The following is a 115343-nucleotide window of genomic DNA, read 5'->3' on the forward strand; positions in this document are numbered from 1 at the left end:
TTGCCGGCCTGGTCAACGGCCTGGAATTCGAGGCGATAGTCGCCATCGGTATCCAGTACGATCTCGGTGCCCGTGATCCAGGCGCCGCTGTTGACTCGATAGCGTATGCCAGCCAAACCGCTCAGATCATCGGCGGCGGTCAGTTCAACCGTGACCGGCTGTAAATACCAACCGCCGGCGCCGGGCGCGCCGCTGATGGCGGCCTGGCTGGTCGGCGCCAGGTTGTCAATGCGAATGCTGAGGGTGCGAGTCACTTCCTGGTTGCCCGCGCGATCCACGGCGGCATAGCGCAGTGCGTAGATGCCGGACATCGGAATGCTGAAGCTGGTGCTGGTTTGCACAGGCTGACTGTTGATCTGATGGTAGATGGCCTGTACGCCGGAGCCAGGATCCGGGTCGAGTGCGCTCAGGCTGACGTCAACCCCGCTGCGATACCAGCCGTTCGTCCCGCTGGCGCCGCTCAGTTCCACACTGCTGATCGGCGCGCTGCCGTCATACCAGAAAGCGTTGAGGAGCGCATTGCGCTGCGCCGCGTTGATGTTGCCGGCGCGATCCTTGAGCCAAAGGTAGATGCTGTGCTTGCCGTCGCCGGGCGCCGCCAGGTTGCGGATAATCGGCAGGGCCGTTTGCACGAAAATGCCATCGGTTGGCCCCTGGGGTTCTGTATCCAGCTTGTAATAGGCGCCCACGATGCCGGATAAATCCGGTGGATTGGTCCACGTGAGGGTGAACGCATTTGTGCGCGTCCAGGTTTGATAGGGCGAGGCGCCTAATCCACCAGGCACTTGAATCTGACTGTCCACAATGAAGCCGTGATCGCTGTCATCGCTGGCCGTCGCACCATCCTCCTCAGTCACGATGGCGCGGATGCGCGCATCGGCCACATTCTGCGCCGGCGCCGGCCACTGGTAAACCCCGGTGTTGGCCAAGTCCGTTGCCACGGGGGTCCAACTGCCGCCGCCGTTCCAGGAAACGAGCAGGGTGATTGGATTGGTGGCTGTGATGACGCCCGTGGCTGTCCAGGTAATCGGGTGCGTCTGGCCGCCGGCCCAGGCCTCGCCACCGTTGGGGCTGAGGACGGTGATCGTCAGCGCGCTGCCCACGGCGCCTGGCGTCGCGCGCGCGATGCTCCACCCGCCCGCACCGAGCAGGATAACCAACCAGAAAATGCTCCACCCGCTGCGACCGCGCAGGCGCGGGGCGATGATCGTACTGACAATCCGTTTCATGCCAAAACTCGCCATGATTGGGACGAGCTGTGGGCGCCAGCGCAAGACAAATCATCTCCGTCCCGACTCTGTGACAGGAATCCTGTCGCGGGCCATTATACCATTGCAAAGGCTGCTGGCAAAGCGACTGCGTGGAGAGCGTCACCGCCTGGGAGGTCGGGCGTCTCGCCCGTAGCTTCGCCAGCCGATCCATCACCAGTGCGTGACGCGGGCGTATGTCAGTTTTGCCGCGGCGCAGCGCGGGCGCCGCGGCTTGGCCCCGCTCTGCACGCCCCATTTGCCACATCGGCGCAGGTTTTTTGGCAGCGGATTATATGATGTATACCCTTGCCGGTTGCGCGTACACGGGCTAGGATGATATGGCACCTTGCAAAAACGTCAGCCGAAATTTTTGTTCGAGGAGGAAACGACGATGTTCACCACCTTTGCCGAGGCGCAAGCCTTTGTGCGCAAACAGCAGTTTGCCATGATTGATCTCAAGTTTACCGACCTGGCCGGGCGTTGGCACCATGTCACGGTCCCGGAAAGCCAGTTCACCGAGCACCTGATGCGTGACGGCGTCGGCTTCGATGGCTCATCGGTTGGCCTGCGCTCTGTCAAGTCCGGCGACATGGTCTTGATCCCCGACCTGACCACGGCCTTCGTGGACCCGTTCTGGGATGTTCCCACCCTCAGCTTCATCTGCACGGCGTTCGAGGCCGACACCAAACTGCCCTTCAGTCGCGATCCGCGCAACATCGCCATTCGCGCCGAAGCGACGATGCGCGCCTGGGGCATCGCCGATGAGAGCCGCTGGGGACCGGAGTATGAGTTCTACGTTTTCGACAGCGTAGCGTTTGAAAATGATGTCAACGCCGCCTCCTACCGCGTGGAGAGCAAAGAGGCTGCCTGGCAGAGCGGTCGCGGCGGGCATGGGCACCTGATCCCGCTCCACGGCGGCTATCATGTCATCCCGCCCAAAGATCAGCTCTTCAACCTGCGCAGCGAGATGGTCATGGAACTGGAGGAGATGGGCATCGAGGTCAAGTATCACCACCACGAGGTGGGCGGGCCAGGCCAGTGCGAGATCGAAACGCCGATGATGGGCCTGGTGCGCAGCGGCGATGCCACCCAAATCGTCAAGTATGTCACCAAGATGGTGGCGCACCGGCACGAGCAGACGGCGACCTTCATGCCCAAGCCGCTGTACGGCGAGGCCGGCAACGGCATGCACTTTCATCAGCACCTGTTCAAGCAGGGGCAGAATGTCTTTTTCGATGCGGCCGGCTATGGCAAGCTGAGCCAAACCGCATTGTGGTACATCGGCGGCCTGCTGCATCATGGCCCCGCCGTTCTCGCCTTCACGAATCCCTCCACCAACTCCTATCGGCGCCTGGTGCCGGGTTTCGAAGCGCCGGTCAACGCCTTCTTCAGCCTGGGCAATCGCAGCGCCGCCATCCGCGTGCCCAAATACGCGGATCAACCGGACACCGCGCGCTTCGAGTTTCGGCCGCCGGATGCCACCGGCAACATCTACCTGGCCCTGGCTGTGCAGTTGATGGCGGGGCTGGATGGCATCCGCCAGCAGATGGACCCGCACGCGCTTGGCTTCGGTCCGATTGACCAGAATATCTTCACCTGGAGCGAGGAGCAGCGCAAGGTAATCAAGCCGCTGCCGGCGTCGCTGCGCGAGGCGCTCGACGCGCTGGAGCGCGATCACGAATTCTTGCTGCAAAATGACGTATTCGACGCCGGCCTGATCGCCGACTGGGCCAAGGCGAAGTACGACGAATACTACGGCGTGCGCAACCGCCCGCACCCGGCCGAAATTGCGCTCTACTACGACGTGTAACGCCCCCTCGCAGGGCTGCGGCGAGGTGACGCACTCAGAGTCACGCCACTGCGCCGCACGCCAACGCTGTGATGTCCACATTCCCCTGCGAGGGTTGGCCGCACCGGGGGATCAACCTTGCGCAGGCCCGCCGGGTAAGGAGCTGATGTCGTCGAGATCGTTGTTGGCTTGCCCGGCGCTGTCTCGTCGAAGCAGCCTGCGCAAGGGGATGCCCCCTCGCAGGGCTGCGGCGAGGTGACGCACTCAGAGTCACGCCACTGCGCCGCACGCCAACGCTGTGATGTCCACATTCCCCTGCGAGGGTTGGCCGCACCGGGGGATCAACCTTGCGCAGGCCCGCAGGGTAAGGAGCTGATGTCGTCGAGATCGTTGTTGGCTTGTCCGGCGCTGTCTCGCCGAAGCAGCCTGCGCAAGGGGATGCCCCCTCGCAGGGCTGCGGCGAGGTGACGCACTCAGAGTCACGCCACTGCGCCGCACGCCAACGCTGTGATGTCCACATTCCCCTGCGAGGGTTGGCCGCACCGGGGGATCAACCTTGCGCAGGCCTGCCGGGTAAGGAGCTGATGTCGTCGAGATTGTTGTTGGCTTGCCCGGCGCTGTCTCGCCGAAGCAGCCTGCGCAAGGGGATGCCCCCTCGCAGGGCTGTGGCGAGGTAACGCACTCAGAGTCACGCACCGTCGTCACAAGTCAACATTGTGATGTCCACATTCCCCTGCGAGGGTTGGCCGCACCGGGGGATCAACCTTGCGCAGGCCCGCCGGGTAAGGAGCTGATGTCGTCGAGATTGTTGTTGGCTTGTCCGGCGCTGTCTCGCCGAAGCAGCCTGCGCAAGGGGATGCCCCCTCGCAGGGCTGCGGCGAGGTGACGCACTCAGAGTCACGCCACTGCGCCGCACGCCAACGCTGTGATGTCCACATTCCCCTGCGAGGGTTGGCCGCACCGGGGGATCAACCTTGCGCAGGCCTGCCGTGTCAGAAGCTGATGTCGTCGAGATCGTTGTTGGCTTGCCCGGCGCTGTCTCGTCGAAGCAGCCTGCGCAAGGGGATGCCCCCTCGCAGGGCTGCGGCGAGGTGACGCACTCAGAGTCACGCCACTGCGCCGCACGCCAACGCTGTGATGTCCACATTCCCCTGCGAGGGTTGGCCGCACCGGGGGATCAACCTTGCGCAGGCCCACCGGGTAAGGAGCTGATGTCGTCGAGATTGTCGTTGGCTTGTCCGGCGCTGTCTCGCCGAAGCAGCCTGCGCAAGGGGATGCCCCCTCGCAGGGCTGCGGCGAGGTGACGCACTCAGAGTCACGCCACTGCGCCGCACGCCAACGCTGTGATGTCCACATTCCCCTGCGAGGGTTGGCCGCACCGGGGGATCAACCTTGCGCAGGCCCGCCGGGTAAGGAGCTGATGTCGTCGAGATCGTTGTTGGCTTGCCCGGCGCTGTCTCGTCGAAGCAGCCTGCGCAAGGGGATGCCCCCTCGCAGGGCTGCGGCGAGGTGACGCACTCAGAGTCACGCCACTGCGCCGCACGCCAACGCTGTGATGTCCACATTCCCCTGCGAGGGTTGGCCGCACCGGGGGATCAACCTTGCGCAGGCCTGCCGTGTCAGAAGCTGATGTCGTCGAGATCGTTGTTGGCTTGCCCGGCGCTGTCTCGTCGAAGCAGCCTGCGCAAGGGGATGCCCCCTCGCAGGGCTGCGGCGAGGTGACGCACTCAGAGTCACGCCACTGCGCCGCACGCCAACGCTGTGATGTCCACATTCCCCTGCGAGGGTTGGCCGCACCGGGGGATCAACCTTGCGCAGGCCCGCCGGGTAAGGAGCTGATGTCGTCGAGATCGTTGTTGGCTTGCCCGGCGCTGTCTCGTCGAAGCAGCCTGCGCAAGGGGATGCCCCCTCGCAGGGCTGCGGCGAGGTGACGCACTCAGAGTCACGCCACTGCGCCGCACGCCAACGCTGTGATGTCCACATTCCCCTGCGAGGGTTGGCCGCACCGGGGGATCAACCTTGCGCAGGCCCGCAGGGTAAGGAGCTGATGTCGTCGAGATCGTTGTTGGCTTGTCCGGCGCTGTCTCGCCGAAGCAGCCTGCGCAAGGGGATGCCCCCTCGCAGGGCTGCGGCGAGGTGACGCACTCAGAGTCACGCCACTGCGCCGCACGCCAACGCTGTGATGTCCACATTCCCCTGCGAGGGTTGGCCGCACCGGGGGATCAACCTTGCGCAGGCCTGCCGGGTAAGGAGCTGATGTCGTCGAGATTGTTGTTGGCTTGTCCGGCGCTGTCTCGTCGAAGCAGCCTGCGCAAGGGGATGCCCCCTCGCAGGGCTGCGGCGAGGTGACGCACTCAGAGTCACGCCACTGCGCCGCACGCCAACGCTGTGATGTCCACATTCCCCTGCGAGGGTTGGCCGCACCGGGGGATCAACCTTGCGCAGGCCTGCCGGGTAAGGAGCTGATGTCGTCGAGATTGTTGTTGGCTTGTCCGGCGCTGTCTCGTCGAAGCAGCCTGCGCAAGGGGATGCCCCCTCGCAGGGCTGCGGCGAGGTGACGCACTCAGAGTCACGCCACTGCGCCGCACGCCAACGCTGTGATGTCCACATTCCCCTGCGAGGGTTGGCCGCACCGGGGGATCAACCTTGCGCAGGCCCGCAGGGTAAGGAGCTGATGTCGTCGAGATCGTTGTTGGCTTGTCCGGCGCTGTCTCGCCGAAGCAGCCTGCGCAAGGGGATGCCCCCTCGCAGGGCTGCGGCGAGGTGACGCACTCAGAGTCACGCCACTGCGCCGCACGCCAACGCTGTGATGTCCACATTCCCCTGCGAGGGTTGGCCGCACCGGGGGATCAACCTTGCGCAGGCCTGCCGTGTCAGAAGCTGATGTCGTCGAGATCGTTGTTGGCTTGCCCGGCGCTGTCTCGTCGAAGCAGCCTGCGCAAGGGGATGCCCCCTCGCAGGGCTGCGGCGAGGTGACGCACTCAGAGTCACGCCACTGCGCCGCACGCCAACGCTGTGATGTCCACATTCCCCTGCGAGGGTTGGCCGCACCGGGGGATCAACCTTGCGCAGGCCTGCCGTGTCAGAAGCTGATGTCGTCGAGATCGTTGTTGGCTTGCCCGGCGCTGTCTCGTCGAAGCAGCCTGCGCAAGGGGATGCCCCCTCGCAGGGCTGCGGCGAGGTGACGCACTCAGAGTCACGCCACTGCGCCGCACGCCAACGCTGTGATGTCCACATTCCCCTGCGAGGGTTGGCCGCACCGGGGGATCAACCTTGCGCAGGCCCGCCGGGTAAGGAGCTGATGTCGTCGAGATCGTTGTTGGCTTGCCCGGCGCTGTCTCGTCGAAGCAGCCTGCGCAAGGGGATGCCCCCTCGCAGGGCTGCGGCGAGGTGACGCACTCAGAGTCACGCCACTGCGCCGCACGCCAACGCTGTGATGTCCACATTCCCCTGCGAGGGTTGGCCGCACCGGGGGATCAACCTTGCGCAGGCCCGCCGGGTAAGGAGCTGATGTCGTCGAGATCGTTGTTGGCTTGCCCGGCGCTGTCTCGTCGAAGCAGCCTGCGCAAGGGGATGCCCCCTCGCAGGGCTGCGGCGAGGTGACGCACTCAGAGTCACGCCACTGCGCCGCACGCCAACGCTGTGATGTCCACATTCCCCTGCGAGGGTTGGCCGCACCGGGGGATCAACCTTGCGCAGGCCCACCGGGTAAGGAGCTGATGTCGTCGAGATTGTCGTTGGCTTGTCCGGCGCTGTCTCGCCGAAGCAGCCTGCGCAAGGGGATGCCCCCTCGCAGGGCTGCGGCGAGGTGACGCACTCAGAGTCACGCCACTGCGCCGCACGCCAACGCTGTGATGTCCACATTCCCCTGCGAGGGTTGGCCGCACCGGGGGATCAACCTTGCGCAGGCCCACCGGGTAAGGAGCTGATGTCGTCGAGATTGTCGTTGGCTTGTCCGGCGCTGTCTCGCCGAAGCAGCCTGCGCAAGGGGATGCCCCCTCGCAGGGCTGCGGCGAGGTGACGCACTCAGAGTCACGCCACTGCGCCGCACGCCAACGCTGTGATGTCCACATTCCCCTGCGAGGGTTGGCCGCACCGGGGGATCAACCTTGCGCAGGCCCGCAGGGTAAGGAGCTGATGTCGTCGAGATCGTTGTTGGCTTGTCCGGCGCTGTCTCGCCGAAGCAGCCTGCGCAAGGGGATGCCCCCTCGCAGGGCTGCGGCGAGGTAACGCACTCAGAGTCACGCACCGTCGTCACAAGTCAACATTGTGATGTCCACATTCCCCTGCGAGGGTTGGCCGCACCGGGGGATCAACCTTGCGCAGGCCCGCCGGGTAAGGAGCTGATGTCGTCGAGATCGTTGTTGGCTTGCCCGGCGCTGTCTCGTCGAAGCAGCCTGCGCAAGGGGGTTGTGTAACCTTTTGCCGGTTGTTCCATCCAAGACGGGAGTGTGCGGCAATCCAGTAAGTAGATGAGGGACAACACGATGGATTTTTTCAGGCGATTCTTGGGCGGCGCTTCGATCGCGGCGATGAGCGCCAGCGAGGCGGGTCAGCGTTTGCGCACGCAGCCAGCCCCCTTCATTCTCGATGTGCGCCAGCCCGATGAGTACAGGCTCGGCCACATCGCCGGCGCCATGCTGATCCCGCTGGGCGAATTGAGCCAGCGCCTCCAGGAGCTGCCGCGCGAACGCGAAATCTTGTGCGTCTGCCGCTCTGGCAACCGCAGCCGCAGCGCCGTGCAGCAGCTCGCGGCCCAGGGTTTCAAGGCGGTCAACCTGAGCGGCGGCATGATCGCCTGGGAACAGGCTGGCCTGCCGCTGAAGAAGGGCGCAGCCAAGTGAGCGGCCTGCCATTGGACCTGGCGCTCGGCTTCGTGATTGGCCTTTCGCTCGGCCTGTTGGGCGGCGGCGGCTCTATCTTGACCGTGCCGGCGTTGGTTTACCTGGTTGGACAAACGCCGCAGGTCGCCATCACCACCTCGTTGGCCATCGTGGGCGCGACCAGCGCGCTGGCCGCGCTGTTTCACCGCGCGCAGGGCACGCTCAACTGGCGCGTGGCCCTACTCTTCGGCGGCGCGGGCATGGCGGCGTCCTTCCTGGCCGCGGGCGTCTCGAAACGATTCAGCCCTGCGCTCCTGCTCGTGGCATTTGCCCTGCTGATGCTGATCATCGGCGGGTTGATGTTCGCGCAGCGGGCACAACGGACAGACGCTGCGGCGCCGCGCGGCTGGCTGACGGTCATCGCCGGCGGCGCGGGCGTGGGCGTACTGACCGGCATCCTGGGCGTCGGCGGCGGCTTCTTGATCGTACCCGCGCTGGTGATCCTGGTTGGGCTGCCAATGGCGCAGGCGGTCGGCACCTCGCTGCTCGTCATCGCCATGAACAGCCTGGCCGGCTTCCTGGGACACCTCAGCGCCGGCGTTTCTGATCCGGCCGCGCTGCTGTCGCTGACGACGATTTTCGCCGCCGCGGGATTGGTGGGCGCATTCACCGGCGCGCGCCTGGCCGGCCGCCTGCCCGCCGTACATCTGCGCCGCCTCTTTGGCGGCTTTGTGATCGTGTTGGCGATTTTTCTCTTGTTTGATAATGTGCCGAAAGTATAAGAGTCAAAAGGAGCAGACGGTGATGTTTATACAGCAATTTTTTGTGGATGGGCTTGGTTGCGCGTCGTATCTCATTGGATGTGAAGGCCACGGCGTGGCGGCTGTTGTTGATCCAGACCGTGACGTGGAAAAATACCTGGAAGCGGCGCAGGCGCGGGGGCTGACGATTACGCATATTATTGAGACGCACCTGCACGCCGATCACGTGTCGGGTCACGCGGACCTGGCCGAGCAGACCGGCGCTGCGATTTATCTGCACGCGGCCAGCGGCGCGCGTTTCGCCCATCAACCCCTGCACGATGGCGACGTCATCGCCCTGGGCAACGTGCGCCTGACCGTGCGTCATACGCCGGGCCACACGCCGGAAAGCATCAGTCTGGCCGTGGCTGACACCACGCGCGCGCCCGATCCCTGGATGGTGCTAACCGGCGACACCCTTTTCGTGGGCGATGTCGGCCGCCCTGACCTGGTGGGCGCGGCGGCCGCGCGGGGATTGGCCGGCGAGCTGTTCACCAGCCTGTTTGACAATCTGCTCACCCTGGACGATGGGGTCATGGTCTATCCGGGGCACGGGGCTGGATCTTTGTGCGGCCGCGCCATCGGCTCGGTGCGCAGCTCGACGATCGGCTATGAACGGCGCTTCAACCCCGCGCTGGCTGCGCGCACGCCGGCCGACTTTGTGGACTATGCTACGCATGATCTGCCGGAGCAGCCGGGCAATCACGCCCGCATCAAATCCATCAATCGCGAGGGGCCGACGCCCCTGGGCGAGATCAGTCCACGGCCGCTCTTGATTCAGCAGGCCCTGCCCTATTTCCGCCGCGGCGCGGCCCTGCTCGACACTCGTTCACGCGCGGCCTTTGTACAGGCGCACGTGCCTGGCGCGGTGCACCTGGAAGCGGACGATCAGTTGAGCAATCGGGTTGGTTTCGTCCTGCCGCCCGATGCACCAATCGTGCTGCTGCTGGCGGACGCGGCCGATTACCGGCGCGTCGTTCTCAGCCTGGCGCGCGTGGGCTACGATAACGTCGTTGGCTACCTGGCGGAGAGCCTGGAAACCTGGCGCGGCATGGGGCTGCCGCTGCGCAGCGGCGATGTGCGTGACCTCCAGCCGGTGGAACTCAAGAAACTGCTGGACAGCGGCAACGGTGAGCGCCCGCAGGTGGTGGACGTGCGTGAGCCGTGGGAATTTGCGCAGGGGCATGTGCCCGGAGCGCTCCTGATTCCACTCGGTCAACTGGCCGGCCGCGTCAACGAACTGGACCCGGCGCGTCCGGTGGCGGTGATTTGCGCCAGCGGCAGCCGCAGCCAGTCCGCGGCCGCGCTTCTGCTGCAAAAGGAGTTCAAAACCGTCTATAACATCCTGGGCGGCGTCAGCCTGTGGACGATGCGCGGACTGCCGCTGGCGCAGTAACCCGCGCAGTGGGGCTTGCTGTGGAGCGCATTCAGCAGCTGTTATGTCGCCGCGCTGCCCAAAAAGCTGCGCGAGGCGCTCGACGCGCTGGGTCGCGATCACGATTGCCTGCTGCAAATCGGCGTGTTTGACGAAGGTCAGATGGCCGGCTGGATCAGGGTGAAGTATGCCGTATACTATGGCGTGCGCACCCGGCCGAGATCGCGCTCGCGTGACGTGTAACCTTACGGCGCCAGTTTTTGCAGCATCGCCTGTGGACTGTCGCACCAGTACGCGCGGTAGCCCTGCGGCGGCTCATCGGCCTTATCGGCATACATCAGCAGCGCCACGCGCACCTCGTAGCCGCCATGCCAGAAGACGCGACAGCCCGTGGCATCGTGGAAAAGCTCCCGGTAGCCGTCAATCTTGTACTGATAATCGCCGACGGTCATCCCCTTCGGATCCACGAACAGGATCGTGTACGCCTTCCCCTTGACCAGCCAGAAGACGAAGTCGGGGTGGAAGTCGCGGATACGGCCCTGCCTGCCGTCGTAGTAGGGCAGGATCACGCGGTCGAGGGCCTCGTCGCTGCGGCTAAAGAGCCACCAGTCGTACTGCTTGAAGCCGTTGTGCGTCTCTTTGAGGTACTGTTCAAGCTGATTGAGGAAACGCCGCTCGCTGGCGACGTGAATCACGTGGTTGATATAGCCGATTTTGTCTTGATCCGAGATCAGGAGGGGCAGGTAGTAGTGGCTGGCGAGGTGTTTGATGTGTAACCGCTGGCCGTCGTGGTCGAACGTGGCTTCTGGTTGAATGCGGTCGAGCGCGAGCCGGGCCGCATCGTAGGCGTCGTCGTCCATTAGGCCGAGGTTGCGCTGCGCGCGCAGCTCGGCGATGCGGGCGGTCGGCGGGACGTAGCGTTTGACCGCCTCGATCTGGCCGCGCAGCTCGGAGATGTCCGCCAGCGTAACGCGGATGCGCTGGAAGTGGTTGATCTCGTCCTCCAACGGTTTGAAGCGGTCCACCGTTTGCGGCGCGATGGCGAAGTACTGCAGCAGCCGCGGCAGCAGGACGTCCACGCGGCCGAAGCGGCGATCGGCGATGGCGTGGAAGTAGGCGTCGGGCGCGGCGAGGGTCGTGCGCAGCAGGCCGATCTGCTGGGGGGTCAGGTTGTGATGCGCCAGCAGCAGCCGGTCATCCCCCAGGTAGGCCACGTAATCGCCGAGCAGCTTGCGCTCCTGTTCCTGCAGCTCGAACTTGCGCGGCTGGCGCTGCTCCACCAGCAGTTGGCCGTCCAACTGGCGGAAGACGGGGATCAGAATCGGATGCGCGGCGGTCAGCGCGGCGGGGTTGACGTCCAGCGCCAACGGGTGGCCGCCTTCCTGGACGCGTTCGGCCTCTAGCCCGGCCAGAATCGTCTCCAGCGCGGCGCGCTTGGTGCCGAAGATGAAGAGGGACTCCACTGCGTGGAGGAACGGCCGCGCGGCCGCAAACGTGGCGTCATCCACCTCGCCCGTGTTGTGCAGGCTTGCCAGCCGCTTGCGCTTGCCGCCAAGCGGCTCGATGCGCACGCCGCGGCCCACCGACTGGAGTACGAACTTCTGCGCCTCGTCGCCTGTGCCAATGTTGATATAAGTGATGACGTTGGGCCGGTTGGAGTCCCACCCCTCGTAGAAGCTGCGCGATCCCATCAGCAGGTTGACGGTGCTGTCGGCCTCGTTCAGGCGAGCAAAGAAGCTGTCATCTTCGAAGCCCTTAACCAACTCGTAGCCGGCCAGTTCCCCCTTGCGCCACGGCGTGCTGTCGCCGATCTTGATCAGCGCGAAGGGTTCGGCCGTGGATTTGAGCTTGAAGGCCAGTTCCTTGTCGTTGGAGGGGCGTACCAGCACTTCCATCGCCCCGCGGCGCTCGGCGTTGAAGACATAACGGTAGACATCCGTGCGCGTCAGGCTCTCGAACAGGGTCGCGTTGAAGGCGAACTCTTCCCCTTCGTAAAGGAACGAAGGCCCGGCCGCCAGTTCAGCGCGCAACGCGGCCTTGGCTGCGGTGAAAGCCTGCGTGGAAACATCGCCGGCGCCGATGCGCGCCAGCTCACGGAAGAACAGCTTGAGGTCCGCCTCCTCGGTGTTGACCGAGTTGACCAGCGCCAGCAGCAGCGGCCGGTGATAGAGGGTTGCGCCGGCGGCCGCGCATAATTGCGCCCGCGCCTTGGCGACATACGCCAGCATCAGCAGCGACTGCAGAACGATGCGCTGCTTTTCTTCGCTGCTGAAGTCTTCCGCGTGTTTGAAGGCGCGGTTCTCCTGCCGCAGCAGGCTGACATGCTTGCCGTAGCCGCCCGCGATGAAGGAAGCCAGGTTGAACTCGTACGCGGTCGTCAGCCGGTCGCGCGGGTCGGTGAAGGTGGCCGAAAAGTTGAACAAAAAGCCGTTGCGGCTGAGAATGTTGTAGATGTGCTGCCGCTTAGAGTCCTCTTTATCGCCCTTGTGCGCCTCGTCCAGCAGCACGTACCACTGGCCGTCGTTGTCGTAGTTGTGAAAGTCCACGATGCGCTCTTTTTGGACGTCACTCAGGTTATCGGAGCGGTAGGTGAAGACGGTCAGCTCCTGGCGGCCCAGCAGCGAGGGATGTTCGCGCTTGGCCTCGGGCAGCTCACGCAGGTCGCGCAGGCGCAGCAGCGGCATGGCCCCACCGCCGTTGAAGTCGCGCACGTGGGCGCGCAGTTGATCGAGCAGGTCTTCGCGGTGGGTCAACACCAGCACATCGCGACGCGGGATCAAGTCGAGCTGCATCAAGGTCCAAAGCAGTTGTAGCAGCTTGACGATGACCAACGTCTTACCGCTGCCGGTCGCCATCCAGAAGCCCATGCGGTTGACCAACTCACGGTAGGGCAGCTCCCGCTCGCCGTTGGGCGCGGCCGTCAGCGTGTAGTACGGCGCCAGCAGCTTGATCTGGTCGCGCTTCTTGCCCACGTTGAGCAGCGCGGGCAGGGTGACGCTGGAGTCGGTGTAGCGCTGGAAGCAGCGGGCCTTGCGCCGCGCCTCATCCGTCTCGCCGTCGTAATACAGCCACAGGGCGATGACGGCCTTGCGCAGCGCATCCTGCTGGTAGCTCCACAGCGTCTTGCCGCGCGAAAACGACGCCAGGTCGCCGGTCGTCCACGCCGGCGGCAGGCTCTCGTACATGAAATCGGCTAACAGAGTTTGCAGATACGCCATGCCGCCCCTTAGCTGCTCTTTGCGTAGGGCTGGACGGTCTGGATGCCAGGGATAAAACGATAGTGCTTCTGGTTGAAAGTATGCAGCGGCTCGCCCAACGCGATCGCTGTCTGTCCGATTAACACATCCAGCAACCCTGCATTGTGGCTCAAGCGAAACGCGGCAAACACACCCAGCGCTGCGTCACAATCCGCTTCTGAAAGCCACACCACCCCGTAGGACGCCAGCGCGCGCTGCACCCGGTCTTGTTCTACTTTATTGCGGCAGCCTTGAATTAGCTCCATCACGACGTAGCCGGAAACCGCCACCTCTTCGTCCTCTGGCAACGTACCAAACCAGGCTGCGGCTGGGGGATGTTTGCGCAGCAGGTCTATCAGCACATCGCTGTCGAGCAGAATCATAGCCGGATCTCTCCGCGCGCCTGAGCTTCTTCGCGCAGTTCGCGCGCATAGACGGAGCTGTCGCCGATGTCGTCACGGTCTTGCCATAGGCCGATCAGACCCGATTTGCGCAGACGCCCGACCGTCAAGCGCGCGCGCGGCCGGGACGCCGCCGGCGGGAGCAACACAATGACCTCGACGGCCTGCCCTTTTTTGTAGGGAAGTCCGGTGATCCGTATTTCTCCATCCTTGGCTATCACTTGATGCACCTGTACTGCTTCCATCGTATCACCTCCAAACGGTATCCAGCGCCTGTCCACGAGCATTTTAGGCGCACAGCGCGCTGGTGCCGAACGTCTTTCGCAGCAAGCGTTCTCTGCTTCGCGTTTCCGTCGCAAGCGCTGCAGATTCTTTGCGCGTTTGTGCTCCAAACGCCATCACCACCATAGCAGCGACTTGACATCCTCCCAGCGCGGCGCAGCCAGGTCGGCCGTGGAGCCATCCGCGAATACCACCGTCTCGGCCGTCAGGCGCTTGATCCACTTGCCCGTCAGACACGACAGCGTCTCGGCCAGATCAATGCCGTCGTAGAGCTTGTCGAGCGCCACCCGCACCTGATTCCCCGCCGTGTCCACCGTCACCGCATCCAGCAGCTTGAGATCGCGCAGGAAGACGTAGCGGGCCAGCTCCTCCACGGTGCCGGCCAGCAGCGAGGGCGGCGCGGCGTGGTCCTCGTAGCGGGCGCGGCGCAGCGTGTCCTCGTACTGCTCCAGGTCGAAGTACTTGACGAAGTGGCTCATCCCCTGGCTGCTATTATCCAGCACCGCCTTGCCTCCCTTCCACTTGTCGGAGAAGGCGACCTTCTTGACGCGCGGCAGGATGACGGTGTGGAAGTGCTCGCCCATCTCCACCAGGATGTACTTGCGGCTGCCGCCGTCGGCGCGGTTGAGGTTCATGACGGCGTGGGCCGTGGTGCCGCTGCCCGCGAAGAAGTCGAGACACAGGCTACTTTCTCTCCGGAGGCCGGAGATGTCAATACAGTCTTCTACCGTGTAAACTGACTTGGGATAAGAAAAGAGAGCGTCTCCAAAGAGGTTCTTCAACAGGCCGGTGCCGTGTTCCGTTGCGGAATATCGGGCGTCTACCCAGATTGTCGGTGGAACTGCACCTTCAGGGTGGGGGTAATTCTTGTAGTAAACGTTGGACTTCGCGTTCTTTCCGGCCTTAATTGAAAAGAGTGTCGTGTCACTCATTAGCCTTGTGTGGCTCCACCGCCATGTCTTTTCCCGACCAAAATCATCCACAGGATAGATTAGGATCGTGCCGGGTGGTGCTTTCGCGGTGACAGTCCATTCTTCTTTCACTTGGTCCCAACTCATCTCAGGAATCCAAAGCTGTTTGCCATCTGTGGCTATGGGATAGTATAGCCTTCTTCTTCGGTCTCGATCAGAGTTTGAACCTTCACGCCTGAGATTCCTCCACTCGAATTCTCCGGTCTCATCTCTGCCAGAGAATCGCCTCTGCTGCTCATCAGATCGTTTCATTCTAAGGATAACGGACTCATCGTCTTTCCTCACAAAGATCGCATACTCGTGCTGGAGGGAGAATCCCGTTTGTGTCGGACGCCCCGATGGGTTGGCACGAACCGAGATTGTGCCAGCGATGCTATCCTTGCCGAAATTTCGCTCAATCAGGAGCTGCAATTCTTTCTGTTGGTTATCATCAATCGCAATGCACATGACACCTGTCTCACAAAGGATATCCCTGGCAAGGAACAGGCGATTATCAATCATCGAAAGCCATGACGATGCCCTGTAGTTGTTCACATAGATGATGGGACTAGCATCGCTGTTGTAGGGCGGATCAAGGTATAGCACATCCACCCGCTCCCGAAACTTCGGTAGAAGGGTATTCAGCGCCTGGTAGTTCTCGCTATGCACCAACCAGCCGTCCAGATTTGTATCCAAGTCATCGAACAGGGCCAGGATGGCCAGCTCCAGGTCGGGCACGTGCTTGGTGTCCAGCGGCAGGTAGCGCAGGCGCGGGTGCAGGGGCGCGCCGGTCAGGTCGGCGGCCAGGATCAGGCCCAGCAGACCCTGCGGGTTTCCGAAAACCCGCAGGGTCTCGGCGTCGTCCAGCATGCCCAGCTCGCGCCACTCGGCCATCTGGCCGGCCATGCCCGCGTGGCTGAAGAGGCGCTCGATCAGCGCCGCGCCGCCCTCGGCGTCCAGGATTTTATCCAGGGTGACCACATAGTGGCTGTTTAAGGCGAACTTCGGCTTGTTCCACACCCGCACCAGCTCATCCTCGAAGCGGGCGATGAAGCCGATGATCTCATACGCGATCTTTTTGATCGCCTGCAACTGCCGCAGCCGCGTCTCGCTGAACGCGCTCTCGCCCCGGAAGAGGTACTGGAACATCCACAGGTCGAACTGCTCCACCAGGAAGGCCCGCGCGTCCTTGTTGATGAAGTAGTCTACCTCCGACTGTTTCTCGAAGACGCGGAACGCCTTTTCCAGCGTCTCCTCGTCCACCGGCGCGCCGGTTTTGCGGATCGCGGCCAGGAGATCGTCGGTCTTGGTCTTACGCCCTTTCTCCGAATATGCCACGGTGAAGGCCAGCCGGCCGTCAGCCTCGCGCTTCTTGAACTCGTAGATCAGATCGCGCTTCTCGTTGGCCCGCTTCAGCGCCATGCCCGCCACGTCGAAGTAGAATCGCTCCCCGCCCACCGCCGCCTCCATGCTGTTGAACAGGCGGTCGGTCTTGACGTAGTAGAGCATGTGCGTCTTCCAGAAGAGCATCACGTCGCGGTCGTCGGTGTAGACCCGCTCGTAGATGCCCTCGCTGGCCGCGGTGTGGCGGAAGTAGATGCTGCCGCTCTCACTGAAGTAGCGGCGGAAGAAGTCGTAGAGTTTATCGAACAGTTCTTCGCGAAAGCTCGGCTCGAACGGCTTACACGCGGCCTCGATGTCACGCAGCAACTGCGGGAAGACGCCCTGCTCAAAGTAGGTCGCCTTGATCCGCATCAGGTTGATGTAGCCGGAGTCCCCCTCGACCTTTGCGCCGATGAAGATAGCTTTGAGCGCGTCGAAGAATTGCTGTTCGTACTGCCTGGATTGGGGCATGGCTAATTCTCCCGTCGTGGAGCTGCGTTCGAGTGTGTGCGCCGATTATAGACGCGGTCAGGTTGATCGTCAATTCATTTCTTGGCGTTGGCCTTTGGACCGGTCTGTAGTCGAGGAATTGGCGCGGCCAAGTCGGTATTGGACGAAAACACCTACGCCCGCAGGTCACGCCTGGCGAGTGACGATTCTTGGCGCCGGTCAGGCGCGCACAAAGAAGCGATCCATGGCGGTCTTGACCAGGTCAACGCCGAGCTTGCTGCCCGCGCCCCAGGTCAGCGCCTTCAGCCAATCGTCCAGCGACCCGAAGTTCTTGCCGAAGTAGAGCTGGCTCAGGCCGGTTGCCAGGGCCACGAGCACGGCAATGCCCAGGAAAGCGCGGTCGCCCAGGCGCAGGGCGTTCTCGGCCCGCTGTGCGCGCGCCGCTGGCTCTGCGGGCAGGTCGGCCACGGGCAAAAATGGCAGGACGGCGCGCGGCGCGTCGCCAGGAGGCACGTCCCTCGTCGTCGGCGTGCTGTCGCCTGGCGCCTTTGCCGTGGGTAAGCGGTGCAGCAGTTGGGCAACGCCATCTACGGCTGCCGCGATCTCGGCCTCGGTGCGGCGCGTGCGCAGATCGTCCAGGTTGGCAGCCACCCACAGATCAACCCAGGCGGAATTGGCCTGTTGGCGCGCCCGCGCGGCCACTTTCGCTTCATCGGGCGTTAAGCCCTGCAGGCTATCGAGCTGCCCTCGCGCCCAGGCCAGCGCCTGCTCCCAAGCGCCCCACCTGGTCGCCAACGTGATGGCCTTGTCCGCTGCGGCGACTTGCTTCGTGAAGTTTGCCAGCGTCAAAGGCTGACCGCTGCCCAACGCCTCAGCCGCCGTGTAAAACCGCGGTTTTTCCAACGGCAGGGGCAACGCAGGCGGCGGCGCAGCGACCGCCAACGCAGGCCCCATGTTGTCCTTCAGGGCCGCTTGCAGCGCATTCAGTTTCGTTTCCCATGCCGCCGGCCAAAACGCAAGCTGATCCTCCACGCTCGTCAGCTTAGCCTCGAGCTGGGCGTGGCGCTGCTTAGCGTCCTCGACGGCGCCCGGCGCAAAGAGCAAATTCATCCACACCCGATCCAGCCTCTGGGCCTCTTGTTTGACCTCTGCCAGCAGCCTCAGCGCGTCCGTACGGATGTCATACCCGGAGACTGGCTGCCAACCTGCAACCACCTTACTGGCCGTCGCCTCGCGGTCCACCAACTGCCACAGAGGCCGCCGCACCCCCAGCCAGTTCTGCGTCCACGCCGTGATAAAGACGCCGATAATCAACAGCAGAATGGGATACCAGATGGCATCAGTCACGTTGACGGTCAACGTAACGTCGCCCTGCGCCTCATCGTTCGGCGCCAGGTCAACCTTACCGGTGTAAGCGCCCGCCAGTCCCCAACCACTGCTGAAATCATAAGCCAACTGCGCGCCTTTGGCGGGCGCGTAATGAGCGAGCGTCACGGACAAGGCGCCGCCCTGCGTGCTGGTCAGATAACCGAGCGCACCGGTCGGCAGAGAAGCCAGCGCAGGCAGGTCTTTGAGCGGCAGCACGCAGTTGTTTACACACCACGGTGGCGCAAAGGGGCAGAGGCGATAGGCTTGAATGGTGTACGCGGCGACGGCGGGTTTGAGCAGCCCAGTCGCGGCTTTCGGGTCTCTGACCTTGAGAGCCAGAGGCTTGCGAATAACCAGCCCGTGCGTGGGCGAGGAGACCGCGACGACACTGGCATACGCGCCAGGCTCCGGGCTGAAGGCCGGCTTTGCCGCCAGCGGCAGAGTAACCCACGCACTGCCCGCGGCCGGCAGCGTGATCGTCAGCGCCGTCGTTTGCAGCAGCGCGCTGGCTTCGATGATCTGCGCGCCGTGGGCGAATTCCGCCACACGAACATCCAACAGCAGGTCTGCGGTGGTGTTGTTCTGCACGGCGAAGACAATTTTCTCATCAGGCCAGACTGCACTCAGGGGCGTGTCATCCGCGAATTGAATCACCGGCGGGCCTTCGGCCGCCATGGTCACATGGGTGCACAGGAGACAAAGGCACAGGGCAAGCGCTTGCCACGGAAGCGACCGCCGCCATGAGAACTTCCTGAAGGGCTTCATTTTCTCCTCCCTGCGAGTTCCTGGTAAAATGAACTCGATCCTGCCTGCTAGCGATCCCTGGTTGAATCGTAGCACAGGCGCGGATGAATTGACAAATCAGGTCACGGAATAGCGCGCGGAATCCCGTCAGGCGCCGTGGCCTGGCTATCTCCCAAGTAAAGGTGATGAAATGAGCATGCGTTACAAATTGTTTGGCCGCAGTGGTCTGCGTGTGTCAGAGGTTGCCCTGGGCACCATGACCTTTGGGCCGGACTGGGGCTGGGGTGCGGACAAAGAGACCAGTCAAGCGATCTTCGATCTCTACGCCAATGCGGGCGGCAACTTCATTGACACGGCCAACCGCTACACCGACGGCGCCAGCGAGAAATACGTGGGCGAGTTCATCGCCAGCGATCGCGAGCACTTCGTCGTCGCGACCAAGTACACCTTGAAAATGCGCCAGGGCGATCCAAATTTCAGCGGCAACCACCGCAAGAATATGATGCAGTCGGTGCATGCCAGCCTCAAGCGGCTCAATACCGACTACCTAGACCTGCTGTGGGTTCACGCCTGGGACTTTACCACGCCCGTGGAGGAAGTTTTGCGCGGCTTGGACGACCTTGTTCGTCAGGGCAAAGTGCTCTACGTTGGCATCAGCGATACCCCGGCCTGGGTTGTGGCGCAAGCGAACGCCATCGCCGACCTGCGCGGTTGGTCGCGCTTCGTCGGCTTGCAGATTCGCTACAGCCTGGCCGATCGCAGTGCAGAACGCGATCTGCTGCCGATGGCGCGCGCGATGGATGTTGCAGTCACGCCCTGGAGCGTCCTGGGCGCCGGCGTGCTAACCGGCAAGTACCTCGCCGATCCGCAAGCCAGCGGCCGTGCGGCGCGCTGGGGGCGGGACGAACGCGACCTGGCGATTGCGGCTGAGATCAGGGCTGTGGCCGCCGACCTCGGCTGCACACCCCCGCAAGTGGCTATTGCCTGGGTTTTGGCGCAGCAGTCGCCGCATTCTGCGCCGATCATTCCCATCCTCGGGGCGACCAGGCCGTCACAGCTCGAAGATAATCTGGGCGCGCTCGCGATTCACCTGACGGCTGAGCACCTGGCGCGGCTGGACAAAGTCAGCGCCATCGGACTAGGCTTCCCACACGAGTTTCTGACCAGCGAGAGCATTCTGGACATCGTTTTTGGCGGCGCCTTCGGTCAGATTGATAACCACCGCCGCGCCCCGTAGGCGCGACCGCAGCCCTTGCGGGCCAACGAACTCCAGGTGAGATGCAGCGCCCCTGATTCCGCTCGGTCCACTGGCTGGCCGCGTCAACGAACTGGAGCCGGCGCGGCCGCTGGCGGAGATTTGCGCCGCCGGCCGCCGTAGTCAGCCCGCGGCCGCGCTTCTGCTGCGGAGAGAGTTTAAGATCGTCTATAACATCCTGGGCGGCGCCAGCCTGTGGACCATACGCGGACTGCTGCTGGCGCCGTAACCCACGCCGCCGTCGGGCTTGGCGTGAGAAGGAAATCCCGCGTACCCTTCTGCCAGATGAGTTCTGCGCCGCAGGCCTGAAGCGCGCGGGTGACAACGATCTCTGCCATTCTGACAACATCAGGACACATCGCGTTGATTCAACTGTGCGTTGCTCAGCCTTAATCGGCTGTTAGCCCGCCCCTTGCATTTTCGAGTTTTTTTCTGCTCCCAAGCAGAGTCCACGCCCGCCCACACGCGGGTAACGCCAACCGTTAGTGCGACTCCGCGCCAAGTCTTTCGAGCCTTGACAGCCACGCCTCGAAGTGGGGACACTTACTACGAATCGCGTCCAGACCTATCAGTGCGGCCACCTGCGGTCCCACGACAGGTTTTGCGCCTGCATAGTCGGGAAACTCAGCAATAATACGTTTGCTTGGCGCCGTGTGCGTTCCGTCGTCAATCAATTCAGGTGTATTGTAACTTTCGGCGATGACCTTGAGCGCCGAAATAGCCTTTTCATGGTGGCCGTAGAAGAAGGCAAATTGCGTGGGATCGGAGAAGAGATATGCTTCGTACTCGTGCAATTGGATATAGGGAATAAACCGCCAATCGTTAATATCCCTGGCAAACGCTTGCTCCAGAGCCTCAACGCGCTTGCCAGGCGAATGACGCAGTTTTTCGGCTTCCTCCCATTTAGGAAAGTCATCAGGGAGAGCATACAGGTCAATCATCGTTGTGAAAAAGACATCTCTCATGCCCTTCTCTTGAGCTAAGAACCGTAGGATGTCGTCTCTTATTGGCACGTATTTCAGAGCGCCACCCCGGTAGACTTTGCCTTTCTTCTTTGCGTGCGCAGTAAGAATCGAAGCCTGTAGATATACTCCCATGTTTGCGAGATGCGGCTTGAGTAGCGTGTCGGCGAATGTCTGTTCTGTTTGCCCTTCGGCGAATAGATATAGGCGTGCCATTAGTGCGGACCTCCGCCTATGACGTTCTTCTCCCAGATTTCGCCCAGGCTATATTCTTCGAGCCATGCTTCCAGTTTATCAGGATCAGGGCGCGTGAATTGTGACTCCCTACCCTCTCGGTTCACCACAATCACATCTTTAGGATCGAAGTTGTTGAGGAAAGTGCTGGATTGCGTGCTGATGAGCACCTGAGTGTGGTGCGACGCTTTGCTGAACAACGCAGCTATCACGTTGAGCGCATACGGATGAAGTCCGAGTTCCGGTTCATCAACAATGATCAGGCCAGGCAGCTCACTTTCTGGCTGCAAAAGCAGCGTGACAAGACAGATGGCGCGCAGAGTGCCATCCGAAAACTGGTGCGGGCCGAACACCTGATCCGATCCCTTTTCCCGCCAGTTCAGGATGATGTCCCGCTTGTTAGGGCCAGTTGGCTCCAGGTCAAAATCATCGAAGAACGGGGCGATCAAACGAATCGTCGTGACAATTGGATGATAAGCCGATCTGCTGTTTTCATTCCGCAGCCGATAGAGCAGCGCGGCCAAGTTGCCCGCATCAGGCATAAGCCAGCGATTGTCGCCAATGTAGCAGTATTGGCGAACCCGGGCCGTGGGCGACGTATCGTGGAAGTGATACACTCGACAGGAGTTAAGCAGATTCCGAAACACCGTGGCGGTTTTCTCTCCCGCGCCCGCCGATTCGCCGATTCGTGTTTCTTGATGCCCCGAACCTAATGAGACAGTCTTGGAAGACAGGTAGCCCGCTCCTGCGAAGCTCAATGTCTCCTCGGCAAAAACAAGCGTATCGCCTGCCGCATGGAACAGGCGCATGGTATAGATATCCCTTGCATTTTCTACTTCGAACTCTAGCGAAGCCTTTAACTGCAGCGTCACCTTGGGGCCGAAGTGCAACAGGGAGTGAGCACGCCCTGAAGCACCGATGTACTCCTGAAGCCGGCCAGCCATCATCTCGTTGAGCATTTTGAAGAACGAAATGAGGTTGCTTTTGCCCGCGCCGTTCGCTCCAATCAGAACATTCAGGTTATTCAACTCAATATCCATCGTCTTGATGGACTTAAACCCGTTAAGAATCACTCGTCGCAACATTATCACTCTCCTGAATTGGCGGATTTCTCGCAATGTAGCTTATCGGCCTGATCGTGGCAGTGCCTCGGATTGGCTCGCGTTCCGCACAGATCGCCTTCAATTGCAGGGCCTCAACTTTGTTCACTTTCCCAGACATCGAATTCACCGGCGACCACCGGCATCCGCTGGTACGCGGTGATTTCTTGTTGCTCCAATTCCGCAACCGTTACTTCGCCGAACCATCGTTTCAACAGTTGCAAAACAAACTCAGAGACCGAAAGTCCAGCAGGACGTGCGGCTCGTTCCAATCGTTGAAACAAGGCCTCATTCAGAGTCAATTCCATGGTGCGCATTGTCATCAGACTTCACCTCTCAATTTGGCATCAGCTGGTCTATGAAATTCGATGCGGCTATTATACACCATCAAAAATGGATTGTCATCTGATCCGAAATTTTGTCTATCTCGATCACAATCCGATCGCCTGGTTGACCTGGAGCGAAACATGACTTGAGCGCGGCGGTGAGTGGTCAATCGGCGCGGTCGTTTGCCCGCAGATTTGACCACGTGCTATAATACGGCCACACAGGAGCGAGTGCAGAAAGGGGGAACTCTCCATGACGACCATAGACCTGCAAGTGGAAATGGCGGACATCAAGACACGACTGGGAAGCCTCGAAACCGCTGTGCGCGAAATTGTCAGCGGGCGACGACCTTCATTCCAGGCGCCTGGCATACCATCGAGCAACAAGGAACTGCTGGCCTGGATGCGCATGTGGGGATTGGTCCGTGATCCAACACCCGAGGAGCTTGATTTGGCTGCGCAGTGGGACGAACTGCCCCAGGAGGAGCAGCAAGCTGTCCTCTGGGAGTTAGATCATCTGCCGCCTGGGCCACTGGCGAGCGACATCATCATCGAAAATCGGCGCTAATGATGAGTATCTGCTATCTAGATGCCAGCGCGCTGGTCAAATACTACATTCTTGAGCCAGGTAGTACTTGGGTCAGAAGCTTGATTGATGTACGTGACCCTCGAGATGACTTTCCGCGCAATATCGTGTTCATTTCTGATGCCAGTATTGCCGAGTGTGCAGCCGCCTTTGCCGTGCTGCACCGCGTCAACAGGATCACCCGACGGTCCCGCGACGGAGCATACCAGGCTTTTATCAAGAATGTAGCCAACGGCTTGTATAACATGGCGCCTGTGACCACGGCCGACTTTCACAGAGCAGCGCATCTCTGCCAGACCAGACCTCTCAAAGCATACGATGCGGTCCAATTGGCCGTGGCCTTACGTCAAGGTCGGTCGTTGGCTGTTATCAGGCAGTCGCTGATGTTCATAAGCGGCGACAAGACGTTGTTAACCGCTGCACAGGCTGAGGGCTTGGCCGTTGAAAATCCCTTCGACCACATTTCCCCTCAAGACACGCCAACAACCGCGTCGCTGCTATAGATGAATGTCCCTGGTTGCGCAAGGTGCTCCATGAGTTGACCTTCCCGCCGCCGGCCGTGCTGCAGCCATGACGCAAGGATCGTATCTAATCCAATGAGCAACCCTGAACAAGACCGCCTCTTATTCCAACGCATTCGCCGCGGCGACAAGGCCGCGTGCGGCGAGTGCGTTGACATCCACTCGCCGGCGATCTACCGCCTGGCCCTGCGCTTGACGCAGGATGAGGCGGAGGCCGAAGATGTGGTGCAAGAGACGTTCATGAATGCCTTCAAGGCCATTGATCGTTTCGAAGGCCGCTCAGAGTTAGGCACCTGGCTCTATCGCATCGCGTACAACGCGGCGCTGGGCCGCCTGCGCCGCCGCAAAGTGGACACGGTGCCGGTGGATGAGGCCGCGGCCGACAGCGAAGGTACGCTGGTGCCGCAGCAGTTGTTCGATTGGTGCTGCCTGCCCGATCAGGATTTCAAGACCGGCGAGGCGCGTGCCGAGATGCAGGCGGCGATTGCCGAACTGCCGGAAAAGCTGCGCGCGGTCTTTGTGCTGCGCGAGATGGAGGGTCTCTCCACGCAGGAGACGGCTGACGCCCTGGGGTTGTCGGTCGAAAATGTCAAGACCCGCCTGCACCGTGCGCGTCTGTGGCTGCGCGAACGTCTGTCTGGTTATTTCACGGAGCTTGTGTACGTACCCATCAAAGGTTGAAGCTAAAATGACGCCTATGACCTGCCAGGATGTGCTCGCCAGCCTATCCGATTATCTCGACGGCGAGACTCTGCCCAAACAACGTGTCGCGATCGAGCAGCACTTATCCGCGTGCGCGGCGTGCTTCGCCGTGGCCGACACCCTGCGCAAGACCGTGTCCCTCTATCACGAACTTCCCGCACCCGATTTGAGTCACGCGGCCCGTGCGCGCCTCTACCGCGCGCTTAATCTGGCGGACGTATGACCAGCCTTTCACAACCGACCTGGATTTTGCCCCTGGCTTCGGATCAAGCCGCGCTGGCGCTCGTCGGGGGCAAGGGCGCCAACCTGGCGCGGCTGGCGCGCGCGGGCTTGCCGGTGCCGGACGGCTTCCTCATCGCCACGCCAGCCTACATGGCATTTCTCACGGCCAATGAGCTGACGGCGCGCATCGTGGACGCCCTGCCGGCGGGAGCGCCCGATTCCCCAGACCAGGCCGAGAGGGCTTCGACGCTGATCCGGGGTCTCTTCGATCAGGGGCGCATCCCGCTCGACCTGGCCGCACAGATCCTGGCCGCGTATGCCAACCTGGGCCGGCCGGCGGTCGCCGTGCGCTCCTCGGCCACGGCCGAAGACCTGCCGGAGATGTCCTTCGCCGGTCAGCAGGATACCTACCTGAACGTGGTCGGCGACGAAGCCCTGCTGGCCGCGGTGGTTGACTGCTGGAGCAGCCTGTGGACGGCGCGGGCCATCAACTACCGCGCGCGCAATCGGGTGCCGCACAGCGGGGCCGCGCTGGCGGTCGTCGTGCAGAAGATGGTCGAGAGCCAGGCCTCAGGCGTGCTCTTCACGGCCAATCCGCTCACCGGCCTGCGCACGGAAACGGTGATTGATGCGACCGTGGGATTGGGTGAAGCGTTGGTGGCGGGCCAGGTGGAGCCTGACCATTACGTCGTGGACACGCGCAGCGGCCAGATCACTGGGCGGACGCTTGGCGCCAAAGCAATGAGCATCCGCGGCCGGCCTGGCGGCGGCACCGTCGCGGTGCAGGAAGACCAGGCCGCGGCTCAGGCTTTGCCCGATGCGCAAATCCAGGCGTTGGCCGCGCTGGGCCGCCGCGTCGCTGAACTGTACCACACGCCGCAAGACATCGAGTGGGCCTGGGCCAACGACACGCTCTACCTGCTGCAGGCCCGGCCGATCACCTCGCTCTTCCCCGTGCCAGACGACCTGGCGCCGGCGCCCTTGATGGTCATGTTCTCCTTTGGCGCCGTGCAAGGCATGCTGGATCCGGTGACGCCGCTGGGCCGAGACATCCTGCGCGAGGTCATGGTCGCCGTCGGGCAGCTCTTCGGCATACCCGCCAGCCGTGGTCCGCAGCGGGTGCTTTTCACGGCCGGTGAACGACTGTGGGCCAATTTCACACCCGTCCTGCGTAATCCGATCGGCCGCCGGATTGCGCGAGGCGCCATGGGATTCCTGGATCCGGCCGCGGGCGAGGCCATCACCGCAATCTGGCAGGAGCCGGCTCTGCAGCCGGGGCGGCGACGGATCAGCCCGCATGCAGCCGCGCAGGTGGCCCGCTTTCTCATCCCGGTCGTGGGTAACGTTCTGCTCAATTTGCTTTCCCCAGGCCGGCGGCGCCGCGCGATCATCGCCCATGGCGAGCGCGTTCTGGTCGCCGTACAGGCGCGCAGCGCTGCCATCCAGGGCGATCCACGCGCCAGGCTGGCTCAACTGGCGCGGCTCGTCCCGCAGAGCCTGGAAGAGTATGTGCCCCGCACCTTCCGCGTGTTTATTTCCGGGGTTGCCAGCGGCATGGCCTCGTACAACATGCTGCGGGTCTTGTCGAAGCGCGTGGCTGCGGCCTCCGCCAACGGGTCGGGCGATTGGGGCGAGCGCATCCTTCAAGTCACCCGGGGCCTGCCGTACAATCCCACGACGGAGATGGACCTGGCGCTGTGGCAGGTTGCGCAGACGATCCAGGCCGATGCGTCCGCGCGCCGGGCCTTTCAAGCTCAGCCCCCGGCCGAGCTGGCCGCGCGCTATCGCGCCGGCGCACTGCCGGACGCGGCGCAGCGAGCCTTTGAACCATTCATGGCGCGCTACGGCGCGCGCGGCCTGGCCGAGATTGACCTGGGCCGGCCGCGCTGGTCCGAAGAGCCGGCGCACCTGATGGAGGTCGTGGCCGGCTATTTGCAAATCACGGACCGGCATCAAGCCCCGGACGCGGTCTTTGCACGAGGCGCGGCCGCCGCCCAGGCCATCATAAACCAAATGGCGGCCGCGGCGCAGCAAGGCCCGCACGGCTGGCTCAAGGCGCGGCTGATACGCCTGGCCGCGGGCCGCACGCGCATGCTGATGGCGCTGCGCGAAAGCCCCAAGTTTTTCGTGGTTCGCCTGTTGGGCATCTTCCGCCAGGATCTGCTCACGATCGGCCAGGAATTGGCCGCGGCCGGCGAACTGGCCCAGCCAGATGACCTGGTCTACCTCTCGCTTTCTGAGCTGGCCGCCTTTGCCGACGGCAAGCCCGCGGATTGGGCGGCCTTGATCAGCCAACGGCGCGCCGCCTTCCAGCGCGAGCAGATGCGCCGGCAGATTCCACGCCTGCTGCTGAGCGATGGCCGCGCGTTCTACGCCGGGGTGACCAGCCGGGGAGAAGGCGCCGGCGCGCTGACCGGCAGCCCGGTGTCGCCGGGCAGCGTCGAAGGCCGGGTGCGGGTGGTGCTCGACCCGCGCTCCGCCGGCCTGCTGCCGGGCGAGATCCTGGTTTGCCGTGGCACCGACCCCTCCTGGACGCCGCTCTTCCTGACCGCAGCCGGCCTGATCATGGAAGTGGGCGGTATGATGACCCATGGCGCGGTCGTTGCCCGTGAATACGGCATTCCGGCCGTCGTGGGCGTAGATCGGGCGACCGAACGCCTGGCGACCGGCCAGCGCATCGCGCTGAACGGCTCCAACGGCGAGATCAGGCTGCTGGATGAGGCCGCACAGCCTGCCTGATCGAGTCGCGTGATTGTCACCTGCTTGACAACTGCGGATTGATCGGCTATTATGCATTGTAAATGCAGATTAGACGAAAAAGCTCGGGAGGTGTTGCATGTATGCGCCGCGGACACTCGAACCGACCGTGACCGGGGCCGCGCAACAGTTCCCGGTTGTGCTGCTCACGGGCGCCAGACAGGTCGGCAAGACCACCCTTCTCAGGCGCCTCAGTCAAGGGGAGCGCACCTACGTGACCCTGGACGATCCGCTGGTCCTAAACCTGGCCAAGACGGACCCGGCGCTGTTTCTGCAGCGCTTCCCACCGCCTGTACTCATTGACGAAATCCAGTACGCGCCGGAGCTGCTGCCCTACATTAAAATGGCCGCCGATCGCACCAGCCAGCCCGGGCTGTTCTGGCTCACCGGATCGCAGCAGTTCCACTTAATGCAAGGGGTATCTGAGTCGCTGGCGGGTCGCGTGGCCGTGCTGCACCTGTTGGGACTTTCTCGACCGGAGCTGCTGGGACAGGGCCTGGATGCACCGCCATTCTGGCCGACGCCCGTAGAAATCGCTCGCCGGAGCACACAGCGCAGCAAACTCACCCTGAAAGAACTGTACTGGCTGATCTGGCGCGGGGCGCTGCCAGCGATTGCCCTCAACACGGCGGTGGAGCGCAATCTGTTCTACAGTTCCTACGTGCAGACCTACTTGCAGCGCGATGTGCGCGACCTGGCGCGGGTGGGTGATGAGCTGGCGTTTCTGCGCTTTCTGCGCGCCACGGCCGCGCGCACCGGGGGCCTCTTGAACCTCGCGGACCTGGCGCGCGATGCGGACGTAGCCCCGAACACGGCCAAGCACTGGCTATCCATCTTGCAGGCGGCCGAGATTGTCTATCTCCTGGAGCCGTACCATACCAACCTGACCCAGCGCCTGGTCAAGACGCCCAAGCTCTACTTCCTCGATACAGGCCTGGCCGCCTATCTGACCGAATGGGCCAGCCCGGAGACGTTGGAGGCCGGCGCCATGTCCGGCCCGATCCTGGAGACCTGGATCGTGGCTGAGCTGCTCAAGAGCTATTGGCACAACGGTCGCCGGCCGCCGTTCTACTACTACCGCGACAAGGACCAACGCGAGATTGATCTGCTGTTGGTGCAGGACGGGATCATCTATCCGCTGGAGATCAAGAAGACCGCGTCGCCGAGCCGGGAGGATGTCCGGGGCTTTGGGACATTGGAGCGGCTGGGGTTGCCCATTGGGCCGGGCGGTGTGATCTGCTTGGCAGAGCAGTCGTTGCCGCTCACGGCGTCAACCCAATCTATTCCTGCCTGGGTCATCTGAACGCGGCGCGTAAGCAAGCCTGCGCCGATGGCCAGGCGGCATGATGGCGGAGCCGCCCGAAATCGCCAGCTCCAGGGTTCAATCGCGGGAACAGCCGTTTCTACGACATCATCGCGCACCGACTGGTTGTGGTGGAAGTGATCGAGCAAGCGTTGTGGTGAAAAAAAACCAAGCGGTCTCACCCTGGGCCTCGATTTCAGTCTCACCCGGCGCATCTCAGCGCCAGCCAGGTCCACTCTCCGAGTGGCCAGAGTCACCAGGCTTTACGAAACTGCTCTGGTTCCTATGTTATCCCATGTCAACCCGTCCGCCAATATGAAAACATCAACAAATCCGGCATGACGTGCATGACAAAAACGCTCTTCCCTACCAACTCGAAGCGGTTTATGACATCATGCTGCCGCAGCCAACCATTCGGCACCTCTTGGCCCCGATGCTGGCACTGGCAAGACCATCATGTGCGGGCTGCTCGACAAAGAGATCCGGTCGCGTGAGCCAAATCTGCGCACGCTCATTGTCACCCCGGCGCTCAGCGATTGACTGCCGGTACAGGCAAAAGTGATTGATGTTACCGCCGGTTGGCTTGAAGCGACACGCCGGCGACTGGCAGGGATCGACCTGTGGCAGGCTGTTAACGCCGCAGATCATGCGCCCGATGATCCAGGGCTTGACCAAGACTCTTCCGCGCCTGTGCGATCTTTGCCTGGGGGGGCAGCAGGTGGAACCAGGCGGCAGCGTGATATCACATGCTTGCTGTTTTCGCAATTAGGCCGTAAAATTAGGCAAGTGCAAAGTCGTGTGGAAGATATGCAAAGCATGTTGACGCTGGGCCATTGCACATCGTTTCTGTTCGCGATGGTACACGCATCATGCAACGCTAACCAGCAATCGGCGTGAAACCGATGAATACACAGCAGTCACCTATACGAATACGGGCAATCGACCTTTTCTGCGGCGCGGGCGGCAGCAGTTATGGCGCGCGCCAAGCTGGCGTCGAGATTGTGGCGGCCTTCGATATCTGGCGGCCGGCGGTTGACACCTTCAACCGCAACTTCGGTGCAGGCGTAGCGCGCCAGGCAGACATCTTCGATCTGGACGTTGAGGCGCTGCACGCCGAATTGGGCAAGATCGACCTGATACTGGCCTCGCCCGAATGCACCAATCACTCCAAAGCAAAGGGCAAGGGCATTCGCTGTGAACGAAGTAGAGAAACAGCTTTGGAAGTTGTGCGTTTTGCTGAGACTTTCAAGCCAAGATGGGTTGTGATTGAAAATGTTGTAGAGATGCAAGACTGGCATCGCCACGACGAGTTGAAGCAGAGACTTGAAGAGCTTGACTACAATATCACGGAACCAGAGCTTGATGCTGAGGCCTTTGGTGTTGCCCAGTCCCGTAAACGGCTGTTCATGCTTTGCGTACATGCTGACACTCCTCCAGTTCTAGCAGATGTCAAGTCAGACGCAAAAACAGCAAGGGATATTGTTTCGAAAAATACGTACAAGCTGAATCAGCTAAGAATACCGAGGAGAGCAGGGGCTACACTGGCAAAAGCCGACTACGCTATTGCGCAGATGCAAAGTGAGGGTAAACCTCCGGAGCCATTCCTGATTGTCTACTACGGGTCTGCAAAGAATGGTGGCAATGGTGGCTGGCAGTCCCTTGACAGGCCCTTGCGAACAATTACAACCCTGGATCGATTTGGATATGTTGTACCAGGACCATCTCGTGAACAAGACAGGATGCGAATGCTGCAACCGGAAGAACTCAAGCTGGCTATGGGATATGGTGACGACTTCGTATTTGCTGAGGGCCTGCCTCGACGAGACAAGATCAAGTTGATGGGCAACGGTGTTTGCCCACCTGTCATGAAAGCCATTGTTGAAAGTCTCACTCGTTCGTGGCAAGGAGACAGTAAGGAAAGCTTACAAATTGATCGTTGATGCCAACGGACATACACTAGATAGTGTGAGATTGGGAGAGTTGCTACTCCTATGGGGCCAAGATAACTTCCGTGCATTTCCCTGGCGGACAACTGTTGACCCGTACAGGATTCTTATGTCTGAAGTAATGCTCCACCGAACTCAGGCAATCCAGGTTGTTCGAGTGTATCAATCTTTTTTGATGACGTATCCGAATATTGCGGTACTGGCTAAGGCATCTCTGCAAGAACTGCAAGATGCTCTGTTTTCACTTGGACTCCGGTGGCGGGTTGACCTGATACATCGGATGGCAGGCGAGATCATGAGCAAATGGGATGGTCAGATTCCGGTTGAACGCGCTGACCTTTTGTCCCTACCTGGAGTCAGTGGGTATATTGCTGGTGCAGTGCGCTGCTTTTCATGGAACCTGCCTGAACCTTTGGCCGACACAAACACGATCAGGATCACAGGAAGGCTATTTGGATTGGAGTCAAAAGATTCCTCGCGTCGGAGCAGCCGCTTCCGAACCCTGTTGAATTCACTTATTTATGTTGGCGAGCCGCGCAGATATAACTATGCGCTGCTTGATTTGGCTGACGGTGTTTGCATGAAGAAGCGTCCACCCACATGTCATCTTTGCCCACTGCAAAGTCTTTGCTCGACAGGAACCTCCCGAGTTTCTGAGGAACCATCATGAACCAAAATCCAACGACGTTTCATGATCTGTTGAACCAGAAACAATGGGACAGCTATTCCTCGTTTATCAGCGAAGCCCCGTTATATTATCAACAAGAGCTGGGATGTGATATTGCCCGGGAGAGGCTGATTCGTGAAGCACTGCGCAAAGAGATCTTGGAGGACAAATATACCGTACGTCGCTATGACGACCTGCTCCCGGAGGCGGAGAAGTTACTTCTCAATGGACAGGTCACAGCCGTAGATGGTACGGTTTCAACGCATCAAATGTTGTCTGGTGTTCGCTGCCAGATCGGTGTTGTGGCCGTAAATTACTTCAATCAGAAGCTGCGTCAGTCCTACTACATTTCAGAAGCCAGTTTCCAACACAGTCCAGATGATGTGTTGAGTGTCCTCAAGGCACGAGAATTTGGAAATCGCCCCCTATCCGGTCTGGTTATTCGGGCTTTGATGTTGTATCGCGAGCGTGAAGTTGCACTACGACCGGAATACAAGAATGTATACCGAATGCTTCACGGCCCCCTACTACCATTTGAGTTGATGACTGGATTAGGGCGATTGAGGGCGTTGTATACCACATTGGGCCTCTTGAAGCAGATAGCAGCCGATCCAAAGGTGTTTAGCGTCATCTCTACCTCCCGGCAGAGCGACTACATCACTCTCGGTACTGCACTTAACCCCGGAGAATACCTGGTTGATGAGCGATACTCGTTTGGTGACGAGATTGCAGACAACACAGACTTCATGTCTCCGGATCGTTGGCGAGAACGGGAATTTGACCACATGAAAGATTTCCTGCATCACAATGCATCCAAGATTATTGTTGGGATAATCCGCGTTGGCCAGCGCCCATATATGTTCCATGCTCACCGAGACAATTTCGAGTTGGCTGCAGCGATCATTGCACGTGACTCGTTGATGCAACGCGAGAAAGGGTTCCCCCTGTTGATCGACTATGCCGACACTTTATGTTCGGAATATTTCCCGGCTGGTGACTTCACGCAGATGATGCGTTACCAACTTGCCAAAGAGGGGGAATTCCTGGTTGAAAGCGATGAACGAGACCTGCGCCTGAAATGACTGGAGATGACAGATGGTAGAGTCGCTGAGACCCATTGGTTTTGTAAACTTCGATGACATCCGTGGGCAGAACAACGAAATAGAACTGCGCGTCCCGTATGATGATATAAATCGGCTACAACGCGGACAGTACGTTCTTGTGGGCAATGGCAATACCCCGTATCTCGGACGCATAGTCTCGGGACCTTTCTATACACCCGACGCTGTTGGCAAGGAATCTGCATTTGCTCGAACTTCCATTCTGATGGCTAATGAAGTGCCTTTTCTTCCAGACTTCCATGCCGTCTGCCGGGTCGAATTGCTGGGCAGAGTAAACCTCGACAGCGCATCACTTACTGGTTTTGCGAGTCGGCCATTTCCCAAGACGCCCGTATATGAAATGCCATCCGACAAGATCGCCGAGCTACTGGGACTTGAAGGCAATATGTACATTGGGCATTTGACTGGATATGAGCAGGTGCGCGTCAAACTGAATGCACATGAGAAGAAAGTTCTTCCGCGCAATCTGGGTATTTTCGGTACTGTGGGTTCTGGCAAGACAAATACAGCACAGGTCTTGATCGAAGAAGCTATTGCTGCTGGCTGGGCTGTCATCATCCTGGATGTTGAAGGTGAATACATCTCAATGGATAAGCCCAATGAAGAGGCACAAAAGAGAAAATCCTTGGGTGCCGCAATGCGACGATTTGGTGTCTCCCCGAAGGGCGTTGAAGCAATTCAGGTGTTTCATTGTCCTGGGACTGAGTCAAAGCGACCCGACGCACGTGAGTTTTGCCTGGATTTCAGCCGGCAGTCCCCCTACGCGTTAATAGAAATTATGGGCTTGAATGAGGCTCAGGAAACACGATTCCTGGAGCTTTATGAAGACTGTGTTGACAAGGTCAAGCATCAATCGGGACAGCCAAGGCAAAGTAAGTGGGAAAGACTGAGTAGCGAGACGCCCTCAGGATTGAAGAGTCTTCCTGGTCTTAGCCTTAACTTTCTGATGAAAGAACTGAATGTGGTTGTTGAGAGGGCCGATGCAGCATATGGCAACAAAGCATCCTGGTCGAAAGTAAGACAGTTGCTGGAGAAGATTCAGCGATACCAGATATTCAACTCAGTAGACTACGTGTTGAATGTAAATGATCTGGTCAAGCCTGGACACCTATCCGTATTTGACTTGAGCGATGCTACCAATGTACGTGTGAATAACATCGTAATTGCCCAGATTCTTCAGGAGATTTTCTCAAAGAAGATTGGCGAGCCGGACGCGCCACCCACACTTGTTGTCATCGAAGAGGCGCACACTTTCGTAAGTCGTGACAATGTCAAGATGATGGAAAGCATCGTAGATATGCTGCGTGAGATTAGCCGCCGTGGTCGCAAGCGCTGGTTGGGTCTCTGCTTCATATCTCAACAACCCGCACATCTCCCCAACGAGATATACGAGCTATGCAACACCAAATTTGTGCATCAGACCACAGGTAAGCGTAACCTGGACGCCCTTCATGTCTCTGCGGGCAATGTCAATGAAGCTGTGTGGGGCGAGGTGCCATTGTTGAGTCAGGGGCAGGCCCTGATCATTAGTCCCCAGTTCTCCCATCCAGTACTGTGTGACATGCGCCCGTGCAGCAGCCACCGGGAACATACGGACTAACCAACATGGCAGAACACACAGAACTCAGAAAAGGTACAGAAACATTCCGACCACGCGCTCGACTTGTCAGTGTCTTGGGAGAGCAGCTTATTCGCGACGCTACGGTGGGTCTGTTGGAACTGGTTAAGAACGGCTATGATGCTGATGCCAATCAGGTCTCGGTCAGTCTTCTTAATCTTGCCGATTCAGAGCAAACGATTATCCTTGTCGAAGATGATGGGGTCGGCATGGACCTGGAGACTGTGCTGAGCCGGTGGCTGGAACCGGCAACTGGTCATAAAGAAGAGGCTAAGAAACGCGCCGAGCGTACACCTCGCGGTCGCCTTCCACTGGGCGAGAAGGGGGTGGGCCGTTTTGCCGCTCACAAGCTAGGTCACGAATTGACGCTAATCAGCCGTGCCAGGGACGCAAACGGTCAGCCAACAGATGTTGAAATTGTAGTGAACGTTGCCTGGGACGATTTTGAAAAGCCCGACGCATACCTCAGCGAGATTGGTGTCAACTATGAAGAACGTTTGCCCCTGCATTTCACTCATAGCAGTGGCACATTGTTAGAGATCAAGAGGGCACGCTCCTCATGGAAGAGGAAGGACATAGAGAAAGTATCCCGGGCTTTAAGACGCTTGATGAGTCCTTTCCGCCCGCCCGGATCCTTTTCCGTTACCTTACATTGCCCAGAGTACCCACAGTACGAGAACCTAGATGCAAGTGAACTCTTAAAGACAGCACATGCGCAGATGCTTGTCTTGGTCGATCAACACGGCATTGCTCAATATGAGTATCAGTTCAATTTGCCTCCATACCCGTCGCGCATTGTTGAACCGCAAGAAAAAGATCTTCGATTAGGCATTGAAGGATGGAATCCAAGCGAAAGAATCTCGCACTGCGGTAGTTTCTTTGTCACCTTGTATGTCTGGGATCGAAGCACAGATAGTCTGAATCTGTCCGGCACTTCGAGGGGAGACCTGGATCAAATGAATGGGATTGCCGTCTTCCGAGACGGTATCAGAGTCATGCCATATGGCGAACCTGACGACGATTGGCTTGAAATTGACAAATCGCGCTATATGACCTCAACAGGTGCATTCAGTCGGAAGAATGTTGTAGGTGCTGTCGAGATCAATCAATCCGAGAATGGGAAACTGCGTGACAAAAGCAACCGCGAAGGATTCATAGAAGATGAAGCTTTTGCGGACTTTTACGATCTTCTCAAAGGCGTATTGCGAGAAGCGTTCAATCTATTTGGAGATGATAGAAAAAAGATTCGCGAGGGTGAAAAGGCAAAGAAACGAGAACTGATACCAGCGATTGATCAGTTGAATAATAGTATTGCACAAGCAACTGATGCTATTCAGAAGACAAAACAAATGGCGCATACTCTCGCAACGAAAGGCAAAATATCTCAGGAAGTTGCAGAGCAACTAACCGTCAACCTGCAACAAGAACAGATTGCGATGGCAGTTGCCCTCACAGAGACAAAACAAGCAGCCACAGATATTGTGCAGCGATTTGATGAGGAACGCGAGATGCTACTGGCACTGGCCGGTCTTGGGCTGGCAGCCGAACGCTTCACCCACGAATTTGCGCGGATGACACGCGAAGCCTCCGATCTGCTCCGCGAGATCGAGAGGCATTCCGTGATTCAACAGGTATCGTACCTGAAGGATCGCGTTGAAGCGTTGGGCGTAACGTTGGAAGCACTGCGCGATCTGGTGCTGGCTTTGGGGCCAATGTTCTACATTCGGCGCAAAACGGTTGAGAAACCGCTAGATGTTAAAACCATTGTTGAGCACGCCTTGCTTCTCAATCAAGGGCAGATCAAGGAAAACCGGATTCTTGTTGAGGTCCGTGAAAGCGAAGGTCAGCTCACCGTCACGATGCGGCGCGGAGCGCTGACGCAGGTGTTCAATAACCTGATTGACAACGCCTGCTATTGGCTCAGCCGGAAGTCTGAAGAGGGTGATAGGCGGCTGCGTATCGTGATTTCCGCTGCTCAAAGATATGTCCTATTGGCGGATAACGGGCCAGGCATCCACCCACGCGACCAACATCGTATCTTCCAGGTTTTCTTCTCAACCAAAATCGACGGGCGTGGCCTGGGACTTTTCATTGCTCGCGAAATATTGGCTGAGGCGCGGTCTACAGTCGTGCTGCTCGATCCCAGCGAGCATCCTGATGCATTCCGGGTTGGGGCAGCTTTCAAGGTTCAGTTCCCAGAACAGGATATAGAGGAGAACGGCAGACCGTGAACCTAAATCGTGTTTTGCTCATTGAAGACAGCAGCAAGGTGAGGGAAGATGTAATCGGTGAGTTCCAAGCCGCTGGGGTGGACATCATTGCTGTCAATGACTATCCAGATTTTCTGACCCATCTGCACGAACTGTCATCAGTCCAAATGGTCATTCTGGATTGGTTGCTTGACGGAGAAAACGAGTCCGATGCACTGCTCTGTCTGGAGGCTATACGCAGAACTCGTTTCGTGCCAGTAATTATCTGGACCGAAGAGAAAGCACGATTCGAAGCAGACGAAACTAAGGTGATAAAAATATTCCCGAAGGCGTGCTATCAAGGCCGTAGTAAGGCAGAGGTCAATCACCATATGCTGCTAAAGGTGTTGGCTGAATGGCACAACCAGGCAGCATCGCAATTGTCGGAACTGTTTCGCCATAGTGTCGCTGCGGCGGCCGAACAGACGCTGTTTTCACTTGCCGAGCAGTCGATTGATGACTTGACTAAAGGACTTAAAACACTGATTGCGTTTGGCGAAAAGACGGACGTTGATATGGAGCATACAACTGATGTAATGCTAAGAATACTTGGACGTCAGTTGTACGCTGACAAGAGTTTTCTCGACCGATTGAAGGAGATTGTTGCTGATCTGAAAACCACCAACCCCCAGGCAACCAGGCAAGAACGCCGGCGCGCTTCACAGATGGAAGCGCTCTATATGTTCTATCAGCCGGCCGACGACGTGGTGCGCAATGGCGATATCGTAAAAATATCCTTGAACAAGAATGACACCTTCGCAGTAGTTCTGACGCCGGCCTGTGATCTTGCCAATCCTGGAAAGACATCATACGTCCGCCTTGCGATGCTCAATGTCCAACTAAAGGCAACCGATGATCGCTGGCCGTTGACATATCATGGTGAACCGCATGAAGTGTGTTTCCATGAGATCTTGGTGTTGCATGACATGACAACGGCGAATCCACCCAAGAACGGGACGGCGGTCATGCGCTACAGCCATACATTCAGCACGCTCAATGGCACTGATGTTTCAATTCGACGAGAGTGCCGCCTGGACGAACCCTACCGGGCTGATCTGCTTCACAATTTTGTCTCTCATGCTGGTCGTGTTGGGCGGCCTGACTTCACGGGTTGAGTTGTGCCGACATCGGTTTTGCGTGACCTGCACACCAAAGAGGAGATTCCCCCACAACATCTACCTGCAGGGCCAGCGGTGGCTCATCATGCGCGAAGAGGTCTACCGCCAGTTGCTTGATTGGCCCGTGCCTGTCACGCCGGCCGAAATCCAGGGCATTCTTGAGCAGTACTGCGAGCGCGGCAAGCCGATAGATGCCAGGCTTCTCGTCGCGGCATGGTCGAAGCGCTGCATGGAGGAAAGGTAGATTAGACCTCGATCCGGCCGGCCTTGGTCGAAGCAGCCAAGAACCAGCGCATGGTTTACAGCCTGACCCAGGCGGGCGATAGTCCGGTGTAATTTCCGCTGCAGGTCGCCGAGGACGTGGCCGGCTATCTCGTCTTGCCCGCGTCTGATGCGGGCACGGCCAAAGCGAGCGGAAGAACGATCAAGGTTTCGGGTGCGATCACCATCGGTCAGTTGCCGGGTCTTTTCAACAGCTTGCTCAAGCCGCTCAACGGTCAGAACCCAGATCAGTTCTCGATCGCGATTGAAGCGACCGTGCACTACAAAGGATCCCGGCAGCGCGTTCGACGCCACGCTGAAGGACAGCTTCAAACAGGAGCAGTTCCCCAACATCAAGTTGAGCGACAGCAAGGGGAGTTGATTGCAGTGAGCAATTCTTGGCGCATTCATTTCACTACCCCAATCCCGGCCACTGCTTGAACTTGTTCGCATCGAAAACCTGTTTCAGCGACCAGAAATTCCAAATGGAGCACACCTTCAACCACGAAGAACGCATGCGGGGGTGGGTGATCACAAAGAAACGGCAGATCAGGCGCAAATGGCGCCTTCTTTGCCTTCTTTGCGTTCTTTGTGATCTCTGTGGTCAAAAACTTGGCTGCTTCTGGAGCTGCTGTTCAGCTACACCCCGAGCTTCTGCCTCAACTCATCGAACTCCTGGGCCGTAATGGCCCCTTCGGCCAGGCGCCGACGCAGCACCTCCAGCACCGGGTCGGCCGGCGGAACCGACGGCGACGCGGCGCCCGACGCAGGCTGGCTCGCGGTCGAGCGCACAAGCCTCACGACCAACCACACGACCAGGGCGATGATCGCAATCGCGAACAGACACACCAGGAAGCCGCCCAGCAACCCTGGGCCTCGCATCATCCCATGCCATCCCCAAGGACCAATCATGGCTCACCTCCATTTGAATTGTCAGTCACTATCCCACCGGCGGCCGATGCAGGACGCGATCAGGCTCCGGCGGCGCAGTCAGTATAGCAGAGAGGTGTTAAGATGTGATAAAGGATGGATTGAGTTTTTAGCTGAGCGCGCCGCCGCCCACCGCTGGGAAGATGTTGAGCGTGTCCCGCAGCGAAAGCGGTGTGTCCATCGCCAACGGCAGGTACTGCACGTCGCGACCGTTGACAAAGACATGGACATGCTCGTGAAGCTGCCCGCCCGCGTCCAACAGTTCGTCGCGCAGCGGCGGAAAGCGCGTGACGATGGCATCTACCAGGGCGCGGACAGCGGCGCCTTCTGGCAAGTCGAATTCCACCGTCTTGCCGCCCACAATGGGGCGCAAGGTGGCAAAGAAATTCACTTTCATGGCGGTTACCTCTTTCTCATGACTGAATTGCGCGCGCCCAAGCGTTGCCTGTTGGCTCAAATCACGCCGGCCTGCCGCAGCCAGACCTCCGTGCGCCGCATGCCCTCAGCCACGTCAATGGCCGGCGTATAGCCCAGCTCCCGCTGCGCTTTGTCAATCGCGAAGCGGCTGCTGTTCAGCAAATAGTGCAGGGACCAGGGGCCGGCCGCCTGTCTTCCCAACACGCGTCGCGCCCAACGGCCCGGCGGCGAAATCACGAGCTTCCCCGCCCATGCCGGCACACTGGGCAGGCGCGCCACACCGACCATCGCCGCATAGTAGCCGTAAAACGTGTGAAATGGCATCGTCTGCCCGTCGCACAGGTTGTACGTCTGGCCGGCCGCGGCCGCCGAAGTCAGAGCCAGGTGCGTGCCCGCGACCACGTTGTCAACGTACCCCAGGTTGACCAGCCCGCGGCCGCCAGCCAGCAGGCGCAATCGTCCAGCCTTGATCTGCTCCACAGGCGCGATGGTCCACGCACCGCCGCGCGGGCCGTAGGTGCTGGCTGGCCGCACGATGACCGCGTCCAGGCCGCGAGACATCCAACGCCGCACGGCCGCTTCGGCGCGAATCTTGCTGTCTGGATAGGCCTGCCCCACGAGGGGCGTGGCCGCCGTTTCGTCAATCACTGGGCTGGCGTTGACGCCGTAAACCGCCACGCTGCTGAAATAGATCACGCGGGCGACCTGGGCCGCGGCCGCCGCGTGCAGCACGGCTTCGGTCCCCGTGACGTTGACCGCCTCACCCAGTGTGGGATCGTCGGGCGCGCCGGTCCACGCCGCCGTGTGAATCACCGCCGCGCAGCCGGCCGCGGCGCGCGCCAGCGCAGCCGCGTCTGTCAAATCCCCTTCAACCAGGCTGATGCCTTGCTCGGCCAGCCACGCCGCGCGCGGCGCGGAACGCACCAGGCCGCGCACCTGCGCGCCTGCCGCCCGCAGATGTTCGCACAAATGCCCGCCAATGAAACCGTTAGCCCCAGTGACCAAGATATGGGCGCCAGTCAGCGACTTCGGCGAGCTCAGTCGAGCCGTCACCGCGCTCATACCGGCTGGCCTCGCGGCTGACCCAGCCCCTGGCTCACTGCGCGCGCCAGGTGGCCTCCCAACTGACATTCGCAGGGAATGGCAACCAGGCGCTGGCGCAGCTTCGATGGCGAGGGCTGGGGCGACTCCTGCAAGAGGTCCATCGTTGCCAGCACATGCGCGCCAAGACAGCGCCCACACGGGCCTTCGGCCGCACGCAGATGTTGGACAAGCGGGTGCCCGCCAAAATGATGCACCGTTTGCACCCGCTGATCAGCCGCCTCCACGGCCAAAACCTGGCATGCGCAAACCGCCAGATCGTTGAGCAGCACTGTGCAGCGGCAGCAATCGCCTTCTGGACACGCAGCGCCAGAGAGATCGCCTTGCCCCAGGTTATGCAGCAGGTCGCGCAACGTCTGATGCACAAACACTGCGCAGGTCAGCAGGTCGTCATTCAACATGATGGATAACTCGATCTGGCTCACGGTGTCCTCATGAACTTCTGAACTGGAAAAATTCCTCGCTGACGGCTGTCAGTCGGGCGATTATATCATCCAGGTTTCTCGACGTCCAACACGGTTCACTTTGTAATCGGAGTTGCTTGTCGTGCAGACGCTTTGATGCTAGAATTCCCCTATGACGACAACATCACCCTCTTCTCAACGCGTCGGCAGGCCGCAAACGTCTGTAAACAATCTACAGCGGGTATCGCGCCGCCGGCGGCCAAACCTGGCGATTTTCTTTGGTCTCTTCCTCGGCTTGAGTGTCTTACTCTTGCTGACCGGCATCACAGCCGTGCAGCTGCGCTTTGCAAACCGGGTTTTCGCCGGGGTGCGCGTGGCCGGGGTAGACCTGAGCGAGCTGACGCGTGACCAAGCCGCCGCGCGCTTGCAGGAACAGTTGACGCCCTATCAGGGGCCGACGATTCTGCTGCGTTTTGGCGAACAGGCCTGGCCTCTTGCCGGCTCAGACCTGGGTGTGCAGATAGATGCCCGCGCCAGCGCTGAGCGCGCCTACCAACTGGGGCGCAAGGCCAGCCCGCTGGCCGCGCTGCTTGAACAGTGGCAGCTCGTCCGCGCAGGCGCCAACCTCGCGCCCACGCTGACCATCGGCGAGGCGCAGGTGACCGACCTGCTTCATCGCATTGCCCAGGCCATTGACCGCCCCGCGCACGACGCAACCGTCACGATTCAGGGACTGCAGGTGGTCACAACGGCCAGCCAGGTGGGGCGCCACACCAATCTGCAGGCCACGTGGGCCGCGGTGCAGGCGCAGCTGGCGCGGGGGGAATCGGGCACGGTGGACGTGACAGTGCAAGAAGTCTTGCCGACCGTGGATGATGTCGAGGCGGTAGCCGCGCAGGCGCGCCGCTGGCTGCACACGCCGCTGCGGTTGTCCTACGCTGGCGACACGGCCAATGACGAAGCGCCGCAGCAGTTTGCCATTGACCCGGTTCAGTTGGCATCCTGGCTGCGCATTGCCCCGCAGCCAGCCGCCGCAGGCGGCATCACCCTGACGCTGCAGGTGGATGAAGCCGCGCTGCAGCGCTATGCCGAGGATTTGGCGGCCAGGCTGGCGCGACCGACCACCGATGCGCGTCTTCATTTCGATCCAGAGACTGGACGCCTGCGCGTGGCGTCTCCCAGCCAAATTGGCCGTGCGCTGGATGTGGCTGAGACCGTCACCCGCACCCTGGTTGCGCTGCGGAGTGGAGGCGCCGAGGTGGATTTGCCGCTGCAGGTGGTCAAACCGGCCGTGGACATGCGCGACCTCGACCAGATGGGCATTCGGGAATTGGTGGCAAGCGGCACGACAACCTTCAAAGGTTCCAGCGCTGCCCGCATTGCCAACATCCGTCATGGCGCCGAGCAGTTCGAGGGCGTTGTGGTGCCGCCCAATGGCATCTTTTCCTTCAATCGCATCGTCGGCGATGTATCCGCGGCCAATGGTTATGAAGATTCACTGGTCATCTGGGGAGACCGCACCGCGGTCGGCATCGGCGGCGGCATCTGTCAGGTTTCCACCACGGTCTTCCGCGCGGCGTTCTGGGGCGGCATGCCCATCGTTGAGCGTTGGGCGCACGGTTATGTGGTCAACTGGTATGGCGAGCCGGGCATGGATGCCACCATCTTCACGCCGAGCGTAGATTTTCGTTTTCGCAATGACACCGGCGCCTATTTGTTGATCCAACCAGACCTTGATTTGCAGCAAGGCCGGCTGACCTTCAATTTCTATGGCGCCAAGCCTAATCGCACCGTGGAACGGATTGGCCCCGAGATCACCAATGTACGCAAGCCTGAGCCGCCGCTCTACCAACTCGATCCGACGTTGGCGCCTGGCGCCAGGAAACAGGTAGATTGGGCCGTGGATGGCCGCGATGTCGTGGTGACGCGGGTCATCAAGCAGGGCGACCAGGTGCTGCGCCAGGATAAGTTCGTGAGCAAGTATCAGCCCTGGCGCGCCGTCTACCTGGTGGGGCCGACGCCAGCGCCCGGCGGTTGATGGCTTGAACCTGTTCACGTGACCGATGTTTGTGGGAGAACGTCTTGACGAGGCAGCTAGTTCGTGTACGCGTGCGGATTCACGGCGTCGTGCAGGGCGTCTATTTTCGCCAGTCCACGCGACGCCAGGCCCAGGCTGCAGGCGTCACGGGCTGGGTGCGCAACTGCAGCGATGGCTCCGTGGAAGCCGTTTTCGAAGGCGAAGCCAGCGCCGTAGCCGATGTCGTCGCGTGGTGCCATCAAGGTCCGGCCGCGGCTTATGTGAGCCAAGTTGATGCCGTCAACGAACCATACACGGGCGAATTCAGTCTGTTCAAGGTGAGCGGCTGGTAGCTGCACGGCCGCCCCCGGCGCGCAGCTTGATCGGACAGAGCGGGGTCAGAAGGCCCCCGTCTATGTAAGCATCGCCGTATCTGTAGTCAAACGCAACGACGAAGGACAAGGAAGGGATGTCAATCCGACTTGGAGCCTTCGTCTTTTAACTTTTGTTAGATTTGACGGTTGACGTTGAACAAGCCGTATGTTATACTGCTTGTACAATCGTAGTTACGTTTATGGGGAGGTGCCTATTGACGGCATTGGCTGTTCACGGGGACACAGCCACCACCAATGGAGCCATGGCGAATGGCGTCACAGCGACCGACGCGATGATAGGTATTGCGGCGCAAACCATGACACCAGAAGTTGAGCAGGCGCTGAAACAGCTTCAAGGGTTGGCACAATCCCGTGGTTACTTGCTGTTCGATGATATCCTGGCTGTTTGGCCGCAAGCCGAAGAACAGATCGAGGCGCTCGAAGATCTGTTTGCGCGCTTGCAAGAACTGGGTATCGAGATTTATCCCGATGCAGGTACCGCCCAAGCAGAAATCGGTCCGCCGCGCGACGGCGCAGGCATTGAGGAAATTGAAACCGCACAGTTACTCGAAGTGGGGATTGATCTAGACCTCAGCGAGATGCCGACCGATGATCCCTTGACGCTCTATTTGCGTGAGATGGGGCGCGTGCCCTTGCTTACCCCAGAACATGAGATGTCCCTGGCCAAACAACTGGCTGAGGGACGCGTGGCCCGGCGACGCCTGCGTAATGGCGGCCAGTGGGAGACAGATCGCTTACTCGAGCTCTCGCGTCAGGGCGAAGCCGCGCGCGAGCATCTGATTCGCGCCAACACCCGCCTGGTGGTCAGCGTTGCCAAGCGCTACATGGGCCAGGGCGTGCCTTTTGCCGATTTGATCCAGGAAGGCAACCTGGGCCTGATGCGCGCCGTGGATAAGTTCGAGCCAGAGCGCGGTCACAAGCTCAGCACCTATGCCACGTGGTGGATCCGTCAGGCCATCACGCGCGCGCTGGCTGACCAGGGCCGCACCATTCGCCTACCGGTGCACATGGGCGACCGCATTCGCCAATTGTACCGCACCGCGCGCCAGCTTGAACAGAAACTAGGGCGCCCGGCCCAGCCTGAAGAGATCGCCGAGTCCATGGGGCTGGACTCGCTGCAGGTGCGCTGGATGCTGCGCATCTCACGCCACCCGGTGTCGCTGGAGCAGCCGGTGGGCGAAGAGGAAGAGAGCACGCTGGGCAATTTCATCGAGGATGAAGACTCACCCTCGCCGCCCGATGTGGCGGGCAACAGCCTGCTGCGTGAAAAACTGGAAGAACTGCTGGAAACCTTGACCCCGCGCGAGGCGCGCATCCTGCGCTTGCGCTACGGCCTGGATAACGGCCGCACCTACACGTTGGAAGAAGTGGGCAACAAATTTGGCCTGACGCGTGAACGTATTCGCCAGATCGAGGCCGAGGCCCTCAACCGCCTGCGCCATCCCAGCCGCGCGCGCCAGCTGCGTGATTACCTGTAGAGTTGGAGATCGGTTTTGTTTTTCACTCGCCCGCCGGATTGCCGGCGGGCGAGTTTGTTTGGGAACTGATCAGGGCGTCAGCCAGCGCAGGATGGCTTCCTGGCCCTGCGGGGAGCCGTAGTAGCCGAAGTGATTACACGTCATCTCCACGACCTTCAACGGCGGGTAGTCGCCGTCGCGCACACTGCCGGCGCTCTTGACTCCGACCGCCAGGTCGTTTTGCCCCTTGAACAGCACATCGAGGCCCAGATCCACCACATCGCCCAACGTTTTCAAGGCAATGTCCTTCCAGGTCGCGTTGGGCGACTGCGGCCGCTCTTCATTGCGCCCCGCCAGCACCAGGTAGGGCACGTTGTCAGGCTGCGTCAGGGCGTTGATTTCACTCAGCAGCGGCGAATCTGGTTCCATGTCCACCGTCGAGACGGCCTGCTGCACCGCCTGCCTGAGGAACCAGCTGCCAATCAACGCGGGCAGCGTGGCCGCCGCACTGTTGAGGAGCACACTGCCCAGCCAGGTGATGGCCTGCTTGCCGTACTTCGCCAGCGGCGTGCCGGCATTCGGCGGCCCGGCCATGACCAGGCGATCCACGAACGCCGCGCCGCCCCACTTTTCGATCATCGCGCGTGACACGAGCGAGCCGAGGCTGTGCACGTACACGTCCAACTGGCGCCCATCGTCCGGCCGGAAGCCGGCTTTGACCAGCGCCTGCTGCAGGATTTTGCCGTTGTCAGCCACCGGGGTGTTGAACGTTTCGTAATCGAAGGTGATGAAATGATAGCCCAGGCCCTCCGAATTCAACCACTGCGCGGGGCCTTGCACCATCCAGCGCGTGTCGGAGGTGAAGCCATGCACAAAGAGCGCCACTTTGGAGACGCCTTCCAGGTCGCCCTCCTTGATCGGCGTGTACTCCACCTGGCCGGCGGCGTTCACCTGCGCGTGGCGCAGGCCGGTATCCGGAATCTGCTGGCCGCTGATCTTGTACAGGTAGAGACGAATCGTGCGCCCAATCCCGCGCGTCGAAGGGCCGGAGGGCATCCAGTTGATGCGCATGGGCCACATGGGCGCGCCGCCCGCGCCCCGGCTGGGCTGATCGTCGGCCTTCTCGCCGACCGGATAGTAGGCCATACCGTCGGTCGCCACCGCGATCATGGCCTGCGTGTCTTCATCCACCGGCATCATGAATTTCAGCGGCGCTTGCGGGCTGATCTCGCCGGCTTGGGGTAGCACGTCAATGTACGCCGCGCCAGGCTCCACGCTGATGCCGCGCCGCGGCGCCCCGGGCGGTTCCGTGAACGTATACGGCTCGATGCCCGGCATATCGAAGAACCGATCAGGCGGGGGCTGCGTAATGTCCACGGCGCCCGTACCGCGACGGCTCATCATCCACGAGCCGGGGTTGAGCGTTGCACTGAAGCCTTGCGGTTTTACGATCTCCGTCGAGGTGCCCCTGAGGGAGGCGCTGGTGTCGCCGACCGCCAGGGTGGTGGCCGGCAGACCGGCCGCGGCGTCCCGCTGCACCGTCAGGCCGACCGTCAGTGTGGCCCAGTCATCGGCCGGCTGGCGGAGACTGGGCATGGACACCTTGCGTGATGGGAGGGCGCCGGCCTGCCACAGCAGCCGCTGCAGCGGCGACTGCTGGTCGAGATCGGCCGGCGGCGTGTCGCGCTCCCCCGCTTGAGTGAGCACCGAAAAATCGGTCGGCTGGCTGGTGACAAAGAATTTGTAGAAGTCGGTGGCTTCGTTGGCGGCATAGGGCAGTTCAGTCATGAGATTGCCCTCGTCGAAGGACAGCACGTGACTCTGGCCGGGGGCCAACGGCGGGAAGTCATTATTGAGTTGTGGATAGAGCTTGGCGATCTCCCAATCCGCGCTAAATCCCAGTAAGGTGACATAAATGGAAGCGGCGCCCCGGTTGGTGAAGCGTATCAGGAACGGTTCATGCTCCTTGACGACCAACTGCCCGCCCTGCCGCGGCGTCAGCGGCGCGCCGCTGTTGGCGCCGCGCACGATCTGCCGCTCGAAGCTCACCTCCAGGGCATTGGTCAGGCCGGAGGTGGGGTTTTCGATATGCAGGGTGTTCTGGAAACGCGCCACCGCCTCCAGGCGGGATTGGATTGCGGTTTCGACGTTGGGCGTTTGCGGCGCCAGCGGCTGCATCATCAAGCGGCCGTCGGGAAAGAGCAGGCTGATGGCCTGCGCCTGCACCAAGACCTGCGCATCGGGGCCTGCCTGCTCGTCCACGATCTGCAGGCGGCTGGAGGTTGCCAGCGTGTCCTGGATCAGGGCCAGCAGCACATCGTCGCCTGCGTCCGCGCGCAGGGCCACGCGCAGGCGCTGATCGCCCGAATTGCGCACCGCCTCCACGCTGCGCGCGCGCAGCGGCACGCTGGCCGGATCCACGTCATCCGGCAGCCGCGCCTGGCTGCTGACGCCGCCTACCTGGACGATGGTGGCCCTGGCCAGGCGATTCTTCTCCTGGTCAAAACGCCGCGTGCGCGGTGGAAAGAGCGCCATCTGCGATCCAACCCGCATGCCGTGGGCCGCGCCCGCGCCAATTTCAACCAGGCGGTTGGCCGCGTCCACCTGGTTGACGTAAAAGAAGGGCTGCTGGTCGGATGCTTCGCGGGCGAAGAGCGGCCGGTCGAGCGCGCCTTCAAGTTGCGGGTGCTGCCGGTAGCGCGAGGAGACTTCGGCCACCACAGACTCATAGATATCGCGGAACGTGGCATCCGGGGCCGCGGACTGCATAGATTGCATCAGGAAGTAGGTGAGGGCGCCGTAGCGCGCGCCTTCGGGCGCACGGTGTTCGCTGGACTCCTCATCATCGCGGCAGCCGGCCATGAACACCAGGCGCTCGTTCAAGGGCAGCCAGCCGCTGGGGCCGCGCTGGGCCGCGCCCACGCTGCGGGTCCCAGACGCCGCGGGCGGCGGCTCGCGCGGATCCGCAGGCACGCGACGTGTTTGCACGGTTGGATCGCCCACCGCGCGCGTGGCGCTGGCCGAGTGGCAGCAGTCGAACAAAATCACCACGTTGTCGGTCTTGGCTGCCAGCGCGTCTACCCATTCCTTGATCTCATCGTCGGTGATGTCGAACACCTGGCGGCCTGGGTCGCGCGTGTCATGCGGCAAGATGGTCTCATCCATCCCATCTTCTTCATCGCCGTGCACGTCGCGTATTTGCGAGCCATGGCCGCTGTACTGGATGAACACGGTGTCGCCGGCCTGCGTCTGTTCGGCCAAGGCGCGCCAGGCGTCGGTGATGGCCTGGCGGGTGGCTTGTTCGTTGATGAGCAAGACGGCGTTAGATTCTTCGAACCCGAAGCGGCTGATGAGCAGTTGACGCATGGCGCGAATATCGTTTTCGCAGCCTGACAGGTTGGGCAGAAACGGCCCAGAATGACGATACTTGTCAACAGCAATGTGCAAGGAACGGCGCACGCCGCCTGCGGCAGCGATGCTCGATGGAGCCATAGTTACCTCCTGCAGAAAAAGGGGCTGACGTGGTGGATACAGCGGTGGGAGCGCCGAATGGCTTCACGCTCCGGCTGCCGTAGGATACTGGCAAGCAGCAAGTTTGTCAACTGGCAGCTTGACAAAAACGGGGCTGACAGGTATACTCTGCCCTGGCTAGGGGCTGTAGCTCAGTTGGGAGAGCGCATCAATCGCACTGATGAGGTCAGGGGTTCGAATCCCCTCAGCTCCACTGCTCGGAATCGTTCGGTTCGTATTTTTCGGGGCTGTAGCTCAGCTGGGAGAGCACTACGCTGGCAGTGTAGGTGTCAGGGGTTCGAATCCCCTCAGCTCCACTCAAGACCTCTCGCATTGGCGAGAGGTTTTTGTTTGCCCAACGGCGCTGGCAAACACGGCCAATTTTGGGGAATTCCCACCTATCACTATAATGCACCGGTGTTGACTGCCGATGCCCTGCACCTATCTCTTGTGGAGGTATTACCATGCTGGCGTGGGATGTACATTTCTCTGCGCGCCGGTTTTGCTCCCAACTTGGCGTCAGTCTGCTGGTTGCACTGGGGCTTTTGCTCGCATGCAAGGGCGCGCTGGTCTTCGCCGGCAGCGAGCAGCCAATCCTGCTGTTCAGCCTGCATGTGGAGGCAGGACAGTTCAGTCTGACCGCCATCGAAGGCCGCCGCGGCTATCTGCCGGACAGCGGCAGCCCGTTGGACACCCAGGACCTCTACACCCTCCTGCTGCTCGACGCCAGGGGCGCTGCGCTCACCACACAGCAGTTCTCCCTCGGCAAGACGGTCTGGGGCGCGCCCAGGTCGGACGAGCTGGATGCTCCGCATGCGGCCGTCAATCCGCCCGTGCTCGATACCGTCGTGACGACGCCTGACCTGCCTGGCGCAGATGGCATCGAGGTGTATGATTTGAATGGCGCGTTGCTGTTGCGCGCCATGGGGTTGAATGCGCGTGTGCAGCGCGCACCCGAAGCGCCTACGACAGTGTGGGAAGACGTTTCCACGCCGTGCTGCGGCGACAACTGCCTGGACTTGCTCTTTCTGGGCGATGATTACACGACGACCGCCAGCCTGGACACATTTCGCTCGGATGTGGCCACCATGGCGAATTATTTCCGCCAGGTGGAGCCGTACAGCGCCCGCCCCAATGTGATCAACGTGCGGGCCATTGCCAGCACGACCGATTTGGAGTGCAACTACAACTGTTTTGGCACGCCGCGCCTGATCTGCTGCAACAGCAACATCGTCTTGCCCCTCGCCAGCCAGGCGCCCCATGACAAGATCATCGTGCTCGTCAACAACAACGAGTACGGCGGTTCCGGCAGCGTCAACTTCGCCGTGGCGTACCATCGCTTCCCACAGTACGGGCCGCAGGTGGCCATTCACGAATTCAGCCACAGTTTTGCTCTGCTCGGCGACGAGTACAGCTTCGGTCCCAACAACGGCGGCAACCCCTTGCGCGCCAATTGCGACAACGTCGCCGGATGTCCGCGCTGGAACGGAATGCCAGGCACCAGTTGTATTCCTGGCTGCACCTACGACGAGTGGTATCGGGCCACCAACGATTGCTTGATGCTGCGCATCCGCAGCGACCCGGCGAGCGGCGTTTTTTGCCCGGTTTGTCGTACGCTCATCGGCGGCTACCTGGCCCCCTTCACCGACGCCTGGTCGGACACCAACTGCGACGGCGCGACCAGTGTGTTGGATATTACCGGCGTGGCCCAGGCCTGGAACGCATTTGTGACCTACGGCAGCTATGATCGCAATTTCGACGTTGATAACGCGGGGACTGGCGACGGCGACATTGACATCGTAGACGTGCTGCTGGTTGCTTCGCACCTCTCGTCGTGACGCCCCGCGGTTCGACTCCCGTTTGACGCATCAACTTTAGTCGAGGAAAGGACATTTCTTATGGTATCTGCATTTGCTCGCCGGGCTACCCTGGCCTGGCGCCTGACGCGTCTTGATGAGTTTGTCGGATTTGTCTTGGTGACCACTTTTTTTGGATTCAATGTCGCCGGCGCTTATCAGTTTTCTGTGCCGCTCGTCGCCACGCTGCTGGGTAACCTGCTGGCCGTGGCCTTTGCTTTCATGATCAACGATGTCGAAGATGCTGATGACGATGCGCGTGACGCCAAAAAGGTGCTGCGCAATCCGATCTCCGCGGGCGATGTGTCTGCGCGTTTCGCCTATATCGCGTGTTTCATCGTGGCGATGGGATCGGCGGCGTTCTATGCCCTGGCTGGCTGGCGACCGTTCGTGCTCGGTGTGCTGTGCCTGCTGCTCGGCCTTCTCTATTCCTGGCGCGTTGTCCGCCTGAAGGCCATTCCTGGGGCGGATCTGGTCTCGCACGTGCTCTTGCTGGCCGCGCTGCAGTTTCTGTGCGCCTACTTCACCTTTCAAACCAGCGGCTGGCGCTGGCTGCTGCCCTGCGCGTTTGTCGTCGCCATTTCGCTCTATGGTCAGCTCTTCAACCAGCTGCGCGATCGCGAGTGCGACAGCAAGGCCGGTTATGTAAACACAGTGGGCCTGGCCGGCGAACGGTTTGCCAACATCCTGGTGTACGGCGTCATTGTCATTGCTCTTGCCCTGTTGGTCGCCTGTGTGGCGCTCAACATCGTGCCCCTACGCGTGATGGCTGTGGCGTTCGTGCTGGCGCCTTTCGTGTTGATCCGCCAGTTACGTCAGTCCGACAGGAGCAGTTTCAGCGGCGATGTCACCGGTCCCTTTCGCGAACCGGCCGTCATCATTGGTGTGGTCACTGTGCTGGCCTGGTGGTTTGGGGGTATGCTTGGCGCACCCCTGACCTGAACAGAGGCCGCGGATGAGCACGGATCGCCACGGATGATGACTGTTGTCATCCACGGTTGCGCCACCGGGGCATGGGCAACTGACCTGAAGATAGCCCTGTAACGCAATCTGCCGGATTGCAACGGCTTGCGCCACATTTTCATTCCTGGTTGCGCGCCGAACGCAAGAGTGGACACCGCGAATGCGTGGGCGACGCGCGAGCGGCGAATCGCCGGAATCGTCGCCAAACCAGGCGATTCTTGACAGCGCATCGCCGCGGATGCATTTCAGATGTTCTGATCTCGCCGCCCGCAGGAGGTTCGATATCACTCGCAGAACCGTAAAGCACTACTTCATTTCGGCCAGCCATGACCGACGCCGCGGCGACGACTCGATCCACCCACCGCAGCAGGTTGGCGATGCGCAGCGGCTCGCCGGCAAAGCTGCATCGGCCGCCGTGGCGCTCGCAAGACCAATCTGGCAGGGTGCAGTCCGCTCCCCCAAAACCCCGCAGAAGCATCTGGAGATGAGACGTATGGTAGAACTGGAAGCGCCCCTCAGCTCCGCCCCACTGGAGAACAACGCAAGCTGCGCGCATAGGACGCTGGATGTCAGCACCATCAGGGAATTGTGGGGCAGAACCTACAACACCGACGGCAAACCGGACTGGTCTCATCTCTATCCGTACTATCACCCGGACGTAGTTTTCGAGGATTCCATCCAGCGCATCGAAGGAATAGAAGGATTCATCGGCCTCTGCGAGCGCCTGACGCAGCGCTGCCAAAGCCTGCACATGGAGATCCTCTCCATCGCGCAAGACTCCAACATCATCTTGATGGACTGGATCATGACGATGGCTTTCACGAAGTATCCGCCCACACCCGTCTACGGCAGCACCAAGCTCACCCTGCACGAAGACGGCCGGATCATCGCGCAACGCGACTATTTCGACCTGTGGGGCGCGATCCTCGATGGAATTCCGCTGCTCAAGAAACGCTATCGCATGTTCATGCGCCGGGTTTTCGGCTGAAGGGAGAAGCTATGGCTGCATTCAAGTGGCCGGATGAACTCGTCTTCATCAAGAACCGCCGCGCCCGCCAGAAGACGACGACCGTTGACATGACGGGGAAGCTCTGCGTTGTTTCCGGGTCCACTTCGGGCGTGGGACTGGCGGCCGTCAGACGGCTTGCCCGCGCCGGCGCCCATATCGTCATGCTCGTCCGCAACCACGGCAAGGCCGCGGCTGTGCAGAGAGATCTGCGGGCGCATACCCCCGCGCCGGTCGAGGTCATTCTCGCAGACTTCAGCGATCTGGGGAGTGTGCGCGCCGCGGCTGAGCGTCTCCTGAGAGACTATCCCCGGATTGACGTGCTGATCAATTCAGTCGGCCTATTTTCGACGAGCCGGGCTCTCACTAGCGATGGTTTCGAGACGGTGTTTTGTGTGAACCACCTGGCGCCGTTTTTCCTGACACATCTGCTGCTCGAACGGCTGCGGCAGAGCGCGCCCGCCCGCATTATCCAGGTCAACTCCGAAGGCCACCGGTTCGGTGGGCTGGATCTGGCCGATCTGCACTGGGAGCGCAGGCGCTATAACGGCTATCGGAGCTATGGCGCATCCAAGATCGCGCAGTTGCTGACGACGTGGGAATTCGCCGATCGGCTGCACGACACGGGCGTGACCATCAATGCCATGCATCCGGGGGATGTGAGGACCAATATCGGCAACAACAACGGGCCACTCTACCGGTGGTTCCAGCGCATCGCCATCGGGCCGATGCTCAAGGACCCGGCCATCTCCGGCGAGGCGTTGTACACCCTGGCAGCCGCTCCCGAACTGGCAAACGTGAGCGGCCGCTTCTTTCACCTGACCATTGACGAGAAACCGGCCGCGCCGGCCCTGGACCGCAAGCTGGGCCGGCAAGTCTGGGAAGCAAGCCTGCGCCTGACCGGCCTCACGCCAGCGCCTTGATGACCTTATCGGCAGCCAGCTTGCCGGTCAGGATGGAGATTGGCAAGCCGGACGGGCTGTAGGTCCACTGCCCGGCCTGGTAGACGTTCGGAATTGGCGTCAACACGGAACTGGCTACTTTCGTCAGGCTGCTCACGGCGGGGATGGCGTCATTGGTAAAGGCCCAGCCGGTGATCGCGCCTTCGGAGTTGCCGGAGATCTTCTCAATGGTCAGCGGCGTGGACGTAAAGCTGTCCATGATGGCGGCCCGCAGCCCCGGATAGATGCTGGCGTCCAGCACGCGGATCATGGAATCCGTCGCGAGCTGCTTGAACTCGTCATACCAGCCCAGGTCTGCGATGTGCTTCGTCAGGGCGTAATCGAAAAGCGAGCTGATGATCAGCCCGGTCTGGCCCACGGGAGCCAGCGCCGGATCCCGCAGGACGGGGCAGGAAATCTCATACGTGGTGTATTCCAGGTAGCGCCTGAGCCACTCCTCGATACGCGGCCGGTCGGCGATCAGCCCGGCGGCGCGCCCCAGATCAGCCGTGCGCAGTTCGTCCAGGCTGACCTGGGAAAGACCGGAGGTGGACGGCGTGTAGAAGAAGTGCTGGCTGGCGATGCGCGCAAAATAGCTGCTCTCCAGGTCTACCGTGACATACACAGTCAGCACCGAATCGCCGCCGACTTTCCCCATCAGGGTTTCCTGCCTGGCGCGGATGCGTTCGCTGGTCTTCCGCTCCGACAGAGCTGCCGGGTTGACGATCCGGTAGAGCGTCTTCTGATCCGCGGCCCAGACCAGCTTCTTATACTGATAGACATTCCCCTGGTCATCGGTCGCCTGGCTTCGTCCGGGGTCAAGACTGGTGATGCGGGTCGCGCGCCGGATTTCGCCGCCGTGGTCGAGCACGAATCGCTCCAGGGCCTGGGGCAGCGCGCCGGTTCCTCCCCTGGGATAGCGGTAATCCAGGTAGAGACTGAAATAGCTGAGGGCAAAGTGCGCCGGGGTCTTCTGGAAAAAGTGCTGCGCAATGATGTCTAGTAGAGCCTGATTGGCGGTGAAACTGGCGAGGTGCTCATCCACCGGCTTGCCGAGTTGCGCGATTTTTGGCGCGGTCAGCAGGTACTTGAACGCCCACGGCAGAATCGTCCTGAACACATATTTAGGATCGTTCTTCAAGTCCAGAAACAGCGGGTTATCAATCGCATAAAGCACATCCATGTGGCCCATGACCTTGGCGATCTCCTGGATGATCCCTGCAATATCCTGCTGATGGTCGGGAAAGTATTTGTTCAGGAGTTCCCCGTACGCGCCCAGGCTTTCCTTCGAGGAGATCCTGACCACATCGTCGCCAATGCCGACAGACACAGGGTTGGGGAGGAAGTCAACTTCGATGCCCAATTGCCGCAGCATGGGGGCTACGATCCCCGAGTCTTCGATGGCCCGGATCCCCCCGTCGAAAACAAACCCTTTGTATGCGAATGAATTGACCAGTCCACCGGTGTGCTGCTCTTTCTCACACAGCAGCACCTTCAACCCCGCCTTAGCCAGGTAAGCTGCGGTCGTTAGACCGGCCATTCCTCCTCCCACAATCAAAACATCGGAGGCCACTAATGGTTGCATCGTTTCTTTCCTCATTCGTCTATCATCGCTCATAGATGACAGTTTACCAAACACACGTGAAGCGGTCAATTGAAGGCCCGACACAGTTCGAGGGTTTGTTCCCTACCACCATCGTATCCGCGCCTGCACCATCGTGCGGCCTTTCCAGGTGGAGCGGCCGCGCACCGCAAAGGCCACTGACCGCGCGGCAATGAAGAGCGTGAGCACGGTGGTGACAGGATACAAGAGCGCAAGATACAGGGGAAAACCGAAGCGTGCGTTCGATATGCCCCACAATAACACAGCCAAGAAAACCCCCACGGCGGCCATGACCACCGAGTAGGTCGAGTGCAGCAGGCCAGCGGCGATCAGCGCAAGCACAATCGGGGGCTGCAAGAAGACGATGCAGATCCAGAGCCAAATCAGCAGAAACGGCAGCACCCGATAGCCGAAGCCGGCGAACAGGTTCTTAGTGAACCCCTCGAAGACCTGGGCGGAGTTCCGGTACATACGGCAGCGGACGTCTTGTGTAGCCAGCGCCATGCGCCAGCTCAGGCCATGGGCCTTGATCTGCCGGGCGAGTGCGATGTCGTCTACGGCATCTGCACGCACGGCTGCATAGCCGCCGATCTGATCATAGGCCGCGCGCCGGAAGAGCATATATTGGCCGTTCGCGGCGCAGAGGGCGGAAGCGCGGACACGATAGGCCAGCGCCAACGGCAAGAAGGATAGGACGCCCCACGGGAAGAAGGGGATCACCAGTTTTTCAGCCCAGGTCACGACTTCCAGGCGCGGACAGGCTGTCAGCAAATCGGCCTGTTCGGTCATCAGGGCAACGACCCCGTGCCGCAAGGACTGTGGTTCATGGCGCGTGTCGGCATCCGTGAAGAAGAGGAGGTCGCCGGTCGCCGACTCAGCAAGCTGCTGGCAGGCCCAATGCTTGCCCAGCCAGCCATCAGGCAGCGCCTGACCCGCAAGGACCCGCAGCCGGCGATCTTGGGAGGCCAGCTCGGCCAGGATCTCGCCGGTGCGGTCGCACGACTGGTCATCCAGCACAATCACCTCGAGGTCGGGGCAATTCTGAGTCAGCAGCGAACGCACACAGTCGCCTATGTTGATCTCTTCATTGCGCGCCGGCACCAACACGGAAACGCGGGGCCACTGAGCCGGCGGCGCGCCGCCCTCGACGCGACGCAGCAGCCGCCAGTTGCTGAGCGCAATCAGCACAAGGCAGGCAGCAAAAACAGCAATACTGAACTGATGATAGGTCCAAAAGGAGCCCACATCTTCCTCCTGATACAGAGTCCGCGGTCACGCCCTGGGCAGAGGTTCACGCCGTGTTCAGGGTCTGCGCCGCTGGGGACGTTGGCGCAGATCGGCGCGGTGCGTCCAGGAGAGGATCGCCGCCGTGCCGATCCACGTCACAACCCATGGGAGCGTCACACCGGTCAGCAACAGAAAGGCCAGGAGTGTCAGGAGCGCAGCCATCACAGCCCAGCCAGGGGTATTCAACAGCTTGTTGAAGACGAAGACGGAGCCGCCCATGACGAACGGGCCGAACGGAACCGTCAGCGCCGTCCAGACGCCAAACGTGCTCGCCAGCGCCTTGCCGCCGCGCCAACCAAGCAGCGGCGAGAACGCGTGTCCGAGGATCGGCGCCAACACCACCGGCGCCAACGGCCAGCTGTCCACCTGGAAGACGTAATGGGCCAGCGCCACGGGAACGGCCCCCTTGAGCATGTCGAGGATGATCGCCAGCAGGCCCAGGCCGCGGCCGCCGGCGCGCGCCACGTTGGTTCCCCCAGGATTCCCATCGCCGTAAGCGCGAATGTCGGTGCGCAGCGCCAGCCTGCCCAGCCAGACCGATAGGGGCAGCGAGCCGAGCAGAAAGCCGATGAGCGTCCAGGTGAGAGAGAGCATGTGGGTGTTAGAAGAGATCGAGCGCGGGCACGCCAGCCTCGCGCCGGGGCACTGCCAGGGCATGCAGTAGGTCAAAAATGAACAGGAAGCCGCCTTGCACGATAACACCCCAACCATTGCCGGCCAGGAACGGGTTTTGTGCGCCAAGCGTATACACGAGAACCAACCCGCCGGCCACGTACAGTACGTCCAGCCCCGTGTTGATCCACAGGATCCGGCGCAGGTTGCGCGCCTCGCGCTCGAACCTCTCCGGCCCGCCCGCGCCCGCGGCGCGCCGTTTACGAGCGGAAAGCTGCCCAAACAGGGCGATGGCCGCGTCAATGGCGCCCCATGCCAGCGCCTGCACGCCGAAGCCGCGCCACCAGGCCGACGCGCCGAACGCAACCAGCAGCGCGCCGGCGATGACGCTCAGCGCCGACCACAACAGCAGCCGGCGAGATAGAACGTCTTGAAAATCCCAGATCATGTCACCTGCACCACTTCTGAATCTCACGGATAGGGCCGACGATCTCCAACCCGTTGTCTACAAGTCTAACACGCCCTGCTGTCCGGCATTGACCGCCTCGACCACCTTCTCGGCCACCGCCGCGGGCGCCAGGGCGCTGCCCGGCATCTTGAACGGCGCCTTCCGCCAGAAGCTCGTGTTCACCGCGCCCGGCCGCACCACGATGACCCGCCGCTTCCGCTCCTCCTTGCGCAGCGCCTCGGCGAACGCCTCCAGCCCGGCTTTGGCGGCCGCGTAGGCGCTCAGCCCCGGCAGCCGCATTCGCTCGCTCACGGCGCCCAGAAAGACCACGGGCGCATCCTCGGTCAGGAGGGGCAGACTGTGGTGCAGGGCGTTGTACGCGCCGAGCAGATTGGCATCCAGGATGCGGCGAAATGCGGCGGGCGTCATCCTGGCGGCTGGTTCGGAGGCAATGTCGCCGGCCGCATACACGAACAAGTGCGCCTCGCCTGCCTCCTGCCCCGCGGCCAACATCGCGCGCTGCACGGCGAACGGGTCGGCCACATCGGCTGCGTACGCGTAATCGTAATCGGCCACGCCGGCCAGGTCGTCTCCCTGGCGGCTGACGCCGATGACCTGCCAGCCATCGTCTTTGAGTTTGTGAGCGAGCGCACGGCCGATGCCGCCCGCTGCGCCCCAGATCAAGGCTATTTTCGTCATGTGACAGTTCCTCTATGAGGATTCGACTTTTCTTGTGAACAGCGCCCGCCAGGCGCCGGTGGCCCACAGCGCCCAGGCTATCAGCACCGGCTGGAAGAACAGCCGGTTGAAGCGGGCCTGATCGGTGTTCATCCCAAAGGCGTCAATCCGGTTGACGTACTGCGAGATGTTGCCCGGGAAGATCAGCACAAAGAACGCCGCAACGGCCAGGCCGACGAGCACTCGCTGTTTGACCAGGAAGATCAGGGCTAACCCCAGTGCGATTTCTGCAATCCCGGACAGGATGACGACCAGCTCGCCATTCACCGGCAGCCAGGTTGGCACCTGGGCCAGGAACTCGGCCCGCGCGGACGTGAGGTGGGTGATTCCGGTAAAGACCAGAAATACGCCCAACAGGACGCGCAAAACTGTCTGCGCCGTCCGCCAGGCTCTCTGTCCCGCACTCGACTGTTCAGACCGAAGGCTCTTGTTCTCTGTGTTCACCCTATTCTCCATTTGTGCGGTTGGCTCTCTGTGGAAGGAACGACTTGGCCGCGGCCAGCACAACGGCCAGCAGCGTCGCACCCACCAGCGTAAACTTGACGCTGGCAAAGATGCCGGCTATGAGGGTAAAAGGCGCCAGCGCGCCCTCTACGGTCGGTGACAGCGGGCCGGTCGCCGGCATGCGCCTGACCACGGTGAGCAGGCAGATGTTCTCGCTGACGTCGAGCAGCGCTGCGGCCAGGGGCAGAGCCGCCAGGCGCTGTAAGGTGCGCGCCCAGGCTGCCAGGGCCGGGTGGGCCGCCATCTGCACCAGCAGCGCACGTAAGCCGCCGGCATAGCCGACAATGAAGAGGAAATCGAGCCACAACGCCAGGCGGGCCAGATCAGCGCCGCCAGCCGGCCAGGCCTGAATGATGGCCGCGGCCTGCGCGGGCGTGAAGGCGAGTTCCAGATCAACAATCCCGCCGGGGCTGCCGGCCGCCTTCAACTGCGCCTCGATGCCCTGAAACACCATAAACAACACGACGACGATCAGCAGAGCCGCCAGGGTGAATCCACGCAGCCAATGGCGGGTGTTCATGCTGCCTCCTATCGCTCGGTGATCGTTCATGCGGGCCCTACGGTTGCGTCTGGCGCGCCAGCTCGGCCTCGGCCGACGCGTCGTCGCGTGTCAACCATGTGTCGAGCAGCAGCAGGCCAACGCCAACCACCACAAGGCTGTCGGCCAGGTTGAAGACCGGCCAATCAAACGCGGCGCCGATGTGCCAGTGGATGAAATCAACCACAAAGCCGTAGAGGAACCGATCCAGCAGGTTGTTGCCGATGGCCCCGGCCGCGATCGCGGTGAAGGCGGCCAGCATGAGGGGGCGCCGCGGCGCGGCGAGGACATACCACGCGATCACGCACAGTGTCGTCAGACTGACGCCCACGATGAGCGGGGTGCGAATCGTTTCAGGAATCCAGCGCGTCAAGTTGAACGCGGTTTCGCGATTTTCTACGTATTGAAAATCCCAGAAGTTGGGGATGAACGTCACGCCGGACGTTCCCTTCAACTGGGCAATGGCCAGGCGCTTGCTGAATTGATCGAGGAGCAGCAGGGGCAGCAAGCCGAGTGCAATCATAAGCAGTTGGCGCACGTTGCGTTTTGGCATAAGGACCTTCTTGGCGACATTTCTTCTTGCGCCCCATTGTACCACACATCGCGTGCAGCGCAGAAGTGCGTGCGGGCATGGCGGTTGATGGCATGTCCGGCGTCGCCGTGGAGGCTATGGCGCTGGATGCAGATCCTCTGGCGTTTGGGCGGCGAGTTGATCCAATTCATCCTGGCGCCGTTTCGATTGCTCCAGCAGCACCAGCGTGATCGAGTAGGCGGCCGCGGCCAGCGGTACGCCAAAGACGAAGCCCCAAAAGCCCATCAGCTGCGAACCAACCAACAGGGAAATGACAATCAGCAGCGACGGCATACGCAGCGACTCGCTGAAGATGGAAGGCATGACGACGTTGAACAGGATGATCTGGAAAACGAGCAGGATGAGCAGCAGCCAGAGCGTGTTAGGCGAACCTTGCAGGGCGGCCACCAGCACCGGCAAGATGGTGGCGACGATGCCGCCGACGATCGGCACGAGCACGACCAGGCCAGTTGCCACCCCTACAACCAGGGCCGAATCAATGCGCAAGATGAACATCAGCAGGGAAACCGCCGTGCCGAAGATGAGGCCTTGCAGGACGGTACCGCGCAGGAAACCGCCAAAGGTGCGGTCAATGGTCTCGGAGGCCAGTTGGTATTCATCTTCGTAGCGCCTGGGCAGCACGCGTAGGATGGCGCCGGCAATGGCGCCGCCGTCGAGGGTGACAAACAGGCTGAGGAAGATGATGATCAGAAATTGGCTGAAAGCCGTGGCAATGCCGCCGGCCAGCCCCAATCCAAATTGCAGGAGGTTTGCGCCCACGAGCGGCACCTGGTTCAGCAGCTCGGAGGGCTGCGGCAAGACAATCAGGCTGGCATCGAGGTCGAAGCGAGTGATCAGAAACGCGCGCGCGCCATTAAGCCACGCGGTGGCCCGCTGCAGCCACAACGGCAGGTTGCCGGCTTGAATCTGCATGGTCTGCGCCAACTGGTCCAGCTGCTGGACGAGCACCGGCACCAGGGCCAGCACCGTGAGGGCCAGACCCGCCACGAGCAATCCGTAGACGATGGCAACCGCCAGGCCAAATGGGAGGTGGAAAGTCTCCTCGCCGCGCAGATGGATGCGCTTCCCCAACAGCCGCCGCAGAGGGCGCAGCGTCAACGGCCGGCGCTGCAGCCAGGTGACCAGCGGCTGCAACGTGAAAGCCAGGAGCCAGGCCAGCGCCACCATCAGGATCAGGCTGCTGAATGAACGGATGAAGACGGTCAGTTTTTCGATGAGGTAGATCGAGACCGCCAGGGTGAGCACGATAATCAGCGAGCGGGGTAAGAGTTCGGACGGACGATGATTGTCTGGCATGAAAAGCGTTCTCCTATCTATTGGCCGGGGTCGGGGAGCACCTGGTAGACGCGAAACCACGCGTTGCGGTAAACCGTGGCAAATGGCAGCTCGGCGCCGTTGAAGAAGACGGCAAAACGCGCCTGGTATTTCTGCGCCAGCGCCGTCACCTCCGCGGCGCTGAGATCGTTGTAGCGCGTATCGCTGGCGCTGGTGGCGTGTAAATCCTGCATACGCTGCCACCAGGCTGCGGTGAACGGCACGCTGAAGTATTGCTGGGTGCCGTCTTTCCACTCGCCCACCACGGGCCGTTCGCTTTCCACGCGGAAGCCGTAGTAGTAGGGCGGCGTCATGAACGTGGCATCCACCGGCGTGTTCTGGCGCGCCCAGGCCTGCACATCACGCCAGGCCGCCAGCAGATCGGACGGAACCTGGGGCTGCGTGAACGCCGCGGCTGTGGAAACGAGCAGCGCCAGGAGCAGCGCAGCGGCCGTCCAACGCACGCCAGCCGGCCAGGTCATGAGCCTGGACAGGCGCTGGCCGCTGGTCGCTTTATAGATCCGTTCGGCGGCCACGCGGCCCACCGCATCCAGCCGCGTCCAGAAGGCCGCCGCCGTCAGCAGCAGACCAGCCAACACCCCGACGATCCACGCGCTGGGCCACGGCGCGAACAACGCCAGCAAGACGATGAGGCTTCCGGCGCGGGCCAGGCCCCCGCGATCCCACCTGGACAGCAGCCAGCTTACCACCAACGGCAGGGCCAGAAGCGTCAGAAACTTGGTGCTGCGGAAAAGCTGCCAGCGCAGAACCAACCCGATCGGCCAAACCTCCGCGCCGAGGAAACCAATCAAGGCCAAGAGCGCGACCGCGAGCGCGGCGCCGGCCAGCCAGCGGCCTTGCGCGCGGCGCCGCTGCGGCCACCAACCCAGCCCGGCCAGCCCAATCCACAGGCCAAAGATGACGAAGTCGGTCAGCGGCCAGGTCAGCGGGAAACTGTGCTGGGCCGAGCGCAGGCGCAAGAGGTCAATCCAGGCCGGGGTGATCGGCTCGCGCGCCTGCCATGACCAGATGAGCGTGGGCAGCGCCAGGAGCAGACCGAACGCTGCGGCCAGCAGGGGCGCGGCCCACCGTCGCCAGGGCAAGCGCAGCAGGTCGCCGCCCAGCAGCAGGGCCAGGGCAAACGCGCCGCTGAGCGCGTGCAGATTGATGAGCAGGCCGGCCAGGGCAAAGGCCAGCAAGCGCCATTCTAACAGGCCGGCCAGCAAGGCCCACAGCGCCAGCGCCATGCCCACGTGGCGCGGCAGCGCGGAACGCAGAATGAGATCGTCGCCGCCGAGCACGGGCAGCAGGGAAAGGGTGAGCAGCAGTCCTACCAACAGCGGCCGCAGCGGCATACGATCCGGCGCCAGGCGCAGGCTCAAACCGGCCGCGGCCGTCAGATAAGCCAGCAGCGTGAGTAGGTGAATGACGAGGAATAGGGTAGGAATGGAAGTCAGGCTCGTCGCGAGGGCCAAGAGCTGGAAATAGAAGGACGGATAGCCGGCGCGCGTCGCCAGCATCGGATCGCCGGGGAAGAGCGATGGGTCCAGCGTCTGCAGCAGGAACGGCAGCTGAATGGCGTGCGCATCCTCGACGACGCCGAAGCGGTAGCCGTGGGCCAGCAGATGAAATGCAACGAACAGCGCGCTGAGCAGCAAGACTCCTGCGCCGGGCAGCCAGCGGCGACGAAGCATGGTCAACCACATCGTCCGATCCCCTCAGCGCGCCGCCGTGGGCAGGCGGAAGGTCATCACCGGCGTCCGCTTGCCCAGCAGGCGAAAACCATGCTGCGCGTAGAGGCGCTGGCTGGCCTGATTGCTGGCTTTGGTGTTCAGGCTGACGCTGCGCGCGCCGCTGCGCCGGCAGAAGCGCAGTGCGTCGGTCAGCAGCTGCCGGCCGAGCCCCTGGCCCTGCGCCGCCGGCAGCACGGCGAGCCGCGCCAGGACGCCAAATTCGCCGCGCACATCGCTGACCGCGTAGCCCATCACCTGTCCTTCCATCTCAGCCACGATGGCATGGCTGCTCATGACCAGCAGGCCGGTCAGATCGGCCGCGGTCGCGCGCCAGGGCGGCGCGAAGGCGGCGCTGTCCACCGCCTGCAAAGCTAGGATCTCGTCTGGACGCGCTGAGCGCAGCGTGGCCGGCCCTACGCCGTCGCTGGCATGGTCAATCCCTACCCCGCGCTGCAGGACCTCCAGAGTGTCGCTAATCTGAAAACCGAGGCGCTGCAGCGGCGCGTGCAGCCATTCCGCGGCGGCGATGTGCACCACGGCCTGGACACGGCGACTGCGCAGCGCCGCTGCGACCGGCTCCCACAGCGCGGGCAGGCCCTCGTCCGCGCGCCAGCCGCCGAGCAGGGCGCAGCCGCGCAGCGTCGCCCAGGCGTTCAGCGTCTCGCCCGGCAAGGTTGGCTGCGCGAGTAGGGAGGTCAACAGGAAGCCCCACAGCAGGGGGCCGGTTTCAGCCACCGCGCCGCTGGTCTGGTCCGAGGTCAACAGCGCGGGCAAATCCTCGGTCCCAAAAGTGAGCATCTGGCGTCGCGTCTGGTCGAGCAGCGTCAGGATACGCGCCTGGTCATCCGGCCGCGCCGCGCGCACCGTGACATGAAAGGTGTTGGCTTGCGCATCATGGTCGTTCATGAGGTCAGATTATAGCACAGAAGCCGTTGGCGGGCGATTGGGCAATTTGCTTTTTTGGAGTGATTTGGAGGCGCATGGCCTTTGCGCTATAATTCTGTTAGCTGAACTGAAATCCACGCTAGGTCGCATCTGCGGCTGCACCTACGGCCGGAGATGCACCTACTCCCGAACGAGACCCCCAAACCAACCAGCATCCTTGCCTGACCGAATTTGTAACTGCTCAGGCATTCTGAGCCGACGGCAGCCGCCGAATGAATTCGGGGCGAAAGGGCGTTCCGCCGCCAGGTCGGCCGCCGCCGACCAGCAGCGCGTCTACGTAGGTAGACGCCCGGCGGTACGCCCATCAGGCGCGATTTCAATCGCTCGGTTGCGACAGCGCGCCGCCTGAGCAGTTACCCAATTTTGTTCTTGGCGATATTCCGAACAGCCATCGTCGCGCACCCGGAGAACGCCCATGGCCGCCCAACTCATCACACTCAGTCGCCTGCTGACCGAAGCCCTTGAACGACAAGAATTCGAGCAGCTCTGTTTTGATGCCTTCCGTCCGGTCTATGACCAATTTAGCGATGGTATGACCCGTGGCGCGCGTACACGCTTGCTGCTCGATTACGTCGGTCGCCAGCGCATGACCGCCACCCTGCTGCGAGAGGTGCGCAGCATCAATGCCAGCCGCTATGGCGAATTCGTGGATGCCCTGGCCGCAGCGCTCCTGACCCAACTGACCGCCTCACCGGGCGGGTTGGACAGCCACCTTGTGTCTGCGCTGCAGACCCTGGCGTCCGGGCAGCCCCGTCTGCCCCAGGCGCTGGAAGACCTGGCGCGCGCACCCGGCGACGCCGACCTGCAACTCATCCTGCGCACGCAGGTGCGCCGCCAGGCGCTGACCGATGATACGCTGGCCGCCGGTCTCTATGATCTGCTTGCATCCGCCCAGCCTGCCGTTGACGATATTGCCCCGCCGCCGCGGCCATTGGCGCCGCCAGTGGTGGACGATTTCGTGGGGCGGGCGGATGATCTGGCCTACTTCGGCGACATCCTGCGCACGAGCCATTTCGCGGTCATCAGCGGCATGGCCGGCGTGGGCAAGACAACCCTGGCCGCGCGCCTGGCGCGGGACTTTGCCGGCGCGGCCTCGCGCATCTTCTGGTATGAGTTTCATGAGCCGTTGGACGTGGACGCGATCATCGTCAAGTTGGCCGGTTTCCTCTACCATCAAGGGCGCCCCAACCTGTGGGAGATGCTGGAAAGCGCCCGCCAGCGCCATGCACGCCCGCCGCACCCCATCCTTCTTTTCGACTACCTGTTCGAAGAACTGCGTGGGCTGGACTGCCTCTTGTGCCTGGACAATTTTCACCTGGTGGACGAAGAGAGCTCTTTGATCGAGCCGTTCGTCGAGCGACTGGCGCGCCTGGTCCACGCCGGCGAGCTGTCGTTGATCCTGGCGGCCCGCCGTATGCCAACCTTCGTGCAAACCGTACAGTTCAGGGCCTTGGCCGGTTTGACTCCTGACGATGTCGCCGGGCTGCTGCAGCGCCGCGGCATCAATCTGACGCCCGCGCTCCTGGCTTCGCTGCATGAACAAACCCAGGGGAACGCGCAGCTGCTCAATCTGACGGCCGCCATGCTGGGCCGCAGCCCCAATCCTGCCGCGCTGATTGACAGCCTTGGCGATCAGCAAGATGTAGAGCGTTTTGTGATTCAGCAGGTGGATACGGCCTTGTCTAGCGATGAGCGCGCTGTCTTGGAAGCGATGTCGGTCTTGCTCGGCTATCCCGTAACGCGCGCTGCGCTCAGCGCCGTTCTGCAGCGCAGCGGCCTGCTGCGTCACGTGCAATCGCTGAGCGATCGCCACTTGCTGACCGTCCAGGAATCCCCCGAAGGCCGCGTCTTCGGTCTGCACGCCATCCTGCGCTCGTACTACTACGCGGATCTTGGCCCAGATGATCGCCGAAGGCTGCACCGGCGTGCGGGCGCGTTTTATGAGAAGGAACAGCCCGATCCTCTGCTGGCTATCGAGCATTTCCTGCGTGCGGGCGAGATCGAACATGCGGCTGCGTTGGCAACCGCCGACATCATGACCTTCGTCAACCGCGGCCAGGCGCATGCCCTGCAGCGGCTGCTGGCCCAGTTTGCAAACCACCCCTTGCCCGACCTTTTGCGCGCGCGCCTGGCGCTGACGGCCGGCGAAATCCATCAGTTCGACAGCGCCAGCGAAGCAGCACAGGCCAGCTACCACTACGTCCTCGATCTGGCCGAACGCCTGCCGCCTACGCCGGCACGGCGCAGTCTGACCGTGCGCGCCTGCCAGCGCCTGGGCGAGCTGTTGTCTGATCAGGCGCCCGATGAGGCCATGTCCTGGCTGCGTCGCGGCCTGGAGGAGTTTGGGAGCAGCGGCGGGCTCGAAAGAGCTGAGTTTTTGGTGACGCTGAGCACCGTCCAGATCGCGGCCGGCGACTGGGCCGCGGGCCGGGAATCGGCGCTGGCCGCGCTGCAAGAGGCGCCGACGCTGCCTGATCAACTCTGGATGCGGGCGCAGCTCAACCTGGGCATCATCGCCGGTGAATTGGGCGACCTGGACGGCGCCATCGGCCACACCAGCCAGGCTGCAGACCGCGCCCGTCTGACGCACGATGAATTTTGGCGCCTGCTTGCCGAAATGAACCTGGGAATCTACATCTTTACCCAGGGCGACTGGGAAGGCGCCATCCAGAAGCTGACCACCGCCAATGACCTGGCCGGCCGGGTGGGCAGCGGCACGCAGCGTACCCAACTGGCCGTCAACCTGGGCTACCTGCTGCTGCGCCGCGGCGACGACGCCGAAGCCGGGGTGCAATTGCAGGCCGCGGTCAATCTCGCGCGCCAGCATCACCTCGTCAGGCATGAAATTGCCGGACTGCTCAACCTGGCCGAGTGGGAGCAGCGCCGCGCTGAACTGGACGCGGCGCTGGCGCTGGTCGCCGCCGCGGAGCGCCTGGCCTTGACTACGCATATCCAGGGGCACCTGCCGGAGATCTATCGCCGGCGCGGCCAGATCAAGCTGGCGGCGGGCGATGTGACCGCGGCGTTGACGGCCATTGAACAATCATTGACCGCGGCCGTGGACGCACCATTGGAACAGGGTATGAGCCTTAGGGTGCAGGGACGCGCGCTGGCCGCCGACGGCCAGTCGCCGGCGGCCGCCGCGGCGTTCGCCCGCAGCCTGGAACTGCTGGACGGCGCCGATCCGTACGAAGCAGCGCGCACGCAGCTGGCGTGGGCGCGCCTGCACCTGGCGCAGGGCGACGCCGACGCTGCGTGGCCGCTCTTCGACGCAGCCGCAAACACATTCACCCGTCTCGGCGCAGCGCGTGATCTGCAAGAAACGCTGACTGCAAGGGGGATACCATGAGCACGTTCATCAACCGACGATGGCTCCGCCTGTGGAGCGCATTGGCCCTTTCCATCGCGTTGTTCCTGGCGCTGCTGGGCGCCTTGTTGCTCGCCCTGCGACCGCCCGCCGCTTCAGCCTCTGGTCCGCCGCCGATCAGTCCGTGGGGCGCGGACAACGAACCGACGACTAGCCTGGCCGTCGGCGACATGAACAACGACGGCGCCCTTGACCTGGTGGCGGGCAACCAGGGTGAGGATAATCGCATCTACCTCAACAACGGCCGCGGCGGTTTCCCCACGACGATGACGGGGACGATCACCCTTTCCAATTCATCCGCGTATACCAGCGTCATCGCCGTGGCGGACTTGAACGGCGACGGATGGCTCGATGTGCTGGCGTTGTCGCCCCAGGGGCCGGCACAACTCTACCTCAACGCGCACCAGGCGCCGCTGACAGCCACGCTCAAGTTTACGACCACGCAAGTCCCGACCGTAAGCGTTACGTCGTCTCTGACGCCCGTCCTGGCGATTGGCGACCTGGACGGCGACGCCGACTTCGACCTGGTCATCGGCGGCGAAGACGCTGCGACCCGCGTCTACCTGAACGACGGGAGCGCCGGTTTCAGTCCCGCAGCCTGGCTGACCGCAACCGAGGCGATGAGCGCCACCGCCATGGCCCTGGCCGACGTCAATGGCGATGGGCGGCTTGACCTCGTGCTCGGATTCGATGGCCGGCCGGCGCAGATTTTTCTCAATCGCCATGGCGCCGGGTTCGCGCCGGCCGCGCAAATCGGCGCAGCGCGCGGCCGCGTCGTTGCGCTGGCGGCCGGCGACCTGAACGCTGATCGCACGCCCGATCTGGCGATTGCTTATTCTGATCTGCGAAACAAGAGTCAAACCATTGACGTTTACACGACCACGATCAGGAGTGAACTGGCCGTGTTAGCCCAACGTGCGTCGTCCCTCGCATTTTCAGACAACGACATCCCCATGACGCTGGCGCTGGGCGATGTCAACAACGATGACGCACTCGACCTGGCGGTGGGCTTTGGCGAACGCAGCGGCAGCGCCGCCACCCGCAACCGGGTGCTTTTCAACGATGGCCGGGCGCGCTTCACCCAAGGCGATGTGCAGTACTTTGGCTCTGGCGCCGATCGCACCTATGCGGTGGCCCTGGCCGATCTCGATAATAACGGCTCACTCGACTTCATTGCGGCCACTCACAAGGAGCGGCATCGCATTTACTTTGCGCAATCAGGGGCGCCGCCGCTCGTCTTCGCCCAGGCCCAAGGCGGTGAGTCGCGCGAATATCTCAGCCTGGCGTTGGGCGACCTCGACGGCAACGGGACGCTCGATGCGGTGGCCGGGGTAACGAATGGCCGACTCAGTTATCTGGGCGAGGTTCGAAAACGCTTTGGCGTTACTGCCACCACCATGAGCCTGGCCCTGGCCGACCTGGACAAAGACGGCGATCTCGACATCGTGGCTGGCAATGCAACGAGCCAGCCCAATCATATCTACTACAATGACGGTCATGGCTCTTTATCTGACAATCCCCTGCAACTGGGCAACGCCTTGAGCGATACGTGGGGCGTGGCGGTTGGCGATCTTAACGGTGATCAATGGCTCGACATCGTCGCCGGCAGCAAGCGCCAGAGCGCCATCTACCTCAACGATGGCAAAGGCGGTTTTCCTGTCACCCCCACCCAGCCCCTGGGCGGCGCAAACGATCCTACGACCAGCGTGGCGGTCGGCGATCTCAACGGCGATAGCCGGCCGGACATTGTCGTCGGCAACGACAACAGCTTCAATGCAGTTTATCTCAACGCCCAGGGCCGCTTTCCCGCGCAGCCAAGCCAACGCTTCGGCAGCGAGTTCGAAAGCACCAAAGCGCTGGCCCTGGGGGATCTCGACCGGGATGGCGACCTGGACCTGGTGGTGGCCAACTTCTACGCGCCCAACGTCGTCTACTTCAATGACGGAAAAGGCGCGTTTTCCACGGAACGGGCCGTCTACCTGGGAACCATGAACAACAAGACCTACAGCGTGGCCCTGGCCGACTTCGACGGCGACGGCGCGCTCGATATCGCCGCCGGCGTCTGGGCGACGGCCAGCGATATCGGGATGTTGGCGTTGGACAACGTCATCTACCTGAACGATGGACAGGGCGGTTTCACAGACGGCAGGACGGTTGTTTTGACCCGCGGCAAGCACTACACGCAGGCGGTAGCGGTGGGCGACTTGAATGGAGACGGCAAGCCCGACATCGTTTTTGCCGATCGCTATGACCCCAACGATGGGACGGGCCGCCTCACGTTCCTCACCAATCGGCGTCGCGGCCAGCGCACCGAGGAGCAAACGATGCACCTGGAAACTACGGATTTGATTACCGGGGCGCAAGGACTCTCGGCCACTCACCAGGTAACCTATTCGTTGGCGGCGCCCAACGGCGGCTGTGGTGACGCCCCAGTGCTGGAAGTCTCCTTCGACGGCGGTAGGGCCTGGCATCCGGTCGAGGAGTCAGCCGTCAGCGTGGGTCAGAACCAAGACCCAGAGAGTCGTACCGCCCCTACCGTGGCAGTCACGGGAGTCTTGAGTTGGTCTCTGTCATCCGATCAATCCGATCAATGGCGCGATGACCTTGCTCTGCGCACGCTGCTGACATCCACGGTCAAACCGTGCCCGAATCGGCCTCCTGGGCCTTATCAATACTCGATAATCCGTCAAGGCCGGGTGAACGTCCCTATCGAGACTCCCCTGCAAGTGCTGAGCGGGACCGCGCCGATCTCAGACGTGCAGGTGTACCGCCAGGCGCTGGGCGAGCGCCTGGCGATTCGTTTGACTGACTTAAGTGGGACGGAAGTCAATACCGATGTCTGTGGTCGCTTCGATGGATGTGGGAAAGCGCCATCCCGAGTTGATCTGAATCACTACGATCGCTTGTTTGCCCTGTGGCCGGTGACAGAAACGCACCAGTGGGTCAACTTGTCGCCGCTCAATCCGGCCAGCCCGTTGGCCGAACCGCCCTCGGCCGCACTGGCGGGTCAGATGAGCGCGGCTGCGCCGGCCAGGCAGGCCGGCCAGGCGGATACGGCCGCGCTGGCGCCGCAGACTGGTCAAATAGCGGCTTCAGCCCCAGCGACGCGAACCAGGATTCTGTCCGTCACGCGCGCAAGCCTTCTCTTCACCAGCGCGCCGATCACGCTGACAAGCGGCTCAAGCAGCCGTGATGACATGCCGCGAGTCACGACCGGCGTCGTCACCGTCAGGGCGCCCGGCACGCAGACGCTGACCATCTCGCCTGACAATCCCTTGCTGCTTTTCAATCTGAACGTAGCCCTGGAATGGGACGCGCACAATGACCCCGGGTACGTGGCCGGGTTGACCAGGGACCTGCAGCGTACGTCGGATCTGTTGTATGACTGGACCAACGGCCAGGCCGCGCTAGGTCAAATATCGCTCTATCACGACGCGGCCTTGCGGCCAACCGCCAACGGCAGCAACGCCTGGCTCGATGCGGATGTGCGCATCCATGCGACCAATCGTCTGCGCCCCAGCGCAACCCAGGGCGGCATCGTCAGCGCGGTCATCAGCGACCCCGTGAAGTCGGACATCGCCTACGGGCCGGGCGCTGTGGAAATCGGCGCGGCCTGGAACCGCTTTGGCGACGCCGCGGCCGGCAGCCTGGACGAAGATTGGCCGCGCGCCCTGGCGCACGAGCTGGGGCATCTGCTCTTCTTCCTGGATGACAACTATCTCGGCCTGGATGAACGCGGCTTACTGACGCCGGTCAGCGGCTGTTCGGGCGTGATGGCCGATCCATACGGTGAAGACGACAAGTGGGGCAACGGCGAGTTTCACCGGGCAGACGCCGCCTGGCAGACCGGCTGCCAGCAAACCCTCTCCCAAAAGGGCGCCGGGCGGCCGGACTGGGCCACGATTCAAGCGTTCTATCCCTGGCTGCAGGCGCCGACAACCAATACGGCGGGGCCGGACACCCTGCCGCTGCGCGTGACGCAAATCATCACGGAGGCGACGCCTCTCGCGCGGGAGGCCACCCTGGTCGTGCCCATCTTCTATCTGTTAGACGAGGCAACACCTCCGAACCCGGTTCAACCCGGCGTCGGCGCGCGCGCCTTTCTGTATAAGCGAGGCGGCCAGCGCATTGTGGATCTCGGTCGTCCGCGGCTCGACCAGGTCACAGCGCGGGGCGCGCAGGTTGGCGACACGCTGTGCGTGACGGATCCCGATGACAACCGCCAGGGATGTACAACGGTGCAGGAACGGGGAAACCAGGAGATTGTGTTGGTCGCACTCGCCGATGACTGGGGCCCCGAGGTAACTGTCAGCCCCGAAGTGTCCATCAGTTCTGTCAACTCAACAACGATCACCACGACTGTCATGGTCTTGACCCTGACCGGCGTTTTTACAACCGGACGCTACCTGGCCGCGATCATTCCGAGCGACGCGCCGTTGACGGAGACCCGACGCATCACGATGACGCGTAACGGAGACGACTTCACAGCCAGTCTGCCGTTCACGAGCAGCGTCGGGTTCATTGACATCACAACAGGCGACAGCAAGCCATGTCTGACTATTGACCAAAAAGCCCAAACCGGCGCAGAGTCCTGTCGCATCACGCTCGATCTGGCGGTGGGCGGCAGCCCGGCAAAGATCGCAGGCACCGGTCGCCTGGCGAAGATCGCAGGCACCGGTCGCCTGGCGCCCGTGCTTTCCACAGACGGGCAGGCGATGCTCTTCGGCCAACATCTCGATCTCGGCGGCGACCGCCTGATGATCCTACAGACGGCGGTCACAATTCCGAGTTTGCCACCGTGGGCCACGCTCATCGGCCATGCCTATCGTTTAGCCGCCACGTCGAATGTCACCTTGACCAACACGTCGCTCAGCATCGGTTATCTCAGCAATGAAGTGCCGCCCGGCGAGGAACCGTTCCTGCGCATCCACCGTTGGAAGGCTGGCGTTTGGCAGCCGTTGACAACGACGCTGTCCACGACTGCCAACAACGCCGTGGCCGCCGTCCACGAGCCAGGGCTGTACGCGCTGCTGTCCAGCACCGAGATCCAGTTGGACGGCGCTGGTTGGCATGCCTTCGCCTACCCTGTACCCGATCCGCCCGCCCGTCCGGTCAGAGAGGCGTTAGCCTCGCTGGCAGATGAGGCATTCACCCTGGTCTACGGCTACGATTCAACGCAAGAGGCCGATCCGTGGCAGGTCTATATACCGGACGCACCAGCCTTCAGCGACTTGGCCGAGCTGCGTTTCGGCCAGGGCTATTTTGTTCACACCACAATCACCGCGCTGCTTCAGTTCAAGGGGCTGTCGCCGTTTGCCGAGGCGGTATCGGGTCATGTGATCAACACGCCTCCCGAAAGGCTAAGAACATCTATCTGGCCGACGGACAGCCTGGTCAGTCCACCGGCTGTCATCTATGGGCCGATTCAGCCCAGTTCCGGCGTGACGCTCACGCAGGATATGACCATCACGGCCTGGATCAACGATCAACTCTGCGGTGAAGGCGCTACCGTTCCCACTGCAGATGGCATTGGTTACCGCGTGAAAGTACGGTCGGCCGGCGAGGCCCCCTGGCAAGGGTGCGGCGTCCCTGGCGCCGTCATTACGTTCTCCCTGCCGCCGCCGCTGATGCTGAGCACTACTCAACCCATAATCTGGAGTAACAGCGAGGCTATCTCCGTGACGATCTCTGCTGTAATCCCACCAACCCCCACCATATCCCCCACGCCGCCAGCCACGCCCGTTGTGTCGCGCACACCGACATCCACGCCCGCTTTATCGCGCACACCGACATCCCCACCCGTTGACTCGAGCACACCGACATCCACACCCGCCGTATCGCGCACACCGACATCCAAACCCGCTGTGTTGCCCACCGAGACAACCACACCGACATCCACGCCTACTCCAGCGCCCCCACCTCCTTCCCCTTGCACCGAATACCTGCGCAATGGGGATTTTGAACAGACGCGCGATTGGCAGCTCATGACCACGGACAGCACGGCGCGCTACACCACCCTTGAGGTTCACAGCGGTCGCAGCGCTCTGCAGTTGGGGTTACTCCCTACAGATTCGGGTCTCCGCCGTACAATCGCCACCCTATCATCTGCGTACCAGGATGTGTATCTTCCTCCCAGCGCGCAGAAGCTCACGCTAACGCTCTGGGTCAAACCGGGCACGCAAGACAGCAGCGGCGACTACCAGCGCCTGGCAATCTTGAACCCAGGCAACGGCCGTGTGATCAGCGAACTATGGCGCAAACTGGAAAATCAAACCGACTGGCAGCAGCTTAGCTTCGATCTCACGGCCTACCGAGGGCGCACCGTGCGCCTCTATTTCGAAGTCCACAACGACAGCCAGCGTCTGCCCGATCGCACCTGGCTCTATGTAGACGACATCAGCCTGCGCGACTGCCGACGACCGTAACTTGACCGGCGCCTGGAACTCATTTATAATTGGTTCATCAAACCCCCTGTCTCTTCGGGGACAGGCTGCGAGACCGTACTCTCTGAGTACGGTCTCTGCTTATCCAGAAGGAGACAAGATGCGAACCTGTGTATACATTGATGGTTTCAACTTGTACTACGGCGCGGTTAAAGATACACCCTACAAGTGGCTCAACCTACACGTTTTGTGCTCATTGCTCCTTCCAAGCCACCAAATCAGCAAGATCAAGTACTTTACCGCTCGTGTGAGTGCTCGTCATGACGATCCCGATAAGCCAACTCGCCAACAAGTCTATCTTCGAGCCTTGAGGAGCCTTCCCGATATCGAGATCGTCTTTGGCAGATTTCTGTCCCATGACGTCATGATGCCCTTGGCGCAGCCGGCCCCAGATGGCCCAAGATTCGCAAAAGTCATCAAGACTGAGGAGAAAGGCTCGGACGTCAACATTGCTGCTCATCTCATCAATGACGGATATAAGAAACAGTACGAGACGGCTGCGATTGTGACGAACGATTCTGATCTTTTGGAGCCGATCAAGATCGTGCGTCAGGAACTTGGGATACCTGTTGGCATCCTTAACCCGCACAAGAATCCTACAAGTAGAGTCCTGGCGCAGCACGCCGCATTTGTGAGGCAAATTCGCCAGGGTGTCTTGGCGGCCAGCCAATTTCCTGCCGTATTGAGCGACTTCCACGGCGTGTTTCACAAACCCGCTAGCTGGTAGCAGTCCATAGCCTGCGCGATTGTCCAGAGTGGCAGCCAGACTTCCGAAGTCTGGCCGCCCACCAGAAAGGAACCCATCATGCCAACACCTATTCGCCTGCTTGTCCAGCCTGGACAGGGAACCAACGCCGTTCACTTTCAACTAGCTTTCAGCACCACGGCCACGGACGAGGCCAGCGCCTGCGCGCCAGCCCGCTTGCAGACGGGCGACGGCCGCGAGATTGACCTGGGGATGGTGTGTGCGCCTACGCCAGTGACCTGGCGCGAGCAGCGCATCCTGGACCTGGCCGATTTCACCTACGGCCAGGCCGGCCCGCGGCGGGCGACCGTGACCTGGGGAGAGTTCAGCGCCGAGGTCGAGGTCTTCCCGATCGCGGCCCGCGCCGCGCCCGCGGCCGCGTCGCGGCCGATGGTCACACTGACGTTGCAGCCGGATGCTCAGGAGCCGCTGCGCGCCCAGGCCGCGGTGACCGTCACGGGCCTGGGCGCGAAGGAGCGCGTGCGCTTCGCCGCGGGCGCTGAGCAAGTCTACTGGTTGGCTGGCGACGCGCACGGCGCCTGGATGCTGGAATACCCCAAGCCGGGCGCATACCAGGTCGCCGTAGATTGGCTGGACAGCGATGGCTTCTGGCTGGGCAGCCTGGCCGAACAGATATTGGTCATCGCCGACCCGGTCGAAGCGCCGGCGACGGCCCTCTTAGAGCCGATGCTCGCCGCAGCGCCGCTCAGCGCGCCGCTCGAAATCCCGCAGGCGACCGATCCCTGGCAGCCTTATCGCTACGCGCGGCCGACTTGGGCCTGGGCGCGCACCTATGCCGCGCCAGGCAGCAGCCGCGTGGTGCGCAGCCTGGCCGCGGGCACCTACCTGGCGATCACGGCGGAGGCCGCGGTGCACGACGATCTGTGGTATCGCACAGCCGGGCAGGATTGGATTCCAGCCAGCGCGGTGACGCTTTTCAGACCATCAACCTTGCGCGGCGTCGAATTGAGCGGCGCAGCACCCCCACCGCCGCCGCCACCACCAGCGACCCGACGCGGAGTTGTCACCGCCACCACCCTGAATGTGCGCGCCCGGCCTGGCGTGGCGGCTGACAATCCCCCGATTGATCGGCTTCAGGCCGGCGCGCAAGTCAGCATCCTGGAACAAGCCACGGTCAGCGGCGCGGTGTGGTATCGGATTGGCGAGCGACGCTGGGTGCACAGCGACTGGGTGCGTTTGCTGCCCGCCGTGACGGAGGCGGTCCGTGCCACAGCCGTATCGCTGCCTGTGGGCTGGGTGGTCGCTACCGCCCTGAACGTACGCAGCGGCCCAGGCACAGGGTACGCGGTGGTGGGCGAAGTGCAGCACAATCAACGCCTGGACATTCTGGAAAGCGTCACCGTCGGCGCCGACACGTGGCATCGAATCGGCGCGCAGCAGTGGGTTCATGGGCAGTGGGTTGGGGTCGCGCGCGGTCGCGCAAGACCGGCCGCCATCGGCAGCCGCGAATACTGGGTGGCGGTCAGCCTGCGTGACCAGACCGCCGTTGCCTATGAGGGCGATCAGCCGGTGTACGCAGCGTTGGTCGCCACCGGTCTGCCCGCCACGCCCACCGTACAGGGCATTTTTCGCACCTGGCTGCGACGACCAGGCGGCAAAATGTCGGGCGGGCGACCGGGCGCGGGCTATTACTACATCGAAGAAGTGGTGTGGACGACGTTTTTCTACAGCGGCTACGCGCTCCATTCGGCTTACTGGCACGACGCATTCGGCCGTCCCCGCAGCCACGGCTGTGTCAATCTCAGCCTGTATGATGCATGGTGGCTCTACAACTGGAGCGCGGCCGGCGGCGCGCGCAGTCCGGCCGTGGCAGTGACCCCAGCATGAACTGAAAATCGCCAACTTTTTTGAAAGTTGGCGATTTTTGTCAAATGGTCAAATCGGGATTGCCGACTGTCGGCGGCGCGCCTGGTTGGCCAGCCGCCCAGGCGGAGCACCAGCGTTCCGGAGGGGCCGGACGATCAAAGTAGAGCGACTGCGGCGCGCGGCAGAACAGGTGCACGCGTGTCACTTGACCGTCGCCGTTGCTGCGGAAGGTTTCACTAAAACGGCAGTTCTCACAGCTCCGGCCCTGCAGTCGGCGCCAAAACAATTGGAGATCAGGCATCAGGGCACCGGTTGGACCGACGCCAGCGCCTCTGACAAGGCCCGACGGGCCAGGACGCCGGCCATGCGTCGGCGGTAATCGGCGCTGCCACGAAAATCTGCCACAAGCGTCTGGCCGGCGAGCAGATCCACCAGCGCGGCTGGCAGGCGATCCGGATCCTGCGTGAACTCATCCAGCCCGCTCAGCACCAGCGGCTGCGCAGTGACGCCGCCCAGCACCACGGTGGCAACGGCCTGGTCAGGCTCGACAACGGCCACGGCCGCGACAATGGCTTCGTCGCGCGGGGTGCGCGCCACGGTCGCCAGGCCATGCCGGGCCTGCGCCAGATGCTTGGGCAACACGACTTCCAGCAGGAGATGCCCGTTGAGATAACCAGCCGGCGCATCGGCCAACATGCGCAGCGCCGCTTGCTGCGGCGGCCCATCCACGGCGACGACGATCGCCTGCGCGTCCACAGCCAAGAGCGACAAGAAGAGCGCGGAGGTTCCAGACGCAACGGCCACCAGCCCGCCGATCGTCGCGACATTGCGCAGATTGATGGCGCCTTCGGCCCGCGCCGCGCGCGCGAGCAATCCGCCCGCCCATGCGCCGGCCGCCGACGCAGGCGTGAGCGCAGCCAGGGTTAGCCGCGCGCCCAGGTGCAGCCCATCCGCCTGCCAATCGGCGAAGTCGAGCGGCAATTCGCCTAGATCTACGACCGTGTCGCTGCTTAGGAACGGCACCAGCGCCGAGCCGCCAGCAAGCAGGGCCACGGGCGGTCTACGCAAGAGCAAACGGCGCACGGTGGCTAGATCAACGGGGCGATGGTATTCGGCAAGACGCATAGCAGCCTCTCTCTCCTGCAGCTACATTCACTTACGTTCGTACCGGCCCATCATCTGCGCCTGGCCGATCACATGGCCTGCCAGGCTGCGCTCTAGTTCGGGGCGCGCGGCGCCGGCGCGCAAGGGCAGCGCTGCCACGGCCAGCGCGTATAAGCGAAAGAAATAGCGGTGCGGGCCATGTCCGCGCGGCGGGCACGGCCCGCCGTAGCCCACACTGCCAAAATCATTGCGCCCGCTCAATCCAGAAGCGCCAGGACGCCATCCTTCGGCTAACTCGCCCAGCGCGCCAGGTAGATTGAACAAGGTCCAATGTGTCCAGGTTCCACGCGGCGCGTCTGGATCATCCATGATCAAAACGAAGCTCTGAACGCCCGCCGGCGCGCCGCGCCAGGAGAGCGCCGGCGACACATTGGCGCCATCGCAGGTGAAACGCGCTGGGATCAAACCCTCATCACGAAAGGCTGCTGTTTGCAGGATGAACGCCATGTTTCACCTCTCTTTCTGTCCGGATTGGACTTGCGGATTCGAACGCCGGGCGCTTTGCGCAGCGTACAGCACGATCGAGCCGGCCACGGCGACATTGAGCGACTCCACATGCCCATGCATCGGCAGGCTGATGAGCCAGTCGCACGTCTCGCGCACCAGGCGGCTCAGCCCTTCGCCTTCGCTGCCCACCACCAAGACCAAAGGCCCGGTCAGGTTCGCACGGTCGAAGGGAGTCGCGCGCGGGTCCACTTCCAGCCCGGCCACCCACAACCGCTGCGCCTTCAAATCTTGCAGCGTACGCGTCAGGTTGATGACCTGGGCAATGCGCAGATGCTCCACCGCGCCGGCCGAGGCATTGCTGACCGTCGCGGTGATGCCCGCCGCGCGGCGTTCGGGCAACAAAACCCCGTGCACGCCGGCCGCATCCGCCGTGCGCAGCAGCGTGCCCAGGTTCTGCGGATCCTGCACGTGGTCCAGCGCCAGCAGCAGCGGCGCGTCATCGCCCGCGGCGGCCAGGATGGCGTCCATTTCGGCGTAAGGGTAGGCCGACACTTCCGCGGCCACGCCTTGATGGTTCGCGCCCGCGGTCACCTGATCGAGCGCCGGGCGCTCTCCTTCGCCCACGGGACAACGAACGCCTTGTGCCAGGGCCATGATCTCGGCCACAATGCCGGTGCGCTGGCTGCCTTTGGCCAGCAAGATGCGCTGTACGCGGCGGCGGCGCGCACGCAGCATCTCTCGTACCGCTTGTCGGCCATAGAGCCATTCCGTGCTGTTGGTCATGGCGGCCACGGCCTAGCTGTCGGCCAGGCGCCAGCCGGTGCCTTGCGCCCCATCTTCCAGCACCACGCCCAGGTCTTTCAGCCGGTTGCGAATGGCGTCCGCCTGCGCCCACTTCTTGTTCTTGCGCGCCTCCTGGCGCAGTTCGATCAGATAGTTGACCAGCCCATCGGTCACGGCCAGCAGCGCGGCGCTGCCGCCGGCGCCAGCATCGTCAGGCAGCAGTCCGAGCACCGCGCCGGCCAGATCAGCGTACAGACCATCCAGCGCCGCCACCGTGGCCCGATTGGGCAAAGCCGCGGCGTTGAGCAGGGTATTGGTCTCACGACTAAAGTCGAACAGCTCGGCGATGGCGCTGGCCGTGTTGAAATCATCATCCATGGCTGCGCGGAAGCGTTGACGGGTGGCGTCCAGCAGCGCGGCAACCTCGGTCGGAATGTCGCCTTCCGTGCGGGCTGTGCCCAGTTTTTGTTTGACCAGGCGCACGGCGCTGACCAGCCGGCTGTAGCCTCTCTGCGCCCCTTCCAGCGCGCCGGGGCTGAAGTCGGTGCTGGAGCGGTAATGCGTGCTGAGCACGAAGAAGCGCAGCGCCAATGGCTCTACCATCTTGAACGCATCCTGAATGGTGGTGAAGTTGCCCAGCGACTTGCCCATTTTGACGCCGTTCACCGTCACCATGTTGTTGTGCATCCAGTAATGCGCGAAGGGCGTGTTGTCGCTGGCGCCTTCGGCCTGGGCAATTTCGGCTTCATGATGAGGAAACTTGTTTTCCAGGCCGCCGCCGTGGATGTCAAACGGCTGTCCCAGATACTTGATGGACATGGCCGAGCACTCGATGTGCCAGCCAGGGTAGCCTGCGCCCCAGGGCGAAGGCCACTGCAGGATGTGCGCTGGTTCGGCGCGCTTCCACAGCGCAAAATCGGCCGGGTTGCGCTTCTCCGGGTTGACGGCCACGCGCGCGCCTTCTTCCTGGTCTTCGACGCGGCGACCCGAGAGCTTGCCATAGTCGGGATCGCTGTCCACGCTGAAATAGACGGAGCCATTGACCACGTACGCATGGCCGGCCGCGATCAACTGCTCGATCTGGGTGATCTGCTCTGGAATGTGCGCGCTGGCGCGGGGAATAATGTCTGGCCGCGCCACCTGGAGCGCGTCCATGTCCTGGAAGTAGCCGCGCGTGTAGCTTTCGACCAACTCCATCGGGTGCACGCGGTCGAAGCGCGCCTTGCGGATGATCTTGTCTTCGCCTTCATCCGCGTCGTCGGTCAGATGGCCCACATCGGTGATGTTCTGGACATAACGCACTTTGTAGCCCAGGAAACGCAAATAGCGCACCACCACGTCGAAGCTGACGTAGCTCTTGGCGTGACCGACGTGCGCGGGGCCATAAACAGTCGGCCCGCAGACGTAGATGCCCACATGGTCCCCGTGCAGGGGGACGAATTCTTCTTTTTGACGCGTCAGTGAGTTATAGATTTGCAGAGCCATGGCGGTTTGCCTCGATCAATTCGAATGTGGCTGGGCGAAAAGCATGCGACCAGCATTGGTTTGCAGGACCTTCGTCACGACAACGTCGAGGGTATTGTTCAAGTAACGGTAGCCGTTCTCAACCACAACCATCGTCCCATCGTCAAGGTAGCCAACGCCCTGGCTGTTCTCTTTGCCTTCTTGAATGATGCGCACACGCATCGTTTCGCCCGGTAAGACGATGGATTTGACGGCATTGGCCAGCGCGTTGATGTTGAGCACGGTCACGCCTTGCAGGCCGGCAACTTGATTCAGGTTGAAATCGTTGGTCACGACCGGGCAACCCATCTGCTTGCCCAATTGCACCAGTTTGTCATCCACCTGACGCACGCCATCCACATCCAGGTCGCTGATGACCACCGGCACCGCGGACTCGTGCTGCATCTTGTTGAGCATGTCCAGCCCGCGCCGTCCACGGTTGCGGCGCAATGGGTCAGGAGAATCGGCAATGTGCTGCAGTTCATTGAGAACAAAACGCGGCACGATCATAGGCCCGCGAATGAACCCGGTCTGACAGATATCGGCAATGCGCCCGTCAATGATGACGCTGGTGTCCAGCAACACCGGAGACTGTTCCGGCGCGGCCGGCGGCGCGGACCAGCGCGCGCCGAGGAGCGCAAAGATGTCCTTCTGACGCAGGACCATGACGATCGTGCCCAGGTAGCCAAGCACCAGAGCGCCAATGGCGGGCAGGATTTTGCCGAAAGGAGAAGGCAGAAACGACAGGGGCCAGGCAAGGAGCGCGGCAATGATCAAGCCGACGCCAAGGCCAATCGCGGCGGCCAGGATCTGCTGGGCCGGGATCTGCCGCACCCCGCGCCGCGCCCAACGCGCGGGCACGGTCGTGAGCCAGGGCGCCAGAATAGCGCCAGCCACAACGCCCAGCAGCGTCAAAGGCGCAACCCAGCGCAGGGATTCAGCGTTCAGCGATGATGCTCCTGCCGCCTCCATGCCGATTTCCCACCCAAAAATACCAAGAACAATCGCAACGATAATACGAAAAAATAAGTCCACTTTCACGAATCGCCTCCCAGGGTAAGGGAACAATACAGGGAACACGATGGGATTGGTACAGGAATCAACTGGGACCAGTCACATCACCCGATGGGTGACGGATAGATGCCAGTGAATTAAGTTTTTGCCAGGCAATCCCCTATTGCTCCACCTCCCCTCGCTGTTACGCGGTCAATGCCAGATGTACCAATCGCAATGACAAAAAGAAGAAATAAATGGGGCCAAAATGGCCAATGAACTCACAAGTCAATCATACACCACTTTAGGGTTTTGTGCAACAACTATCCTGTTTTGACGGGTTGCAACATTTGCCTATACTTGATGCTGACCATAGCGCCTCCCGTAAGCAGGGAGGATGGAACCTTGGTTGAGAATATACCCAGGCAGCACTGCCGGACGGAGCACCTATGCGCGTAGGAATTTTCGGCGGCACCTTTGATCCTCCCCACATTGGTCACCTCATATTGGCTGAAGAAGCCTGGTTTCAACTCCGCCTTGACGTCGTAACCATCGTGCCCGCGGGCGACCCGCCGCACAAACGGGATCGGCGCCTGTCGCCGGCCGAAAGCCGCGTGCGCATGGTGGAAGCGGCGATTGCCGGCAATCCCCATCTCCAGCTCTCGCGCGTGGATGTAGATCGCCCCGGCCCGCACTATACGATTGACATGGTGCGTCTGCTGCGTGACAGCTTGCCCGCGGGCACCGAGCTGTTCTTTCTGATGGGTTCCGATTCGCTGCAGGACCTGCCCAATTGGCATCAGGCGGACCGCCTGGTGGCCAACTGTCGCCTGGTGGCTTTGAGCCGGCATGATGTGACGCTGAATTGGGAGTACCTGGAAAGCGCCTTGCCCAACCTGCACGAGCGCGTTATTCAACTAGACATGCCGGAGTTGGAGATCGCGTCGCACATCCTGCAAGCGCGCGTACGCACCGGCCAGCCGATTCGTTACCAGGTGCCTGAAGCCGTCGAACAGATTATCGTGAGCGAAGAACTCTACCGCGAAACACCCTCCCAGTAGGTCATCGCCTCCGGCGTGACGTGCGATTGTCACCTACGATGGCTTCGTCGTGACGTGGGTCGCCATACCGGAGATGTGACCGACGCTCAGATCGGCGCGTAGGGCGGTCGTTGCCTCCGGCGTGACGTGTTAGTCACGCCGGAGGTGTGATCCGCGCGGAGCCTCCTCTACCGCTGCACAAACGGCAGGTAGATCGGCTGTACGATGGTGAACGGTTCCCCTGTGTCCCATGCGGAATCCTCATAACCGGGCGCCTGACCTTTCAAACGCACGCAGTAATCCGCGCCGGGCGCGTTCGGCGCTTGCCAGGCGAAGGCCGTAGCGCCCGGGGCTGACGTGCCCAGGGCTGTCCACGGCGTGCTGCTCACCACGCGCACATCATCCACGTACCAACCAACCCGCGCAATGCTGCTGTCGCTCGCATTGAAGAAACGAATCAGCACGCGCTGTCCGGCGAAGCTGCTCAAATCCACGCGCGTCTCGATGTAGCCGCCGCTGTCGCCTGAGAACGCGCGGCGGCCAGCGATGGGGCTGCCGTAACTGCTCGAGATCGTCTCGTTGTAGCCGCGCTGTATGATCTGCGCGCCCAGGTCAATCCAGGTGAACCCACCGTTCGTACTCAACTCGATCACGCCGCCATCGTAGCGGGTCTCCAGGTTGTATGCATGCCAGAAAACGAGCATGCCTTGCACGGGTATAGTCAACGGCTGGCTTGTCTGCAGAATCTGGCTGCTCACGACCGTGCTGCTGGCTGCGAACCAGGCATGGGTGGGGCTGTGCGCGCTGGCTGTCTGCAACTGCCAGGCAGGCGCGCCCACCTGGCTCGTAATCCACCGCGAAGCGCCCAGTTCCATGTCATCGGCGAAGGCGGCGGCCGGTGTGCAGTCGTTGGTCAACTCCAGGCTGTAGGTGGCGCTGATGGGCGCGCCGTTCGTGACCCAGGCGATGGAGGCCGCGCTGCCGCCCAGCAACGTCTCGCCGCCGGCCGGGAAAGTCAGCGTGGGCGTCGCCATTGGCAGCACGGGGACAAGGCCGCGCGCCACGGCGCAGCCGTAGATCATCGAGGCATGAGCGCCCTGGTACAACGTACTGTCAGCCAGGATCAGGGCATCCACCCCCTGCTCAAACGCCTGGTTGCTGCTGGTCGGCGTGACATAGAACTGGGCTTGCAGGATCAGGCGGTCGGCGTCCTCTCGTCCCATGTCGCTGCGGATGCACCACAGCGCGGCCGACCAATAACGCCCATCGTCGTGTTCCTCCGATGGCGCGCCGCTGTAGCGGCCAATATCCACGCCAGTGCCTGCATCTTTGCCATCCACGCGGCGCAGGCAGTGTGCGCCGTTGACCAGCGGCGCGTAAATGACGGCATCCCAATCGGCGACGCACGGCGCCTGATTGGCCTGATAGCTGACATCGCCGCGATCCGCATAGAATGAAGCCGCCAGGTAATCGCCAAAGCCTTCGCCCATGGCGCGCTGTTCGGTGTTGCGGCCCGGCCCCCACCCTGGCACCTGGTTCTGCTGAATCGCGTGTCCATACTCGTGCACGATGACATCCGCATCCTCGGCGTCGTCCACGCCGCCGTCGCCGAAGTGCAGTCCGTTGTCTGACGTACTGAAGAAGGAATTGTCCTCTGCGTAGTAGTGTGCGTGCACCGGAATGGAGCGGTTGTTGATGTTGTTGAAGCCGAGGCTTTGAATGTAGCGCTGCACGGAATCGAGCGCGTAGTAGATCGTCGCCTCTTCAAATTTGTCATTGTCACGCGTGTAATCAAAGACGCGCGACGGTTCATTGGCCTGACAGGGCGGCTTATAGTACCCGCTGATCCCCGATGCGCACAGGTTGACATAGGGCCCAATCAGCTTGTTCTGTCCGTCGTTGATTCCCTGCAAGGTGACGTTGCGCCGCGCCGCCTGGAGGGCCGGGCTGTTGGCGTTATTATTGTCGGTCAGGGTGGGATTGCCGCTTGCTTGCACCGCGTTGGGGTCGTACACGGAGCCGCTGTCAAACGCAATGGCGTTGAACTGATCCAGCACCGCGCCGCTCTGCGCATCCACAAACACATGCCAATCGCCCAGCGGCTCCAGGGCTGGCATGAAGACGTGCCAGGCCAGGCGCGCCCCTTCCTTCTGGCCCGGGAAGATCAGCAGTTGCGCGGCGGCGCCGCCGCGCTCGCCGCGCGCCAGTTTGATCGCAGCGGCCGCGGCGGTGGTAGCTTGCTCGGATGTGACGGTCGGCTGTGTGTTCAGGTCGAGTTCAGGCAGGTAACTGCTCTGAACTAACTGTATCTCGCCGGCATGGCTGATGTGCACCGCCACTTCCGCCAGCCAAACTGGGAGTCCAGCATAGGTCTGCTGAAAGCGCACGTGCGTTGCGCCCAGGCTTTCCTTTTGCACCAGCAGCGCCAAATCGCTTAGATCGCTGCGCAGTCCCAACCACGCGGCGTTGGCGGCCAGCAGCGCCCGCGCGGAGCTGACCGAATCGGCAGCCTGGGGCGCTGAGCCGCAGTTGAGCAAGTAAGTCGGCAAGGTCCCGTTGGCTTTTTCTACGCGGGCGCAGGTTTGCGCCAGATTCGGCGCCGGCGGCTGCGCAGCGGCTACCAGGGTAAAAAGGCTTGCCAGCAAGAGCAAGGCCCCGGTTCCCGCTATGGTCAGCGGATGTTTTATACCACGCATGATGGGTCTCCTCGATTGATCGTTGTGCTTGATGTTGCTTGAGGCTTGCTTGACACTATAAACGGCGCGCTTGGCGCCTGCTGTAACCTATGTGGGATTTGGGGCGCTGACTTCTCACGCACGCCACTTGACAACTTGACCTGGAACGGGTAAGGTTGACCTGTGAATAGCTGCGAAGAACGAGGCATTGAACGATTCCATGTTAATTGATGAAGCACGAATCTGCGTGACCGCGGGCGACGGCGGCAACGGCTGCGTGGCCTTTCGACGCGAGAAGTTTGTGCGCTTTGGCGGCCCCTACGGCGGCAATGGCGGTAAAGGCGGCGATGTTTATTTGGTAGCAACGCGCGATGTCAACACACTGATTGCTTTCAAGCATCAACTGCACTTCCGCGCCGAACGCGGTGAGCACGGCGGAGGCAAAGGTAAAACCGGCGCGCAGGGGAATGACATCAAGATTCCCGTACCCTTGGGCACCCTGGCGTACGATGACGCCAGCGGCCGCTTGCTGGCCGACCTGGTGCAGGATAGGCAAGAGGCCTTGGTGGCGCGCTCCGGCCGCGGGGGTCGCGGCAACATGGCATTCAAAAGCCCGATCAACCAGGCGCCGCGCATTGCTGAAAAGGGCGAACCGGGCGAAGTACGATGGCTGCGCCTGGAGCTGAAGCTGATGGCCGATGTCGGCATTGTGGGCGTGCCCAACGCGGGCAAGTCCACCCTGCTCAGCGTGATCAGTCGCGCGCGGCCCAAAATTGCTGATTACCCCTTCACCACGCTGGAGGCAAGTCTGGGCGTGGTGACAGTGGACGATCGCGACTTTGTCGCCGCCGATATTCCCGGCCTGATCGAAGGGGCGCACACCGGCGTTGGCCTGGGACATCAGTTTCTGCGCCATATAGAGCGTTGCCGGGTGCTCATTCATGTGCTCAATGGCCTCAGCCCGGACCCCCTGGGCGACTATGATGCCATCAACCAGGAGCTGGATCTGTTCAACCCCGCGCTGGCCACCAAGCCGCAGATTGTTGCGTTCAACAAGATGGACCTGCCCGACGTGCGCGCACGCTGGCCCGAAATTCAAGCAGCCTTGCGCCAGCGCCAGGTAGACGTGCTGCCCATTTCAGCCGCCAGCGGCGACCAGGTCGAGACGCTGCTGCGCCGGGCCGTCAGCCTGCTGGATGCGCTGCCGGTGATGGAGCCGGCGCCGGCGGATACGGCCGTTTTCAGACCGCCGGTCAGCGAGCGAGAATTTACGATTGCCCGCGACCCAGATGGCGCGTGGCGCGTGCAAGGCGTCGCCATCGAACGCGCGGCCGCAATGACGAACTGGGATTACTATGAAGCCATCATGCGTTTCCAACGCATCCTGGCCGCGCTCAGCATAACCGATGCCCTGCGTGACGAGGGTATTCACGAAGGCGACCTGGTGCGCATTGGCAAGACCGAGTTGACCTGGGAAGACGCCTGGTAAGGTGGGGAATGTCGCGATGGGTGAACGCCAGGAAGAAAAGACAAGCGGCGCTCGCAATACTCCCCTGATTAACTTGCTCAAAGGCATCCCTTTTTTCGCGTCCTTGGACCGGTCTGTCCTGGAAGACATGGCAAGCCACGCGCGCGGCCTCACTTTTGCGCCAGGCGAAATGGTCTTTCTCGAAGGCGATCCTTGCGCGGGGTTTTTCGTGGTCGAGCGCGGCCGCTGCAAAATCTTCAAAACCTCGGCTGAGGGTCGCGAACAAACCCTGCATGTCATTCTGCCTGGTCATTCTTTCAACGAAGTGTCTGTATCCGACGGCGGCCCGAACCCCGCTACTGTCATGACGGTTGACGAGGCGGTAATATGGAATATCTCTCGTGATGATCTGAAAGTCCTGGCTCTTCGATATCCAGCCGTGAGCTGGGCGCTGCTGGAACATATGGCCCGGCGTGCGCGCAGCCTGGTCGGCATCGTAGAGGACTTGGGCCTGCGTCCGGTGAAAGCACGCCTGGCTAAACTCCTGCTCGAAGAGGCCGAACGCAGCTTCCAGGGAGAGCTTGACCGTAACGACCTGCTGACACAACAAGAGATGGCGGCTCGCCTCGGAACGGTGCGCGAAATGGTGGGGCGTGCGCTGCGCACGCTGATGGATGAGGGCGCCATCAAGATCGAACGTCACCGTATCATCATCGTGGATCAAGACCTGCTGAGACAAGAGGCGATGCTGTAGCGAATCAGAAACCCATTTTCTCGCAGAAAACGGGTTTCTGATCAGGCGCTGGTCTATTCGAAGATCCAGCGATCGTTGGCCCGGCCATAATCGGCCAGTTCATCAGGACTGAACCAGAGGGCGATCTCCGCCGCGGCGGTTTCTGGCCCGTCGGAACCATGCACCAGGTTGCGGCCAATTTCCAGGCCAAAGTCCGCACGGATGGTCCCAGGCTCGGCATTGACCGGGTTGGTGGCGCCTACGGTCTTGCGCACAAGATCAATCGCGCGCCTGGCTTCCAGCACCATCACCACCACCGGCCCCGACGTGATGTATTCGATGAGGCCGTTGAAGAACGGCTTGCCTTCGTGCACGGCGTAGTGCTTGCGCGCCAGCGCCTCGCTCACCTGCATGAGCTTGAGTGCCACGATTTTCAGCCCGCGCTGTTCGAAACGGCTGATGATTGGGCCAATTAACCCTCGTTGGACGCCATCCGGTTTGATAATGATTAAGGTACGTTCCACGATCAACATCCTCCCCATTCGTTTACGTTCGTCATTGAGCCACAACAGTCGCCATTGACCGTGAGCCTGCTTGCTAACGTAGTGTAATGGTAGCCACGCGCGCGAGTTTTAGCAAATTCAGTTGACTTGGAGTTTTACCGGAAGTTGTGCTATACTTTTGTTTGCCTCCTCGGTATCACGATAGCCTGCTTTTGCCCATAGCGACACATCACCACCGATGAACCTGGTCGCCTGACCGATTGACGAGAACAGACAAACCAACCGAAGAAAGGAACCCAAGGATGCTAAACCTTGCCCACCTGCTGGAATTCAACCTGGGGCGCAACCCTGACAACTTAGCGATCATTTTCAACGACCGCAAGATGACCTACCGCGAGTTGAACGGCGCCGCGACGAAGTTTGCCGACGGGTTACGTCAACTTGGCGTTAAGCCGGGCGACAAAGTGGCCCTGATGATGCCGAACATCCCCTTCTTTCCTATTGCCTATTACGGCATCCTCAAGGCTGGCGCGGCCGTTGTGCCCTTCAACGTACTTTTCAAGGGACGTGAAGTCGCCTACCATTTGAAGGACAGCGATGCCGTCGCCCTGGTGGCTTTTGAGATGTTTGCCCAGGCAGCCTACGAAGGCTTCCAGGCCGTGGATACGTGCCACAACCTGATTATGACGACGGCTGACCCGGCCGCCGCCTTGCCAGTCAGTGGCGATGGCGTCAAGAATTTCTATCATGTTCTTGCCAGCGGCTCGCCCACGTTTGACACGGTGCAAACCATGCCTGACGATACCGCGGTCATTCTCTACACATCGGGCACCACCGGCCAGCCCAAGGGCGCCGAGTTGACGCACGTCAATCTCTTCCTGAACGCCTGGATCAGCCAGCAGCTCCTGGGCTGGCAGCCCAATGATGTCTTCCTGGCGACCTTACCGCTGTTCCACTCCTTTGGCCAGACGGTCATTATGAACAACGCCATCATGGGCGGTGCGGCCATCACGCTGCTGCCGCGCTTTGACCCAGCCGCGGCGCTGGGCATCATGCAGCGCGACAACGTCACGGTGTTCGCGGGCGTGCCCACGATGTACTGGGCTTTGCTTGCCTACCCCAAGGCGTCTGATTTCGACCTGGAGAAGATCAAGGGCGCGCTGCGCATTGCCGTCTCTGGCGGCTCCGCGCTGCCCGTGGAAGTTCTCAAGGGCTTCGAGGCGAAATACCAGGTGCCGATTCTGGAAGGGTACGGACTTTCGGAGACGTCGCCCGTGGCCTGCTTCAACCATGCGGACCGGCCGCGCAAGGTTGGCTCCATCGGCAACCCCGTGTGGGGCACGTGGATGCGCATTGTGGATGCCGATGACAAGCCGGCGCCTGTCGGTTCGGTGGGCGAAGTAGTCATTCGCGGGCACCATGTGATGAAGGGCTACTACAAACGCCCTGAAGCCACGGCGCAGTCCATTCGCGATGGCTGGTTCCACAGCGGCGACCTTGGCCGCGTGGATGAAGAAGGCTACTACTTCATCGTGGATCGCTTGAAGGAGATGATTATCCGCGGCGGTTTCAACGTCTACCCACGCGAGATCGAGGAATACCTGCTGACGCACCCCAAGGTCTCATTGGTCGCCGTGGTCGGCGTGCCGGACGACCGCCTGGGCGAGGAAGTCAAGGCCTACGTGGTGCTCAAGGAAGGCCAAAGTGCGACCGTGGCAGAGATCATGGAATTTGCCAAGATCGGCCTGGCCGACTACAAATACCCGCGCCAGATCGAGTTCCGTACGACCTTCCCCATGACCGCCACGGGCAAGATTCTCAAGCGTGAGCTGATTGCGTCCTGATCCGATAGACAAAAACTGCAATTCCCACACAAAGCCGCACAGACGCCAAGAAAGCAGTTAGGCCCTGGCGTTTGGGCGGCTTTGTGTCTAGGTGTGCCAGTTCCTCATCCTACCGGCGGCTCCAGCGCTGCACCAGGCGGTCGGCCAGCCGCGGCGCCAGCCGCATCAGCCAGTGGATTCCCCAGGACTGCCAGTTGACATAGACGAGGAACTGGTCGCTGTCCAGGGCGCGGCGAATGGCGTGGGCTGCCTGTTCTGGCGCCAGCCAGCGGAAGCGTCGGTAAATGGGCGGCGGGTCGGTCAGATTCAAAACAAGCGGCGTGCGAATCGTCGGTGGACACACCACCGTGATGCGCACGCCGCTCCCTTGCAGCGCCAGTTCATCACGCAGGGTTTGGGCAAAGCTGAACACGGCCGCCTTACTGGCCGCGTACGCGCCAAACTGCGGAAACGGCCGCAGCGCGTTGATGCTCGCCAGGGTGATCAGCCTCCCACGGTTGCGGGCGACCATGCCCGGCAGCGCGGCCAGGCAAACATGAACCGTGCCCAGGTAGTTGATTGCCATCTGCGCGTGGAAATCGTCAAGCGGCGCGGTTTGGCTGAAACCGGTGCGTAGAATGCCGGCCGCGTGAATGACGGCGGCCAATGGCCCCAGCCGCGCTTCGGCGTCGGCCACCATGGCCGTCACGGCGGCCGCGTCGGTCACATCCAGCGCCCAGCAGGCGGTTGCGGCCTGGCTGTCCAGCCCGCGGGCCACACCCGCCAACCCAGCCTCGTCACGATCCACCAGGGCCAACTGCGCGCCTTCGGTCGCCAGCAACTGCGCACATGCCTGGCCCACGCCGCCCGCCGCCCCGGTGATGAGGATCGTTTGCCCGCGCCAGGAAGTGGCCATCAGCCGCCGCTCACGGCTCGCCCTGGCGCAGCCGCCGCAGCAGGCGGCGCCGCGCTGCCAGGTGATCTTGCGCGACTGGGTCGCTGCTGCGGACATGATCTTCCAGGCTGCGCTGCGCCTCCTCCGGCGCGAGCAGCTCACGCTGCGCCGCAAACACCGCGTGCGCGGCGGCGTCATCCGGCGCCTGCACGAACGCCAGCAGCGCCTGGGCCAGCGGCGGCAGGGCCATGTCAGCCTTGATCTGGCGCAGCCCGGTCAGGCGTAGGCGCACGCTTGCCGCGAAATCGGTTTCTGCCGCCTCCTCCGCCTGCCTGATGACCTCGTTGACCGTTTCGGCGAAGTCATCCTCCAGGATGAACGGCGCCTGGCCCGCCAGCGCCTGCAGCGCGTCGAAGTCCGGCGCGCGCAAGAAGGCCAACAGCGCGGCCTGCACAATCTCCTCTTGGTGCTCAGCCAGGAAAGCTATCCAGGCCGCGCGCAGGGCAGGGTCGCGGTCGAGCGCGGCCGGCAAACCGGCGGTGTCACGGACGCCGGCCGCGGCCAGCCGCGCCTGCAAATCGGCAGGCAGGTTGGGGGGAAATGGAGTGGGCATGGTGCAGCTCCTCGTGAACGGCCTGGCTGTCGTTAGCGCCCGGTGAAAACCGGGGCACGTTTCTCAAGGAAGGCCTGTACGCCTTCGCGGCTGTCCGCGGTGGCGCCGGCCACGTCTTGGAGGACGGCTTCAACTTCCAGGGCTTCGGCCAGGGTGCTGGTCAGCGCCTGGTTGAAGGCGCGTTTGGTCAGTCCCAGCGCGCGAGTAGGCGCTTCGGCCAGGCGCTGCGCCCACGCGGCCACAGTCGCCTCGAACTCCTCCGCGGGGATGACGCGGTTGATGAGGCCCCAGGCCAGGGCATCGTGTGCGCTGAGGCGGTCGCCGGTGGACATCAACTCCAGCGCGCGCGTGGGGCCGATCAGCCGCGGCAGCAGCCACGTGGAGCCGCTGTCCGGGATGAGGCCGATCTTGATGAAGGCCTGGATGAAACTGGCCTTGTCGCTGGCGAGGCGAAAATCGCCGGCCAGGGCGATGCTCATGCCGGCCCCGGCGGCCACGCCGTTGATCGCGGTAATGACCGGCTTCTCGATGGTGCGCATCGAGAGGACCAGGGCATTATAGCCGCGCCGCAAGTGATCGCCGATGCTGAGATCCGCAGGCCGGCGCTGCAGATCTTCCAGGTCTTGGCCGGCGCTAAAACCGCGCCCGGCCCCGGTCAATACAATCACGCGCACGCCGTCGTCCTGGTCAGCCTGGGCAAAGGCAGCCATTGTTTCGCGCGTCATCTGTTCGTTGAACGCATTGAGCTTTTCCGGCCGGTTGAGGACGATAGTCGCCACCGCGCCCGTCACTTGGTAGTGGATAGTCTCGACCATGGTGTTCTTTCTCGCTGCGGGTTCACAAGTCCCGGCGGGGTGGGGCCGGGTGTTCTTTCGTCACATCTAGTTGATAGTAGCGCCCCCCATAAAAGAGGATAGGCGAATGCGGCGGCGCGCCTTGATGCAGCGCGACCACGCGGCCAATCACGATCCAGTGATCGCCGCCTTCCAGGATTTCATATTTCACACAGGCGATGGCGGCCAGCGCATCTTCGAGCCGCGTGGAACCCATCTGCGGCTGTCCCTCCCAGCGCACAAGTTGGAACGGCGGTGGTTCGGGCTGCTTCCATCCACCGGCGAAATAAGTGGAGAGCGACTCTTGGTCTGCGCGCAAGATATTGACGGTGAACGTTGGTGTGGTTTGGAGCAAGCCGGCCATGTGAGCTTTTTTTCCCACAGAGACCAGCAGCAGCATGGGGTCCAATGACAGTGAGGCGACCGCGTTGGCGGTCATGCCGTGTACTTCCCCGTTGACCTCGGTCGTTACCACGGTGACGCCCGTGGCGAACAGACCAATGGTGTTGCGATAGGCGCGGGGATCAAGGGTCATAGATGATTCAGTCATAGTCTTTCACAAACGATACGTTGCGTTGAATCGGCGAGGCGCCACAGCCTCTTTGTGATGAGTCTATTTTACCAGACCCATGCCCGAACGCTAGAACCAGACCCTGCCCTGGTCAAGGGGTCTAAATCTGCGTTGTCCTGCGTTCATCTGCGTCCTACTCCAGAACCTCGTGATCGGATGCCAATTGAGTTTGTAGATAGCCCGCGTTGCGGTCAGGGGCTGCGCTATGGTATACTTTCCAGACTTGGGGCGCCGGCTCTGAGGTTTCTGCTTTGGGATGAGGGAGGCAGCGTGAGCAAGCGCGAGTTCAAGCTCCAAAACGAATACCATTTCAATCGCCGCGGGCCAGTGCGCTGGATCATGTCCCATCAACTGCGCTATGTCTGGTTTCCCCTGCTCGCGATTGCCGCGGCGACGCTCAATAACTTCTTCTACAGCAATATCCAGGTGTATGTGGGCCGCGGCTTCGATGTGATCACCACGCCAGGCTGGCAAACGCCTGCCCTGCTGACATTGGCGCTGATCGTCGCCGGCTGCGCGTTCGGCCAGGGGTTGACCGGCCTCACCCGCAACTATGCGGTGGAGTTCCTGGCGCAGCGGGTAGAGCGCGACGCCCGCGACGAACTGTACGTTAGCCTGCTGGGCAAGAGCCAGACCTTCCATGGTCGCCAGCGCATCGGCGATGTGATGGCGCGCGCCACGAATGACGTACACACCCTCAACCTGATGTTCAGCCCCGGCGTCATGCTCCTCACCGATTCGGCCATGGCCGTGATTGTGCCCATCGTTTTGATTGCCCGCCTGCGCACGGAGCTTTTGCTCGTCCCCGGCCTGTTCCTGCTGGCGTTGGCGATCACCATCTATGATTACAACCGCCGGCTCAGCCCGGTCAGCCTGGCCATGCGCGACCAGTTTGGCACGCTCAACGCCGGCCTGACCGAGGCCATTACCGGCATCGAGGTGGTCAAGGCCAACGTGCAGGAGCGCTTCGAGTGGGAGAAATTCACGCACAACGCACGGGCCTATCGCGACTATTTTGTGCGCCAGGGCGAGATCCAGGCCCGCTATCTGCCGATGCTCATGTTCAGCCTGGGCTGGGCCGGGGCCTTCTTCCACGGCATGCTGCTCTGGCGCGCGGGCGCGATCACCCTGGGCCAAGCCCTGGGCTTCATCGGCCTCTTCAGCACCCTGCGCTTCCCGACGTTCATCTCGATCTTCAGCTTCAACCTGGTGCAGCTCGGCATCGCCAGTGCGCGACGCATCCTCTCCATGATTAACACCGAAACCGACCTGGACGAAAATGTCAACGGGCTGGCGCAGCCGATTCGCGGCGAAGTGGTCTTCGAAAATGTCAGTTTCGGCTATGACGGGCAGCGTGTGTTGAACAACATCAGCTTCGTAGCCCGCCCCGGCGAGACGGTCGCTATCGTCGGTCAGACCGGCTCGGGCAAGACCACCCTGACCCGCCTGATCAACCGTATTTTCGATGCTGACCGCGGCCGCGTGCTCGTGGATGGCGTGGACGTGCGCGACTGGAGTTTGGAGGCGCTGCGCTCGCAGATTTCAACCATCGAGCAGGACATCTTTCTCTTCTCGCGCACCCTGGCCGAGAACATCGCGTTCGGGGTTGCCAACGCCAGCCAGGAGGCCATCGAACAAGCCGCGCAGGAGGCCCAGGCGCACGATTTCATCCTGAGCTTCAGCCAGGGTTACGCCACTGAAGTGGGTGAACGCGGCGTCACCTTGTCCGGCGGCCAACGCCAGCGCGTCGCGATTGCCCGCGCCTTCTTGACCAATCCGCGCATCCTGATCTTGGATGACAGCACCAGCGCGATTGACAGCGCGACAGAAGACCAGATTCAGCAGGCCATGCGCCGCATCAGCCGTCAGCGCACCACCTTCCTCATCACGCACCGTCTGAGCCAGATTCGTTGGGCCGATCGCATCCTCGTTCTGCGCCGCGGCGAGTTGGTGGACCAGGGCACGCACGAGGATCTGCTGGCGCGCAGCGCGGACTACCGGCGGATCTTTGCCAGGTACGAGTGATCTGTTTGGTGATGAGGTCTTTGTAGAACACACGGAGGGGCGGAACATGACCATCAACCGATCAGGGCGAACGCCGGAAAGCGCCATAGCGATCCAAGAACTTGCCAGGTTCCTGGAAGGTTACGGCGAAGTGGCCGAATTGGACGAGAACGTTCTGCGCGTGGATGGCCGCGAGACGCTGTTGGTTACATTCAGCGCCCAAAACTACTACGACCGTAAAGGATATTATTGGTTTTCGCTGGCAAAGACGAAGTATGCCCGGCTGCACAAAGAGAATCAGAATCACGCGTGGGTCGTGCTCATTTGCGGCGCTCAGGGTCGCTTCTTCATACCTTTCGGGCAGGTTAAGTCATTGTTGAGCCAAATGCCGCCCAATCGCCGCGACGGGCGGTGGGATCTTTACATTCGGTTTGAAGGCGAACAACCCTTCTTTGGGGTCACTCACATCACCAATGACCTGGATGCCACCAGTTTCTGGCAGCATTTTGAGCAGATTTGGACACAGCCATCTGTCGAAGAGGTATACGTGGATGAGGCGCTCTACATCCCCGACAGCCTACCCGCGGCTGACCGGCGCACCGGTCAGGTGGTGCGCGCGGTGCGTGACACCAATCAGAGCCGTTTGGTCAAGGGCCTTTACGACTACAAGTGCCAGGTCTGTGAATGGACGGCCTACTCTACGCGCTTACGCAATCATTATTACTGTGAGGCGCACCACGTACAGCCGCTGGGCAGATACGGCGGCCCCGACCACATCAGCAACATTCTGGCGCTGTGTCCCAACCACCATTGCATGATGGACCTGGGTATTCTTGCCATTGAGCCTTCTACCCTTGAAGTGATGGCTTCATCGGACCTTGAACCCTGCCGAGGTCGCAAATTGCTGCTCCATCGCGATCATGGTTTGAACCAAAAGTATCTCCTGTTTCACCTGAGCAAAATCTATGCAGGCGGATCAGCAAGCCATGAGTTGCCGTTGACGCCGTCGTCCGTCTCACTTTGACTTTTGTGGCTCAATGAATTGAGTCAAGGCAACCGGTTGCGAGACATTTCCGATCTGCCGAAAGAGTTGGACCATGGGTTTCATTCTTGACGGCCTCGACAGCGAGGCCTACGACCGCAACTATACCGATCGCGAGCTGATTCGGCGCATTGCCAGCTATTTCCGTCCCTATGCACGGGTGATGCTGTTGATTGCCGCGGCCATCACACTGAACTCGGCTGCGGGCAGCGGCGGGCCGATCATCATCGCTCGTGCGATTGACGGCCTGGCGCGCCAATTCTCCAACGAAAGACTGCTGCTCTTTGCCGGCGGCATCCTTTTGCTGGGGGTGACGGCGTGGACTTTCAACTACATTCAGCAGCTCTTCTCGGCGCGCGTGGTGGGCAATGTCGTGCTCAAGCTGCGTCAAGACGTCTTCGACGCCACCATTCAGCACGACATGTCATTCTATGACGAACATCCCTCAGGCAAGGTGGTCAGCCGCGTCACCTCAGATACCCAGGATTTCTCCGAAGTGGTCACGCTGACGACCAACCTGATCAGCCAGGTGCTCGTGGTGCTGTTCTTGGCCGTCTGGCTGCTGCGCATTGACCGCTGGCTGACGCTCCTGCTGTTCGGTATGGCGCCCGTGGCCGCGATAATTGCGCTGAGCTTTCGCCGCATTGCGCGCGCAGTGACGCAGCGGGCGCGCCGCGTGACAGCTAAAATCAACGCCCAGATCCAGGAATCCATCAGCGGCATCATGGTCGCGAAGAGCTTTCGCCAGGAGCCGGCCCTGTACGCGACCTTCAGCGCGAACAATCGCCAGGCCTACCAGGTGGGCGTGCGCCGCGGCCTGACGCTGAACACGATCTTCCCGATCATGGGCATCTCCTCCGGCTTGGGCGTGGCGCTCCTTTTCTACCTGGGCGGCCAGGCCACGCGCGAGGGCGCGGTCAGCCCGGGCAACTGGTATCTGTTCATGCAAGCAGTGGGCTTCTTCTGGTGGCCGTTGATCAATATCGCCTCATTTTGGAGCCAGTTCCAGGACGGCCTCTCCGCGGCCGAGCGCGTCTTTGCCTTGATTGACGCCGCGCCCAAAGTGGTGCAGACGGCCGCTGAGCCGGTGTCCCAGGTCGCCGGGCAGATCGAGTTTCGCAACGTGCGCTTCACCTACACCGGTACGGAAACGGTACTGCCGGCTTTCTCGCTGACCATTCGCCCGCGCGAGACGGTGGCGCTGGTGGGGCACACCGGCGCAGGTAAGAGCAGCATCGCCAAGCTGATCACGCGTTTCTATGAATTCCAGGACGGCCAACTGCTGGTGGATGGTCGCGATATCCGACATTTCGACCTGGGAAGCTACCGCGCGCATATCGGCCTGGTGCCGCAAGACCCATTTTTGTTCTCAGGCACCGTGGGCGACAACATCCGCTACAGTCGCCCCGCCGCGTCCGATGACGAGATCAGGCAGGCGGCAATGGGCATCAGTCACGGCGATTGGCTCAACGACCTGCCCTATGGCTTGCACACCGACGTGGGCGAGCGCGGCGCCAACCTGTCAATGGGTCAACGCCAGTTGGTCGCCCTGGCGCGGGTTCTGCTCAAGAACCCGGCCATCTTCATCCTGGATGAAGCGACGGCCAGCGTGGATCCGTTCACCGAAGCGCAGATTCAAGAGGGCCTGGAAACGATCATGGCGGACCGCACCGCCATCGTAATCGCGCACCGGCTCTCGACCGTCAAGTATGCCGATCGCATTATTGTCATGCGCCAGGGTGAAATCATCGAAGAAGGGCGCCACGACGATCTCTTGCAGCGCGGCGGCCATTACGCGGAGCTGTACAACACCTACTTTCGCCATCAATCGTTGGCCTACATTGAGCAGTTTGCGACTGAACGGCTGGCCGTACAGCCTGATGGCCGTGATTAGGCGGGGCAGGAGTTCTACCGTGAGGCCCGTGTAACAACAACATAACAGAACTTGGGCTGACCATGTTCGTCATATTCATCGTCATCTTCGGGCGCGAAGATAAGGCTGTGATCAGCAATGAATCACAGCCTCCCGAACAAGTGCGCTTGATGGTTGCAGAAGCACCCCGAAGATTGGCTGGTAACAAGCGCCAGCTTTGATCTCCCGCAATGTTAAGCACCGAACAAGCAAGAGGCGGTCTCTGAATGAGACCGCCTCTTGTCGTTGCGTCGTGGAATGGACTCAGGCCCGTCGCAGTTTGCGGTAGGTCACGCGATGAGGGCGTTCCGCCGCCGCGCCGAGGCGTTTGCGGCGGTCCACTTCGTAGTCGCTGTAGTTGCCAGGGTACCAGTAGACCTGACTGTCGCCTTCAAAAGCCAGGATGTGCGTTGCCACGCGATCCAAGAACCAACGATCGTGCGAAATGACCAGCACCGAGCCGCCAAAGCCCTCGATGGCATCTTCCAGCGCGCGCAGGGTGTTCACATCCAGGTCATTGCTTGGTTCGTCCAGCAGAATGACATTGGCGCCCGATTTCAACAGTGTTGCCAGGTGCACGCGGTTACGTTCGCCGCCAGAGAGCGCGCCCACCTTCTTCTGCTGGTCGCTGCCGCTGAATCCGAAGCGGGCGCAGTAGGCGCGTGAGTTCATGGCGCGGTCGCCAAGTTGGATACTGTCCTGTCCACCGCTCAACTCTTCCCACACGGTTTTCTCCGGGTCGAGACTTTCACGTGTTTGATCCACATAGGCCAGCTTGACCGACGCGCCGACGGTCAGCGTGCCCGCGTCCAGGGTGTCTTGCCCCACGATGGCGCGGAATAGGGTGGTTTTACCTGCGCCGTTGGGGCCGATGATGCCCACCACCGCGCCCGGCGGCACATCGAAGGTCAGATTCTCGAACAGCAGACGCTCGTCATAACCTTTGGCGCCATTCTCCGCGCGGATGACCACGTCGCCGAGGCGCGGGCCGGGTGGTATGTAAATCTCGCGCTCCTCGCGTGCGCGTTCCGGGTCCTGGGTGAGCAGTTCCTGATAGCGATTGACGCGCGCCTTGGCTTTGGCCTGGCGCGCCTTGGGCGACATGTGCAGCCACTCCAACTCGCGCTGCAAGGTCTTCTGCCGTTGGGAGGCAGTCTTTTCCTCCTGCGCCAGGCGCTGCTGCTTCTGCTCCAGCCAGGAGGAGTAGTTCCCCTTCCAGGGGATGCCATACCCGCGATCGAGCTCCAGGATCCAGCCGGCCACATTATCCAGGAAGTAGCGATCATGCGTGACGGCAATCACCGTGCCGGGATACTGCTGCAAGTGCTTCTCCAGCCAGGCCACCGATTCCGCATCCAGGTGATTGGTCGGCTCGTCGAGCAGGAGGATGTCTGGCGCTTGCAGGAGCAGCCGGCAAAGCCCCACCCGCCGCCGTTCACCGCCGGAAAGGAGATTGACAGGCGTCTCTCCCGGCGGACAGCGCAAGGCATCCATCGCCAACTCCAGGCGGCTGTCCAGGTCCCAGGCATTCATGGCATCCAGTTTGTCCTGCACCTCGGCCTGGCGCTGCAGCAGCGCGTCCATCTCATCCCCGGTCAGGTCGTCCGAGAAGCGGCTATTGATCTCATCGAACTCACGCAGGGCATCCACGACCGGTTGGACGCCTTCCTCCACGATCTGGCGCACCGTTTTGTTGTTGTCGAGCTGCGGCTCCTGCTCCAGGAAGCCGACGCGATAGCCAGGTGACAGCACCGTCTGCCCGACGTATTCCTGCTCCACGCCCGCCATGATGCGCAGGAGGGTGCTCTTGCCGGAGCCATTGAGGCCGATGACGCCGATTTTGGCGCCATAGAAATAGCCCAGGCTGATATCGCGCAGGACTTGTTTGTTCGGTGGGTACACTCTGCCCACGCCAACCATGGAATAGATTACTTTATTCGTCATAACCCTCACGAACGGTTGGTGCATCCACTAACCGGTTAACCTCATCCAGTAAGGCCGCGAGATCCATCGGCCTCGCCGGTTCAACGCTTTGAGCCACATGGCAGTGATCTGGAAAACCGATCAGCTTAGGATGATGCGGTGAATTATCCGAGCGCCGACGCAGAATGGTCTGCGAGTGATCCATCCACTGATAGCGATAATCATCAATGACCGCTCGATCGTTGACAACAGAGATGTGCAATGCGACCTCCAAGAAATCCCCATTCACAAGGGCGCAACGTGCGCGAAGGTAACCGTCAAGCCGGTTGACTTTGCGTTTGACAAGAGCAACGGATACCACCAATGGATGAGCGAGAAGAGCTACCTACTCGTTATCAAGGCGTGTCTCGACAAACATAGATGACTAACGTAACCCAATCTTCATAAGGCTTAACGCTGAAGTCAGTCGAGAATGCATCTTGTAGATCACATTCCACTCGAAGACATCGAGATCGTCGCCTGCGTCTCCAGCCTGATACCTGGCCGCAAGCTGCTGTGATGACATGCCAAACCGCTGTTCGTAGTCCGCTAACTCGGTTTCCAATTCCTTGAGTTGGGCTTCATCTCTTTGCATCTGTCGCTCCAATAACTTGCGCACGGTCAGGTCAATTACCTCATCTTGATACCCCTGCTCATAGAGGTTTTGGAGGGTGTGCAAGTATTGCAGTGTCTGCACAGATTGTTCTAGCGCTATGGTTGGCATTCTGCTCTCCTTGTTTGGGCAGCACACGAAATGCTGCCCAAACCGATCATTTCAGTCTCGCATCCCTGTTCTCGTCCGCTTGGAGCTCTATGCTTTGCCAATCGAATCCAACGCGAGATTATTTTGGCCCGCCACTGCCTTGCTTGGCCACCGCTTCGGCGGCCTTCTTGGCCGCTTCGGTGTCGCCCAGGTAGTAGTGGGTGATCGGCTTCAGGTCGTCGTCCAACTCGTAGACGAGCGGGAAGCCGGTTGGAATGTTCAGCTCGGTGATCACATCGTCGGGCACGTCGTCCAGGTACTTGACCAGCGCGCGCAGGCTGTTGCCGTGCGCGACAACGATGACGCGCTGGCCGCTCTTCACGGCTGGCGCCAGCGTCCCATGCCAGTAGGGCAGCACGCGATCGAGCGTCAGTTTGAGCGATTCGGTGGCCGGAATGTCGGCCGCGGGCAAGCCGGCGTAGCGCGGGTCGAATCCGGGATAACGCGGGTCGGTCAGTTCCAGCGGCGGCGGCGGCACGTCATAGCTGCGGCGCCAGACCTTGACCTGGGCGTCGCCGTATTGGGCGGCCATTTCGGCCTTGTTGAGGCCCTGCAGCGCGCCGTAGTGGCGTTCGTTCAAGCGCCAGGTGCGATAGACCGGAATCCACATCAGGTCCATTTCATCCAGTGTGATCCAGAGGGTGCGAATGGCGCGCTTGAGCACCGAGGTGTACGCCACGTCGAACACGTAGCCATCGTCGCGCAGCACCTTGCCTGCGTTGTGTGCTTCCTGCAGCCCTTGTTCGGACAGGTCTACATCGGTCCAGCCGGTAAAACGATTCTCCAAGTTCCAGGTGCTTTGCCCATGTCGTAGCAATACGATCTTGGTTGTCACGATTTGACTCCTTCTTTGGTTCACGTAGGTGAGGCGTTCCCGGCGCGAACTGATGCCCGCCAGCCTGACGCCCGTTGACGCTGTCATTATCGCATAGCTCCCCGTTTTTTTCAAGGCCAGCGGCCGAACAGCAGCAGTTCCAAGTCTGGCCAGGTTTTTGACCGCAGAGATCACTAAGAGGCTGCCGACTGGCGCCTGATCTGCCCTCTTGCGTTCGCTCGCCCCCGTCTGTGTTCTTTGTGGTTGAATGTACCCTGCATTTGGAACTGCTGCGCCGGCTGGCTGTGTGGTAAAATAAGTTGGCCTTTCACGAGTCAGCAGCCTGGCTCAGGCGATCTATCTGCTCAGTGAGGGAAGTTGCTGGCACAACGCCAAACGGAGCGCCAATTATGACCGGTCCCATTCGTCTTGATCCCGCCCAACGGCCTCGCGCAACCGAGACGCTAACGCAGGCGTTTCGCCATGACCCCATGTACCTGTACATCTGCCCGGACGAGGCGGCACGCGTGGCCGCGACGCGCCGGCTGTGGGACGCGATCATCCGCCTGATACTGATCTACGGCGAGGTTTGGACTACCGCGGAGGTGAGCGGCGTGGCCTGCTGGCTGGCGCCGGGCCACACAACGATCGGCCTGCGGCACATGCTGCGCACCGGCTTTGCGCTGCCCCGCGCGCTGATGGGCTTCCCGCCCGACGCTCGCCGCCGGGCCATGGGTGTGTTTGACTACACCGAGCGACTCCATCAGCGCGCCATGCCTGGCCCGCACTGGTACCTGATGGCGCTGGGCGTAGCGCCGGCCAGCCAGGGGCAGGGTATCGGCAGCAGCCTGATACAGCCGGTGCTGGCGCAGGCTGACGCCGCAGGTCTACCGTGCTACCTGGAAACCGAGACCAAGCGCAACGTGGCGTTTTACCAGAAGCACGGCTTCGAGGCGCTCACAGCTGAGAAGCCGCCGCGCCACGACCTGATGCTGTGGACGATGGCGCGGCAACCAACACCCGGCGTCCGCGGCGCTGCGGGTAAGACGTGACAAGTGAGGCGTGAAGCGGGAGACGAGAGGCGAAACTGGCTGACTGCGCGTTTCACGAGTCACGCTGTTCGATGCACGACATGGTATTGACCAGGACGGTACAGCCCGATGCCCCACAATTTCGGCGGATGTCGTATAATTGATTCATGAGTGCACCCATCTTAGCCACCAAGCTCTACGTCCCTCCGCCCCCGCCGCGGGCTATTTCGCGCCCACGTCTGATCGAGCGGCTGAATACGGGACTCTCAGCGGGCCACAAGCTAACCCTCATCTCGGCCCCCGCCGGCTTTGGCAAAACCACGCTCGTCAGCGAGTGGGTCGCAGCCCTCACCCCTGGCCCCTCTTCCAGCGGGAGAGGGGCCAGGGGTGAGGGTTGCCTGGCTGTCGCTGGACGCGGGGGATAGCGACCCCGCCCGCTTTCTGGCCTACCTCGTCGCGGCCTTGCAGACCATCTCGGCCGGCATCGGCACAGGGGTGATGGCCGCGCTCGAATCCCCGCCGCCGCCGGCCACCGAGCCGCTCCTGACCGTGCTCCTGAACGAGATCGCGGCCCTGCGCCAGGAGTTCATCTTCGTCCTTGACGACTACCACCTGGTGGATGCCAAACCGGTTGACCAGGCCCTGACCTTTCTGCTTGAACACCAGCCGCCGCAGATGCGCCTGGTCATCGCCACCCGTGAGGATCCGCCGCTGCCCCTGGCCCGCCTGCTTGAGGCGGTCTGCGACCCCCTTCGGTCGCCGCCTTGCACTCCGCTCAAAAAGCCCTCCGCCTCCGGCGCCAAGATTGACAACATCCTTCCATCCCTTCTATAATGACGGCGCTTACATGGCACGTGTCAAGTTAATAAAACATACCCCATTTTGATTCTGGATTACACCGCGCTTGCCAGTGGTGAGGCCCGCGTACGCTAGATCTAGGCGCAACATGGGTCAACTACGAAAAGCGGGAGCAGAAGCGCCAAGAGGAAGCTGAGATCAAGAGGCCATCCACTATGCTGAGCCAGGAACAACTGCAAGCTATGCTGTCCGAACTGGAGTCTGATCGCGTCGAGCGCACCGTATCGGTCAATAATACCGACAAATTCGGACAGGCCATCTGCGCCTTTGCGAACGATTTCCCCAATCATCGCCAACCTGGGTACCTCATCGTGGGTGCAAGCGACGACGGGCACCCCAGCGGTCTTTCCGTCACCGATGATCTGCTCCAGAACCTCGCCGCGTTGCGCTCCGACGGGAATATTCAACCGCTGCCGGCCATCACCGTGAGCAGACACTCCCTGCCGGGCGGCGATCTGGCTGTGGTCGAGGTGCTCCCTTCGGATTTGCGCCCGGTACGCTACAGAGGCAAGGTTTGGATTCGTGTTGGCCCCCGTCGCGCAACCGCCAGCGAGCAGGAGGAGCGCATTCTCAGTGAGCGGCGCGTCTCTTACGCCAAGTCTTTCGATGCCCTGCCTTGCCTGGAGAGCACACTGGCCGATCTCTCCCAAGAACGCTTCTATCTTTCCTATTTGCGACGCGCCGTAGCCGAGGAAGTGATCGCCCAAAACGAGCGCCCCTTCAAGCTGCAATTGGCCAGCCTGCGTCTGTTCGATCTCACGCAAGATTGTCCTACCAACGCTGGTGTCCTGCTTCTAGTCGATGCGCCCACCTACTACTTGCCGGGGGCTTACGTCCAGTTCGTGCGGTACGCCGGTCGTGACGTGACCAGTGACGTGATTGATGAGAAGCGGGCGATGGGCGATTTGCACACGATCCTGCAAACTCTCGATCTGCTGCTTGATGTCAACCTGCGCCAATACCCCGTGCCGGTGAGTGCGCTGCGCGAGACGATTCTCAGCGACTACCCCAAAGTAGCCGTGCGTGAGCTGCTCATCAACGCCATCATGCACCGCAATTATCAGTCGAACGCGCCTGTGCGTTTCTACTGGTTCCCCGATCACATCGAAATCAATAACCCAGGCGGGCTGTATGGCGAGGCGTCTCCGGAGAATTTCCCATACGCCGTCGGCTATCGCAATCCGGTCATCGCCGAGGCCATTCGCGTCCTGGGATACACGAACCGGTTCGGACAGGGCGTGCTGCGCGCACGGAAGGCGCTCGACATCAATCACAATCCCCCAGCGCGGTTCATCTTCGACCCGCATTGGTTCTCCGTACGGATCGAAGCGCGCGTAGGCAACGGTCTTCCAGGTCAGGACTGAGAAAAGGCTCCTGCTTGCCGTGGCCCGCACCACCTTCATCAGCGCCGGATGATCGGCACGAACACCGACCACGGCGTTGCCGTCGGGGTCAAGGTCGGGGTGATGGTGGCCGTCGCCGTCGGCGTTGCGCTGGCGGTGGCTGTGGGCGTCACCGTCGGCGTCGGTGTGACCGTCGGTGTATGGGTTGCCGTCAGCGTCATTGTCGGTGTGGGGGTCACCGTCGGCGTCGGGCCACACGGCGTGATTGCGAACGACGTGTAGTCCGCGTCGTTGGTCAGCCCCACCACATCCAGTCTTGCTCCTGGCTCGCGACGCTCGAACTGCACGGTCTGCGCGCCGGCGCCCAGGTTCAGCAGTGTCCCACCCACGTCATTCACCGGTACTCGCTGCCACACCCAACCCCACTGGCTGCCGGCCACTGACACCTCGAACACCGCATGGGGGCTGCCGTTCATCGAAACCAAGAACGAGTTGTGGTTCCAGTCCAGCCCCATGACCCGCGCCCACAGGAAGTATCTACCCGCACGCGGTACAGACATGGTCATGTTGACCGCTCCCGCGCCGCCGCCGCTGTTCGTGTCGTGCACGAAGTGACAGGCTGAGGCGGTTGGATCGTCGCCAATGGTCATCGGCACGGCCAGTGCGCCGGTTTCGGATTCACCCTGCCAGGCGAAGAATGGCGCTGGCGTGCAGGTTGGCGTTGGCGTGGGGGTAGGGACCGGCGACGCACCGACCCACCTGGCAATGTAGTAGGAGAGGTTGCCCCCGGCCACGGTAAAGTTGCCGCCCACATACAGATGGTCCATGCCATTCACCGCCAGGGCGGAGACACAGGCATACGGCGGACATGCGCTGACGCCGCTGCCCAGGGACGACCAAACAGTTCCATCCCAGCGGGCAATGTGGTTGGTGTTTACGCCGCCGGCGGTAGTGAAGTTGCCGCCAGCATAAAGACGGCCCACGCTGTCCACCGCCAGCGCAATGACAGCGTTATTCATGCCGCTGCCCAAGCGCGACCAACGAGCGCCATCCCAACGGGCGATCCGGTTCGCGTTGGTCCCACCGGCCGCCCAGAATTCGCCCCCAGCGATGAGGGACTGCGCTGTCCATCGCCAGGGCATAGACATAACCGTCTTGACTAATGCCGCTGCCCAGGGCCGACCAGGCCGCGCCGTTCCAGTGTGCAATAGAGTTCGCGCTGACCTCGCCAGCGGTTACAAAGTAGCCGCCTGCGTACAGCCCGCCCGTATCATCCGTTACGAGGGCGTTGACGACACATGGCTGGTTGGTGGGACAGCCCGTCATACCGCTGCCCAGCGCAGACCAGGCGACGCCGTTCCAGCGTGCAACATGTTTGGCGCTGACGCCGCCGGCCATGGTGAACTGGCCTCCAGCGTAGACATTGCCTGCATCATCCACGGCGAGGGCGCGGACGCTTGCATCCATACCAGCGCCCAGGGGGGACCACGCAGCGCCGTCCCACCACGCAATATGATTGGCACTGATCCCGCCAGCCGTGTTGAAGTCGCCCCCGGCATAGAGATGTCCGGCGCCATCCACCACCAGCGCGTTGACGCGATGACTCATGCCGCTGCCCAGGGGCGACCAACTGTCACCCTCCCAGCGAGCAATATAGTGGGCGTTGACCACACCCGCCGTCAAGAAGTAGCCGGCGGCGTAGAGGCGATCGCTGTTTTCGGCCGCCAGGGCATAGATGGGGTGGCTCATACCGTTTCCGCCATGACTGAGATCTGCCCAATGGGTGCCGTCCCACTGGGCGACAAAGTTGTAGGGGGCGCCTACTCCGCTAGCCGTGGACCGCCCCCCGGCAGTGAGATGTCCGGCGCTGTCCACAACCAGCGCGTAAACTGCGCCATTCATGCCACTTCCCAAGGCCGACCAGACTGCTCCATCCCAGCGGGCGATGTGGTTGGCGCTGACCCCGCCAGCCGTAGTCAACCACCCCCCGGCGTAGACATATCCAGCCCCATCCACCGCCAGCGCGTAAACGGAGCCATTCATGCCACTTCCCAGGGCCGACCAGACCGCGCCGTCCCAGCGGGCGATATTATAGGCAACGACCCCGCCGGCGGTGATGAAATCGCCCCCGGCATAGAGATAACCAGCCTCATCCACGGCCAGGGCGAAGACGTACGTACCGTTCCCATGCACGCCACTGCCCAAGGCTGACCAGACCGTGCCATCCCAACGGGCAATATAGTAGGCGCTGACCCCGCCAGCTGTAGTGAACTGCCCCCCGGCGTAAAGATTGCCGGACCTGTCCGCCGCCAGAGCGTAGACCGTTTCGTTCATACCACTACCCAGCGGCGCCCAGTACGCGCCATTCCATTGGGCGACGCATTTGGCGGGAGCCCCGCCGGCGGTCGTGAAGTTGCCTCCGGCATAGAGGTTGCCAGCCTCGTCCATTGCCAGGGCAAAGACGTCGTGATTCATGCCGCTGCCCAGGGGCGACCAGGCCGCGCCATCCCAGCGCGCGACGCGGTTAGCGCTGACCCCGCCGGCGGTGGTGAAGTCGCCGCCGGCGTAAAGATACCCGGCGCCGTCAACTGCCAACGCGTAGACACAGTTGGTGTAGGCGCTGCACCCGTCGAGGCCGCTGCCCAGGGGCGCCCAGGTGGCGCCGTCCCAGCGGGCGATGCGGTTGGCGCTGACCCCATCAACTGTGGTGAATAATCCTCCTGCATAAAGATTGCCAGCCCCGTCCAGCGCCAGCGCGTTGACGGCGCCATTCACGCCCGGCACATGAAAGCCGGCCGCCCAGTATTCGTCGCCTGGATCAGCCGGGGCGGCGGCTGGCACGAACCGGGGAGCCGCATCGGGTTCGTCGCTCAAGTTCCAGCCGCTGGGATCGAGGCTGCCGCGAAAACCGCTGGTCAAATCGAGCGTGCCGTCGGGTCGCAGCAGCTCGGCCAGGGGACGCTGAGTGGTCGTCAGCGCAGGGGGTGTAGAGTCGTTGGCGGCCGCGGGTGCAGCAGCCGGCACGGCCGGCGCTGCCAGCGTCGCAATCATCAACCATACAGTGAACAAGCTAATCGCACGAAATTGGGAAACCATACCATCCTCCGCATCTGTCACACCATGCGCTACAAGAACCTGGGTGCAGGCTCAAGCCTGTGCCCAGGCCGGCGAAGCAAAGAATTGTGGGTTTGTGTCTGAGGATCGCAGCGAAGGAATCGCGCGCAGGGCGCCGCGCCCAAACGATGAGGATTATTGAGCGCCATTACGGCGGCGCGCCCGATCGGTGCGGTCCGCGCGCGGCTCAACGACGACAGCAAAAGCACAATCAACCACCGGCACAGGCTTTGCGGCGCCATCACATCCTCCTACCGCCTGTCCGTCAGTCTGGGCGCAAGCACGGGTTGCGCTCTTGCTGGAGCAAGGATTCTCCCCTGAGTTTAGCACATCCACATGAAAATAGAATGAACAACCAATCTTCTGCATGTGACGGGTTGTTCATCTGTGCTTTGGCGCCTGGATTGACAACATCCTTGCATCCCTTCTATAATGACGGCGCTTGCATGACCCTTGTCAAGTTGATACTAACATACCCCATGCAGCACAGCCGGTCACATCAGGGGCTGCGCATGGTGGAGATGAGATGAATAACGAGTTCTTGAATAGCATCCACGTGGTGCGGCGGCGCGCCTGGCTGATTGGCCTGCTGGTCATCGTCACCGTGGCCACGATTTTGTACCTGGGTTACACCGCGCCCGCCAGTTATCAGGCCCGCGTGCGCCTGCGGGTGCTGGCCGTGGAATCTGAAGCCGTCACCCTCTTTGCGCCCTCCTCCAGTCTGCCGGGGCGTGAACAGATCATCAACACGCGCGAAGAGTTCTTCTCGTTTCTGCGCGGCCGCAACGTGGCCTGGCAAACCATCGGCGACCTGGGGCTGACGATGGACGCAGACACGCTGCAGGAGCGCATGACGTTCGAGGAACAGGATGATTTCGTCAGTGTGGTCGCCACCGCGGAGCGACCAGACCTGGCGGAAAAGATTGCGACGACCTACGTCAACTACGCGCTCCTGGCCTATCGCGAGTTTCGCCTCTCCCCTGTCAACCAGAGCGCGCAGTTCATTGATACGCAGTTGGCCGACGAGCGCCAAAAGCTGAACGCCGCGCAAGACGCGTTCCTGAAGTTCAAGCTCGCCAACGCCATCGAATCGCTGCCCACGGAAATCCAGGCCTTGCAGGGCGAGCTGCGACGCCTGCGCCTCGATCGCGACCAGGCGGTGATTGATGAGCAGCAGGCGCAAGCCACCCTCGATCTGTACCAGGCCGCGGCCGACCAGGCGCAGGCGCAGACATTGGCTCTCCTGGCCCCTGTGCCAACGCCAAATCCGCGCACGCCGCGCCCCACCCCCACGGCGCCGCCACCCGGCGCCACTGTGGTGCCCAACTTTAGCGCTTCGTTGAGCGCCGACGCGCGCCTGCAGTGGGCGCGCACCTATCAGGATGAAGCCCTGCGCTACCAAAACCTGGTGACCGAACAACGCGTGCGCATCCAGCAGGCGCGCGCCAGTCAGACCCGCTACGATCAGATGATTGCGCAGCGCGAAACCGAGATGTCATCCCTGATCGGTCTGCACACCGAATATGACAACCACGAGGCGGCGGTCAAGCAGGCCGCCGATTCGGTGGACTTCCTCGCGGGCAAAGCCGCGGAAGCGCACCTGCGTGAAAGCCAGGGCCTCAACTCCGGTTTCTTGCAGGTCATTGAGCCGGCGCGCATTCCGACCGATCCTACCCCATCGCAAACCGTTCGCCTGGCATTGGTCGGCGCGGTGCTGGCCTTCCTGGCCGGCATCGTCCTCGCGTTTGTCCTCGAATTCTTGGGCGCGGCGCGGCAAGATAGTCCCGCAGGCCGGCGGCCACCCTCGCGTGCGAGTGGGCAGTGAGCGCCATTCCACGCATCTTGGCGTTTGTGGACCTGGCGCCGCGCGCCGGCGGCTCGATTATCAGCCTGCAGCTGCTGGCGCAGGGACTGGCCGCCCGGCGCTGCCCAGAGAATGGCGCGGCGCCGTGTTATCGGCTGGCCGTCATTCTCAACGCCGCCAATCCGGCTGTGACGCGCTACCGGGACAGCGGCGCCTTTGCGGGCGGCGTGCAAACCATCGGCTCGCGCCAGGGCCTGGGTGATGCTTACCCTGCGCTCGTCGAACAGGCGCGTTCCAGCGGCGCCCTGTCGCGCCTGCGCCAGGCGCCCACGTTCAAGGCCGCGTGGCAGAGCGCAGGCATGGTCGTACGCTTGGCGCGCGAAATCTTGCCGCAGGCCCGCCGCCTGCGCGCTGTGCTGGCGCGGCAGCATCCCGACCTGGTGCATTTCAATGACATCGTGCCGGTCAGCCGCGCCGGTATTCTGGCCGCTTCCTGGCTGCATCGCCCCATCGTATGCCATGTGCGCGCCCTTGATCCGTTGACCTGGTTCGATCGTTGGCTGACCCGGCGCGTGGACGGATTCATCTACATCTCACAGGCGGTGGCTGATCAGCAGCGCCGCGCCGGCGCGCAGGCGCGGCGCGGGCTGGTGGTGCCCAACGCGGTCAACCTGGATGATTTCCCGTCCGCGCTGCGTCCCGGCGCGCTGCGCCAGGAACTAAGCATTGCCCACGATGCGTTCGTGGTGGGGAGCCTGGGACGCCTGGTCACGTGGAAGGGGCACCAGGTGGCCCTCACAGCCTTTGCTGCGTTGACGCAGCAATGCCCCACCGCGCATCTCCTCATCGCGGGCGCGCCCGATGTGGCCGAACCGGGGCTGGAGCATGAGCTGCGCGAGTTGGCCGCGCAGCTCAACATCAGCGACCGTGTCACCTTTGCCGGGCAGCGTGACGATGTCCCGCAGGTGTTGGCCACGCTCGATGTCCTGTGCCATTGCGCGATCGAACCGGAACCGTTTGGCCGCGTCGTCATCGAAGGCATGGCCGCGCGGCGCCCCGTCATCGCCAGCGCGGCCGGCGGCGTGGTGGAAATCATCGAATCGGGCGTCAACGGACTGCTCGTGCCGCCGGGCGACAGCGCGGCGCTGGCCGCAGCCTTGACCGATCTCTGGCAGCATCCGCTGAAGGCCGCGACGCTGGCCGCCGCCGGCCGTCAGCGGGTTGAAACGCACTACACGCTCGCCCAGCATGTCGCCGGCGTCGAAGCGATGTACAATGACATTTTGGGTTCTGTGGGGCCGTGAATATGCGTCTCAAACCCTGGCTGACCTGGCGGCCCTGGCTGGAGCAGGCGGGCCTTGTCGCCCTGGTGATCGTCCTGGGGCTGGCGCTTGGCCTCACCCTCTGGAATCCGCAGCGCTTGCCGCTGACCGTGGCGCTGGTGGCCTCTGCCTTTGCGCTGCTGCTTGTCACGCTCGACCCGCTGCTTGGTCTCGCGGCCTGGATCGCCATCTCGCCGTTTACGCCATTCCTCAACCTCGACATCCACCTGGGCGAGGCTATCCCTGACCTGGCGTTGACGCGGCTGGCGGCGGGTTGGGGGATCGTGCTGCTGGCCGCGCAAGCCGCGACCAGGCGCCGGCGTCTGGCGCCCCCGAACCTGCTCGATGCCACCCTCTTCGTCTTTGGCGTTGCCATCGTCCTCAGCGGTCTGGCTTCGATCTATGGGCCGAGCGCCGGCGTGCAGACCGCTTTCGACGCCTACCTGCTGCCGTTCTTGGCCTACGCCCTGGCGCGCAACCTGGTGCAGACCGGGCGCGCCGTGCGCGTCGTTCAGATCACCCTTGTGGTGATTGGCGCCTATCTGGCGTTCCTGGTCCTGCAAGAACAGGCCACCGGCCGCGTCCTCTTTGCCCTGGACACGGTGCAGTTCACTTATGGCACCGGTCTGCGGCGGGTGGTCAGCCTCCTCGGTAATCCGATCTTCTTCGGCATTCCGCTTGCCTTCAGCGTGGTCGCCGGCCTGCTACTGTTGATGGCCGAGAAGCGCCGCCGCGGCCAGGCGCTGATCGTGCTGCTTCTGCTGGCCTTCGTCGCCGCAGCCTTCTACACCTATAACCGCGCCAGTTGGGCCGGCGTGGTTCTGGGCGTGCTGACACCCTCTCTCTTTTTTGGCCGCCTGCGCCGCATCGTGCTGCCGGCGCTGGCCGCGCTCGCCCTGGTGGGCGTCTTGCTCTGGCCGGTCCTCAGTCAGCAGCCGATCATCAAAGAACGCCTGGCCGACGAAGATTCGGTCAACGATCGTCTGAACAATGTCAACGTCGCGCTGACGCTGTGGCGCCAGTCGCCGGTCTTTGGCATCGGCTACGGCAGCTTTGGCCTGACGGCGCTGGACCAGGGGCTTCTGCCGCGCATTGCCAAGTACGTCCCCGCGCCCCATAATTCGTATCTCTTTGTCTTGACCTCAGGCGGCCTGCTGGCCCTGGTTCCTTATCTCCTGAGCTTTGCCGTCATCGCGTTCGATCTTTGGCGCTTTGGCCGCCGACTTCGGCGAGCTCAGTCGAGCCGCGCGCCGCCGGATGATCCAGACGGCCGCGCGCAGCGCGGCATGGTGATCGGGGGCTGGGCCATTCTGCTCATCATGGTCAGCACGTCGCTGACCTACGATGTCGCGACCGGCACGTTGACCAGCCTGATGTTCTATTTCTTCATGGGAGCCGTCTATGGCATGGCCGAACATGCAGCCACTCGTGTCTGAACAGCACGCGCCCGCGGCCGCGCGCGGCCGCGTTGCGCTGTTAGGCCTGTACCCGGCAGACCCGACGCGCATCGTCGGCGGCGTCGAAGCTGTCGTGGCGACCCTGGCGCACGAGCTGGCCGCGCTGCCGGGCATGGAAGTGCACGTGCTGAGCGGCAGCCCGGCCGTCGCTCAGATCACGCGGGAGCAGCACGGCCAGGTCACCGTCCACCGCGTGCCGGAGAAGCGCCTGGGCCGGCTCTTCCTGCTGCGCACCGATTGGTGGTGGCTGCGCCGGGCCATCCGCGCGGTCGCGCCCGATGTGGTGCACGCGCACGGCTCCGGCGCGTACGTGGACGCGGCGCTCTCCAGCCGCCTGCCAGCCGTGGTCACCGTGCATGGCGTGGTGGCCCAAGAGGCGCGCCTGGCCGCGCAGTCCGGCGGCCTGGGCACGCGCCTGCGCTGGACCTTCGATCGCATCTACGAGCGTTACTGCCTGGCGCGTGCGCGTGACATCATCGTCATCAGTCCCTATCTACTGCGTGAGTTTCCCTGGCTGGCGCAGCGCGCCCGCATCACCGCAATCGAAAATCCGGTGAACGCCGCCTTCTTTGACATCCACCGCGCGCCGTCGCCGGCCACCATTCTCTGCCCCGCGCGCATCATTGCGCGTAAAGGCATTCTCGATCTGATTCAGGCCTTCAGCCAGATTGCCGCCGTAAACAGTCAGGCCGAGCTGCGCCTGGCCGGCGAGGTGGGCGCGGAGCCGGACTACGCCCGGCGCTGCTTGCAGGCCGTGCAAGCCCATGGACTGGGAGATCGCGTGCAATTCCTGGGCAGTCTGCCTGCCGTCGCCCTGCGCGAAGAGTTGGCGACCTGCACGGCCGTGGCGCTGGCCGCGTACCAGGAGACCGCGCCGGTCACGATTGCCGAAGCCCTGGCGGCCGGCTGCCCCGTCGTCGCCACGGCTGTGGGCGGCGTCCCTGATATGATCGAGGATGGACAAACGGGTTTGCTCTCGCCCGCGGCTGATGCCGACGCGCTGGCGGCCAATCTGCGTCGCCTTCTGGATGACGCCGCCTTGACGCAGCGCCTGGGGCGGGCCGGTCAGGCCGCCGCGCGGGCGCGTTTCCATCCTGCGGCCGTGGCCGCGCAGACGCGTGCGCTCTACCAGCGGGTGATGCGCTCATGACGCCGCTGCGTTTACGCCTCGCGTTGGCGACTTTCTACCCGGCCAGCCCTGACGAAGTCATTGGCGGTATTGACAGCGTTGCGGTCAACCTGGTGCAGGCCTTGCGCGCCTTCCCAGACCTGGAACTGCATGTCATTTCGACCCGGCCAGAGGTGGTGCGAGATACCACCTTCGTCGAGCAGGGCGTGACGTTTCACGCCCTGGCCAGTCCGCCGCCGCGTTTGATTCCCAACCTGTTTGCGAACATTGGCCGGGTCAGCCGCGTGCTGCGCGCCATCCAACCTGACCTGGTCAACGCGCACATGGCAGACTACGCCGTGGCCGCGCTGCGCCTGGGGCTGCCCACCATTTACACCGTACACGGCCTGGCCGGGCGTGAACTTCGTCAGCCGGCGCCACCCCACGAGCGCCTGGCGCTCATCTTGCTCCTGGCCCTGGAACGGCTGGCCCTACGCCGCGCCGCGCATGTGGTGGCCCTCAGCCCGTTTGGCGAAGCCTACCTGCGGCCCCACACCGCGGCGCAGATTCATCGCATGGATAACCCGGTCTCGCCTGCGTTTTTTGATTTGCCCCCGGCGCCTTCCAGCCGGCGCCTCGTTGCCATTGGCAGCATCGCGCCGCTCAAAGGCCAGCTCACACTGGTCCGCGCGCTCGCCCTGATTCACGAAACCTATCCCGATGTCACCCTGCGCTGCCTGGGCAGCATCGCCGACCGTGGATACCATGCGCAGTTGTTGGCCGCGCGGGCCGCGCAAGGTATGCAGGATGTGATCGAAGTGGCCGGGCTTGTGCCGCCGGCCGACGTGGTGGCGGCGCTGGCGCGCAGCGCGCTGCTCTTGCATCCTTCGCGCCACGATCATGTGCCGATGGCGGTCGCCGAGGCGATGGCAGCCGGCCGGCCCGTGGTCGCCACGACCGCAGGCGGCATTCCCTCGCTGGTGACCGACGGCGTGACCGGCTACCTCACGCGGGTGGACGACGCGGCCGCCCTGGCCGAGCGAACCGTGGCGCTCCTGCGTGATGACCACCTGCGGCAAACCATCGGTCAGCAAGCGCGCCAGGTTGCGCAGGCGCGTTTCTTGCCGACCGTCGTCGCGGCCAGGTATCATGCGCTCTACCTGCACGCGGCCAACCGGTCGCATTGAGTACCTTGCCAGTGAAACTCTGGTACAGCAAGCAAGGACTTCTCACACAAAGCCGCAAAGACACGAAGGAATCGGTTTGCGTCTCAGTGCCTTTGTGTCTTTGTGTGAGTCATTGGGTTCCGGCTTGTTCGGGCTAGGAGGTCGTTCATAGTCATGCGTGTTCTGCTGGTGACCAACATGTACCCATCGCCCCGTCGGCCCCACTTCGGCACCTTTGTGCACGACGAGGTGGAGGCGCTGCGCAAACTGGGCGTGGAGATGGATGTCTTCTTTGCCGATGGGCAGCGCCGCACGCTCAATTATCTGACCGGCATGGCCGGCGTGTTTGGGCGCAGCCTGACGCGCCGCCGTTATGACGTGGTGCATGCGCATTATGTGTTCAGCGGTGTGCTGGCGCGCTGCCAGGCGCGCTGGCCGCTGGTGCTGACGCTGCACGGCAGCGAAGTGGCTGTGGGCTGGACGCCTCCCCTCTCACGCTGGATCGCGCGGCTGTCCGACTGGGTCATCGTCACTTCCCCGCGGGTGCTCGATGATCTGCACATGAACCTGCCGCACGTATCGGTCATTCCCTGCGGCATTGATCTCGACCTTTTCACGCCAGGCGAGCAAACCGCCGCGCGTGCGCGCCTGGGCATGCCGGCCGAGCGTAAGCTGGTCGTCTTCGTCGGCGAGCCGCGGCCAGAGAAGCAGGTGCATTTGTTGGCCGGCGCGGTGGCGCGTCTGCAAGCCGCGGGGGAGCCGGTTGACCTGGTGATCGCCAGCGGTCAGCCGCATGAACGGATGCCTTTGTTCATGCAGGCCGCGGACGTGCTTGGCCTGACCTCCAGCTATGAAGGCTCGCCCATGGTCATCAAAGAGGCGATGGCCTGCAATTTGCCTATCGTCGCCACCGACGTGGGCGACGTGGCGCAGGTGATTGGCGAGACGGCCGGCTGCTATCTGTGCGCGCCGACGGTCGAGAGCGTGGCCGACCGCTTGGCGCAGGCCCTGGCGTTCGGCGGGCGCACCGACGGTCGTGAGCGCATCCGTCATTTGTCTGGCGATGGCGCCGCGCGCCAGGTGCTTGCTGTCTATCGTGAGGTGTTGCGATGAATCAGCCTGATGGCGCACGCCGCGTGTTAGTGATTTTGGGCCAAGGCGGGCATACAGCAGAAATTTTACGCCTGGTGGACATGCTGGCTGCGCGCGAGGCGCCGTTCACTTACCAGTACCTGATTACCCGTGAAGACAACGTGTCTGCGCAGCGTATCCGCATCCCCGGCGCGATCTACTGGGTCAACCGCACACGCTACAAATCGTACGCCATGTGGCAGGAGATTCTGCGCAGCCTGCTGGCGCTGGTGCAATCCTTCTTTGTCATCCTGCGCGCGCGTCCCCATGCGGTGGTCACATCAGGTCCGGCTGTAGCGGTGCCCGTGGCGCTGTGGGCCAGGCTGTTCGGCGCGCGCGTCATCTTCATCGAGTGTGGGGCGCGTGTCACCCGCCTGTCGTTGACCGGTCGCCTGATGAAGCGCCTGGCGCACCTCTTTTTTGTGCAGTGGCCCGAACTGCTGGACGATTATCCGCAGGCAATTTACGCAGGACGGCTGGTATGATCTTTGTCACGGTGGGCGCAGGTGATTTCAATGCCTTGATTCAGGCCATGGATGAGCTGGCCCCGCAGTTGGCCGCGGCCGGGCAAAAAGTGCTGCTGCAAATCGGGCATGGCGCGTATGTGCCGCAGCACGCCGAATACTTCCGCTTTGCTCCTTCGCTGGAGCCGTATTTCGACCAGGCAGACGTAATCGTGTCACATGGCGGCATCGGCGTCGTCACCGAAGTGCTGCGTATGGGCAAGCGCCTGGTGGGCGTCAGCAACCACGACCGCTACGACGACCACCAGGATGACCTGCTGCGCGCGATGGCCTCACGCGGACACCTGGTCTGGTGCCAGGACATGCACCATTTAGCCGATGCCATTGCGCAGGCAAGCACCACATCGTTGCTTCCCTACCAAGAAGAACCAGGGCAGATCGCTGAGATCATCATTGATTTTGTACTCAATGGCCGGCGCTAGGCTAGAGATGATCATCCCCCCCCATTCTCG

91 protein-coding genes, 2 tRNA genes and 1 pseudogene (1 of these 94 only partly in view) are annotated in these 115343 nt (G+C 62.0%); 51 read left to right on the plus strand and 43 right to left on the minus strand.

The window, feature by feature from the left end:
• Positions 1–1229, minus strand: partial view of an OmpL47-type beta-barrel domain-containing protein gene (locus ACPQ6D_RS13385; RefSeq protein WP_423224837.1) — the 5' end (the start) only. Its footprint begins 2326 nt before the window's first position; 1229 of the gene's 3555 nt are visible here — the first part of the coding sequence; its start codon is at positions 1227–1229; its stop codon lies off the left edge, out of view.
• A gap of 412 nt (positions 1230–1641) precedes the next feature.
• Here ACPQ6D_RS13385 and glnA point away from each other — a divergent pair, with 412 nt between their 5' ends.
• The 5 genes from glnA (at position 1642) to ACPQ6D_RS13410 (ending at position 10280) form a co-directional block, all read left to right on the plus strand.
• Entirely contained in the window at positions 1642–3060 is a 1419-nt protein-coding gene (glnA, locus tag ACPQ6D_RS13390) for a type I glutamate--ammonia ligase (protein WP_423224838.1), read from the plus strand.
• Positions 3061–7526: 4466 nt separating this feature from the next.
• On the plus strand, positions 7527–7883 hold the full coding sequence (locus ACPQ6D_RS13395; protein WP_423224839.1) for a rhodanese-like domain-containing protein: 357 nt from the start codon (positions 7527–7529) through the stop codon (positions 7881–7883).
• The gene (locus ACPQ6D_RS13400) at positions 7880–8644 is read left to right on the plus strand and encodes a sulfite exporter TauE/SafE family protein (protein WP_423224840.1); all 765 of its coding nucleotides are present in this window, start codon (positions 7880–7882) and stop codon (positions 8642–8644) included. Before ACPQ6D_RS13395 ends, ACPQ6D_RS13400 begins: the two co-directional genes overlap by 4 nt.
• A gap of 22 nt (positions 8645–8666) precedes the next feature.
• Positions 8667–10058: an MBL fold metallo-hydrolase gene (locus ACPQ6D_RS13405; RefSeq protein WP_423224841.1), complete on the plus strand. Its 1392-nt coding sequence runs from the start codon at positions 8667–8669 to the stop codon at positions 10056–10058.
• A gap of 15 nt (positions 10059–10073) precedes the next feature.
• On the plus strand, positions 10074–10280 hold the full coding sequence (locus ACPQ6D_RS13410; protein ID WP_423224842.1) for a hypothetical protein: 207 nt from the start codon (positions 10074–10076) through the stop codon (positions 10278–10280).
• Positions 10281–10282: 2 nt separating this feature from the next.
• Here ACPQ6D_RS13410 and ACPQ6D_RS13415 read toward each other — a convergent pair whose 3' ends face one another.
• The 5 genes from ACPQ6D_RS13415 to ACPQ6D_RS13435 form a co-directional block, all read right to left on the minus strand.
• On the minus strand, positions 10283–13255 hold the full coding sequence (locus tag ACPQ6D_RS13415; protein ID WP_423224843.1) for a DEAD/DEAH box helicase family protein: 2973 nt from the start codon (positions 13253–13255) through the stop codon (positions 10283–10285).
• An 8-nt stretch (positions 13256–13263) separates the two neighbouring features.
• Entirely contained in the window at positions 13264–13656 is a 393-nt protein-coding gene (locus tag ACPQ6D_RS13420; RefSeq protein WP_423224844.1) for a type II toxin-antitoxin system VapC family toxin, read from the minus strand.
• A complete protein-coding gene (locus ACPQ6D_RS13425; protein WP_423224845.1) occupies positions 13653–13919 on the minus strand; it encodes a hypothetical protein in 267 nt (88 codons plus the stop codon). Before ACPQ6D_RS13425 ends, ACPQ6D_RS13420 begins: the two co-directional genes overlap by 4 nt.
• Positions 13920–14072: 153 nt before the next feature.
• Complete coding sequence (locus ACPQ6D_RS13430; RefSeq protein WP_423224846.1) at positions 14073–16760, minus strand: site-specific DNA-methyltransferase; 2688 nt, start codon at positions 16758–16760, stop codon at positions 14073–14075.
• A 198-nt stretch (positions 16761–16958) separates the two neighbouring features.
• Positions 16959–18872 (minus strand): hypothetical protein, encoded by a 1914-nt coding sequence (locus tag ACPQ6D_RS13435; protein WP_423224847.1) that lies wholly within the window; start codon positions 18870–18872, stop codon positions 16959–16961.
• A 175-nt stretch (positions 18873–19047) separates the two neighbouring features.
• Between ACPQ6D_RS13435 and ACPQ6D_RS13440 the strand changes: the two genes are divergently transcribed.
• On the plus strand, positions 19048–20088 hold the full coding sequence (locus ACPQ6D_RS13440; protein ID WP_423224848.1) for an aldo/keto reductase: 1041 nt from the start codon (positions 19048–19050) through the stop codon (positions 20086–20088).
• 500 nt (positions 20089–20588) lie between these two features.
• On the opposite strand, the gene ACPQ6D_RS13445 is transcribed toward ACPQ6D_RS13440, so the two are convergent.
• The 3 genes from ACPQ6D_RS13445 to ACPQ6D_RS13455 all read right to left on the minus strand — a co-directional run bounded on the left by ACPQ6D_RS13445 (position 20589) and on the right by ACPQ6D_RS13455 (position 22725).
• Positions 20589–21284: a DUF4276 family protein gene (locus ACPQ6D_RS13445; RefSeq protein WP_423224849.1), complete on the minus strand. Its 696-nt coding sequence runs from the start codon at positions 21282–21284 to the stop codon at positions 20589–20591.
• Complete coding sequence (locus ACPQ6D_RS13450; RefSeq protein WP_423224850.1) at positions 21284–22387, minus strand: AAA family ATPase; 1104 nt, start codon at positions 22385–22387, stop codon at positions 21284–21286. The genes ACPQ6D_RS13445 and ACPQ6D_RS13450 overlap by 1 nt, the downstream gene beginning before the upstream one ends.
• Before the next feature lie 110 nt (positions 22388–22497).
• Positions 22498–22725, minus strand: a complete 228-nt coding sequence (locus ACPQ6D_RS13455; RefSeq protein ID WP_423224851.1) for a hypothetical protein — start codon at positions 22723–22725, stop codon at positions 22498–22500.
• A gap of 256 nt (positions 22726–22981) precedes the next feature.
• Here ACPQ6D_RS13455 and ACPQ6D_RS13460 point away from each other — a divergent pair, with 256 nt between their 5' ends.
• The 14 genes from ACPQ6D_RS13460 to ACPQ6D_RS13525 all read left to right on the plus strand — a co-directional run bounded on the left by ACPQ6D_RS13460 (position 22982) and on the right by ACPQ6D_RS13525 (position 38240).
• Positions 22982–23296, plus strand: coding sequence for a hypothetical protein (locus ACPQ6D_RS13460; protein ID WP_423224852.1), 315 nt, complete (start codon positions 22982–22984; stop codon positions 23294–23296).
• Positions 23296–23817, plus strand: a complete 522-nt coding sequence (locus tag ACPQ6D_RS13465) for a type II toxin-antitoxin system VapC family toxin (protein ID WP_423224853.1) — start codon at positions 23296–23298, stop codon at positions 23815–23817. Before ACPQ6D_RS13460 ends, ACPQ6D_RS13465 begins: the two co-directional genes overlap by 1 nt.
• 93 nt (positions 23818–23910) lie before the next feature.
• Positions 23911–24516, plus strand: coding sequence for an RNA polymerase sigma factor (locus ACPQ6D_RS13470; protein WP_423224854.1), 606 nt, complete (start codon positions 23911–23913; stop codon positions 24514–24516).
• A 7-nt stretch (positions 24517–24523) separates the two neighbouring features.
• Positions 24524–24760, plus strand: a complete 237-nt coding sequence (locus tag ACPQ6D_RS13475; RefSeq protein ID WP_423224855.1) for an anti-sigma factor family protein — start codon at positions 24524–24526, stop codon at positions 24758–24760.
• A complete protein-coding gene (locus ACPQ6D_RS13480; RefSeq protein ID WP_423224856.1) occupies positions 24757–27498 on the plus strand; it encodes a PEP/pyruvate-binding domain-containing protein in 2742 nt (913 codons plus the stop codon). The genes ACPQ6D_RS13475 and ACPQ6D_RS13480 overlap by 4 nt, the downstream gene beginning before the upstream one ends.
• A gap of 97 nt (positions 27499–27595) precedes the next feature.
• Complete coding sequence (locus tag ACPQ6D_RS13485) at positions 27596–28819, plus strand: ATP-binding protein (RefSeq protein ID WP_423224857.1); 1224 nt, start codon at positions 27596–27598, stop codon at positions 28817–28819.
• Between the two features lie 902 nt (positions 28820–29721).
• Complete coding sequence (locus ACPQ6D_RS13490; RefSeq protein WP_423224858.1) at positions 29722–30759, plus strand: DNA cytosine methyltransferase; 1038 nt, start codon at positions 29722–29724, stop codon at positions 30757–30759.
• Positions 30760–30874: 115 nt separating this feature from the next.
• Positions 30875–31435 carry an HhH-GPD family protein gene (locus ACPQ6D_RS13495; protein WP_423224859.1) on the plus strand — a complete coding sequence of 187 codons (561 nt, stop codon included), beginning with the start codon at positions 30875–30877 and terminating at the stop codon, positions 31433–31435.
• Positions 31432–32514: a Rossmann-fold NAD(P)-binding domain-containing protein gene (locus tag ACPQ6D_RS13500; RefSeq protein ID WP_423224860.1), complete on the plus strand. Its 1083-nt coding sequence runs from the start codon at positions 31432–31434 to the stop codon at positions 32512–32514. The genes ACPQ6D_RS13495 and ACPQ6D_RS13500 overlap by 4 nt, the downstream gene beginning before the upstream one ends.
• A gap of 13 nt (positions 32515–32527) precedes the next feature.
• Complete coding sequence (locus ACPQ6D_RS13505; protein WP_423224861.1) at positions 32528–34153, plus strand: ATP-binding protein; 1626 nt, start codon at positions 32528–32530, stop codon at positions 34151–34153.
• A gap of 5 nt (positions 34154–34158) precedes the next feature.
• Positions 34159–36402, plus strand: a complete 2244-nt coding sequence (locus tag ACPQ6D_RS13510) for an ATP-binding protein (RefSeq protein WP_423224862.1) — start codon at positions 34159–34161, stop codon at positions 36400–36402.
• A complete protein-coding gene (locus ACPQ6D_RS13515; protein ID WP_423224863.1) occupies positions 36399–37535 on the plus strand; it encodes a hypothetical protein in 1137 nt (378 codons plus the stop codon). Before ACPQ6D_RS13510 ends, ACPQ6D_RS13515 begins: the two co-directional genes overlap by 4 nt.
• An 88-nt stretch (positions 37536–37623) precedes the next feature.
• Entirely contained in the window at positions 37624–37782 is a 159-nt protein-coding gene (locus ACPQ6D_RS13520; protein ID WP_423224864.1) for a hypothetical protein, read from the plus strand.
• Between the two features lie 116 nt (positions 37783–37898).
• The gene (locus ACPQ6D_RS13525; protein ID WP_423224865.1) at positions 37899–38240 is read left to right on the plus strand and encodes a hypothetical protein; all 342 of its coding nucleotides are present in this window, start codon (positions 37899–37901) and stop codon (positions 38238–38240) included.
• Between the two features lie 198 nt (positions 38241–38438).
• Here ACPQ6D_RS13525 and ACPQ6D_RS13530 read toward each other — a convergent pair whose 3' ends face one another.
• From ACPQ6D_RS13530 to ACPQ6D_RS13545, 4 genes are all read right to left on the minus strand, one after another.
• The gene (locus ACPQ6D_RS13530) at positions 38439–38711 is read right to left on the minus strand and encodes an SHOCT domain-containing protein (protein ID WP_423224866.1); all 273 of its coding nucleotides are present in this window, start codon (positions 38709–38711) and stop codon (positions 38439–38441) included.
• Positions 38712–38838: 127 nt separating this feature from the next.
• On the minus strand, positions 38839–39126 hold the full coding sequence (locus ACPQ6D_RS13535) for a ubiquitin-like small modifier protein 1 (RefSeq protein ID WP_423224867.1): 288 nt from the start codon (positions 39124–39126) through the stop codon (positions 38839–38841).
• Between the two features lie 56 nt (positions 39127–39182).
• Entirely contained in the window at positions 39183–40208 is a 1026-nt protein-coding gene (locus tag ACPQ6D_RS13540) for an NAD-dependent epimerase/dehydratase family protein (RefSeq protein WP_423224868.1), read from the minus strand.
• Complete coding sequence (locus ACPQ6D_RS13545) at positions 40205–40672, minus strand: hypothetical protein (RefSeq protein WP_423224869.1); 468 nt, start codon at positions 40670–40672, stop codon at positions 40205–40207. Before ACPQ6D_RS13545 ends, ACPQ6D_RS13540 begins: the two co-directional genes overlap by 4 nt.
• A 151-nt stretch (positions 40673–40823) precedes the next feature.
• Between ACPQ6D_RS13545 and ACPQ6D_RS13550 the strand changes: the two genes are divergently transcribed.
• The 3 genes from ACPQ6D_RS13550 (at position 40824) to ACPQ6D_RS13560 (ending at position 44541) form a co-directional block, all read left to right on the plus strand.
• A complete protein-coding gene (locus ACPQ6D_RS13550) occupies positions 40824–42689 on the plus strand; it encodes a VanW family protein (protein WP_423224870.1) in 1866 nt (621 codons plus the stop codon).
• A gap of 44 nt (positions 42690–42733) precedes the next feature.
• On the plus strand, positions 42734–43021 hold the full coding sequence (locus ACPQ6D_RS13555; RefSeq protein ID WP_423224871.1) for an acylphosphatase: 288 nt from the start codon (positions 42734–42736) through the stop codon (positions 43019–43021).
• A gap of 338 nt (positions 43022–43359) precedes the next feature.
• The gene (locus ACPQ6D_RS13560) at positions 43360–44541 is read left to right on the plus strand and encodes a sigma-70 family RNA polymerase sigma factor (RefSeq protein ID WP_423224872.1); all 1182 of its coding nucleotides are present in this window, start codon (positions 43360–43362) and stop codon (positions 44539–44541) included.
• A 69-nt stretch (positions 44542–44610) separates the two neighbouring features.
• On the opposite strand, the gene ACPQ6D_RS13565 is transcribed toward ACPQ6D_RS13560, so the two are convergent.
• Positions 44611–48012, minus strand: a complete 3402-nt coding sequence (locus tag ACPQ6D_RS13565; protein ID WP_423224873.1) for a caspase family protein — start codon at positions 48010–48012, stop codon at positions 44611–44613.
• A 159-nt stretch (positions 48013–48171) separates the two neighbouring features.
• Between ACPQ6D_RS13565 and ACPQ6D_RS13570 the strand changes: the two genes are divergently transcribed.
• From ACPQ6D_RS13570 to ACPQ6D_RS13595, 6 genes are all read left to right on the plus strand, one after another.
• Positions 48172–48244: transfer RNA gene (locus tag ACPQ6D_RS13570), tRNA-Ala, on the plus strand.
• A gap of 30 nt (positions 48245–48274) precedes the next feature.
• A tRNA-Ala gene (locus ACPQ6D_RS13575) sits at positions 48275–48347 on the plus strand.
• 147 nt (positions 48348–48494) lie between these two features.
• On the plus strand, positions 48495–49868 hold the full coding sequence (locus tag ACPQ6D_RS13580; protein ID WP_423224874.1) for a M64 family metallopeptidase: 1374 nt from the start codon (positions 48495–48497) through the stop codon (positions 49866–49868).
• A gap of 60 nt (positions 49869–49928) precedes the next feature.
• Positions 49929–50828 carry a UbiA family prenyltransferase gene (locus tag ACPQ6D_RS13585; RefSeq protein ID WP_423224875.1) on the plus strand — a complete coding sequence of 300 codons (900 nt, stop codon included), beginning with the start codon at positions 49929–49931 and terminating at the stop codon, positions 50826–50828.
• Positions 50829–51009: 181 nt separating this feature from the next.
• Positions 51010–51837 carry a nuclear transport factor 2 family protein gene (locus ACPQ6D_RS13590; protein ID WP_423224876.1) on the plus strand — a complete coding sequence of 276 codons (828 nt, stop codon included), beginning with the start codon at positions 51010–51012 and terminating at the stop codon, positions 51835–51837.
• Positions 51838–51848: 11 nt separating this feature from the next.
• Positions 51849–52778, plus strand: coding sequence for an SDR family oxidoreductase (locus ACPQ6D_RS13595; RefSeq protein WP_423224877.1), 930 nt, complete (start codon positions 51849–51851; stop codon positions 52776–52778).
• Here ACPQ6D_RS13595 and ACPQ6D_RS13600 read toward each other — a convergent pair.
• The 11 genes from ACPQ6D_RS13600 to ACPQ6D_RS13650 all read right to left on the minus strand — a co-directional run bounded on the left by ACPQ6D_RS13600 (position 52762) and on the right by ACPQ6D_RS13650 (position 63071).
• Positions 52762–54381 (minus strand): phytoene desaturase family protein, encoded by a 1620-nt coding sequence (locus tag ACPQ6D_RS13600; RefSeq protein WP_423224878.1) that lies wholly within the window; start codon positions 54379–54381, stop codon positions 52762–52764. The genes ACPQ6D_RS13595 and ACPQ6D_RS13600 overlap by 17 nt on opposite strands.
• Before the next feature lie 102 nt (positions 54382–54483).
• The gene (locus tag ACPQ6D_RS13605) at positions 54484–55644 is read right to left on the minus strand and encodes a glycosyltransferase family 2 protein (protein WP_423224879.1); all 1161 of its coding nucleotides are present in this window, start codon (positions 55642–55644) and stop codon (positions 54484–54486) included.
• A gap of 57 nt (positions 55645–55701) precedes the next feature.
• Positions 55702–56280 carry a glycerol-3-phosphate acyltransferase gene (locus tag ACPQ6D_RS13610; RefSeq protein WP_423224880.1) on the minus strand — a complete coding sequence of 193 codons (579 nt, stop codon included), beginning with the start codon at positions 56278–56280 and terminating at the stop codon, positions 55702–55704.
• Between the two features lie 7 nt (positions 56281–56287).
• Entirely contained in the window at positions 56288–56746 is a 459-nt protein-coding gene (locus ACPQ6D_RS13615; protein ID WP_423224881.1) for a DUF6992 family protein, read from the minus strand.
• A gap of 57 nt (positions 56747–56803) precedes the next feature.
• On the minus strand, positions 56804–57445 hold the full coding sequence (locus tag ACPQ6D_RS13620; protein WP_423224882.1) for an SDR family NAD(P)-dependent oxidoreductase: 642 nt from the start codon (positions 57443–57445) through the stop codon (positions 56804–56806).
• Positions 57446–57457: 12 nt separating this feature from the next.
• Complete coding sequence (locus ACPQ6D_RS13625) at positions 57458–57850, minus strand: DoxX family protein (protein WP_423224947.1); 393 nt, start codon at positions 57848–57850, stop codon at positions 57458–57460.
• Positions 57851–57929: 79 nt separating this feature from the next.
• Entirely contained in the window at positions 57930–58508 is a 579-nt protein-coding gene (locus ACPQ6D_RS13630; RefSeq protein WP_423224883.1) for a hypothetical protein, read from the minus strand.
• Between the two features lie 37 nt (positions 58509–58545).
• Entirely contained in the window at positions 58546–59079 is a 534-nt protein-coding gene (gene lspA / locus ACPQ6D_RS13635; RefSeq protein WP_423224884.1) for a signal peptidase II, read from the minus strand.
• A gap of 114 nt (positions 59080–59193) precedes the next feature.
• Complete coding sequence (locus tag ACPQ6D_RS13640; protein ID WP_423224885.1) at positions 59194–60414, minus strand: AI-2E family transporter; 1221 nt, start codon at positions 60412–60414, stop codon at positions 59194–59196.
• 17 nt (positions 60415–60431) lie between these two features.
• The gene (locus tag ACPQ6D_RS13645; protein WP_423224886.1) at positions 60432–62126 is read right to left on the minus strand and encodes a DUF6798 domain-containing protein; all 1695 of its coding nucleotides are present in this window, start codon (positions 62124–62126) and stop codon (positions 60432–60434) included.
• Positions 62127–62150: 24 nt separating this feature from the next.
• On the minus strand, positions 62151–63071 hold the full coding sequence (locus tag ACPQ6D_RS13650; protein ID WP_423224887.1) for a GNAT family N-acetyltransferase: 921 nt from the start codon (positions 63069–63071) through the stop codon (positions 62151–62153).
• Between the two features lie 454 nt (positions 63072–63525).
• On the opposite strand from ACPQ6D_RS13650, the gene ACPQ6D_RS13655 reads away from it, so the two are divergent.
• The 4 genes from ACPQ6D_RS13655 (at position 63526) to ACPQ6D_RS13670 (ending at position 75513) form a co-directional block, all read left to right on the plus strand.
• Positions 63526–66459 carry an ATP-binding protein gene (locus tag ACPQ6D_RS13655; RefSeq protein WP_423224888.1) on the plus strand — a complete coding sequence of 978 codons (2934 nt, stop codon included), beginning with the start codon at positions 63526–63528 and terminating at the stop codon, positions 66457–66459.
• Complete coding sequence (locus ACPQ6D_RS13660) at positions 66456–72902, plus strand: FG-GAP repeat domain-containing protein (RefSeq protein WP_423224889.1); 6447 nt, start codon at positions 66456–66458, stop codon at positions 72900–72902. The genes ACPQ6D_RS13655 and ACPQ6D_RS13660 overlap by 4 nt, the downstream gene beginning before the upstream one ends.
• A 118-nt stretch (positions 72903–73020) precedes the next feature.
• Complete coding sequence (locus ACPQ6D_RS13665) at positions 73021–73647, plus strand: NYN domain-containing protein (RefSeq protein WP_423224890.1); 627 nt, start codon at positions 73021–73023, stop codon at positions 73645–73647.
• A 78-nt stretch (positions 73648–73725) separates the two neighbouring features.
• Positions 73726–75513 (plus strand): L,D-transpeptidase family protein, encoded by a 1788-nt coding sequence (locus tag ACPQ6D_RS13670; RefSeq protein WP_423224891.1) that lies wholly within the window; start codon positions 73726–73728, stop codon positions 75511–75513.
• A 40-nt stretch (positions 75514–75553) separates the two neighbouring features.
• Here ACPQ6D_RS13670 and ACPQ6D_RS13675 read toward each other — a convergent pair whose 3' ends face one another.
• Genes ACPQ6D_RS13675 through ACPQ6D_RS13700 form a run of 6 tightly spaced genes read right to left on the minus strand, consistent with a single transcriptional unit; the run spans position 75554 to position 80430 of the window.
• Positions 75554–75793, minus strand: a complete 240-nt coding sequence (locus ACPQ6D_RS13675; protein WP_423224892.1) for a hypothetical protein — start codon at positions 75791–75793, stop codon at positions 75554–75556.
• A complete protein-coding gene (locus ACPQ6D_RS13680) occupies positions 75793–76617 on the minus strand; it encodes an FAD binding domain-containing protein (RefSeq protein WP_423224893.1) in 825 nt (274 codons plus the stop codon). The genes ACPQ6D_RS13675 and ACPQ6D_RS13680 overlap by 1 nt, the downstream gene beginning before the upstream one ends.
• Before the next feature lie 27 nt (positions 76618–76644).
• The gene (locus tag ACPQ6D_RS13685) at positions 76645–77103 is read right to left on the minus strand and encodes a YbhB/YbcL family Raf kinase inhibitor-like protein (RefSeq protein WP_423224894.1); all 459 of its coding nucleotides are present in this window, start codon (positions 77101–77103) and stop codon (positions 76645–76647) included.
• Positions 77104–77106: 3 nt separating this feature from the next.
• Complete coding sequence (rlmB, locus tag ACPQ6D_RS13690) at positions 77107–77886, minus strand: 23S rRNA (guanosine(2251)-2'-O)-methyltransferase RlmB (protein WP_423224895.1); 780 nt, start codon at positions 77884–77886, stop codon at positions 77107–77109.
• A 12-nt stretch (positions 77887–77898) separates the two neighbouring features.
• The gene (gene cysS / locus ACPQ6D_RS13695) at positions 77899–79371 is read right to left on the minus strand and encodes a cysteine--tRNA ligase (protein ID WP_423224896.1); all 1473 of its coding nucleotides are present in this window, start codon (positions 79369–79371) and stop codon (positions 77899–77901) included.
• 15 nt (positions 79372–79386) lie between these two features.
• On the minus strand, positions 79387–80430 hold the full coding sequence (locus ACPQ6D_RS13700) for a PIN/TRAM domain-containing protein (protein ID WP_423224897.1): 1044 nt from the start codon (positions 80428–80430) through the stop codon (positions 79387–79389).
• A 401-nt stretch (positions 80431–80831) separates the two neighbouring features.
• On the opposite strand from ACPQ6D_RS13700, the gene nadD reads away from it, so the two are divergent.
• Entirely contained in the window at positions 80832–81443 is a 612-nt protein-coding gene (gene nadD, locus ACPQ6D_RS13705) for a nicotinate-nucleotide adenylyltransferase (RefSeq protein ID WP_423224898.1), read from the plus strand.
• 167 nt (positions 81444–81610) lie between these two features.
• Here the strand turns inward: nadD and ACPQ6D_RS13710 are convergent, their stop codons facing one another.
• Positions 81611–84118: a M36 family metallopeptidase gene (locus ACPQ6D_RS13710; protein ID WP_423224899.1), complete on the minus strand. Its 2508-nt coding sequence runs from the start codon at positions 84116–84118 to the stop codon at positions 81611–81613.
• Positions 84119–84317: 199 nt separating this feature from the next.
• On the opposite strand from ACPQ6D_RS13710, the gene obgE reads away from it, so the two are divergent.
• Both obgE and ACPQ6D_RS13720 read left to right on the plus strand, forming a co-directional pair.
• The gene (gene obgE / locus ACPQ6D_RS13715) at positions 84318–85586 is read left to right on the plus strand and encodes a GTPase ObgE (protein ID WP_423224900.1); all 1269 of its coding nucleotides are present in this window, start codon (positions 84318–84320) and stop codon (positions 85584–85586) included.
• A 127-nt stretch (positions 85587–85713) separates the two neighbouring features.
• The gene (locus ACPQ6D_RS13720; RefSeq protein WP_423224901.1) at positions 85714–86319 is read left to right on the plus strand and encodes a Crp/Fnr family transcriptional regulator; all 606 of its coding nucleotides are present in this window, start codon (positions 85714–85716) and stop codon (positions 86317–86319) included.
• 53 nt (positions 86320–86372) lie between these two features.
• On the opposite strand, the gene ndk is transcribed toward ACPQ6D_RS13720, so the two are convergent.
• Positions 86373–86822, minus strand: coding sequence for a nucleoside-diphosphate kinase (gene ndk, locus ACPQ6D_RS13725; protein ID WP_423224902.1), 450 nt, complete (start codon positions 86820–86822; stop codon positions 86373–86375).
• Between the two features lie 281 nt (positions 86823–87103).
• Here ndk and ACPQ6D_RS13730 point away from each other — a divergent pair, with 281 nt between their 5' ends.
• Positions 87104–88645 carry a long-chain-fatty-acid--CoA ligase gene (locus tag ACPQ6D_RS13730; protein WP_423224903.1) on the plus strand — a complete coding sequence of 514 codons (1542 nt, stop codon included), beginning with the start codon at positions 87104–87106 and terminating at the stop codon, positions 88643–88645.
• 109 nt (positions 88646–88754) lie between these two features.
• Here the strand turns inward: ACPQ6D_RS13730 and ACPQ6D_RS13735 are convergent, their stop codons facing one another.
• From ACPQ6D_RS13735 to ACPQ6D_RS13750, 4 genes are read right to left on the minus strand one after another with little or no spacing between them, the layout of a single operon-like run.
• The gene (locus ACPQ6D_RS13735; protein WP_423224904.1) at positions 88755–89636 is read right to left on the minus strand and encodes an SDR family NAD(P)-dependent oxidoreductase; all 882 of its coding nucleotides are present in this window, start codon (positions 89634–89636) and stop codon (positions 88755–88757) included.
• The gene (locus ACPQ6D_RS13740) at positions 89551–90132 is read right to left on the minus strand and encodes a hypothetical protein (RefSeq protein ID WP_423224905.1); all 582 of its coding nucleotides are present in this window, start codon (positions 90130–90132) and stop codon (positions 89551–89553) included. Before ACPQ6D_RS13740 ends, ACPQ6D_RS13735 begins: the two co-directional genes overlap by 86 nt.
• A gap of 32 nt (positions 90133–90164) precedes the next feature.
• The gene (locus tag ACPQ6D_RS13745) at positions 90165–90947 is read right to left on the minus strand and encodes an enoyl-CoA hydratase-related protein (protein WP_423224906.1); all 783 of its coding nucleotides are present in this window, start codon (positions 90945–90947) and stop codon (positions 90165–90167) included.
• A gap of 22 nt (positions 90948–90969) precedes the next feature.
• Positions 90970–91515 carry a flavin reductase family protein gene (locus ACPQ6D_RS13750; protein WP_423224907.1) on the minus strand — a complete coding sequence of 182 codons (546 nt, stop codon included), beginning with the start codon at positions 91513–91515 and terminating at the stop codon, positions 90970–90972.
• Between the two features lie 291 nt (positions 91516–91806).
• On the opposite strand from ACPQ6D_RS13750, the gene ACPQ6D_RS13755 reads away from it, so the two are divergent.
• From ACPQ6D_RS13755 to ACPQ6D_RS13765, 3 genes are all read left to right on the plus strand, one after another.
• Positions 91807–93561 (plus strand): ABC transporter ATP-binding protein, encoded by a 1755-nt coding sequence (locus tag ACPQ6D_RS13755; protein ID WP_423224908.1) that lies wholly within the window; start codon positions 91807–91809, stop codon positions 93559–93561.
• A 46-nt stretch (positions 93562–93607) separates the two neighbouring features.
• Positions 93608–94564, plus strand: coding sequence for an HNH endonuclease (locus ACPQ6D_RS13760; RefSeq protein ID WP_423224909.1), 957 nt, complete (start codon positions 93608–93610; stop codon positions 94562–94564).
• A gap of 73 nt (positions 94565–94637) precedes the next feature.
• Entirely contained in the window at positions 94638–96476 is a 1839-nt protein-coding gene (locus ACPQ6D_RS13765; protein ID WP_423224910.1) for an ABC transporter ATP-binding protein, read from the plus strand.
• A gap of 282 nt (positions 96477–96758) precedes the next feature.
• On the opposite strand, the gene ettA is transcribed toward ACPQ6D_RS13765, so the two are convergent.
• The 4 genes and pseudogenes from ettA to gpmA all read right to left on the minus strand — a co-directional run bounded on the left by ettA (position 96759) and on the right by gpmA (position 100054).
• Positions 96759–98438, minus strand: a complete 1680-nt coding sequence (gene ettA / locus ACPQ6D_RS13770) for an energy-dependent translational throttle protein EttA (protein ID WP_423224911.1) — start codon at positions 98436–98438, stop codon at positions 96759–96761.
• Positions 98428–98784, minus strand: a pseudogene (locus ACPQ6D_RS13775) (toxin-antitoxin system TumE family protein); the annotation flags it as partial. The gene ettA and the pseudogene ACPQ6D_RS13775, both read right to left, overlap by 11 nt.
• A gap of 57 nt (positions 98785–98841) precedes the next feature.
• Positions 98842–99180 carry a hypothetical protein gene (locus tag ACPQ6D_RS13780; protein WP_423224912.1) on the minus strand — a complete coding sequence of 113 codons (339 nt, stop codon included), beginning with the start codon at positions 99178–99180 and terminating at the stop codon, positions 98842–98844.
• Between the two features lie 118 nt (positions 99181–99298).
• On the minus strand, positions 99299–100054 hold the full coding sequence (gene gpmA, locus ACPQ6D_RS13785; protein WP_423224913.1) for a 2,3-diphosphoglycerate-dependent phosphoglycerate mutase: 756 nt from the start codon (positions 100052–100054) through the stop codon (positions 99299–99301).
• A gap of 389 nt (positions 100055–100443) precedes the next feature.
• On the opposite strand from gpmA, the gene ACPQ6D_RS13790 reads away from it, so the two are divergent.
• The 3 genes from ACPQ6D_RS13790 to ACPQ6D_RS13800 all read left to right on the plus strand — a co-directional run bounded on the left by ACPQ6D_RS13790 (position 100444) and on the right by ACPQ6D_RS13800 (position 103286).
• Positions 100444–101085 carry a GNAT family N-acetyltransferase gene (locus ACPQ6D_RS13790; RefSeq protein ID WP_423224914.1) on the plus strand — a complete coding sequence of 214 codons (642 nt, stop codon included), beginning with the start codon at positions 100444–100446 and terminating at the stop codon, positions 101083–101085.
• A gap of 366 nt (positions 101086–101451) precedes the next feature.
• Positions 101452–101898 carry a hypothetical protein gene (locus tag ACPQ6D_RS13795; protein WP_423224915.1) on the plus strand — a complete coding sequence of 149 codons (447 nt, stop codon included), beginning with the start codon at positions 101452–101454 and terminating at the stop codon, positions 101896–101898.
• 179 nt (positions 101899–102077) lie between these two features.
• Positions 102078–103286: an RNA-binding domain-containing protein gene (locus tag ACPQ6D_RS13800; protein WP_423224916.1), complete on the plus strand. Its 1209-nt coding sequence runs from the start codon at positions 102078–102080 to the stop codon at positions 103284–103286.
• Between the two features lie 38 nt (positions 103287–103324).
• Here ACPQ6D_RS13800 and ACPQ6D_RS13805 read toward each other — a convergent pair whose 3' ends face one another.
• Together ACPQ6D_RS13805 and ACPQ6D_RS13810 are read right to left on the minus strand one after the other, a co-directional pair.
• Positions 103325–104284, minus strand: a complete 960-nt coding sequence (locus tag ACPQ6D_RS13805) for a hypothetical protein (protein ID WP_423224917.1) — start codon at positions 104282–104284, stop codon at positions 103325–103327.
• Entirely contained in the window at positions 104277–106361 is a 2085-nt protein-coding gene (locus ACPQ6D_RS13810; RefSeq protein WP_423224918.1) for a ligand-binding sensor domain-containing protein, read from the minus strand. Before ACPQ6D_RS13810 ends, ACPQ6D_RS13805 begins: the two co-directional genes overlap by 8 nt.
• A gap of 544 nt (positions 106362–106905) precedes the next feature.
• On the opposite strand from ACPQ6D_RS13810, the gene ACPQ6D_RS13815 reads away from it, so the two are divergent.
• The 8 genes from ACPQ6D_RS13815 (at position 106906) to pssE (ending at position 115313) form a co-directional block, all read left to right on the plus strand.
• Positions 106906–108204, plus strand: a complete 1299-nt coding sequence (locus tag ACPQ6D_RS13815) for a GumC domain-containing protein (RefSeq protein ID WP_423224919.1) — start codon at positions 106906–106908, stop codon at positions 108202–108204.
• A complete protein-coding gene (locus tag ACPQ6D_RS13820) occupies positions 108201–109487 on the plus strand; it encodes a glycosyltransferase family 4 protein (RefSeq protein ID WP_423224920.1) in 1287 nt (428 codons plus the stop codon). The genes ACPQ6D_RS13815 and ACPQ6D_RS13820 overlap by 4 nt, the downstream gene beginning before the upstream one ends.
• 2 nt (positions 109488–109489) lie before the next feature.
• Complete coding sequence (locus tag ACPQ6D_RS13825; protein WP_423224921.1) at positions 109490–110941, plus strand: O-antigen ligase family protein; 1452 nt, start codon at positions 109490–109492, stop codon at positions 110939–110941.
• Positions 110934–112112, plus strand: coding sequence for a glycosyltransferase family 4 protein (locus tag ACPQ6D_RS13830; RefSeq protein ID WP_423224922.1), 1179 nt, complete (start codon positions 110934–110936; stop codon positions 112110–112112). Before ACPQ6D_RS13825 ends, ACPQ6D_RS13830 begins: the two co-directional genes overlap by 8 nt.
• Entirely contained in the window at positions 112109–113257 is a 1149-nt protein-coding gene (locus tag ACPQ6D_RS13835) for a glycosyltransferase family 4 protein (protein WP_423224923.1), read from the plus strand. Before ACPQ6D_RS13830 ends, ACPQ6D_RS13835 begins: the two co-directional genes overlap by 4 nt.
• A gap of 153 nt (positions 113258–113410) precedes the next feature.
• Complete coding sequence (locus ACPQ6D_RS13840) at positions 113411–114349, plus strand: glycosyltransferase (protein WP_423224924.1); 939 nt, start codon at positions 113411–113413, stop codon at positions 114347–114349.
• Complete coding sequence (gene pssD, locus ACPQ6D_RS13845; RefSeq protein WP_423224925.1) at positions 114346–114852, plus strand: PssD/Cps14F family polysaccharide biosynthesis glycosyltransferase; 507 nt, start codon at positions 114346–114348, stop codon at positions 114850–114852. Before ACPQ6D_RS13840 ends, pssD begins: the two co-directional genes overlap by 4 nt.
• Positions 114849–115313 (plus strand): PssE/Cps14G family polysaccharide biosynthesis glycosyltransferase, encoded by a 465-nt coding sequence (gene pssE / locus ACPQ6D_RS13850; protein WP_423224926.1) that lies wholly within the window; start codon positions 114849–114851, stop codon positions 115311–115313. Before pssD ends, pssE begins: the two co-directional genes overlap by 4 nt.
• The last annotated feature ends 30 nt before the right edge of the window (positions 115314–115343 follow it).

Origin of the sequence: Candidatus Amarolinea aalborgensis (assembly GCF_900491745.1) — a bacterium.
In the GTDB taxonomy this organism is placed as follows: Bacteria; Chloroflexota; Anaerolineae; order SSC4; family Amarolineaceae; genus Amarolinea; species Amarolinea aalborgensis.

Excerpts from the sequence above, each read along its gene's own strand:
- obgE (WP_423224900.1), top strand. The coding sequence starts at position 84,318 with ATGTTAATTGATGAAGCACGAATCTGCGTGACCGCGGGCGACGGCGGC.
- ACPQ6D_RS13720 (WP_423224901.1), top strand. The coding sequence starts at position 85,714 with ATGGCAAGCCACGCGCGCGGCCTCACTTTTGCGCCAGGCGAAATGGTC.
- ACPQ6D_RS13660 (WP_423224889.1), top strand. The coding sequence starts at position 66,456 with ATGAGCACGTTCATCAACCGACGATGGCTCCGCCTGTGGAGCGCATTG.
- ACPQ6D_RS13550 (WP_423224870.1), top strand. The coding sequence starts at position 40,824 with ATGACGACAACATCACCCTCTTCTCAACGCGTCGGCAGGCCGCAAACG.
- ACPQ6D_RS13610 (WP_423224880.1), bottom strand. The coding sequence starts at position 56,280 with ATGCTCTCTCTCACCTGGACGCTCATCGGCTTTCTGCTCGGCTCGCTG.
- ACPQ6D_RS13530 (WP_423224866.1), bottom strand. The coding sequence starts at position 38,711 with ATGATTGGTCCTTGGGGATGGCATGGGATGATGCGAGGCCCAGGGTTG.
- ACPQ6D_RS13835 (WP_423224923.1), top strand. The coding sequence starts at position 112,109 with ATGACGCCGCTGCGTTTACGCCTCGCGTTGGCGACTTTCTACCCGGCC.
- ACPQ6D_RS13645 (WP_423224886.1), bottom strand. The coding sequence starts at position 62,126 with ATGCTTCGTCGCCGCTGGCTGCCCGGCGCAGGAGTCTTGCTGCTCAGC.
- ACPQ6D_RS13745 (WP_423224906.1), bottom strand. The coding sequence starts at position 90,947 with ATGGTCGAGACTATCCACTACCAAGTGACGGGCGCGGTGGCGACTATC.
- ACPQ6D_RS13780 (WP_423224912.1), bottom strand. The coding sequence starts at position 99,180 with ATGCCAACCATAGCGCTAGAACAATCTGTGCAGACACTGCAATACTTG.
- ACPQ6D_RS13395 (WP_423224839.1), top strand. The coding sequence starts at position 7,527 with ATGGATTTTTTCAGGCGATTCTTGGGCGGCGCTTCGATCGCGGCGATG.
- ACPQ6D_RS13415 (WP_423224843.1), bottom strand. The coding sequence starts at position 13,255 with ATGGCGTATCTGCAAACTCTGTTAGCCGATTTCATGTACGAGAGCCTG.
- ACPQ6D_RS13505 (WP_423224861.1), top strand. The coding sequence starts at position 32,528 with ATGGTAGAGTCGCTGAGACCCATTGGTTTTGTAAACTTCGATGACATC.
- ACPQ6D_RS13685 (WP_423224894.1), bottom strand. The coding sequence starts at position 77,103 with ATGGCGTTCATCCTGCAAACAGCAGCCTTTCGTGATGAGGGTTTGATC.
- ACPQ6D_RS13735 (WP_423224904.1), bottom strand. The coding sequence starts at position 89,636 with ATGTCCGCAGCAGCGACCCAGTCGCGCAAGATCACCTGGCAGCGCGGC.
- ACPQ6D_RS13580 (WP_423224874.1), top strand. The coding sequence starts at position 48,495 with ATGCTGGCGTGGGATGTACATTTCTCTGCGCGCCGGTTTTGCTCCCAA.
- ACPQ6D_RS13640 (WP_423224885.1), bottom strand. The coding sequence starts at position 60,414 with ATGCCAGACAATCATCGTCCGTCCGAACTCTTACCCCGCTCGCTGATT.
- ACPQ6D_RS13595 (WP_423224877.1), top strand. The coding sequence starts at position 51,849 with ATGGCTGCATTCAAGTGGCCGGATGAACTCGTCTTCATCAAGAACCGC.
- ACPQ6D_RS13750 (WP_423224907.1), bottom strand. The coding sequence starts at position 91,515 with ATGACTGAATCATCTATGACCCTTGATCCCCGCGCCTATCGCAACACC.
- ACPQ6D_RS13815 (WP_423224919.1), top strand. The coding sequence starts at position 106,906 with ATGAATAACGAGTTCTTGAATAGCATCCACGTGGTGCGGCGGCGCGCC.
- ACPQ6D_RS13460 (WP_423224852.1), top strand. The coding sequence starts at position 22,982 with ATGACGACCATAGACCTGCAAGTGGAAATGGCGGACATCAAGACACGA.
- ACPQ6D_RS13490 (WP_423224858.1), top strand. The coding sequence starts at position 29,722 with ATGAATACACAGCAGTCACCTATACGAATACGGGCAATCGACCTTTTC.
- ettA (WP_423224911.1), bottom strand. The coding sequence starts at position 98,438 with ATGACGAATAAAGTAATCTATTCCATGGTTGGCGTGGGCAGAGTGTAC.
- ACPQ6D_RS13600 (WP_423224878.1), bottom strand. The coding sequence starts at position 54,381 with ATGCAACCATTAGTGGCCTCCGATGTTTTGATTGTGGGAGGAGGAATG.
- ACPQ6D_RS13480 (WP_423224856.1), top strand. The coding sequence starts at position 24,757 with ATGACCAGCCTTTCACAACCGACCTGGATTTTGCCCCTGGCTTCGGAT.
- cysS (WP_423224896.1), bottom strand. The coding sequence starts at position 79,371 with ATGGCTCTGCAAATCTATAACTCACTGACGCGTCAAAAAGAAGAATTC.
- ACPQ6D_RS13485 (WP_423224857.1), top strand. The coding sequence starts at position 27,596 with ATGTATGCGCCGCGGACACTCGAACCGACCGTGACCGGGGCCGCGCAA.
- ACPQ6D_RS13805 (WP_423224917.1), bottom strand. The coding sequence starts at position 104,284 with ATGAATAACGCTGTCATTGCGCTGGCGGTGGACAGCGTGGGCCGTCTT.
- ACPQ6D_RS13730 (WP_423224903.1), top strand. The coding sequence starts at position 87,104 with ATGCTAAACCTTGCCCACCTGCTGGAATTCAACCTGGGGCGCAACCCT.
- ACPQ6D_RS13510 (WP_423224862.1), top strand. The coding sequence starts at position 34,159 with ATGGCAGAACACACAGAACTCAGAAAAGGTACAGAAACATTCCGACCA.
- ACPQ6D_RS13790 (WP_423224914.1), top strand. The coding sequence starts at position 100,444 with ATGACCGGTCCCATTCGTCTTGATCCCGCCCAACGGCCTCGCGCAACC.
- ACPQ6D_RS13760 (WP_423224909.1), top strand. The coding sequence starts at position 93,608 with ATGACCATCAACCGATCAGGGCGAACGCCGGAAAGCGCCATAGCGATC.
- ACPQ6D_RS13420 (WP_423224844.1), bottom strand. The coding sequence starts at position 13,656 with ATGATTCTGCTCGACAGCGATGTGCTGATAGACCTGCTGCGCAAACAT.
- ACPQ6D_RS13585 (WP_423224875.1), top strand. The coding sequence starts at position 49,929 with ATGGTATCTGCATTTGCTCGCCGGGCTACCCTGGCCTGGCGCCTGACG.
- ACPQ6D_RS13810 (WP_423224918.1), bottom strand. The coding sequence starts at position 106,361 with ATGGTTTCCCAATTTCGTGCGATTAGCTTGTTCACTGTATGGTTGATG.
- ACPQ6D_RS13655 (WP_423224888.1), top strand. The coding sequence starts at position 63,526 with ATGGCCGCCCAACTCATCACACTCAGTCGCCTGCTGACCGAAGCCCTT.
- ACPQ6D_RS13740 (WP_423224905.1), bottom strand. The coding sequence starts at position 90,132 with ATGCCCACTCCATTTCCCCCCAACCTGCCTGCCGATTTGCAGGCGCGG.
- ACPQ6D_RS13495 (WP_423224859.1), top strand. The coding sequence starts at position 30,875 with ATGTCTGAAGTAATGCTCCACCGAACTCAGGCAATCCAGGTTGTTCGA.
- ACPQ6D_RS13445 (WP_423224849.1), bottom strand. The coding sequence starts at position 21,284 with ATGGCACGCCTATATCTATTCGCCGAAGGGCAAACAGAACAGACATTC.
- ACPQ6D_RS13630 (WP_423224883.1), bottom strand. The coding sequence starts at position 58,508 with ATGAACACCCGCCATTGGCTGCGTGGATTCACCCTGGCGGCTCTGCTG.
- lspA (WP_423224884.1), bottom strand. The coding sequence starts at position 59,079 with ATGCCAAAACGCAACGTGCGCCAACTGCTTATGATTGCACTCGGCTTG.
- rlmB (WP_423224895.1), bottom strand. The coding sequence starts at position 77,886 with ATGACCAACAGCACGGAATGGCTCTATGGCCGACAAGCGGTACGAGAG.
- ACPQ6D_RS13680 (WP_423224893.1), bottom strand. The coding sequence starts at position 76,617 with ATGCGTCTTGCCGAATACCATCGCCCCGTTGATCTAGCCACCGTGCGC.
- ACPQ6D_RS13475 (WP_423224855.1), top strand. The coding sequence starts at position 24,524 with ATGACGCCTATGACCTGCCAGGATGTGCTCGCCAGCCTATCCGATTAT.
- ACPQ6D_RS13565 (WP_423224873.1), bottom strand. The coding sequence starts at position 48,012 with ATGGCTCCATCGAGCATCGCTGCCGCAGGCGGCGTGCGCCGTTCCTTG.
- ACPQ6D_RS13825 (WP_423224921.1), top strand. The coding sequence starts at position 109,490 with ATGCGTCTCAAACCCTGGCTGACCTGGCGGCCCTGGCTGGAGCAGGCG.
- ACPQ6D_RS13500 (WP_423224860.1), top strand. The coding sequence starts at position 31,432 with ATGAACCAAAATCCAACGACGTTTCATGATCTGTTGAACCAGAAACAA.
- ACPQ6D_RS13710 (WP_423224899.1), bottom strand. The coding sequence starts at position 84,118 with ATGCGTGGTATAAAACATCCGCTGACCATAGCGGGAACCGGGGCCTTG.
- ACPQ6D_RS13670 (WP_423224891.1), top strand. The coding sequence starts at position 73,726 with ATGCCAACACCTATTCGCCTGCTTGTCCAGCCTGGACAGGGAACCAAC.
- ACPQ6D_RS13535 (WP_423224867.1), bottom strand. The coding sequence starts at position 39,126 with ATGAAAGTGAATTTCTTTGCCACCTTGCGCCCCATTGTGGGCGGCAAG.
- ACPQ6D_RS13435 (WP_423224847.1), bottom strand. The coding sequence starts at position 18,872 with ATGAAGCCCTTCAGGAAGTTCTCATGGCGGCGGTCGCTTCCGTGGCAA.
- ACPQ6D_RS13675 (WP_423224892.1), bottom strand. The coding sequence starts at position 75,793 with ATGCCTGATCTCCAATTGTTTTGGCGCCGACTGCAGGGCCGGAGCTGT.
- ACPQ6D_RS13405 (WP_423224841.1), top strand. The coding sequence starts at position 8,667 with ATGTTTATACAGCAATTTTTTGTGGATGGGCTTGGTTGCGCGTCGTAT.
- ACPQ6D_RS13430 (WP_423224846.1), bottom strand. The coding sequence starts at position 16,760 with ATGCCCCAATCCAGGCAGTACGAACAGCAATTCTTCGACGCGCTCAAA.
- ACPQ6D_RS13540 (WP_423224868.1), bottom strand. The coding sequence starts at position 40,208 with ATGAGCGCGGTGACGGCTCGACTGAGCTCGCCGAAGTCGCTGACTGGC.
- ACPQ6D_RS13590 (WP_423224876.1), top strand. The coding sequence starts at position 51,010 with ATGCGTGGGCGACGCGCGAGCGGCGAATCGCCGGAATCGTCGCCAAAC.
- ACPQ6D_RS13470 (WP_423224854.1), top strand. The coding sequence starts at position 23,911 with ATGAGCAACCCTGAACAAGACCGCCTCTTATTCCAACGCATTCGCCGC.
- ACPQ6D_RS13465 (WP_423224853.1), top strand. The coding sequence starts at position 23,296 with ATGATGAGTATCTGCTATCTAGATGCCAGCGCGCTGGTCAAATACTAC.
- ACPQ6D_RS13650 (WP_423224887.1), bottom strand. The coding sequence starts at position 63,071 with ATGAACGACCATGATGCGCAAGCCAACACCTTTCATGTCACGGTGCGC.
- ACPQ6D_RS13560 (WP_423224872.1), top strand. The coding sequence starts at position 43,360 with ATGACACCAGAAGTTGAGCAGGCGCTGAAACAGCTTCAAGGGTTGGCA.
- ACPQ6D_RS13455 (WP_423224851.1), bottom strand. The coding sequence starts at position 22,725 with ATGACAATGCGCACCATGGAATTGACTCTGAATGAGGCCTTGTTTCAA.
- ACPQ6D_RS13440 (WP_423224848.1), top strand. The coding sequence starts at position 19,048 with ATGCGTTACAAATTGTTTGGCCGCAGTGGTCTGCGTGTGTCAGAGGTT.
- ACPQ6D_RS13425 (WP_423224845.1), bottom strand. The coding sequence starts at position 13,919 with ATGGAAGCAGTACAGGTGCATCAAGTGATAGCCAAGGATGGAGAAATA.
- pssD (WP_423224925.1), top strand. The coding sequence starts at position 114,346 with ATGAATCAGCCTGATGGCGCACGCCGCGTGTTAGTGATTTTGGGCCAA.
- pssE (WP_423224926.1), top strand. The coding sequence starts at position 114,849 with ATGATCTTTGTCACGGTGGGCGCAGGTGATTTCAATGCCTTGATTCAG.
- ACPQ6D_RS13765 (WP_423224910.1), top strand. The coding sequence starts at position 94,638 with ATGGGTTTCATTCTTGACGGCCTCGACAGCGAGGCCTACGACCGCAAC.
- ACPQ6D_RS13800 (WP_423224916.1), top strand. The coding sequence starts at position 102,078 with ATGCTGAGCCAGGAACAACTGCAAGCTATGCTGTCCGAACTGGAGTCT.
- nadD (WP_423224898.1), top strand. The coding sequence starts at position 80,832 with ATGCGCGTAGGAATTTTCGGCGGCACCTTTGATCCTCCCCACATTGGT.
- ACPQ6D_RS13520 (WP_423224864.1), top strand. The coding sequence starts at position 37,624 with ATGCGCGAAGAGGTCTACCGCCAGTTGCTTGATTGGCCCGTGCCTGTC.
- glnA (WP_423224838.1), top strand. The coding sequence starts at position 1,642 with ATGTTCACCACCTTTGCCGAGGCGCAAGCCTTTGTGCGCAAACAGCAG.
- ACPQ6D_RS13665 (WP_423224890.1), top strand. The coding sequence starts at position 73,021 with ATGCGAACCTGTGTATACATTGATGGTTTCAACTTGTACTACGGCGCG.
- ACPQ6D_RS13450 (WP_423224850.1), bottom strand. The coding sequence starts at position 22,387 with ATGTTGCGACGAGTGATTCTTAACGGGTTTAAGTCCATCAAGACGATG.
- ACPQ6D_RS13615 (WP_423224881.1), bottom strand. The coding sequence starts at position 56,746 with ATGATCTGGGATTTTCAAGACGTTCTATCTCGCCGGCTGCTGTTGTGG.
- ACPQ6D_RS13840 (WP_423224924.1), top strand. The coding sequence starts at position 113,411 with ATGCGTGTTCTGCTGGTGACCAACATGTACCCATCGCCCCGTCGGCCC.
- ACPQ6D_RS13620 (WP_423224882.1), bottom strand. The coding sequence starts at position 57,445 with ATGACGAAAATAGCCTTGATCTGGGGCGCAGCGGGCGGCATCGGCCGT.